Source organism: Nonomuraea sp. SBT364 (genome assembly GCF_001083785.1).
Classification (GTDB): Bacteria; Actinomycetota; Actinomycetes; order Streptosporangiales; family Streptosporangiaceae; genus Nonomuraea.
In genome coordinates, this window is record NZ_LAVL01000014.1 from 1 (window position 1) to 107,539 (window position 107,539).

A 107,539-nucleotide genomic window follows, 5' to 3' on the forward strand; every position below is an offset into this window, starting at 1 on the left:
GTCTACGGCCAGGTCCCCCCGCCCGGCCCGCCCTCGCCGCCCTCGTCCGTGGCCTACCAGGTCAGCAAGGCCGGGCTGCACATGCTGACCCGCACCGCGGCCGTGGAACTGGCCGGTCGCGGCATCCGCGTCAACGCCGTGCTGCCCGGCGTGTTCGTCACGCCGCTGCTGCGCAAGCTCACCGACGAGCAGCTCAGACCCCGCGTCGAGCGCGCCCCGATGGGCCGTCCCGGCGACCCCGCCGACGTGGCGGAGGCGGTGGCCTATCTGGCCTCGCCCCGCGCGTCGTTCGTGACCGGCGTCCTGCTGCCGGTGGACGGCGGATACACCGCCTCATGAAGACCCCCCTACGAAGTGAGAGGTCGCGATGAGCGACAACAGCACCCTGACCAGGACCGGCGGCTCCCTGCGCGCCGTCGTCGCCGGCAGCTTCGGCAACATCATGGAGAACTACGACAACCTGGTGTACGGCTACACGGCCGCCACGCTGGGCAAGCTGTTCTTCCCCGAGTCCGACGGCCTCGTCGGCACCCTCTACACGTTCGCGGTGTTCGCCGTCGGCTTCCTCATGCGCCCGCTCGGCGCCATCACGTTCGGGCACGTCGGCGACAAGTTCGGCCGCCGGATCGCGCTGGTCGTCAGCGTGCTCATGATGGGCGCGGCGACCACGCTGATCGGCCTGCTGCCCACCTACGAGAGCATCGGCGTGCTGGCGCCGCTGCTGCTGGTGGTCCTGCGCATGGTGCAGGGCTTCTCGGTGGCGGGCGAATGGGCGGGCTCGGCCGCCTTCCTGGTGGAGTACGCCCCGGCGCGGCGGCGTGGCTTCTTCGGCAGCTTCAACCAGGTCTCCACGGCTGCGGGCTTCCTGCTGGCCTCGGGCGTGGTCGCGCTCAACTCCACGATCTTCACCGAGGCGGAGGTGCTCGCCTGGGCGTGGCGCATCCCGTTCCTGCTGTCGGCGCTGACGGCCGTGGCCGCGCTCTGGCTCAGGTACGGCATGGCCGAGACGCCGGCCTTCACCGAGGAGCAGGAGAAGGGCGCCACCGCCAAGAGCCCGCTCAAGGAGGGGCTGCGCACCGAGTTCCCGAGCATCATGCGCGGCTTCGGGTTCACCATGCTGTGGACGGTCGCGTACTTCTTCTTCCTGACCTACCTGCCGACGTGGCTCGCGGACGTGGCCGGGGTCGACCCGGGCGTGGCGCGTACCTCCAACATCGTCGGGCTCGTCGTGCTGACCGTGTGCATCGCCTCGTTCGGCGCGCTGTCGGACCGGGTCGGGCGCAAGCCGCTGCTCATCGCCGCCGCGGCCGGGTTCCTGGTGCTGAGCTGGCCGGTCATGCTGCTGCTGCAGAACGGCGGGGTGTTCGGCGTCTACGCCGGGCAGATCGTCATCGCGGTGATCCTGGCCATGTTCTCCGGTCCGGGCCCGGCGGCGCTGTCGGAGATGTTCCCCACGAAGCTGCGGTATTCGACGATGTCCATCGGCTACAACTTCGCGGTCATGGCGTTCGGCGGCACCGCGCCGTTCATCGCCACGGGCGCGATCCAGCTCACCGGGTCGGACATGTCGCCCGTGGTGCTGCCGATCGTCTCGGCGTTCGTCACGCTCCTCGTGGTGATCGGCATGCGGGAGACCGCGCACCGGCGACTGCACTAAGAAGGGACCGACCATGAACCCACCGATCGTCGCGGTCCAGGGCACGTACGAGGAGATGGGCGCCGAGCTCGGCCGCCGCACCGCGGGCCTGGTCGAACGCAGCCTGGACACCTACCTGCGCCGCTTCCGTGACCAGGCCGGCCTCTCCGACGCCGCCGTGCTCCGCTGGGGCGCCGTCTACCTGGAGGTCGCCAGGGCCTACGATCCGCGCATCGCGGCGATGCTCGAAGGGCTCGCCGCCGGCGCGGGACAGCCGATCGAGCACATCACCGCGCTCAACGCGCGCACCGAGATGCTGTACGGCACCGGCTACCGGGACGAGGGATGCACCTCGGTCGCGGTCATCGGCAAGCACACCCGCGACGGGCACACGCTGCTCGCCCAGAACTGGGACTGGCACCCGGAGCAAGGGCCGGTCACGTTCCTGCTGGCCACCCGCGACACCGAGGGCTTCTCGGTGCTGTCGCTGGCCGAGGCCGGGATGCTGGCCAAGTCCGGGCTCAACTCGGCGGGCCTCGGCGTCTGCGCGAACCTGCTGGTCTCCGACCGCGACACCGGCGGGGCCGGGGTGCCGTACCACTATCTGCTGCGTGGCGTGCTGCAGTCGCGCACGATGAGCGAGGCGCACCGCAGGGCGCTGGACGTGACGCGGATCTCGTCCGGCAACCTGCTCATCGCCGACGCCGGAGGGGAGGCGATCGACCTGGAGGTGGCGCCCGGCGTGTTCGGCGCGCTGCTGCCCGAAGGCGGGCTGATCACCCACTCCAACCACTTCCAGAGCGCGCTGCCGCTGGCCGACAGGAAGGCGGCCACCTCGGCGCTCACCCTGCTGCGGCCGGCGCGGGCCCGCCACCTGCTGGAGGACGCCGCCGCCGCCCGGACGCTGGAGCTGGGCGACATCGTCGGCGCGCTGCGCGACCACTATTCGCACCCGGACGGCATCTGCCGGCACGTCAACCCGGACGTCCCGGCCGCCGAGGTGGTCACGACCGTCTACTCGGTGCTGATGGACCTGGACCGGCGCGAGCTCTGCATCGCGCCCGAACCGCCCTGTTCGCACCCGTACGAGCGGTGGCGGCTGGACGACGTGTTCGAGCCCGGCGCCGTTCCCGAGGTCTGCTTCCCAGAGGAGGACCATGCCTGAGAGCACCATGCCTGAGAGCACGATGCCTGAGAGCACGATGCCTGAGAGCAGCATCTGCCTGACGTTCGACTTCGACGCGATCTCGCTCTGGCTGGCGCGCGGGATGCCCTCCCCGGGGCCGGTCTCGCGCGGCGAGTTCGGCGCGCACGCGATGCCGCGCATCCTCCGGGCGCTGGCCGAGCGCGGCATCACCGCGACGTTCTTCATCCCGGGCCACACCGTCGACACCTATCCCGCCGAATGCGCCGCCATCGCCGAGGCCGGGCACGAGATCGCGCTGCACGGATACGCGCACGAACCGGTGTCGAAGCTGGACCGGGCCGGCGAGCTCGCAGCGGCGCTACGGGCCCGCGACTCGATCAGGAAGGTCACCGGCTACGAGCCCACCGGCAACCGGACGCCGAGCTGGGACTTCACCACCTCGACCGTGGACGTGCTGCTGGAACTGGGCTGCGAGTACGACTCCAGCCTGATGGGCACCGACTACACGCCCTACTACGCCAGGCGCGGCGACGTGGCCGACCCCGACGGGCCGTACCGGTTCGGCGAGCCGACGTCGCTGGTCGAGCTGCCGGTCTCGTGGTCGCTGGACGACTACCCGCAGTTCGAGTATCTGCGGACGGACACCGGGATCATGCCGGGGCTGCGCGATCCGGGCACGGTGTTCGGCAACTTCCTCGACGACGTCGACTACATGATGCGCGAGGAACCCGGCGGGGTGTGCGTGCTGACGTTCCACCCGCAGGTCATCGGCCGCGGCCACCGGATGCTGGGGCTGGAGCGCTTCCTCGACGCCTGTCTGGAGCGGCCGCTGGCCTTCCGCACCTGCCAGGACGCCGCCCGCGCGTTCCGCTCCCCGGCGGGGTCGTGAGGTTCGCCGGTCGTACCGTGCTCGTGCTGGGCGCGGGCGGCGGGATCGGCGCCGCGGCGTGCGCGGCTCTGTCCCGGGAGGGCGCGCGGGTCGTCCCCGCCGACGCGCCGGGCTCCGGCGCCGAGCTGATCGCCGACCTGGCCGAGCCGGGCGCCGCCGGGGCGGTGGTCCGGGAGGCGTGGGAGCGCCACGGGCCGCTGGACGCGCTGCTGCACGTGGCGGGCCTGTTCCCGGCGCGGCGGGCGCTGGAGTCGACCGAGGAGCTGTTCGACCGCGTCATGGCCGTCAACACGCGCTCGGCGTTGCTGGCGGCCACCACCCTGGCGGGCCTGTGCGCGGGCCGCCCGGCCGCCGTCGTGTTCACCAGCTCGGGCGGCGCGCGCCGCCCCCGTCCCGGCACCACCGTCTACGCCGCCTCCAAGGCCGCGCTGGAGGCCGTCACGCGGGGCCTCGCCCTGGAGCTGGGCCCGCGGGGCATGCGGGTCAACGCGGTCGCCCCGGGTTTCGTGGACGTGGGATCGGACCTGAACCCGGTCCCCGCAGGCTACGTCGAGGCCGTCGCCGCGAGCGGCCCCGCCGGCCGGGTCGCCGCGCCCGGCGACATCGTGCCCGGCCTGCTCTGGCTCTGCTCCGACGAGTCGGCCTGGGTCAACGGGCACGTGCTGGCCGTGGACGGCGGCGCCGGCCTCGGCTCCCCGGCCGCGCCGTCATGGCTGTCCTGAGCCGGCGCGGTCACGGCTGGGCCGGGGCCCGGAAGGCGTGCTGCGACAGCTCGACCGGCGCGATGACCCGGCTCCGGCCGTCCTGCACCTGGTGGACGAGGTGCGCGTGGGCCAGTGAGGCGTCCCATGTGTCGTCCGGGTAGGCCAGCGCCCGCTGGCCGCGCCCGCCGAAGTAGTAAGGACCGGCCGCGCCCCGGTGCACGTTCTCACGCAGCGAGCGCACGACCGCCCCGAAGTCCCACGGCCTGCCGACCGCCGACCACGCCCCGGCGAGCATGTGGATCATGTCGTAGTGGATGGCCGCGCTGCCGCTGCCCGGCTCGTCCCCGTAGGCGTGCCGGTACCGGCGCATGAACCGCGCGCTCACCGGGTCCCCGTACGTGCCGATGACCGTGGACCACAGCAGTCCCTCGGCCAGCCCCTCCATCCGCTCCTCGAAGCGCGGGATCGTCGGCGTCCACACCGTGTAGACCAGCGACCGGCAGCCCGACCTGCGCAGCTCCTGAAGGAACCGCCGCAGCTCGTCCTCCACGTACGTGCACACCAGCACGGCGGCGGGCCCGATCGCCTGGATGCCGGCCACGACCTCGGCCCACGGCACCCGCGTGTCGGCGATCGGCACCATCGCGGCCAGGTCCCACCCGCGCGCCCCGGCCAGCTCGTCCAGCTCGGCCGCCCGGCGCGGGTCGTGGTCGTCCTCGCGTACCAGCGCCACCAGCCGCCGGTTGCCCGGCCGCCACTGCCCGGACCGGTCGAGCAGGTCCAGCGTCCGGACGAACCCGGACAGGTACGCCGTCTCGGTCGCGCACACCTGGAACGTCTGCCCGAGCACGCCCGGATTGTCGTGCACGTGCTCGGTGATCGACGGCGACACCATCGCGTGCATGAGCGGCGCCCGGTACTCGGCGGCCATGGTGATCGCGCCCAGGTGGTAGCGCGGGCTGACGTTGCCCAGCGTGATGGCGTCCACGTCGTGCGAGCGCAGATACTCCACGGCTCTCAGCAGGTCGCCGTCGGTGTCGCCGGACACCTCGATGGCCAGGTGGTCGATCCGCCGGCCGCCCACGCCGCCGCGCGCGTTGACCTCCTCCACCGCGATCGCCGCGCCCCGCCGCATCGCCAGCGCGTCGAAGCGCCGTGGCCCGTCGAGCGGATAGATCGCTCCCAGCCGGATCGGCCGCCGCCCCGCCGACCGGCCGGCGGGCCGCGCCGCTGGTCGGCGCCCGCCGGTCACCGGGCCCGGATCGCACCCGCCGGTCACCCGGCCCACGGCCGTCACCGCGAACCCCTCCGGCCCGGAGAACGGCGCCAGCAGCGCGTCCTCGTCCACGGCCAGCGCGGCCGCCGCCGTCCGCGTCGGCGCGCCCAGTTTGACCAGGATTCGCTCGACATGCGTGGCCACGGTACGAGCCCCGCACCCGACCCGCTCGGCCGTCTCCGGGTTCGTCATGCCGACGGCCACACACGTCAGCACCTCGTGCTCGCGCTCCGTCAGCCCCCACGGCGCCTCGCACCGCCGGGCCTCCAGCCCGGTCACGGTGCCGCGCTCGGTGACGGAGACCTCGATGCCCACCCGGTAGAGCCGCCGATCCGCGCCCCGCCAGTAGTAACGCAGCACCCCCGGGCCCTCGCCGGCGGCCCGCACCGCATGCCCGACCAGAGGACGATTACGCGCGAAGAACCCGGCCGCGCCGGTGACGACCCGCTTCCCGGGCTCCACCACGAGCCTGACCCGGAACTCCGGCTCCGCTTCGAGACGTCTCTCCATTTCGTGACGATACCGGCCAAACCGTGCGAACCGCCACCGTCCCGGTGCTGCTCCTCAGGGCTGGAAGTGCGCGTCCACGGTCACGCTCACGTCCAGCAGGAGCGGCTCCTCGCGGTGGGCCAGCGAGGGCACCACCTCGTCCAGCACCGCCGTCAGCCCGGCGTGGTCCTCGATCCGCCTGGCCTCACAGCCGAGCGACCTGGCCAGCCCGGCCAGGCTCACCTCGTCGAACGCCGGCCAGGGCGCCTTGCCGCCGTGGTTGTCGGCCAGCCGGTCCATGACCGCGTACCGGCCGTTGGCGAGCACCACGAACAGCGCGCCCACCCGGTAGTGGGCGGCGCTCCACAGCGCCTGCACGCCGTAGAGCGCCGAGCCGTCGCCGACGACCGCCACGACCGGCCGCGTGGGCAGCGCCATCCGCAGCCCGACGGCGGCGGGCAGCGCGAACCCGAGCCCGCCCATCGCCGCCGACACGAACCCCAGCGGGTTGCGCGCCGGCATCAGCCGGTGCAGGTCGGGCCGCGACGACGGCGTCTCCTCGACGAGCACCACGTCTTCGGGCAGCCGCGCCGCCAGCTCCGCCAGCACGTGCGCCGGCCGCAGCGGCCGCCCACCCACCGGCGCCCCCACCCACTCGACGGCGGCCCTCTCGACCGCAGCCCGCACCGGCCGGGCGGGTGTGGTGGCCGGGGGGACCAGTTCGAGCAGGGCGGCGCAGGCGGCGGCCGGGGAGGCCAGGCAGGCGAGATCGGCGGGGCTGCGGTGCGCCTCCCCGGGGTCGTCGGTGACGAGCGCGACCAGGGTGCCCGGCTCCACCAGCGGCCCGGGCGCGTACGGATACTGCCGGAACACCGGCGCCCCCACGGCGAGCACCACGTCATGCCCGGCGAGCGCGGTCCGCAGGCGCGGCCGGTCGGCGGGCAGCACGCCCGCGTACTGCGGGTGGTCCTGCGGGAACCCGGCCCGCGCGCCGAACGACTCCTGCCACACCGGGCACCCGAGTCGCTCCGCCAGCGCCACCAGCGGGTCCCACGCGCGCACCCCCGCCCCTGCCACGATGGCGGGGGAACGCGCCCCGGCCAGCATCGCCGCCAGCGGCGCCACGTCACCGGCCGCCTCCGCCCGCACCAGCCGCGCGGGCGCGGCGAGGGTCTCGTGCTCGTACGGCGCCGCCCAGTCGTCCATCGGCACCACCACCAGCGCCGGCCCCCGGTACGTGGCCGCCCGGTGGAACGCCCCGGCCACGGCCCCCGGCACGTCCTGGGCGCGGAGCGGCTGGTCGACGTGCACCGGGTAGTCGCCGGCCAGCCCCGTCAGCCGCCCGGCCAGGAACGGCTCCAGCGCGAGATGCCGGCGGTCCTGCTGCCCGACGAGGACGACCAGCGGCACCCGGTTCACCCGGGCGGTGGCGATGGCGCCGACGGCGTTGCCCAGCCCGGCGGTGGTGTGCAGCACGGCCAGCGCCGGTGCGTCGTGCCCGATGGCCCAGCCGGTGGCCATCCCGACCACCGACCCCTCGTGCAGGGCGAGCGTGAAGGTCAGGTCGTCGGGCAGCCCGGTCAGCAGCGACACCTCGGTCGAGCCCGGATTGCCGAAGATCGTCGTCAGCCCGGTGCGCCTGAGCACGTCGAACGTCGCGTCCTTGACCGTCGTCATCCCCGGGCCGCCTGGATCCGCGAGTAGACGTGCCCGCGCAGCTCCCCGAACCTGGGCAGCGACCGGGTGCCGAGCTGGTCGCGTTCCGGCGGCAGGTCGATCTTCAGGTCCTCCATCACCACCGTCGGCGACGACGACAGCACGATCACCCGTTGGCCCAGGTAGACGGCCTCGTCGATGTCGTGCGTGACGAACAGCGTGGTCACCTCCAGGTCCCGCCACAGCCGCAGGATCAGGTCCTCCAGGTCGGCGCGGGTCTGCGCGTCGACGGCCGCGAACGGCTCGTCCATCAGCATGACCTGCGGTTCGTAGGCCACCGCGCGGGCGATGGCCACCCGTTGCTGCATGCCGCCGGACAACTGCCACGGGTGCGCCCGGGCGGCGTCGCCCAGCCCGACCGACTCCAGCGACTGGGTGACCAGCTCCCGGCGTCTCGGCGCGGGCACCTTCTTCTCCTTCAGCGGCAGCTCCACGTTCTGCCACACGGTCATCCAGGGGAACAGGCTGCGGCCGTACTCCTGGAAGACCACCGCCATGCGCGGCGGGGGACCGGTGACGGGCACCCCGTCCAGCCGCACCTCGCCGCCGCTCGCCGGAAGCAGCCCCGCGACCGCGCGGAGCAGCGTCGTCTTGCCGCATCCCGACGGCCCCACCACGCACACCAGCTCCCCGGCCGCCACGTCGAACGTCAGCGACCGGATCGCCTCGACGCTGCGCCCCGGGCTCTCGTACGTCTTGCTCAACTGAGCGATCTCAAGCACGCGCGGCTCCGCTGCCGTAGTACCAGGACAGGACCCACCGCTCCAGGCGGCGGAACAGCAGCGAGAGGCCCAGCCCGAGCAGCCCGAGCAGCAGGATGCCGCTCCACATCTCGGCGATCTGGAACTGCCGCTGGAACAGCACGATCGTGAACCCGAGCCCGCTGGAGCTGGCGAACATCTCGCTGATGACCATGAGGATGATGCCGATGGACAGCGCCTGTCGCAGTCCCGCCATGATCTGCGGGCTGGCCCCGCGCAGCACGAACCCGCGCACCCTCGGCCAGCCGCGGATCCCGTACATCCGGCAGGTGTCGGCGAGCACCTCGTCCAGCGCGCGCACGCCCTCGACGGTGTTGAGCAGGACGGGCCACACGCAGCCGGAGACGATGACGAGCACCTTCATCGGCGTGTCGATACCCGCCAGCAGCATGATCAACGGAACCAGCACCGGCGGCGGGATCGCCCGGAAGAACTCCAGCACCGGCTCCAGCGTGGCCCGCAGCCTCGGCGACAGCCCGATCGGCACGCCCAGCCAGCCGCCCAGCAGCGCCGCCAGCGCGTAGCCCGCGAGCAGCCGCCCCACGCTGGGCAGCACGTCCCCGGTCAGCCGGTCGGAGAACCACGTCTCGGCGAACGCCACCGCCACCCGGTCCGGGCTCGGCAGGTAGAACGACCCGCCGCTGACCGCCCACCAGAGCAGCACCAGCAGCACGGGCAGCCCGAGCAGCCTGACGGCCTTCACCCGGCCACCTCCTCGCGCACGGCCGGATGCCAGGCCAGCACCCGGCGCTCCAGCAGCCGCACCGCCGTGTTGACGCCGATCCCGATCAGCCCGGCGACGACGATGAGCGCGTACACGGTGGGGACCGCGCCGCTGCTCTGCGCCACCTGGATCTCCGCTCCCAGCCCCGGGCTCCCGATCACCAGCTCCGCGGTGACCGCCAGGATGAACGCCACCGCCGCCGCCAGCCTGAGCCCCGTCATCACGTACGGCAGCGAGGTCGGCCACACCAGATGCCGCACCCGCGACCAGGCCGACAGCCCGTAGGACCGCGCGGTGTCATGGGCGACCGGATCGACCGCCGCCACCCCGTACAGCACCTGGATGAGCACCTGCCAGAACGAGGCGTACACCACCAGCAGCAGCGTGGACCCGAGCGACGGCCCGAACAGCAGCGTCGCCAGCGGCACCAGCGCCACCGACGGGATCGGCCGCAGGAACTCGACCGTCGAGCTCGTCGCCGCCCGCAGCCCCGGAACCACCCCGATGACCACCCCGGCCGCCACCGCCAGGCCGGACGCCAGCGCCAGCCCGACCGCCCAGCCGCGCATCGTCTCGCCGAGCGCCAGCCACAGCCCGGCCGTCGTCAGCTCACCGGCCAGGGTGCGCAGGATCTCCGAGGCCGGAGGCAGGAACCGCGCGTCGACCAGCCCGAGCCGGGGCGCCGCTTCGAGCAGCGCCAGCAGCCCGGTCAGCCCGAGCAGCCCGTGGAGCAGCCGCCTCACGGCATCAGCGCCGCGACGTCGACCTTGGCGTTGAGCACCCCGTCGGCCAGCGCCAGGTCGGCGATCGTCTGCACGGACTCGCGGTTGACCTCGGCGGGCCACTTCGGCAGGTAGATCTTCCCGATCACCTCGGGCGCGATCTTCGTATACGTCGAGAGCACCTGCCGCACCTCGTCGGGATGCGTGTCGGCGTACTCCAGCGACTTGCGCATCGCCTCGGTGAACCGCTTGGTCAGGCCGGGGTCGGTCCTGCTCGTGGTGAAGTACATCGCCACGGTCAGCGCGTCGGCGGCGTCGGCGAAGTTCCACGCCACGGGGCGGGCACCCTGGCTGATCGCCTGGCTCACGAACGGCTCGACGACCCAGATGGCGTCCACCCTGCCGTTCTCCAGCGCGGCCGGTGCGTCTGGGAAGGGCAGCTCGACGAACTCGATGCCGTTCGGGTCGCCGCCGTCCTTGCGCACCGAGGCGCGGATGGTGGTGTCGCCGATGTTCTTCAGCTGGTTGACCGAGACCTTCTTGCCCGCCAGGTCCTTGGCCGACTTGATCGGGCTGCCGGGCTTTACCAGCACCGCGCTGAAGTCCTTGCCCTGCTCGCCGGTGGAGGAGACGCCGTTGGCCACGACCTTGATGTCGAGGCCCTGCTGCTTGGCGGTGAGCAGCGAGGTGGTGTTGGCGAAGGCGAACTGGAACTGCCCGCTGACCGCGCCCGTGATGCTCGCCGCGCCGCCCTGGACGGGGGTGATGGTCAGGTCGATGTTCTGCTCGTCGAAGAACCCTTTGGCCTTGCCCAGATGGATCGGCGCGGTGTCGACGATCGCGATGACACCGGCGTTGACCTTGTCCTTGCCCGAGCCCTGGTCCGGGGCCCGCGGCCCGCCACAGGCGGCGGCCAGCAACAGGACGACGGGGACCGCGAGAGCGAGACGCACGATGTTCTCCCGATTGTCTGTTCGCTATGCGCACATTTATTCTCTGGTCGAACACCCCCCGCTACGCGGGAACATACGCGCTCACCGGCCCATGTCAAGGGAACTCCGATGGCTGATCACGTCCAGTCGCTGGCCCGTGGCCTCGCCGTCATCCGCGCCTTCAGCGCCGCCTCACCCGCGCTGACCTTGAGCGACGTGGCACGGGCGACCGGGCTCACCCGGGCCGCGGCTCGGCGGTTCCTCCTGACATTGACGGATCTGGGATACGTGCGGAACGACGGCCGGCTCTTCACCCTGACGCCCCGCGTCCTGGAGCTCGGGTACGCCTACCTGTCCAGCCTGTCGCTGCCCGAGGTCGCCGCGCCGCACCTGGAACGGCTGGCCGCCGAGGTCCACGAGTCGGCCTCCGTGGCGGTGCTCGACGGGGAGGACGTCGTCTACGTCGCCCGCGTCGCCACGGCCCGCATCATGCGCGTGACCATCAGCATCGGCACCCGCTTCCCCGCCTACTGCACCTCCATGGGCCGCGTGCTGCTCGCCGCGCTGCCGCCGCCCGCGCTGGACGCCTACCTCGCGCGGGCCGACCTGCGACGCCTCACCTCACGCACCGTCGCCCGGCCCGCCGCCCTGCGCGCCGAGCTCGACCTCGTACGCGCCCGCGGGTGGGCGATGGTGGACCAGGAACTGGAGGACGGGCTGCGGTCGCTCGCGGTGCCGATCCGGGACCGGTCGGGCGCGACGGTGGCGGCGGTGAACGTCTCGACGCACGCCAGCCGGATGACGCTGCCGCAGGCCCGGCGTGATCTGCTGCCCTGCCTCCAGGCCACGGCCGCCCGCATCGAAGCCGACCTCACCCACTCGTGACAGCGGGGTCCTCGCCCGCGGCTCGGGCGGTCCGGGCGCGCCACTGATCCATGGCATACAGGTGGGCCTCGCTCACGAGGTGCAGGAAGTCGGCGGCGGCCTCGAAGCGGGCGCCCGCCGGTGTCGCGGCCCCGAGGATCTCGCCGCCTTGCCGTGAGGCGGCGATCAGGACCTCGTTCATCTCCATCGCCGCCTGGATGGACCGCAGCCACATGTCGTCGTCGATGACGTAGCGCTCCCGGCGCTCGCCGGGGGCGCGCTCGCGCACGAGCATGCCCTGCTGTTCGAGGAAGGTGACGGCGTGCGAGATCGACGCCGGGCTGACCCGGAGCCGCTGGACCAGGTCGGCGGCGGTGAGGCTGCCGGAGTCGGTGACGTACAGACAGGCCAGCACCCTGGCCACCATCGGGGGCAGCCCCTGCCGCTCCAGCAGGCCGGTGAAGGACCGCGTGAAGTCCGCGACCGCCCGCGGATCGCGCCCGTGGCCGCTGTCGGGGGCGGCCGGCGCCGGACGCTGCGCCTGTCTGCGCCGCCGCGCACGCTGCTGCGTGGCCTCGTGCGCCCGGTCGGCACCGTAGCCGTCGGGGCCGCCGTTGCGGGTGACCTCGCGCATGATGGTCGAGGCGGGCCGCTCCAGCCGCCGGCCGATCTCCGCGTATCCGAGACCCTCGGCCAGCCATGCGGCGATGCGCTCCCGGTCCTGGCCGGTCAGTCTGCCTCCGGGCATCGGTGCTCGGCTCCTCTCGGTGACTCCGCTGCACAGTATGCGTTCAACCCTTGGCTCATTGCAATAGCGATTGCGATCTTTCTTTGCGTTCAGCTCCAGATTCATTGCAATGTACGGCCGATTAACCTCATTTTGCTGGAGGGAAGTCCAGATTTGCCTGTTGACGGAACCATAAACGCAATGTAGCGTCGCAGACGTTCAGAGATTCCCGAACACCTGAGAGCGGAGAACGACGATGGAGAACGGCAACAAGGGCTTCACCGGCGCCGGGTTGCGCAGGCTGCGCGAGGTGCTGGCCGGGCATGTCGATTCCGGGCGGATCCCGGGGCTGGTCGCGCTGGTGAGCCGGGGTGGTCACACGCACGTCGAGGCGCTGGGGACGATGCGGCACGACGGTGGCGCGCCGATGCGGCGGGACACCATCTTCCGGATGGCCTCCACGTCCAAGCCGGTGTCGATGGCTGCGGCGATGGTGCTGGTGGACGAGTGCCGGCTGCGGCTGGACGACCAGGTGCAGGAGTGGCTGCCGGAGCTGGCCGACCGTCAGGTGCTGAAGCGGTTCGACGGCCCGCTGGACGACACCGTGCCGGCGCGCCGTCCGATCACCGTGCGCGACGTGCTGACGTCCACGTTCGGGCTCGGCATGGACATGACCTCGCTGGGCACCCCGATCATGAACAAGATCTTCGAGAGCGGGCTCACGCCCAACGTGCCCGAGCCGATGCCCGGGCCCGACGAGTGGATGCGCCGCCTGGGCGAGCTCCCGCTGATGCACCAGCCCGGCGAGCGCTGGCAGTACCACATCAGCAACGACCTCGTCGGCGTGCTGGTGGCCCGGGTCACCGGCCAGTCGTTCGAGACCTTCCTGCGCGAGCGCGTCTTCGAACCCCTCGGGATGACCGACACCGGCTTCCACGTGCCCGCCGACCAGATCGACCGGCTGCCCACCCTCTACGCCCCCGACCCGGTCACCGGCGAGTTCCTGGTCTGGGACGAGGCCGAGGGCGGCCGCTGGAGCGAGCCCCCGGCGTTCCAGGGCGGCGGCGGCGGGCTGGTCTCCACCGTCGACGACTACCACGCCTACTTCCGGATGCTCCTCAACGGCGGCACCCACCAGGGCAGGCGGATCCTGTCGAGGCCCGCCGTGGAGCTGATGACCACCAACCGGCTCACCCCCGAGCAGCAGGCCGCCCGCCACGCCATGGCCACCGAGAACGTCCACATCTCCCACGGCCAGGGCCAGCACGGCGGCTGGGGCTTCGGCATGGCGGTGCGCACCTACCGAGGCGACTACGCGCCCATCGGCCAGTTCGGCTGGGACGGCGGCAGCGGCACCTCCAGCTACGCCGACCCCGTCAACCAGCTCACCGGCATCCTCCTCACCCAGCTCGGCGCGTCGGTCCCCGCCCCCATGCGACTCATGCACGACTTCTGGACCACCGTCTACCAGGCCATCGACAACTGACCCAGATCGGAGCGCACCCCCATGGCCACCACCCTCACCGACCAGGACAAGCAGACCCTCCGCACCGCCGCGTACGGCGCCGTCTCGCTGATGGCCGCCGCCGATGCCGCGGGCAAGCCGCACAAGGCCGCCACCCAGGGCTCCATCGCCCTGTCCTCCGCCACCGGCCTGGTCGGGCACGTGCTCGCCGACAAGTCCACGGGCGTCAACCTGGCCGGCAAGTCCGTGGCCGCACTCGCCGACCACGTGCTGCCCGCCCTGACCGCCGCCATGAGCCTGCTCAAGCAGCAGGACCCGGCCGAGGCCGGCAACTTCCGCCGCACCGTCGTCCTCGCCGTCGACACGGCCGCCCGCGCCCACCGGGGCGACCCCAGCCCCACCAGCGCCGACATGGCCCGCAAGATCACCGAAGCCCTCGACGCCGCCTGACCCCAAGCCGGCCGGCGCACCCATACCCGCGTCACGGGATCCTGCCTGGACCTCGTGACGCACCCGGCTTCGGAAGTACTGTGGAGATCGTGGTGTCCTTTACTACCTAACCGGATATGGGGGTAAGGATGAACGATCGTCGCGATTGGCTGAGCAACACCGCGCGCTACGTGTCGCCGCGCACGACGCAACGACTCGACGCGTGGAGCGAGGAACTCGCCGAGAGCGGCCGTCGTGGCTCGCAGCGACTCCGCGAAGCCGGAGAGGTCGCGCCGCCCGCCTTCGTGACCGCCGCTCTCGACCTCGCCGACGGCGAACGGGCTGTGGTGCGGCGCCGCGTCATGCTGGAGGAGGATCAGCCGGTAGAGCTCACCGACTCCTACTACCCCCGTGCCGTCGCGGCCGGCACCGGCCTCGCGGTGCCACGGAAGATCCGAGGCGGTGCCCCGACCTTGCTGGCCGAACTCGGCTATGTCGCGGACGAGGTGGTCGAAGACCTTTCCGTCAAACCCGCCACGCCGGACGAGGCGCACGAACTCGCGCTCCCGGCGAACGCCCCGGTCATTCAGCTCGTACGGGTCAGCTTCACGGCGGACGGCACGCCGTACGAGATCTCCGTGATGACGATGCGGCCCGAAGGGCGCCATTTCCGGTACCGGTTGAAGGTGGGGTGACGGGTGGCGCGCGAGGAGGACGGGCGGCCGAGGCATCAGCAGATCGCGGCGGACATCCGAGCCCGAGTGATGTCGGGGGACCTGGCGCCCGGAACGCGTTTGCAGACGACGCAACAGCTCATGTCCCGTTACAACGTCACGAATCAAACGGTTCAGCGGGCGTTGAGCGTGCTCAAGGGAGAGGGGTTTCTAGTAGGTCGTGCAGGAGTCGGGGTGTATGTCCGGGAGGAGCGGGCCCTCGCCATCGAGCCTGCCTCCTACCTCCGGCCTCCCGCCGAGGGGGAGCCGTACCCGTGGATGAGCGAGGCCGTCGGTCGAGGACGGCGTGGCTCGGTCCGGCTCCTGGAAGTGGCGAACGTGCGGCCGCCGGTCGAGGTGGCCCGGTTGTGGGGCGAGCGGGTGTCGATGCGGCGTCTGTTGCTGCTGCTCGATCAGGAGCCGACCGAGCTGGCCTGGATCTACCATCCGCTTGAGATCGCCGAGGGGACTCCCCTCGCCGGCCGGCGCAAGATCCCCGGAGGGACGGCGCGCGTGCTCGCTGATCTGGGAATCCCGCCGGTCGAGTGGGTGGATCGGGTCACGGCGCGGCTCCCCACGACGGAGGAACTGCAATTGCTGGAGCTGCCCGACGACGTGCCCGTGCTACGCACGCTGCGGACGGTGTACACGGACGACATGCGGCCGGTTGAGATGCAGGTGCTGGTGAAGGGAGGCCACCGGTACGAGCTGGCCTATCGAATTCCTTACCACTTTAAGGAGTAAGGAGTTACGCTTGAGCTCCCCCTGTGGATGATCGGAGATGCGTCATGCGCCGCTCGTACGTTCCGTGGGGAGTGAGCCGGATGGCTCCCTTCCGCAGTTACGCCGTCGCCCCCTACGGGGTCGCCATCGATCCTGCCACCCAAATGGGCATATACACCGATCTGCGTACTGGCCAGGTGATCGAGGGCGCCAAGCACGGATCCAACGTTCAGCGCCCTACCGCCACGGAACCGCCCACACCTGATGGGAACGGCAGCGGCAGCGGTCACGGCAAGCAGGACTCCACGACTGACTGGGTATCCGACTGATGACGGTGCTGGTGGTGTCCTGTGTGGACGACCCCACGGCGGATCTGGTGCTGGCCGAACTCCGCGACCGGGAGGTTCCGGTCGTGCGGTTCGACCCCGGTGCCGACTTTCCCCACGAGATGACGCTGTCAGCCTCGATCGACGGCATCGGCCTGACCGGCTCGATCGACACTGCGACACGCCACCTCGAACTGCTTGGCGTCCAATCCGTCTACTGGCGTCACCCCACGCCCTATCGCCCCGCGCGGCACCTGGACGAATACACCGGGCAGTGGGTGGCGGATCAGTCCCGCTTCGGGCTGGGAGGCATCCTCGCCATGCTCCCGGGAGCCCGGTACCTCAATCACCCCTGGCGTAACCGTGATGCCGAACACAAGCCGGTCCAGCTCGCCACGGCCGTGGCCGCCGGGCTCAAGATCCCGCGCACCCTGGTCACCAACAGCCTCGACAGCGTTCAGGCATTCGTGTCCGCGGTTGGCGGCGTGGTCTACAAGCCACTGTGGTCCACTCCGTACCGCAACGCGGCCGGTGAGGCGCTGACCGTCTGGGCGCACGTGATCGACGCCGACACGCTGGACGAGCGGGTGGGTGGCGCCGCACACCTCTTCCAGGAGCGGGTGCGCAAGGTCGCCGACGTACGGGCGACGATGGTGGGCGAGACGGCCTTCTCCGTCCGCATCGACGGTGCGCCCGAGCTGGACTGGCGCTGCGACTACCCGTCCTTGGCGTACACGCTCGTGGCCACGCCGCCCGCGGTCGTCAGGGGGATGCGTGCCTACCTCGACGCGTTCCGGCTGGACTTCGGCGCGTTCGACTTCTCCCTGACCCATGACGGTGAATGGGTGTTCCTGGAATGCAATCCGAACGGCCAATGGGGCTGGTTCGACCCGCCCATATCGCAGCTGATTGCCCACGAGATAGCGGATCACCTGACGTGCGTGAAAGCATGGCGATGAGCTCGGGCTCCACCGGACACAGGCAAGAGCTGGCCGGACTGCTGGCCACCAAGGGCATCACAGGTCCGCGCTGGATCCAGGCTGTCGCCGCCGTGCCACGCGACCTGTTCCTCGGCGAAGCCGTCTTCCACCCGGACGCCGGCGCGGAAGGCATCCTCTGGCGCCCGATCCGACGCGACCGGACGTCATCCGGTGAATGGCTGCGCATGGCCCACGAGGACCGGACCTGGGTTACGCAGGTCGACGGGATCATGGCCGAGGACGCCACGCAGGCACTCTCCGGAGCCCCGACCTCCTCCTCGACGCTGCCGAGCCTGGTCGTGACCATGCTGGAACGGGCCCGGATCGCCGACGGCGACCGAGTCCTGGAGATCGGTACCGGCACGGGCTACTCCACGGCCCTGCTGTGCGAACGCCTCGGCTCAGGTCAGGTGACGTCGGTCGAGTGCGACCCGGCTGTGGCGGCCCGAGCTCGCACGGCTCTCGAAACCGCCGGCCACACTCCCGCCCTGACCGTCGGCGACGGGCTGACGGTCCACGACCGGGACGCCGAGTACGACCGGCTGATCGCCACCTGCTCCGTGCGCTACATACCCGCGTGCTGGATCTGGCAGGTACGTGGCGGCGGCACCATCACCGCTCCGCTGTCCGGTTGGCTGGGAGGCACAGTCCTGGCGCACCTCACGGTGGGGTCCGACGGCACCGCCGGCGGCCGGTTCCTGGCCGACTCGTTGTCCTTCATGTTCGCCCGGCCGCACGACCGGCCGTCACGCGCTCATTACCTGCTCAACATCGGCGAGCAGCCCGGCACGCGGATCTCCCCCGCCGTGCTGGACGATCCGGCCGCCCGGTTCGTGGCCCAGCTCGGAGCCCCGTCGGCCGAGAAACTGGGAACCGGGGACCACGTCGTCCTCCTGGACGTGGCAACCGGCTCCCAGGCCACCACCGAGCCCGCGCCGGACGGCGGCTGGCGGGTACGCCAGCACGGCCCCCTGCGACTGTGGGACGCCGTGGAGGACGCGATCTCGACCTGGCGGGAGGCGGGCAGCCCGCCCGTCCCGGCGTTCGGGCTCGCCGTCACTCGTGAGGGGCAGCGGGTGTGGCTGGGGTGTCCCGATGGGCCGTCGTGGCAGCTGCCGGCGTGAGTGGCCGGGCAGCCCGGGGCAAGGGGATGATCACGAAACGGTGACGGTGCGAACGTGATCGTCCGGCGTGATGTCGAAAGGGATGTGCGCCCACTCATGGTTCTCGTGCTGGCACCGTTGCTCACACTCGCCGCCTGCGCCGCCGACTCCGCGGTGCAGGACGCGCGGGACAAGGCCGATCAGATCGCCGACCGGCTGATGGGGTACGACCCGTGGGTCCCCGACGACGTGGGCCACCACCTCACCAGGCAGGGGGAGTACGTCACGGTCCTGGACGTGTCCGATGGCCGGCGGCGCGTCCAGATCGAAGTCCGCGGGGAGCGGCGAGCCGACGGCCCGCCCGCGGAGGCGGTGCTCTGCTTCGACCTGGAGCTGATCCAGGACTGGAGGGTGGACGTCACCGAGATCGGCTGTCCCGGGAACGTCCCGCTGCTGGGCTGAGTCCCCCACGCCTCAGCCCGTCAGGAGCGGTTCCGGTAGCGGTCGGTGGCTTCGCGGGTGGCGCGGATGGCCGCGTCCGCTCTGTCGTACGTGCGCTGCGCCAGCCCCACGAAGAGGCAGTCCACGATCAGCAACTGGCTGATCCGGCTGGCCAGGGCTCCGGGCCGGAAGGCCGTCTCCCGCCCGGCCGACACCAGCGTGTGATCCGCCACCCCCGCCAGCGACGACCGGGGGTTGTTGGTGATCGCCACGACGAGCGCCCCCGCGTCGGCCGCGGTGCGGGCGGGCACGAGGACGTCGGGCGTCTCGCCGCTGCAACTGATCGCCACCACCACGTCCCCGCTCCGGAGCAGCGCGGCACTGGTCAACGCCAGATGCGCGTCGCTGAACGGATGGATGGACAGCCCGATCCGCAGCAGTTTCTGCGACATGTCGGCGGCCACCAGCCCCGAGGCGGCGACGCCGTACACGTCCACGCGGCGCGCGCCGACGATGGCCGTGACGACCTCGCCGAGGCGGTCCGGGTCGAGTTGGGCGGCGGTGTCTGCGAGGGCCTCGGATTCGGCGCGCGCGACCTTGGCGATCACGTCGGTCAGCGGGTCGTCGGGACCGAGATCGCCGGGGACCAGGCGTTCGGGTTCCTTGGCGACGGCGGCCGCCAGCGCGAAGCGCATCTGGGAGTAGCCGCCGAAGCCGAGGGCGCGGGCGGTGCGGACGATGGTGGCCTCGCTCGTGCCCGACACCACGCTGAACTCGGTGATCGTGCTCCGGACGACCAGGCCGGGGTCGTCGAGGATGATGCGGGCGATCGACTGGGCGGCGGGGGTGAGTGACGGCAGGACGGCTCGTACGGCCGCGACCGGGCTGGCCGGCTCGCCGTCCACGGTGCCGGTCATGAGGTCAGCCATTCTGCCGCTGCCTGGGCGGACACGCGGGAGATGCCGTGCGTGGCCAGGTGGACGGCGCCGGCGGGGTCGGCGGCGATGCCGGTGTCGACGACGATCACGTCGGGGCGCTCCTGCACGGCCTGCGCGATGCGGTCGCGGACCCACGGGTGGCGGGCGGCGTCGTGCACGACGAGGACGACCGGGCGGCGGTCGGCGCTGGAGCCGAGGCCGACCTTGGCGGCGAGGCCGGCGCCGAGGCGGGGGAGCGGGCCGCCGGCCTCCATCTGGACCCGGGTGGTGCCGGGGAGCAGGGTGGTCAGGGCGGCCGTGATGCCGGTGACGGTGGCCGGGTCGACGGCCTGGTTGAAGCGGGTGTTGACCTCGACGACCAGCGGCGGCCGGGTGAGCGTGACGGATCCGGTCGCGGTCAGCGCGGCCCGGGCGGCCTCCAGCCCGACGTCGCCGCCGTCCGGTTCGGAGGTGACGATCTCGCGTGCCGGGGCCTGGGCGGTGTACCACGCGGACAGGGCGGCGACCCGGTCCGCCGCCTCGGCGAGCCTGTCCTCGGCCAGCCGCCCGGACTTCACCGCCTCGACGATGGCGTCGCGGAGCTCGTACAGGCCCTCCTCGGTGACCATGCCGGCGCAGATGGCGTCGACGCCGGCGGCCAGGGACCGGACGGCGATCTCGCCGGGGGTGAACATGGCCGCCACCGCCTGCATCTCGATGGCGTCCGTCACCAGCATGCCGTCGAAGCCGAGTTCGCCGCGCAGCAGGTCGGTGAGGACGGGACGGCTGAGCGTGGCGGGCAGGCCGGGGTCGAGGGCGGGGATCAGCAGGTGGCCGCACATGATCGAGCGCACCCCTGCGGCCACGGCGGCGCGGAACGGCGGCAGGTCGCGCTCGGCGAGCTCCTCGCGCGAGGCGTGCACGGTGGGCAGGGCGAGGTGGGAGTCGGTGGTCGTGTCGCCGTGGCCGGGGAAGTGCTTGGCGCAGGCGGCGACACCGGCGTTCTGGAGGCCGTTGACGTACGCCACGGTGTGGCGGGCCACCAGGTCGGGGTCGGGGCCGAAGGAGCGGATGCCGATGACCGGGTTGGCGGGGTTGGCGTTGACGTCGGCGGAGGGGGCGTAGTCGAGCGTGACGTCCGATCGGGCCAGCATGCGGCCGATCTCGCGGGCGACACGTTCGGTGAGGGCCACGTCGTCGACGACGCCGAGCGCCCGGTTGCCGGGGAAGGAGCTGCCGTTGGCCACCTCGAACCGGGTGACGGCACCGCCTTCCTCGTCGACGGCGACGACGGCGGCCGGGTTCTCGGCGCGGATCTGCGCGACGACCTGCGCTCGCGGATCGTTGCGGGCGAACAGCACGACGCCGCCGAGGCCCTGGCCCAGCGCTCGGCGCATCCAGTCGGGAACGGTGGTTCCCGGGTAGCCGGGCTGAAGCACTGCCATGGCCAGTCGGTACAGGTCAGCGGTCATGCGGCATTTTCCTTCACAGTTGTTGATCTGAAGGTAATTTTCTGTCATCGTCGCCCCAGACACAACCACTTCCGAGAGGCCACCCCCCATGCCCAGCAGACGGACTCTCCTGAAGGGCCTCGCCCTCGCCGCCGCCGCTTCCGCCGTGCCGCTGCCCGCGTTCGCGGCCACGGATTACGTGCCACCGCTGCGCCAGATGCGCGGTATGTGGATCGCCTCCGTGGTCAACATCAACTGGCCATCCAAGCAGGGGCTGAGCGCCGACGAGCAGAAGGCCGAGTACCTGGCCTGGCTCGACCTGGCCGTCGAGCGCAAGCTGAACTCGGTGTTCGTGCAGATCAGGCCCACCGCCGACGCGTTCTGGCCGTCGCCGTTCGAGCCGTGGTCGCACTGGCTGACCGGCACCCAGGGCCAGGACCCGGGCTACGACCCGCTCGGGTTCGCCGTAGCGGAGACGCACAAGCGCGGCCTGGCCTTCCACGCCTGGTTCAACCCGTACCGGGTGTCGATGCAGGCCGACCCCGCCAAGCTGCACCCCGACCACCCCGGCCGCAAGCACCCGGACTGGATCCTGCCGTTCGGCGGCAAGCTCTACTACAACCCGGGCATGCCCGAGGTGCGCAAGTTCTGCCAGGACGCGATGCTCGACGCGCTGGCCCGCTACGACATCGACGGCCTGCACTTCGACGACTACTTCTACCCGACCAACAGCACGGCCTTCGACGACAGCGCCGCGTTCGCCCAGCACGGCGGCGGCTTCCCGGACCTGGCGACCTGGCGGCGGCACAACGTCGACCTCATGGTCTCGGAGATGCAGCAGCGGGTGCGCGAGGTCAAGCCGGAGGTCGCCTGGGGCATCAGCCCGTCGGGCATCTGGCGCAACAAGGGCACCGACCCGCTGGGCTCGGAGACCAACGGCGGCCAGTCGTACGACAACCTGCACGCCGACACCCGCGGCTGGGTGAAGAAGGGCTGGCTGGACTACATCGCGCCGCAGCTCTACTGGTACATCGGCCAGCCCCCGGCCGACTACTCCAAGCTGGTGCCGTGGTGGTCCGACGTGGCGAGCGGGACCGGCACGCTGCTGTGGATCGGCCAGGCCGCCTACAAGGCCGGCGACCCCGCGCAGGCCGCGGAGTGGCAGGACCCGAAGGAGCTGTCCGACCACCTCACGCTCAACCGGGACCATGCCGAGATCAGCGGCGACATCTGGTACAACGCCAACGACCTGCGGGCCGACCGGGTCACCTCGATCAGCACCGCCGTCACCGACCACTACACGCGCCCCGCGCTCGCCCCGGTGCTGCCGAGGCTGGCGAACGGTCACAGGCCGCGCCGCCCGGTGGTCGCGTACGCGCTGCGCCGTCACGGCGGGGTCGAGGTGCGCGCGGTCGCGACGGGCCGGGACGAGCCGTTCCAGTTCGCCATCTTCCGCTTCCCGGACCGGGCCGCCTCCTCGGCGTTCGGCGACGCCCGCAACCTGGTCGCCGTCGTGCCGGGGGACCGGCAGGTGCGCTGGTTCGACCCGGACGGCAAGCGCGGCGACCACTACTACGCGGTCGCCGTGGACCGGGCCAACCGGACCAGTGACCCCAGCCGCGGGTTCCGGGTGATCTGACGACATGCGGGTTCTCGGCCTCATCTCCGGCACGTCCCATGACGGCATCGACAGCGCCGTCGTCGACTGGTCGCTCGACGGCGGCGTGCTCAACGGCACCCTGGTCGAGCTGGGGGAGAGGCCGTACCCGCGCGAACTGAGAGCGCGCATCGCGGCCGCGCTCCCGCCCGGCCGGATCGACCTCGGCGAGGTCTGCGCGCTCGACACGCTCATCGGGCAGGCGTTCGCCGAGGTGGCCGCCGGCGCGCCGGCGGCCGACCTGATCTGCTCGCACGGTCAGACCCTCTTCCACTGGGTCGAGGACGGCCGCGTGCGCGGCACGCTCCAGCTCGGCCAGCCCGCCTGGATCGCCGAACGGACCGGCGTGCCGGTGGTGTCGGACGTACGGGCGCGCGACGTGGCGGCGGGCGGCCAGGGCGCGCCCCTGGTGTCGTACCTGGATCTGCTGCTCATGGCCGGGCTGCCGGGCCGCACCGGGGCGCTGAACCTGGGCGGCATCGCCAACCTGACCGTGCGCGACCCGGCGCTCGCCTACGACACCGGGCCGGCCTGCGCGCTCATCGACGCCGCCGCGCCCCCGTACGACCGGGACGGGAAGCTGGGCGCGGCGGGCACGGTGGACGAGACGCTCCTGCGGGAGCTGCTCGCCGAGCCGTACTACCGGATGGACCCGCCGAAATCCACCGGCAAGGAGCTGTTCACGCCCGGCTACGTCCGGGCCGACCTGCCACAGGCGGACCTGGTGGCGACGCTCACCGCGCTGACCGCCGAGACGGTCGCGGCGGAGGTGCGCCGGCACCGCCTCGACACGGTGATCGTCTCGGGCGGCGGGGCACGCAATCCCACGCTGATGAGCATGCTGCGCGGACGCGCGTCGCAGGCCGTGTTCGTGACCAGCGACGAACTCGGCGTGCCCGCCGACGGCAAGGAGGCGATCGCCTTCTCGCTGTTCGGCTGGCTCACCGCGCACGGTCTGCCCGCCACCGTGCCCAGCTGCACCGGCGCCACGGGCGCACGGGTGCTGGGCACGATCACGCCGGGTTCCGATCCGCTGACGCTGCCGGAACCCCTCGCCGAAGCACCGGTCGCGATCAGGTTTTCAGGAAGCCCTGCGCCCCGCCGCTGACGGCTCGGCGGTGGTGCCCGACCGCTGTGGTGGCACCACAGGGGTGGGCCGCACCAGGCCCAGCGCGACGACCTCGTTGGCGAGGCGGGTGCGCCGGTTGGTGCCCTCGGGAATCCTGAACTTCTGATAGAGCCGCAGCAGGTGCTGCTTGACCGCGGCTTCGGTCACGACCAAGTCGTCGGCGATCTCCCTTGCGGTGGCCGGGGCGACGAACGCCTCGTCCGACAGCGCCGGCCGGCAGAGCGAGGTCAGCACGTCGACCTCACGCCTGGTCAGCTCGGGCGCCGCGGCTCTGCGCAGCTCGACCTCGGGGGCGAAGTCCTCTCGGGGGACTCCGCCGATGCGCCCGCGTGCCGCGCCGAAGGAGACGACGTCACCGTCGTCGAGCACCCTCCGGGCGATCGGCCTGCCGTTCACCCGCGTGCCGTTGCGGGACAGGCCCAGGTCAACGACATACAGGTAGGGTCCTCGCCTGACGAACTCGGCATGAAGCCGAGACACGCTGGGGTCGCTGAGCCGGATGTCCGCGCCCCGGCCCCTTCCCACGGTCGTGATCTCGGGGCGCAACGGGACCACCTCGCCGGTGTCCTCGATGCGTATGAACGGCCCCTCCACGGCAGTTCCTCCCCAGGTAGCCCGCCGTAACTATTACTACAGCTCCGGCTTACCCAAACGTGGCGATGCGGAATCGCCTTTGCCGAAAGGAGAATCGCGCGTGAAATTGGTCTGGACCTCTGCGGACGGTTTTGCCTGCTCACGGGTAGACTTCGGGCGGAGATAAGCGGAGGAAACACTCATGGCGGACAAGCCCACCAAAGGTCTTGCCGATGTCGTAGCCGCGTCCACAGCGCTCAGCGACATCGACGGGAAGGCCGGTCGCCTCTTCTATCGCGGATACGACATCCACGACCTGGCCGGCCGCGCGACGTTCGAAGAGACCGCCCATCTGCTGCAACGCGGCAAGCTGCCCACCCGGGCGCAGCTCGACGCGTACGCGGCCGAACTGGTGCGGGGCCGCGAGCTGGGCGGCCTGGTCTCGGCGAACATCTCCGAGATCGCCGAGAAACAGAAACCGATGGAGGCGCTGCGGACCCTGGTGTCGCTCGCCGGCGCGGACGATCCTGACAAGGACTCCAGCAGCCCCGAGGCGAACCTGCGCAAGGCCGCCCGCCTCACCGCCCAGCAAGGCCTGCTGATCGCCCGGTACCACGCCGCGCGCACCGGCGGGCAGGCGCCCGAGGCCGATCCTTCGCTCAGCATCGCCGCGAACTTCCTGCTCCAGGTCACCGGCCGCGCCGCGGACCCGCGCGCGGTCGAGATCTTCGACGAGTGCCTGGTGCTGCACGCCGACCACACCATGAACGCCTCGACGTTCGCCGCACGGGTGTGCGCCGCGACGCTGTCGGACATGCACTCCGCCATCGTCGCCGCCATCGGCACCCTCAAGGGCCCGCTGCACGGCGGCGCGAACGAACAGGTCATGAAGACGCTGGAGTCCATCGAGCCGTCCGGCGTCGCGCAGGCCGTGCGCGACAAGCTCGCCGCCGGCGAGAAAATCATGGGCTTCGGTCACCGGGTCTACAAGACGGAGGACCCGCGGGCGACCCACCTGCGGCGGATGTCGGAGGAACTGGCCGCCTCGACCGGCGACGACACCTACTATCGGATGTCCAAGGAGATGGAAGAGGTCGTCTTCGAGACGAAGGGGCTCTACCCCAACGTCGACTTCTACGCCGCTTCGGTCTACCACTACCTTGGAATCCCGACCGACCTGTTCACCCCCGTCTTCTCGATCAGCCGCATGTCCGGCTGGACCGCGCACGTGATCGAGCAGCACGCCGACAACCGCCTGATCCGCCCGGACAGCGAGTACATCGGCGAGACGGACCAGAAATGGAAGCCGATAGACGAGCGTTGAGCGACATCAGGCGTGAGAGCTGGGGGCCGTACCCGCTGATCCTGGCGGGTGCGGCTGTCGGCGTGGGGCTGGTCTTCCTGGTAGACCCGCGGTGGGGCGGGTTCGCACTGGGCGCCGTCGTCATGGTCGGCGCCGCCCTCCGGTTCGCCGGCTACGGCGGGCCGCTGGCCGTGCGCAGCAAGAAGACCGATGTGATCACGTTGAGCCTGTTCGGGTTCATCCTCGTGCTGACCTCGCTGTTGCTGTACAACAACGAGCTCAAGGCGCTGATCCTGTCCCTTTTCGCACGTTGACGAGGCCGTCCGATAGCCTCAACGCATCCATTCATTGAAGGGGAACCATTCGCATGCCCAAGATCAAGGTGGAGGGCCCCGTCGTCGAGCTTGACGGCGACGAGATGACCCGGATCATCTGGCAGTTCATCAAGGACCAGCTGATCCTTCCCTATCTCGATGTCGACCTGAAGTACTACGACCTCGGCATCGAGCACCGCGACGCCACGGACGACCAGGTCACCATCGACGCGGCCAACGCCATCAACAAGTACGGCGTGGGCGTCAAGTGCGCCACCATCACCCCCGACGAGGCTCGGGTGGAGGAGTTCGGCCTGAAGAAGATGTGGCGGTCCCCGAACGGGACGATCCGCAACATCCTCGGCGGCGTCATCTTCCGCGAGCCGATCATCATGACCAACGTGCCGCGGCTCGTCCCCGGCTGGACCAAGCCGATCGTCGTCGGCCGTCACGCCTTCGGCGACCAGTACCGCGCCACCGACCTGAAGATCCCGGGCGAGGGCACGCTCACCCTCACCTACACGCCGAAGGACGGCTCCGAGCCGATCGAGCTCGACGTGTACGACTTCCCCGGCGGCGGCGTCGCCATGGCCATGTACAACCTGGACGAGTCGATCCGCGACTTCGCCCGCGCCTCCATGCGCTACGGCCTGGCCCGCGACTACCCGGTCTACCTCTCGACGAAGAACACCATCCTCAAGGCGTACGACGGCCGCTTCAAGGACATCTTCGCCGAGGTGTACGAGAACGAGTTCAAGGCCGAGTTCGAGAAGGCCGGGCTCACCTACGAGCACCGCCTCATCGACGACATGGTCGCCGCCTCGCTCAAGTGGGAGGGCGGCTACGTCTGGGCGTGCAAGAACTACGACGGCGACGTCCAGTCCGACACGGTCGCGCAGGGCTTCGGCTCGCTCGGCCTGATGACCTCGGTGCTGATGTCCCCCGACGGCCGCACCGTCGAGGCCGAGGCCGCGCACGGCACCGTGACCCGTCACTACCGCCAGCACCAGCAGGGCAAGCCCACCTCCACGAACCCGATCGCCTCGATCTTCGCGTGGACCCGTGGCCTGGCCCACCGCGGCAAGCTGGACAACACCCCCGCGGTGACCGAGTTCGCCGACAAGCTGGAGCAGGTCTGCATCGAGACCGTCGAGGGCGGCCAGATGACCAAGGACCTGGCGCTGCTGGTGGGCGGCGACGCCCAGTGGCTGACCACCCAGGACTTCCTGGCGGCGCTGGACGACAACCTCAAGAAGAAGATGTCGGCCTGATCACCGGACGGCCCCTGCCCGCGGCTACGCCGTACGGCAGGGGCCGTTTCGCATGTCTGATCCTTTTCGCATGTCGAGACCATCTCTTGGTGCAGCGCAGGGTACGAGCCTCCACGTAACAGTCGTGCATGCATCGGGGGGTTCGAATGCGACTGCGTTTCATCAGTGGCGTGGGTGTGGTCGCAGTCGCTGCGATCGTGGCCGGATGCGGCTCGGAGCCCGTCGCCCAGGTCAAGGACACCAAGGCGGAAGCCGCCGCCAAGCTGCAGAAGACCAAGGCGGCCAAGGTCGCCGCCGCCGCGAAGGCCAAGGCCAACGAGCTGGGCCAGATCCCGGTGCTCATGTGGCACCGCATCGTCGACAAGCCGGCGACCACCGACGACCGCACCCCCGCGCAGTTCCGCGCGGACCTGGAACGGCTGGTCAAGGACGGGTACGTGCCCGTCACCGCGGCCGAGATGGTCACCGGGAAGATCGACATCCCGGCGGGCAAACACCCGGTCGTGCTCACGTTCGACGACTCCTCGCCCTCCCAGCTCACCCTGGACGGGACCGGCACTCCCCAGCCGGGCACCGCGGTCGCGATCCTTCAGGAGGTGGCGGCGAAGAACCCTGGCTTCCGGCCGGTGGCGACCTTCTACGTCACCCGCGACATGTTCGGCAAGACGAACCGCGATGAGCAGGCCCAGATGCTCCTGTGGCTCAAGAACAACGGCTTCGACATCGGCAACCACACCCGCGACCACCACAACCTGCGCGGCCGGACCCACCAGCAGGTCGAGGAGCAGATCGGCGGCATCGGCAAGGAGATCGGCGCGCTGTCGCAGGTCAAGCCGGTCACGATCGCCCTGCCGTACGGCAACCAGCCGAACAAGAAGGAGTGGGCCGCGCGCGGGAACGGCTACAAGCACGCCGGCGTCTTCCTGGCCGGGTACACGCCGGCGCCGTCGCCGTTCAGCCGCTCCTTCGACCCGCTCGGCATCCCGCGCATCCGCGCCATGGACAAGAAGGGCGACTGCGCACAGTTCTGCTCCACGGCCTGGCTCGACTGGCTCAAGGGCAACCCGGACATGCGCTACACCTCGGACGGCGACGTGGCGACCGTGGCGTACCCCAAGTTCAAGGCGCCGTTCCTGCGCAAGGCGTTCAAGACGTACGCGCTGCCGTACTGACGTCGCCGATCTCCACGATCAGGTTCGCCCGGTACAGGAGCTCGTCGGTGACGCCTGGCACGGTGATGGCGAGGCGCCGGGCGTCGCCGGTGGCCAGGTCGAGCACCTGGTAGTCGTCCTCCTTCCAGGGGCCGCTCGTGCGGAGGACGAGGGCGCCCTCGTCCTCCCAGCGCACGATCTCCTCGGCCCGCCATCCGGCGGGCAGGCGCGGCGTCACGGTCCGCGTGACCGCGCGCGTCGCCGGGTCGATCAGCACCACGTCGCGCACGGCCCTGCCGTGCCGCGTCACCTCGTCCGGGAGCACCGCCAGCGCGCGCCCGGACGGGGACGGCGTCGCGCCGTCCAGGTTGCCGGGCAGCTCGGCCCACCGCACCGCCTTCCCGTCCGCTGAATGGACGGTGTACGTGACGGCCGTGAGATGGCCGGGTGCGCGGCTGCTCCTCGACGTGGCCAGCACGACTCCGCCGGCGGTCCAGCCGGCCACCCGTCCGCGGCCCTTCAGCCGGCGCGTGCCGCCGCGCTCGGCGTCGACGACCAGCCAGGCGCCCCGGACGAGCAGGTGGCGGCCGTCGCGGAAGAAGGCCGGGTGGCCCGCCTTCCTGACGCGGATCCGCTTGACGCTCCCGGCGGCCAGATCCCTGAGGGTCAGGTGACCGTCCCGCACGTACGCCAGCCGCCTGCCGTCCCGGCTGAGCGCGATCCGGTCGTCGTCGGCGCCCGCGCCGGGCACCCACCAGCGCTCGCCGGTCGAGGTGACCAGGGTCCAGTGCCCGCAGCCCGCCGTGCGCTCCTCGCAGGCGGGCCGGTACGCGTACCGCACGGGCGCGGGCAGCGGGCCGCGCAGCTCCCGCACCGGGGCGTCCAGCGCGGACTCCGGCTGCAGGAACGTGACGAGCTCGCGGGTCCGCAGCGGCGTGAGCACCCAGGCCACGGCCAGGAGGACGGCGGCGGCGACCGCGGCGAGCCTCATGCGAGCTTGCCCGGGACCACGGCGGGGGGCAGGTCCTCGACGGGCTCGGTCCTGCCGGTGTCCACGGCCACCAGGAGATGTTCGGCGTCGGCGAGCTCGATCAGCAGGCGTCCGTCCTCGGCCCAGCCCAGCGGGACCGGCGGCTCCTCCTGCCGGGGGAGGCGCAGCGGGGCCCGGTCGCCGACCAGGCCGGTGCGCGGGTTCATGGTCAGCACCTCGTCGTCGGTCACGAGCGCCAGCGTCCGCCCGTCGGGGGAGGGGAGCGCCCGCAGCGTGGGGTCGAACGGCACCCGGGTGCGGACGTCGCCCTGCGGGCCGAGCGTCAGCAGCTCGGTGTCGGGGGCGACGGTGAACGCGCGGCGGCCGGTGGTGGCGATCACCCAGTCGGGGCCGAGCCCCAGCACGCGGCCGACCTCCGGCAGGTGGACCCTCTCGCCGGTGGCCGTGTCGATGAGCTCCGTCCCGCCGCCGTCGGTGGTCAGGCTCACGTGGCGGCCGTCGTGGGACAGCGTCGGCTCCGGGACGTCCGTCGACGGCGCCGGTTCCGTGAGCGGGACCGGCGCCTCGCCCAGCAGCCCGATGAGCATCAGCCGGCCGGTGTCGCGATCCAGGTAGACGGCGTGGCTCCCGTCGCCGCTGAGCGCGAACGGCGCTCCCTCGTCCGAGCGCGCCTGGGGCAGCTGGATGCCGTCGCCCGTCTCGTCGTACAGGTGCCAGCCGTCCGTGTGCCCGGCGGGGGATGCGTACCTGGCGTGCCCGAGCGCTGCCCGGGGCTGCGGTCCGGCGAGCGGACCCGGCGGGCCCGGGTCCTCGTACGGCAGGAGGGTGAGGCCGCCGGCCAGCAGCAGCGCCGCCACCGCCGGCCAGGGGCGGGCGCGCGGGCCCGGCGTCGCCGTCCCTCTGTCCACACCGGCCAGGATCACCGCCAGAAGCGGCAGGCCGTACATGATCGCGGACTGCGGCACCTCGGTCACGCCCGGCAGGTGGGGCCGGCCGCTGCCGGGCGCGGTCCACAGCGCGGCGATGACGCCGGCGACGGCCAGCCAGCGGGCGGCGTTGGCGCGCAGGGCCGTCCCGGCCCTGTCCCCGGGCCGCGCCCGCAGTCGCCTGAGGAGCACGTGGACGACGAGCACGACGGCGAGCGTGACGACCGCCCAGAGCCGCTGGCCGATCGCCACTTCGTGCCGGAACGAGCGCAGCACGGCCGCCAGGGCGACCGCCGAGGCGATCACGGCGGCGGCCCACCACATGAGCGTGAGCGACTCCGGCAGGACTTCCACCACGCCGCCGCCCTTTCGCGCCAGAAACGCGGCGGCGGCGACCATGCCGACGGACCAGCCGACCGCCAGCGAAAGGAGAACGTGGGGATAGAAGTTTCCGCCGGAGAAAGCGAGGATTATGCCCGCGCCGATTCCCGCGACCATGTATCGGTCGCGTTCGGCGAGGTAATGGCCGATCCGGCCGAGGTCGGCGGGGTTCGCCTCGATCGCCGCGCGACGTGCGAAGAATTCGCGTTCTCCATGGAACCGCGGGGATTCCTCATGGCGAGCGCTCCCCCGACCGCCGTCGCCAGAAGGAATGTCATCAGCAACTGCTATTCACCACCCGGGAAAAGTAGCAGAATGCGCATTCGGCCGACAGGGAGATCAATGACGGGAAAACGCGTCCGGTGGGCGGGAATCTGGGTGCCGCTCACGGCGGTGGTGGTGTGTGCGATCTGGCAGAGCGGGCTGGTGACACCGCGCCTGGCCCCGAAGGTGGGCGGCGGGGGCAGCGCCCTGTGGCCTCTCGACGACCACGGCCGGCCGTTCCGCTCCGGGCTCACCGCACCGCTGACCTTGGTCAACGAGGCCTGGCTGCCCGTCACGATCACCGGCGTCGGGCTGCGGACGCCCGGACTCGACCTCCTCAGGGTCGAGGAGGGGCAGGGCCGCCCGTTCCCGCACACGGTCCCGGCACGCGGCAGCGTGCGACTCGATCTCGAACTGGAGGTGACCGACTGCGCGGCCGTCGCCGAGGAGGCGGCCACGATCGTGTTCCGGGCCGAGCGCTGGTGGGGACAGGTGACCGCCGACGCGGTGCCGTCGGGGAGCTCGCCCGACGAGCCCTGGCAGCTCAGCACTCTGGACCCGGCCTGTCCATAACTGTATGTCGCCGCTCGACTACTATGGGCGACATGGAGCTGTTTCCGGCTATGCCGCTTGAGGAATGGGCCGACACCAAGGAGACCATCCACCGCTTCACGCAGATCGTGGGCAAGGTGCGGCTGGCCTCGGCGACCCGGCGTAACCATTGGTGGTCGATCCCGTTCCACCTGACCGGCCGGGGGCTGACGACCAGGCCGATGGGCGGGCTGGGGGAGCTGCCGCTGTTCTGCATCGACTTCGACTTCGTGCGGCACCGGCTCGTGGTGGACGTGCTCGACGGGCGCAGTGCCGAGTTCAGCCTGGTGGGGCAGTCCGTGGCGTCGTTCTACGGTGAGCTGTTCGCGATCCTGGACCGGTTCGGCATCCGGCCGGACATCTGGGCGGTGCCGTTCGACCTGGGCGACAGCACGCCGTTCGCCGAGGACACCGCGCACGCCACCTACGACCCCGCGCTCGCCAACCGCTACTGGCGCATCCTGTCGCAGGTCGCCCAGGTGCTCGACCGGTTCGCCGCCGGGTTCTGCGGCAAGACCAGCCCGGTGCACCACTTCTGGCACACCTTCGACATCGCGGTCACCCGGTTCACCGGGAGGGTGGTCGGCGCTTCGCCGGACGTGGATCCGGTGACCCGGGAGGCGTACAGCTGGGAGGTCATCAGCGCGGGCTTCTGGTTCGGCGACGACGAGCGGCCCTGGCCCGCGTTCTACTCCTACACCGCGCCGGAGCCGGACGGGCTGGAGCGGGAGCCGCTGCGGCCGGAGCGGGCCGAATGGCTGCCCGCCCGGGGCAGCCACCTGGCGGTGCTGCGCTACGACGACGTCCGGGCCGCCGGCGACCCGGTGGGGACCGTGCTGGACTTCCTCGACAGCGCCTACCGGGCCGGGGCGAAGCTGACGAGCCTGCCCGAGGAGAAGCTGGCCAGCCCCGGCGGGGTCACCGACCCGTGCCTCGACACGACGTGAGAATCTCCCGGCCGCGCTCCGGCGTGATCAGCGGCGCGATCCGGGGGTCGGCCAGCAGGCTCACGGGGGCGACGTGGTCGTTCGTCAACGGCCGCCACAGCGCCAGCGCCTCCTTCAGCCGGGGCCAGGCGGACGCCGCCGACCAGTCGACGGCCCGCACCGCCGCGTCGAACTCCGGGACGCCGTAGCGGAGCGGGGCCCGGCCCGCCTGCCCGATCAGCTCCCTGACCAGGTCGGCGCCCCGCTGACGGAGGCCGTCGAGCGTGGACACCCGCCAGCGCGGGGTCCGCTCGTGCTCGGCGAGCAGGACCGGCAGGATCTCGCCGCTCAGCAGGACGGGGTCGGGCTCCCAGGCGGCGGAGCCGCTCAGTGGACGCTCGACATGGTGACCCGTGTCGTCGTGGTGATCGCCCAGCATGGTCCGGAGCTGGTAGAGCAGCAGGTCGGCCCGGTCGCGGCCGAAGTGCGCGGCCTCCTCCAGCACCGCCCGGGGCCCGTCCAGCTCCCCGGCCAGGATCGCCAGCCGGGCCTGCTCGATCCTGGCGTCCCACTCACGCCGGGTCTCGCAGTCGGGCCGGTCCAGGCTGTGGAAGCCCGCGTAGAAGTCGTACATCTTCGCGTAGAAGGAGGCGTGGCGCACCGGGCCCATGGCCGTCCACGAGAACTCGTCGTACGCCGCCCACTCGCCGTGCTCGTCGACGTCGTCCGGATCGAGGAAGACCATGCCGGCGTCGGCCTCCAGCGAGACCAGCAGCGAACGGGCGAGCAGATCGTCCCCGTCGTCGTCGGTCGCGTGCGGCTCCAGGTCACGCAGCCAGCCGAGCTCCTCGGTGTCGCGCAGCCGCCAGACGAACGGGCCGGCGTACGTCCAGCCGTTGCTGACCAGCAGGAACTCCCGCAACGACGGCGGCAGAACACGCCCCAGCCGCGCCTCCAGGGCGGCGACCTGGGCCTCGGAGGCCGGATCGAACCCCAGCCAGGAGGGCGCGGCGGGGTCGTCGGGAGGGTTGGTGATCCGCCATTCGTCGCTCCACCGCTGCAGGAAGGGCTTCCAGCCGTGACGATCCATGGACGGCATCTCAGCAGGAGCGACTGACATTCCTGACGTCACGAAGCCTTAACAGTTCTCTGGGAAGTTCCTGAGCGTCGTAAAGTTTGCGTCGTCGGGCTTTGTGCACACGTGGGGAAGACGAATGCCGCAGATGTCGCCGCTGGTCGCCGGTGATCCCACCCAGCTGGGGTCGTTCCGGCTGTCCGGGCGCATCGGCGAAGGTGGTCAGGGCATCGTCTACCTGGGCGTCAACGAGTCCGGGGAGCAGGCGGCGGTCAAGCTCCTGCACGTGAAGTTCAGCGGTGACACGGTCGCCCGGTCGCGGTTCGCGCGGGAGCTGAAGGCGGCGCAGCGGGTGGCGTCGTTCTGCACGGCGCGGGTGATCGAGGCCGATCTCGACGGCGACACGCCCTACATCGCCAGCGAGTACATCGACGGGCGGGCGCTGCGCGACATCGTCGAGAGCGACGGGCCGCTGCGCGGGACAGTGCTCGACCGGCTGGCCATCGGCACCGCGACCGCGCTCGTCGCGATCCACCACGCCTCGATCGTGCACCGCGACCTCAAGCCCGACAACGTGCTGATCGCCTCCGACGGGCCGAGGGTGGTCGACTTCGGCATCGCGCGGATCATCGACTCGACGGGGACGATCACCAGCCGGGCCATCGGGACCCCCGCCTACATGGCGCCCGAGCAGATCGCGGGCGACGACGTCGGGCCCTACACCGACGTGTTCGCGTGGGGGGCGACGATCGCCTTCGCGGCGACCGGCACGTCGGCGTTCGACGGCAACTCCATCGCGACCGTGCTCAACAAGATCCTCAACCACGAGGTGGACGTGGGGATGCTGCCCGAGCCGCTGCGCGGGGTGGTGCGGTCGGCACTGGCCAAGTCGCCGGCCGAGCGGCCGTCGGCGGACCAGATCCTGCTGCGGCTGCTCGGCCAGCCGGAGCACGCGGGCGCCTCCACGGACGTGCTCACCCGGGGCGTCCAGGTGGCCAGCGACGACACGACCCCGTTCATGCGGGTGTCGCCGTCCCTCGCCGAGCGCGCCACAACCGGCACGGGCGCCACCGGCCACCCGCCGCACCCGGAAGCGGCCGGCCTGGCGCTCGGGGAGACCGGGAGCGGGCCGTACTCCGAAGCGGGGAGCAGGCCGTACCCCGGGACCGGGAGCGGGCCGTACCCCGGGACCGGGAGCGGGGTGTTCCAGGTGGTCGCCGGCGAGCCGCGGGCGGTGGCGCCGGCGCGCGGCGGGCGCGGCACCCGGTGGGCGGTGCTGGCCGGAGCGGTGGCGCTGGTGGCGGCGGTCGTGGCGGCGGTCGTGCTGAAGGGCTGGCCGGTGGCGCTCGGCGACCCCGGCCCCGACCCCACCGCCGGGACCGGCAAGCCGCCGGAGGTCTACACGTCCGTGATGGACAAGATCGGCAAGTCCGGGAAGATCGTGATCGGCGTGAAGGACGACCTGCCGGGCATCGGGCTGTTGCGCGACGGCGAGTTCGAGGGGTTCGACGTGGACCTGGCCAAGGAGATCGCGGCCAAGCTCGGCGCGGCGGAGACGAAGTTCGTGGCCGTCTCGCGGGCGAACAGGGCCGACAAGCTGGCCAGGGGCGACGTCGACCTGGTGGTGGCCACCTACTCCGTCTCCGGCGAGGACGTGACGTTCGCCGGGCCCTACTACCTGGCGCATCAGGACGTGCTGGTGCGGCAGGGCCCGATCGACGAGCTGTCCGACCTGAAGGGCAAGAAGATCTGCGGGATCAACAGCCCCTCCGTCGGCATGGTGCAGGACAAGAAGGTCGAGGTCGAGCCGGTGCCCGCCGGCGACTACGCCGAATGCATGGACCTGCTGCGCAGCGGCGAGGTCGACGCGGTGCCGGGTGAGGACCTGGTCCTGGCCGGGTTCGCGGCCCGCGAGCACCAGCGCTACAAGATCCTCGGCGCCCGGCTCAGCGACGAGCGTTACGCCGTCGGCCTCAGGAAGGGCGACGTCAAGACGTGCAAGGCGGTCAACGGCGTGATCGCCGACCTCTACCGGACCAAGGCCGTCCACAGGCTCCTGGAGCGGCATTTCGGCACCGTGGAGTTCGCCACGGAGTCGAAGGTGCCCGCGATGAATGACTGCGGATGACGACCGGGTAGAGTCCGGAAGTCAGCGAATCGACCCTGGAGTAAGGGGAAGGCCATGGCCACGCCCGTCAAGGTGACCGTAACCGGAGCAGCCGGTCAGATCGGCTACGCACTGCTGTTCCGCATCGCGTCGGGCCAGCTGCTGGGCCCGGACGTCCCGGTGAAGCTGAGCCTGCTGGAGATCCCGCAGGCGGTCAAGGCCGCCGAGGGCACCGCCATGGAGCTCGACGACTGCGCGTTCCCGCTGCTGTCGGGCATCGAGATCACCGACGACCCCAATGTGGCCTTCGCCGGCGCCAACGTCGCGCTGCTGGTCGGCGCCATGCCGCGTAAGGCGGGCATGGAGCGCGGCGACCTGCTCGGCGCCAACGGCGGCATCTTCGGCCCGCAGGGCAAGGCGATCAACGACCACGCCGCCGACGACATCAGGGTCCTGGTGGTCGGCAACCCGGCCAACACCAACGCGCTCATCGCCCAGCAGAACGCCCCCGACGTGCCGGCCGAGCGCTTCACCGCGATGACCCGCCTCGACCACAACCGCGCGCTGTCCCAGCTCGCGGCCAAGCTGCAGGTCCCGGTCGCCGACATCAGGAACATGACGATCTGGGGCAACCACTCCGCCACGCAGTACCCCGACCTCTACCACGCCGAGGTGGGCGGCAAGGTCGCGGCCGAGCAGGTCGACGCCGAGTGGCTGCGCGAGACGTTCATCCCGACGGTGGCCAAGCGCGGCGCCGCCATCATCGAGGCGCGCGGCGCCTCCTCGGCGGCCTCGGCCGCGAACGCCGCGATCGACCACGTCCACGACTGGGTCAACGGCACCGAGTGGACCTCGGCCGCGGTCGTCTCCGACGGCTCCTACGGGGTGCCGGAGGGGCTCATCTCGTCGTTCCCGGTCCGTTCCACGGGCGGCCGCTACGAGATCATCCAGGGGCTGGAGATCGACGCGTTCTCGCGTGAGCGCATCGACGCCTCCGTGCGCGAGCTGGCCGAGGAGCGCGACGCGGTGCGCGAGCTGGGCCTGATCTGAGTCATCGCGAAGGCGCGCGCCCCGGTCGGGGGTGCGCGCCTTCGTCATGGGTGCGCGTGACAGGGGGATGGTGAGCCGGCCCTGGTGGGCTCGGGCGTGGCGAACACCACGCCCGCGGCGGCCGCCATGCTGCCCAGCATGACGAGGACGACCATGAGCACCTTCGTCACCCTTGGTGAAATGCTCCTCACATTTCGGTATCACAGCACATATCTCGCCGCGGCAGGAGTCATTTGCCGGAAAGCGCTGCCCAGGCGTCGGCGACCATGTCGCGCAGCGTGGCGTGCTCGGCCTTCCAGCCCAGCTCGCCCTGGATCTTCTCCGACGAGGCGACCAGCACCGCCGGGTCGCCGGCCCGCCGCGGCCCGACGGTGGCGGGGATCTCGTGGCCGGTGACCTCCCGGCAGACGTCGATCACCTCCCGCACGGTGAACCCGGCGCCGCTGCCCAGGTTGTAGATCTTGTGTTCGCCCTCGGCGCACGCCTCCAGCGCCAGCAGGTGGGCCCGTGCCAGGTCGCTGACGTGCACGTAGTCGCGCACGCAGGTGCCGTCGGCCGTCGGGTAGTCGGTGCCGAACACGGTCACGGAGTCGCGCTCGCCCGTCGCCACCTTGAGCACGTTGGGGATGAGGTGGGTCTCGATCGCGTGCCGCTCACGGAAGCGGCCGTACGCGCCGGCCACGTTGAAGTAACGCAGGCTCACCGCGCCCAGCCCGCGCAGCCCGGCGAACGCTGTCAGCGCCGTGTCGACGGCCAGCTTCGAGGCGCCGTACGGGTTCGTCGGCCGGGTCGGGTCGCTCTCCACGATCGGTGAGCGCTCCGGCTCCCCGTACGTCGCCGCCGTCGAGGAGAACACGATCTTGCGCACGCCGCGCTCGTGCATGGCCTCCAGCAGCGCCAGCGTGCCGCCCACGTTGCCGGCCCAGTAGAGGCCCGGCTTCTCCACCGACTCACCGACCAGCGACTTGGCGGCGAAGTGCAGCACGGCGTCCATCCCGTCCAGCGCCTGGCCGGCATCGGCGATCGACGCGCGGACGAACCGCGCGCCCTCCGGCACCGCGTCCTCGTGCCCGGTGGACAGGTCGTCGAGCACGGTCACCTCGTGCCCCGCCTCGACGAGCTGGGCCGCGACGACGCTGCCGATGTATCCGGCGCCTCCGGTGACCAGCAGCCTCATGTTCACTCCCGTTGAAATATGTTTGATTTTGTACGGCTTGCCGTTCAGCATACGCGGGAAACCCCCCGAGTACGCTGCCAAACACCATGTTTGACACCGTCGCGGCGAACATCGCCCTGGTCCTGGTCTTCATCCTGGTGGGCGGGTTCTTCGCCGCCGCCGAGATGGCCATGGTCTCCCTGCGCGAGAGCCAGGTCCGCAAGCTGTCGCACAAGGGCCGCCGGGGCGAGCGCGTCGCCAAGCTCGCCCGCGACCCCAACCGGTTCCTGTCCGCCGTGCAGATCGGCGTGACCGTCGCCACCATGCTGTCGGCCGCGTTCGGCGCCGACCGGCTCGGCATGCAGCTCACCCCCGTGCTCAAGGGCTGGGGGGTGCCCGCCGCCATCGCCCCCGTGCTCGCCCTGGTGCTGGTGACCCTGGCCATCTCGTACGTGTCCCTAGTGCTCGGAGAGCTGGCGCCCAAACGCCTGGCCCTGCAACGCGCCGAGGGCCTGTCGCTGGTCGTCGCGCCGTTCCTGGACCGGATCGCGGCGCTGTCGCGGCCCATCATCTGGATGCTGTCGCGCTCCACCGACGGCGTGGTCCGGCTGCTCGGCGGCAACCCGCAGGCCGACCGCGAGGAGGTCACCACCGAGGAGCTGCGCGACATGGTGGTCGGGCACGCCGAGCTGACCCCCGACGAGCGCAACCTGATCGCCGAGGTGTTCGCCGCCGGCAAGCGGCAACTGCGCGAGGTGATGCTGCCGCGGACCGAGGTGGAGTTCATGGAGGCCGACACCCCGCTGGCCGAGGCCGCGGTGCTGGCCGCCGGGCTGCCGCACTCCCGCTTCCCCGTCTACCGCGAGTCCTATGACGAGGTCATCGGGTTCGTGCACGTCAGGGACCTGCTCGACCCGGTGCTCACCGGCCGTACCGAGCCGCTCAGCGAGCTGGTGCCGATCCGGCCGGCCAAGTTCGTGCCCGCGTCCAAGCGGCTGCTCACCACGCTGGGCGAGATGCGCGACGAGGGGCAGCACATGGTCATCGTCATTGACGAGTACGGCGGCACCGCGGGCATCGTCACCATGGAGGACCTGGTCGAGGAGTTGATCGGCGACATCAGGGACGAGTACGACATCGAGGACGACACGGTCGTGCTGCCCGCCGGGGAGATCGAGATCGACGGCCTGACCAACCTGAACGACTTCGGCACCGAGACCGGCATCAGGCTGCCCGACGGCCCGTACGAGACGCTGGGCGGGTTCGTCATGGCCATGCTCGGCCACGTGCCGGAGCTGGGCGAGCGGGTCGAGGTGCACGGTTTCGAACTGACGGTCACGGAACTCGACGGCAGGCGTATCGCCCGGGTAAGGGTCAAGCGCCGCTCGCTGGTCGAGTCGCCGCCCGAACCTGATTCCTGACACAATTGCCTGCTATGGCCAGACCTCGTGTACTCTCCGGCATCCAGCCCACAGCGGACTCCTTCCACCTGGGCAACTACCTGGGTGCGGTCCGGCAGTGGGTCACCTTGCAGGAGACCCACGACGCCTTCTACTGTGTGGTCGACCTTCACGCGATCACCGTTCAGACCGAGCCCGCCGCGCTGCGCCGCCGCAGCCGTGTTGCCGCCGCCCAGCTCTTCGCCGCCGGGCTCGACCCCGAGCGGGCGACCGTCTTCGTGCAGTCGCACGTGCGCGAGCACAGCGAGCTCGCCTGGATCCTCAACTGCCAGACGGGCATGGGCGAGGCCGCCCGGATGACGCAGTTCAAGGACAAGTCGGCCAAGTACGGCGAGAGCGCGGCCAGCGTCGGGCTGTTCACCTACCCGATCCTCCAGGCCGCCGACATCCTGCTCTACCAGGCCAACAGCGTCCCGGTGGGCGCCGACCAGAAGCAGCACCTGGAGCTCACCCGCGACCTGGGCCAGCGCTTCAACCACCGCTTCGGCGACACCTTCACGATCCCGGAGCCGTACATCCTCAAGGAGGTCGAGAAGATCACCGACCTCCAGGACCCGTCGGCGAAGATGTCGAAGTCCTCCTCCAGCCCGGCCGGCATCCTGGACGTCCTGGAGCAGCCGGGGCCGCTGCGCAAGAAGGTCATGCGCGCGGTCACCGACACCGGCTCGGAGGTCGTGTTCGACGAGGAGAACAAGGCCGGCATCTCCAACCTGCTGCGCATCCAGTCGGCGCTGACCGGCGTGCCGATCCCCGATCTGGTGGTCCGCTACGAGGGCCAGGGCTACGGGACGTTCAAGAAGGACGTGGCGGAGGCCGTGGTCGAGGCGTTCACCCCGATCCGGGAGCGCACCGAGAAGCTGCTGGCCGACGAGGCCGAGCTGGACAAGCTCCTGGCGGCCGGCGCCGAGCGGGCCCGCGCGGTGGCCAAGCGGACCATGGCCGAGGTCCGCGACCGGGTGGGCTTCCTGCCGACGCTCTGAACGGAGTTGCGGATATCGAATATCGATAAGTAGACTGCTTATCGATAGTCGATATCCCATTTCCTCATTCCTGGAGCGTCTCCATGGACGGCACACTCGGCCGGCTCATCCGCCTCCCCTCCGTGTTCGCGATCCTCACCCTGATCGCCGGGCTGGCCACCGGGCTGGCCGTCTTCTCGCGCGCCGGGTTCCTCGGGATCGATCGCGGCCACGTGGTGGCGCGCGCCTTCGAGGCGTACGGCATCCCCGTCGAAGGAATCTCGGCCATGGCCCGGCCCGGCGTCCTCGCCTCGGCCGGCGAGCTGACCTTCGTCGACGGGACCCCGAGCGCCCTGCAACATCTCTGGCAGGCGCTCACCGTCCTGCCGACCGCGGTGCTGACCGCCGGGGCGTTCGTGCTGCTGTGCCGGCTGCTCTGGGCGGCGCGGGGCGGCGCCTACGTCTTCCCGGTCGGCCGGCGGCTGCGCGGGCTCGGGTGGTGGCTGCTCGCGGGCGGGCTGCTGGCCGCCGCCGTCGAGGAGCTCGCCATGATCATGCTGCTCGACTCGGTCGCCACCCAGGTCGACACCGCGTTCCGGCTCCGCGGGGTGCCGGTGCTCGTGCTGCTCGCCGGGCTGGGCATGCTGGTGCTCGGGAACGTGCTGCGCGACGGCGCGCGGATGCGCGAGGACCTGGAAGGAACCGTCTGATGTCGCCTGCCGAGATGGAGGCCCACGCCATCACCGTCCACCTGGACCGGCTGCTGGCCGAGCGCGGCATGACGCTCACCGACCTGGCCGACCGGGTGGGCGTGACGGTCGTCAACCTGTCCATCCTCAAGAACGGCCGCGCCAAGGCGATCCGCTTCACCACGCTCACCAAGCTCTGCGAGGTCCTCCGCTGCCAGCCGGGCGACCTCCTGGCCTACGACGAGGCCAGCGCCGAGACGGATACATCCCCGCCCGGCAGGGCAGGAAAGCCAGGGTGATCCTGACCGAACGGCTGGCAGCCGCCAAGGCGCGCGGGCGCCGGCTGGTGGAGCACTGGCGGGTGCGGCGGCCGTCGGTCGACCATCTGATCAGGACCGTCCAGCGCTACCAGGCCACGTTCGGCGACCGGCTGGCCGGGGCCGTCACCTACTTCGCGTTCCTGTCGTTCTTCCCGCTGGTCGCGCTGGCGTTCGCGGTGCTCGGGTACGTGATCTCCGTCGACCAGGCGGTCACCGACGCGCTGGAGGCGGCGATCGCCGAGCGGCTGCCCGGCGTGGCCGAGGAGCTCGACCTGTCCGGCATCGGCGAGGCCAGGGCGACAGCCGGGATCATCGGCCTGCTGGGCCTGCTCTACGCCGGGCTGGGGGCGGTCGACGCGCTGCGGGGGGCGCTGCGCGAGGTGTCGATGGCCACCTCGCCGCCGCTGAACTTCTTCCTCGGCAAGCTGCGCGACCTGCTGTCGCTGCTCATGCTCGGGGTGACGTTGATCGTGTCGGTGCTGGCCGGCGGGCTGGCCACGCAGGCGACGCGGAACGTGGCGCACTTCCTGTTCGGCGACAGCTCGCCGGTGGTCACGGCGGCGACCGGGCTGGTCGGCGTGCTGGGCAGCGTGGGCGCCGACTGGGTGCTGTTCGTGATCGTGCTCGGCTGGGTCGCGCGGCCCGTGCAGCGCTTCCCGGTGATCGCCAGGGGCGCGCTGCTGGGCGCGATCGGGTTCGGCCTGCTCAAGCAGCTCGCCTCGCTGCTGCTCGCCCAGTCGCTCGGCAACCACGCCCTGTACGGCGCGTTCGCGGTCATGGTCGGGCTGCTGATCTGGATCAACTTCTCGGCCAGGCTCGTCCTGTACGTGGCGGCGTGGACGGCCACGGCCGGAGGCGGGCCGCCGCCCGAGCCGACGCCGATGCCGTCCAGGACGAGCCGGACGTCACAGGCGTGAGCGGCGCCGTCGCCGGATGCCGTAGCCGAGCCAGAGCACCCCGAACAGCAGCCCGCCGCCGATGACCAGGGAGCCGACCGTGCGCGTGGTGCCGGTCTGCTTGGCGGCGGCGTTGTCCAGCAGCGGCGGCGGTGCGGCGCCGGGCGTGCCGGTGGCCGTGGCGACCGGGGCGGCCTGGGCCGGCGGCTCGTCCGGGAGCGGCTCCACGAGCTGCCCCACCGGGGTGACCTTGCCCCGGGCGGCGAATCCCCAGTCGAGCAGTTCGGTCACCTCGTCCCAGAAGTAACCCTTGTGCCGCATGACGACCACGATGATCGTGTGGCCCTGGCGGGTGGCCGCGCCGACGAAGCTGCCGTGCGCCTTGGACGTCCAGCCGTTCTTGACGCCGACCATGCCCTTGTAGCGCCACAGCAGCTTGTTGTGGTTGCTGATCTGGTAAGGCTTCTTCGGCGCGGGAAACGTGGCAGTCTTTGTGCTGATATATCGCCGGAAATCGGCGTTGGCCAGGCCGGCGCGGGCGATGAGCGCCAAGTCGTACGCCGAGCTGCTCTGCCCCGGCTTGTCCAGCCCGCTGGGCGTCTTGGCCACGGTGTCGTTCGCCTGGAGGCGCTTGGCCTCGGCGTTCATGTCGGCCATGGTCTTGGCCAGGCCGCCGTTGGCCTCGGCCAGCGCCATCGCGGCGTCGTTGCCCGAGGACATCATCAGCGCCCTGAACAGGTCCTCGACCTCGTAGATCGGCTTGGGCTGGAGGCCGACCGCGCTGCCCTCCTGGTTGACGGCGTTGCGGCTGGGCTTGACCTTGAGGTCCTTGTCCAGCTTGGGGATGAGCGTGAGTGCGGTGAGCATCTTGAGCGTGCTGGCCGGCAGGTAGCGCCCGTGGGCGTCCCTGGCCGCCAGCACGTGCCCGGTCTCCTGGTCGGCGATGAGGAACGCGGTCGCCTTGCTCTTGGGCGGGGCCTTGAAGTCGCCCGGCCGGACCAGCCCCTTGGCGCCCAGCGCCTCACCGCCCACGGGTGAGGTGGTCGGGTCGGCCTGGGCGGGACCTGCGAGGATGACCCCGAGACCGACCGCTGCGATGAGTGCCGTGACAGGCATCCGTTTCGTCCACATGGCGGTCTCAGCGTAGCTTCGAGTTGTATCCCATGTGCCGACACATCCCCCGAAGATCCGCCTACGACGCTAGAGAGATGGTCATGTCACGAAAGATCGCCGGATTCCTCATCGCGCTCGCCGCGTTCATGGTCTTCGAGTGGATCAACCTGGGATTCAACCTGCAAGACGGGCACGACACCGGCTTCTACGTGGTGCACGGCATCCTGATCGCGGTCAACATCGTCCTCGCGATCGTGCTGGCGGTCATCGGGGTGCGGGGGCTCCGCACAGCGCGTTCTTCGTGGCCGCGTGCAGCTCGTCGGCCTGCTGACGGGAGTCGCCGATCGAGGTGAAGCCCATCTTCCCGTGCTCGGGGATGGCGCCGAGCAGGTGAAAGACGTTCCCGGTGCCGGCTTCGGCGTCGAAGCCCAGGCCGAGCCGCTCGATCGTGCGCAGCACCTCGCCGGGGGCGCGGCCACGCAGGCAGGCGGCCGAGCAGTTGTCCGTGGCGGTGTAGTACTTGGGCTGGTTCCCGGCCATCAGCAGGCCGGTGCCCGGGTCGTACCTGGCCCCCGTGACGAGCTGGGCCGCCCCGTACGGATGGGTGGTGCCGCCGATCCGCAGGTTGATCTCGCACAGCAGCGCCGCGTAGCCGGCGTCGGTCTTCATGGCGAAGAAGTCCATGCCGAACAGCCCGACCGCGCCCTTGCTCGCCAGGATGGCGGCGATGCGGTCGGCCGAAGCGCCCACGTCGCCGCGGTACTCCAGCGCCGCCGGGAACGTGCAGCCCTGGTAGACGTCGTTGTTGGCGCCGCCGAGCACCTGGTCGTGGGTGGCCAGCACCTCGTGGTGCCCGCCGGGGGAGATGCGGGCCAGCGCGCTGGGGAAGTACAGGGGCCGGTGCTCGATGAACTCCTCGACCACCGCGCCGCGCTCGGCCACCTTGGCGGTGAAGCTGTCCCACGTCTCCCCGTCGGCCGAGAAGCTCGTCGCGGACCGGTCGTCCTTGGTGAGGATGGCGTTGCCGAGCCCCGAGTAGCCGTCGTTCAGCTTGAGGATGACCCGTTCGCCGGGCAGCGACTCGATCGCGTCCTCCAGCTCGGTGAGCGTGTGCAGGTCGCCGAAGCCGCGCGCCATGGGCACGCCCGCCATCGCGCCGATCTCGCGCGAGCCGCTCTTGGAGCCGTAGTAGGCCAGTGCCGTGGCCGGACCGTAGAGGGGAACGCCGAGTGACGAGGCGAGCTCTTCCTCCAGCTCGCTCAGCACGAACGGCACGATGAAGGCGTCACCGTCGATCGCGGACCGCAGCCGGTCCAGGACGTCGGGACGCGACAGTAAGGTCCTGGTGAGCGGCTGTGCGTGCGGTTCGTCGAGGGTGATGAGCTCCAGCCGCTTGGCCGCGTCCTCCGGATCGGGCAGGAAGCCGAGGTAGTAGGCGACGATCTCCGGATCGATCGGCGCGGACGACAGGTAGACCAGCTTGACCCCGGGCTCGCGGAGCGTCAGCAGGAGGAAGAGCAGGCGCTCCTCGTAGCATCGCGCCCCCGTGATGCGGCGGAGCTCGTCCTGTGGCAGGGAGAGCGAGGGTACGACCACCAGGGTCCCCTCGCCCGGCTCGAAGATGCTCAACCTGGCATACTTCTCCCCGAACGGGATATTAGTGATCATATAGCGAGTGAAACACGCATTCTTCTCAAACGCAGCCATCGCCGGAGTGTCATGACCATGACAGAAGGTGACAGGATTCGTAATCGCTGAGCACGTTTGGGAATACCGGCTCGGGGTCAGGATTTAATGATCCCTTGTGACTATTTTCGGGCCACGGCGGGTGCTCACACAGCGTGACGACACGTGGTTACGGGCATGCAGTCGGCTAACTTTTGGTGTAGTTGTCGGCGCGAACGCTCACGAGAGCGATAAAGTCGAAGCATCGCCGGGTGTCATGGCTGACCGCTGTGTTTCCGGCTGAAGCCGCCGTCCTCAGGAGACGGCGGAGAGTCGCGCCCCCGTGTTGATGAGCTGCTCAGAACGAACAGCCGCCACTGAGGGACAAATGACGAAAGACGGCGCTATATAGGCCGTGCGGCGTTGGGTAGTGGTGATCGCACGGCACGGGACGGGATGGTGACTGATGCAGGGACGTGAGCTTCGAGGGGAACTCGACGCGTTCCTGGCGGAGACCGAGCAGGACCTGGTGGCCTTCCGCCGTGACCTGCACAGCCACCCCGAGCTGGCCTTCGCCGAATACCGCACGACGCAGCGGATCGCCGAGCGGCTCACCGCCGCCGGACTGGTCCCTTCGGTGCTGCCCCGCGGCACCGGGCTGATCTGCGACGTGGGCCGGGGCGACGGTCCGACCGTGGCGCTGCGCGCCGACATCGACGCGCTCCCGCTCCAGGACGAGAAGGAGCTGCCCTACCGCTCGACCGTGCCTGGCTCCTGCCACGCGTGCGGGCACGACGTGCACACCACGGTCCTGCTCGGCACCTCGCTGTTCCTCGCCCAGCAGGCCGCCGCCGGGCTGCTGCCCGGCCGGGTGCGCCTGATCTTCCAGCCCGCCGAGGAACTGCCCGGCGGCGCCCTGGAGGTCATGGCGCAGGGCGGCATCAGCGGCGTCGACCGCATCTTCGGCCTGCACTGCGACCCGCGCGTGGACGTCGGCCAGATCGGGCTCAAGCCCGGCCCGATCACCTCGGCCTGCGACAAGCTGGTGATCCGGGTGTCCGGCCCCGGCGGGCACACCGCCAGGCCGCATCTGACCGCCGACCTGGTGTTCGCGCTCGCCAAGATCCTCACCGAGCTGCCCGCCGCGCTGTCGCGCCGGGTCGACCCGCGCTCCTCGCTCAGCCTCGTGTGGGGCCGGGTGTCGGCCGGTTCGGCCGCCAACGCCATTCCCGACGACGGCGTGGCCGAGGGCACCGTGCGCTGCCTCGACGAGAACGCCTGGCACGCCGCCCCCGACCTGATCAAGTCACTGCTGGAGTCGGTCGCCGGAGCCTACGGCGTCGAGGCGACCATGGACTACACCCGCGGCGTGCCGCCCGTGGTCAACGACGAGGTCAGCGTGGAGATGCTGGCGGAGGCGGCCGAGCGGGCGCTCGGCGCGAGCGCGGTGGTGCCCACCCAGCAGTCGCTCGGCGGCGAGGACTTCGCCTGGTACCTGGAGTCGATCCCGGGCGCGTTCGCCCGCCTCGGCACCCGCTCCCCGGAGTCCGGCGTCACCTACGACATCCACCAGGGCACCTTCGACGTGGACGAGCGGGCCATCGCCATGGGCGTGCGCCTCATGGCGACGACCGCGCTCACCGCCCTGTTCGAGGGCACCCGGCTCCCGGCCGCGGACGAGATCACCTCCGCCCTGGCCTGAAGCCGTCAGGACAGCCGGCCGAAGACCACCGGCAGCTTGACCGACGAACTGCCCGGCGCCACCGTGACCCTGGTGCCCGCCGGGTAGCGCAGCGTGTAGTCGTGGTCGGTCGAGATGATCACCACGCCGATCCGGTGCCCCTTCTTGAACAGGTAGTCCTGCGGCTGGAAGTCCCACGTGAAGCCGTACTCCCTGCCCGGCCTGATCGGCTCGCTCCGGTCCTCCCGGTGCCGGTTGCGGACGTCCAGCCAGCCCCGCGTGACGATCTTGTACGGGGTCTCCGCCGTGCCCAGCGTGCGCAGGGCGGTGCAGCCGGTGTCACCCGGGATCCCCTGGCCGTAGCAGAGCGTCTCGCCGGTCGGCACCAGCCTGCCGTCGGGCCGCGTGTCCGTGCCGTAGTCCACCAGCAGGGCCGTCAGGTACGGCGAGGCGCCGTCGCGCATCGAGGCCCGCACCGAGACCGTCGGCGTGCCCGAGATCCGGACGTCGGCGGGCAGCGGGTTCGTCAGGTAGGCCAGGCGGTTCGGGTCCGCCGCCGGCGCGGTCCCGGCCAGGTCCTCCGCCGTGCGGGTCTTCTGGTCGGTGTACGACTCGCGCGCCGACCAGGGCCGGGGGAGCAGGCCGAGCTTCCCGCCCGAGCCCATCCACAGCCGCACCGGATGGGCGCCCGGCAGCGGCCAGGAGGCGTGCCGCCCCCACTGCCCGGCGGCGATCTCCACATCGGCCCGCGGCTCACGCATGACGCCGCTGTCGATCCCGTACAGCCAGTGGTCGAACCAGCCGTGAAGCTGGCGCAGCCACTCGGCGGTGCGCAGGCTGAAGGGGTTCATGTGGGTGCCCTGGTGCAGCCAGATCTTGCGCGGCACGTTCCGCTCGGCCAGGGCGTACCACCACTGGGCGGCCTGCTTGGTCTTGACGTTCCAGTCGTTGAGCCCGTGCACCAGGAAGACGCTGGCCCGGACCTTGTCCACGTCGTCGAGGTAGTCGCGGGCGGCCCAGAACGGGCTGTAGTCGCCGGTGACCCGGTCCTGGGCGGCCGCCAGGCCGTCGATCACCGGGCCGCAGACCGCCTGGCCGTTCTCCCTGGTCAGGACGAACTTGGCGAGCACGTCGGCGTCCTCGCCCTGGAAGCCGCCGGGGGCGAGCACGCCGCCGTTGGCCCGGTAGTAGTCGTACCAGGAGGAGATCGCGGCGATCGGCACGATCGTCTCCAGGCCCTCGACGCCGGTGGAGGCGACGGCGTTGGGCAGGGTGCCGTTGTAGGAGACGCCGATCATGCCGACCTTGCCGGTGGACCAGGTCGCCGCCACCGGCTCGCCGTTCGCGTCGAAGCCCCTGGCGCGGCCGTTGAGCCAGTCGATGGCGGCCTTCGGGCCGGCCGTCTCGTTGCGGTCGCCGGTGGTGGGGCAGCCGGTGGCGCGGCCGCTGCCGACGTTCTCGACCAGCGCGACGGCGTAGCCGCGGGGCAGGAAGTAGTTGTCGTAGTAGCCGGCGAACGGCTCACTGGCCAGCTTGTCCACCTGGGCGCGCAGGGTGGGCAGCGGGTTGCCGTGCTCGTCCACGTCGACGGGGTGGTTGGGCACGTCGTTGACGCCCGCGAAGTACGGGCTCGACTCCATGATCACGGGAACCGTGAGTCCCTGGTCGGTCTCCTTGGGACGCAGGATGTCGACGGCGACCCGGTCGGGCCGGCCGTCGTGGTCGCTGTCGGTGCCTTCGACCTCGACGAAGACGGTCTGCTTGATGGCGTCCGCGCGGGAGAAGACCGGTTGGGTCGCGTTCCCTTCGACGCTGATGGCGGGGGTGTCCGCCGCGACGGGTCCGCTGGTCAGGCCCAGGACGAGGACCGCGGCCAGTGGCACGGCGATGGCCTTCCAAGGGTGCATGGCTGGACTCCAGACGATTTTTCCACCCGTTGGTGGGAATCTCTGCCATGATCGATCGGCTCTCACGGCCTGGCGAGGCCCAAAGTTCGGTAAAGCTTCACCGGCACCGCCTGGGCGGCATGCCTGAGAAATCAGGTCACGGACGCGCCTGATGTCGATAACGGAGCGGTTGCGACCCTGTGTGCTGGTTTGGTATGCCCTGGTCAACCAACTATCTTCCGTGCAGGGTTGCCGTACGTTTCTTCGCGCCTGCGATGAAGTTCGACGGCGGGGAAATGGAAGGGAGTCGCCTTGCTCAGCAAGCGATTCGGCAGGTTGGCGACCGGCACGCTGGCCGGTGCCATGCTCATGGCGGCCGCGGCTTGTGGTGGTGGCAGCACGGGCGGGGAGACCACGGCGAGCACGTCGCCCGGCACGGAGTCCAGCGCTCCGGCGGCGAGCGGCCTCAAGGTCGGCCTCGCGTTCGACATCGGCGGCCGGGGCGACAAGTCGTTCAACGACGCCGCCTACGCCGGTCTGGAGAAGGCCAAGACCGAGCTCGGCGCCGAGATCAAGGAACTGAGCCCCGCCTCCGACGGCTCCAACCGTGCCGAGCTGCTGACCCAGCTCGTGGACGCGGGCTACAACCCGATCATCGGCGTGGGCTTCGCCTACGGCGAGGACATCAAGAAGGCCGCCGAGGAGAACCCGGAGATCCAGTTCGCGGTCGTCGACTCGGCCTCCAACGCGGCCAACGTCACCGGCCTGCTGTTCGCCGAGGAGCAGGGCTCCTACCTGGCGGGCGTCGCCGCGGCCACCAAGGCCGAGAGCGGCCACGTCGGCTTCGTCGGCGGCGTCGAGAACGACCTGATCAAGAAGTTCGAGGCGGGCTTCGTGGCCGGCGTCAAGTCGGTCAAGACCGACGCCAAGATCGACGTCAAGTACCTCACGCCCGACGGCGACTTCACCGGCTTCCGCGCTCCCGACAAGGGCAAGGTCGCGGCCGAGAAGATGTTCCAGGACGGCGCGGAGGTCGTCTACCACGCCGCCGGCGACTCCGGCCTCGGCGTGTTCCAGGCGGCGGCCGCGGCCAAGAAGAAGGCCATCGGCGTCGACTCCGACCAGCGCCAGACCGTCACCGAGCCCGACCTGCAGGAGGTCATCATGACCTCGATGCTCAAGCGCGTGGACGTCGGCGTCTTCGAGTACATCAAGGCCTTCCAGGGCGGCGCCAAGGGCGGCACCGACATCGTCTACGACCTCAAGGTCGACGGCGTGGGCCTGGCCACCACCGGCGGCGAGATCGACGACATCCAGGACAAGATCGACGCTGCCAAGAAGGACATCATCGACGGCAAGATCACGGTTCCGGCCAAGCCGTAACCTGGACAAGAACATCGACCGAGGGCCCGGAGTCCCGAGACCCGGGCCTTCGGGCTATCTGCCAGGCTCTAGGAGAAACCGAATGAGCGGCCGATGAACGCTGAGACGCCCGCCGTACAACTGGAGGGCATCACCAAGCGCTTCCCCGGTGTCGTGGCCAACCACGACATCCGCATCACCGTCGAACCCGGCACGGTGCACGCGATCGTCGGGGAGAACGGCGCCGGCAAGTCGACCCTGATGAAGATCCTGTACGGGATGCAGAAGCCGGACGAGGGCACCATCACGGTCAACGGCCGGGAGGTGGCCTTCCGCACCCCGAGCGACGCCATCGACGCCGGCATCGGCATGGTGCACCAGCACTTCATGCTGGCCGACAACTTCACCGTGCTGGAGAACATCGTCCTGGGCGCCGAGCCGCGCAAGGCCGGCGTCGTGCTCGACACGGCCAGGGCGCGGGCGCGGATCAACCAGCTCGCCGAGAGCCACGGGCTGCGGGTCGACCCCGACCGGCTCGTGGAGGACCTCGGCGTCGGCGACCGGCAGCGGGTGGAGATCCTCAAGGTCCTCTACCGGGGCGCGCGCATCCTCATCCTCGACGAGCCGACCGCGGTGCTCGTGCCGCAGGAGGTCGACGAGCTCTTCGAGAACCTGCGCGAGCTCACGGCCGGCGGCCTCACCGTCATCTTCATCTCGCACAAGCTGGACGAGGTGCTCAGCATCGCCGACGCGATCACCGTGATCCGGCGCGGCACCACCGTCGCCAGCGTGAACCCGCGCGAGGTGACCGCGCGGCAGCTCGCCGAGCTCATGGTCGGCAGCGAGCTGCCCACGCCCGAGACCCGCGAGTCCACCGTGACCGACACGGTGGCGCTGCGCGTGTCCCACCTGGGCATGGAGTCCGACGGGCGGGCGCTCCTCGACGACGTGTCGTTCGACATCCACAAGGGCGAGATCCTCGGCATCGCCGGGGTCGAGGGCAACGGCCAGTCCGAGCTCATCGAGGCCATCATGGGCCTGCGCCCGGTGAGCGGCCACGTCCTGCTGGCCGAGCAGGACATCTCCGCCTGGTCCACACTCAAGCGGCGCGAGTCCGGCATCGGCTACATCCCGGAGGACCGCCACCGGCAGGGCCTGCTGCTGGAAGCCTCGCTCTGGGAGAACCGGGTGCTCGGTCACCAGACCAGGCGGCCGTCGCGATCCGGCATCTGGATCAACCGGGGTGCCGCCAAGGCCGACACCAAACGCATCGTCAAGGCGTACGACGTCCGCACGCCCGGCGTCGACACGCTGGCGCTCGCGCTGTCGGGCGGCAACCAGCAGAAGCTCATCGTCGGCCGGGAGATGAGCGGCGAGCCGAAGTTCCTCATCGCCGCCCACCCCACCCGTGGCGTCGACGTGGGCGCGCAGGCCGCCATCTGGGACCACCTGCGCGAGGCGCGCGCGGCCGGGCTGGCCGTACTGCTGATCTCGGCGGATCTCGACGAGCTGATCGGGCTGTCCGACACGCTGCGGGTCATCTACCGGGGCCGGCTCGTGGCCGGCCTCGACCCGTCCGACGTGACCCCGGAACGGCTGGGCGGATACATGACCGGCGCGATCACCGGCACGGGGTCCAGTCCCGAGTCCGGCACTGAGGAGACGTGATGCCCGCAGGGCTCTTTCGGGCGTTGCTCACCGTGGCGGGCGCCGTCGTCGCCATCCTGGTGGCCATCGGCATCAGCAGCGTGGCGATCGTCGCGGCGGGGGCCAACCCCGGTGACGCGCTCGCCGCGTTCTTCAACTTCGGCGAGACGGACCGGTCGTTCGCCAACGGCCTCGCCCAGATGTTCAACCGGGCCGTGCCGCTGTTCCTGGCGGGTCTGGCGGTGGCCGTCGGCTTCCGGATGAACCTCTTCAACATCGGTGTAGAGGGCCAGTATCGGATCGCGGCCGTCTGCGCCGCCTACGTCGGCTCGACGTTCGTCGCGCCGGCCCCGATCCAGATCACGGTGATCATCGTGGTGGCGGCGGCCGTGGGCGGCCTCTACGCGCTGATCCCGGCCGTGATGAAGGTGACCCGGGGGGTGAACGAGGTCATCTCCACGATCATGCTGAACTACATCGCGATCAACCTGGCGGCCTTCCTCGTCCGCGGGCCCTTCGCCGGCGAGCGGGCCGAAGGACAGCTCACCACGACCACCCCGGTCTTGCCCGAGTCGGCCTGGTTCCCGAACATGAACTGGCTGCTGGAGGCGATGGGCCTGCCGGCGCCACGCGGTGGCGGGATGTGGGGCTTCCTGCTCGTCGCCGTCGTGATCGGCGTGGCGCTCTGGGTGGTGCTGGAACGGACCAAGTTCGGCTTCGACGTCAAGGCCAGCGGCCTCAACCCGTCCGCCGCGTTCGCCTCGGGCATCGGCCCGAAGCGGATGGTGATCTCCGCCATGGTGCTCTCCGGCGCGATCGCGGGCCTGATCGGGCTGCCGGAGATCCTCGGCGACCAGCACGCCTTCGGCACCAACTTCACCCCCGGCCTCGGCTACCTCGGCATCGCGGTCGCGCTGCTGGGTCGTAACAGCCCCTACGGCATCGCGGTGGCCGCGCTCCTGTTCGCCTTCCTCGACCGCGCGCAGGGGCCGTTGCAGTTCGCCGACGTGCCGCCCTCCGTGATCACGATCATGCAGGGCACCATCGTGCTCCTGGTGGTCGTCGCCAACGAGATCACCAGCCGGGTCGCGCTGCGGCGCGAGGAACGGCGCGCGGCGCGACAGCTCGGAAAGGTGAGCGCATGACCACCCTCGCCGGATCGAGCAAGATCCGCAAATATCACCTGGCGCTGATCGGCGTCGCGCTGCTCCTCATCCTGATGTCGCTGGTCCGGATCATCGCCGGGACCGACGACATCACCTCGTCCGGTCTGATCGGGGCCGCGCTGCTGTTCTCGGTGCCGATCGGGCTGGCCGGGCTCGGCGGCCTGTGGGCCGAGCGGGCGGGCGTGGTCAACATCGGCCTCGAAGGCATGATGGTGCTCGGCACCTGGTTCGCCGGCTGGGCCGGCTACCAGTGGGGGCCGGTGGCCGCGCTGTGCGCCGGGCTGATCGCGGGCGCGCTCGGCGGCCTGCTGCACGCCATCGCGACCGTCACGTTCGGCGTCGACCACATCATCAGCGGCGTCGCCATCAACCTGCTCGGGCCCGGCGTCACCCGCTTCCTGTCGGAGGTCCTCTACAAGGAGGGGTCCCCGGCCAACCAGGCGGGCGCCGGCATCACCACCTCGCCGCCGGTCTCGGGTGAGGTGTGGGAGCCCAGCCTGTGGCCGCTGTCCAGCGGACCCGACTGGCTCGGCTCGCTGGAGAAGACGCACTGGTTCCTGCTCTCCGACGTCGCCGGCATCCTGCGCGGGCTCACCCACGAGGTGAACGTGCTGGTCATCCTGGCCGTGCTGATGCTGCCGCTGACGTTCTTCGTGCTCTGGCGCACCGCCTTCGGGCTGCGGCTGCGTTCGGCGGGCGAGAACCCGTGGGCGGCCGAGTCGCTGGGCGTGAACGTCGTGCGGATCAAGTACCTGGCCGTGGTCATCTCGGGGGCGTTCGCCGGGATGGGCGGCGTGTTCCTGGTCTTCGTCAGCGACAAGTACGTCGAGGGGCAGTCGCAGGGCCGCGGTTTCATCGGCCTGGCCGCCATGATCTTCGGCAACTGGCGGCCGGGCGGGCTGGCCACGGGCGCGGGCCTGTTCGGCTACGCCGACGCCCTGCAGCTCCGCAGCCAGGGCGCGGTCACCTCGTTCCTGCTGTTCGGCGCGATCCTGCTGCTGATCTACCTGATCGTCAGAGCGCGCCGGATGCTGACGAACGGGCAATCCGCCCGCGAGTACACGATGATGGCGGCAGCCGCCGCCGGCCTGGTCGTGCTCCTCTGGCTGTGGCTGACCGTCGACAAGCTGCCGAACGAGTTCGTCTTCATCACGCCGCACGTGCTCACCCTGCTCGTGCTCCTGGTGGCGTCGCAGCGCCTGCGCATGCCCAAGGCCGACGGCGTGATCTACCGACGGGGGGACCAGCATTGAGCATCGACTGGGACGCGCTGCGCGCCGAGGCCGCCGAGGCCATGCGCCACGCCTACGCGCCCTACTCCAAGTTCCCCGTGGGCGCCGCCGCCCTGGTGGACGACGGGCGGACCGTCACGGGCTGCAACGTGGAGAACGCCTCCTACGGGGTGGGCCTGTGCGCCGAGTGCGGGCTGGTGTCCGCGCTGCAGGCGTCGGGCGGCGGCAGGCTGGTGGCCTTCACCTGTGTGGACGGCCACGGCGAGCTGCTCATGCCGTGCGGCCGCTGCCGGCAGTTGCTGTACGAGTTCGGCGGTGACGACCTGCTGGTCGAGACCGTCGACGGGCCGAAGCCGATGGCGCAGATCCTGCCCTACGCGTTCGGCCCGGTCGACCTCGACCGGATGGCGTGATGGACGCCATCGAGGTCATCGTCGCCAAGCGCGACGGCGGCGAGCTCACCGCGGCCCAGATCGACTGGGTGATCGACGCCTACGTGCGCGGGGAGGTCGCCGACGAGCAGATGTCGGCGCTCGCGATGGCGATCCTGCTCAACGGCATGAACCGGCGCGAGATCGCCGGCTGGACGCAGGCCATGATCCGCTCCGGCGAGCGCATGGACTGGTCGGCGCTCGACCGGCCCACCGCCGACAAGCACTCCACGGGCGGCGTCGGCGACAAGATCACGCTGCCGCTGGCGCCGCTGGTCGCCGCCTGCGGCGCGTACGTCCCGCAGCTGTCCGGCCGCGGCCTCGGCCACACCGGCGGCACGCTGGACAAGCTGGAGTCGATCCCCGGCTGGCGGGCGTCGCTGTCCAACGAGGAGATGCTCGGGGTGCTGCGCGCCGCCGGCGCGGTCGTCTGCGCCGCCGGCTCCGGGCTGGCCCCCGCCGACAAGAAGCTGTACGCGCTACGCGACGTCACCGGCACCGTCGAGTCGATCCCGCTGATCGCCTCGTCGATCATGTCCAAGAAGATCGCCGAGGGCACCGGGTCGCTGGTGCTCGACGTCAAGGTGGGCTCGGGCGCGTTCATGAAGACGCCCGAGCGGGCCCGCGAGCTGGCCGAGACCATGGTGGCGCTGGGCACCGACGCCGGGGTGCGCACCGTCGCGCTGCTCACCGCGATGGACCGGCCGCTGGGCCGCGCCGTGGGCAACGCCCTGGAGGTCGAGGAGTCGGTCGAGGTCCTGGCGGGCGGCGGGCCGTCCGACGTGGTGGAGCTCACCGTACGGCTGGCCAGGGAGATGCTGGAGGCCGCCGGGGTGGCCGGCAAGGACCCGGCCGACGCCCTGCGCGACGGGTCGGCCATGGACGCCTGGCGGCGGATGATCGCCGCGCAGGGCGGCGACCCGGACGGGCTGCTGCCCAGGGCCGCCGAGTCGATGACGGTCGAGGCGCCGGGGTCGGGCGTGCTCGTCCGGCTGGACGCCTACGCGGTGGGTCTGGCCGCCTGGCGGCTCGGCGCGGGCCGGGCCCGCAAGGAGGACCCGGTGTCGGCCGGGGCGGGCATCACGCTGCACGCCAAGCCGGGCGACCTGGTCAGGGCGGGCCAGCCGCTGCTCACGTTGCACGCGGACGAGACAGGCCGCTTCGAGCGGGCGCTGGAGGCGCTGCGCGGCGGCTACGAGGTCGGACCGGCGGGAGGGGAGCCGCTGCCGCTGGTCATCGACCGGATCACCGCCGGGGCCTGATGAGGGCGTCAGAAGTGCTCAGGACCACTTGCGGACCGGACGGTGGCGCGGGCATCGCGGTCACTCGGCCAGCGACTCGGCGACCAGCCGCCAGATCTCGGCAGCCAGGGCCATGTTGCCGTTTCGCTGGGCCTGCTCGGCGAGCTCGCGCAGGCCGGCGAGCGCCGCGGCCTGCTCGCCCTCCAGGAGCAGCACGCGGTTGCGGAGCACGTCGAGCCTGATCCGGTCCTGGTAGGGCAGCAGGTCGTCGAAACCGACCAGCCGGTCCAGCAGCGCGCGCGCCTCGTCGGCGCGGCCGGTGATGACGGCCATGCGGGCGCGCACCGCCAGCAGCCGCTGCTCGATGGACGGCGCGCCCGCGAACGGCAGGGCCGCCTGGATTTCCGCCACGCGTCGCTGCGCGGCCTCCGTACGCGGCGGATCGGCCAGCAGGTCCAACCGGGCCGCGCTGATCCGCAGCCTCATCCACACCTCCAGGTCGTCCCGGCCGTCGAAGCCTTGGATCGCCCGGTCCATGAGCTCGGCCGCGATGGCGCGGTCGCCCTGGCGGGCACGGACGCTGGCGGCGGTCCACAGGGCCTGCGCCCACTGCGGTCCGGAGCCCTCCTCGGCCGCCACGGCGAGCAACTCGTCGGTGTGACGCGCGGCGTCGGGGGTCCGCCCGGCCTCGGCCAGCGCCGAAACCAGGCTGAGCAGCGTCGAGGTCCGCACCCGTACGGGCAGTTTCTCGTTCTTCGCCAGCTCGTAGGCGCGCCCGGCCGCGTCGACGGCGCCGGTGATCTCACCGGTGTTGCGCATGCAGCGGGACAGCTCGGCCAGAACTCTGGCCTGAAGCTCGGGCAGCCCGATCCCGGCGCTGAGCGTGACCAGCTCGTCCAGGCACACCCGCTGCTCGGCGTACTCCTGTCTCCGGCGACGCCACTCGGCCACCCGCCAGAGCGCCTGCCAGCGCAGCAGCGGGTCCTCGCCCTCCGACGCCTTGAGGGCTTCGCTCAGCGTCTCGCCGGCCTCGTCCTGGTCCAGCGCGGTGGCCAGCGTCAGGGTCCGCGCGAGTGAAGTCGCCGTGGTCTCCGTGAGCTCCGCCGGGCTGATGCCGAGCTGTGCGGCCAGGTGCGCGACGGCCCGCTCGGTGGGCTGCCGCGCGCCGGACTCCAGCCGGGACAGATAGCCCTGCGACATGCCCTCACCGGCCAGCGCGGCGAGCGTCAGGCCGCGTTCGGTCCTCAGCTGTCTGAGTCGGCGGCCGAAGACTGGTTGCTCCAGCATGTCGTGTCTCCCGGGGCATAGGGGGTTACGCGGTCGAGCGTAGCTCAGTTGCCCAGGAGCGGACAAACTGTTGCCAGATCACTGAGCGACCTGGCGGTCATTTAGGCAAATTGATTTGGCAAAGAGTTGCCAAAAATGTGGCAAGCGGTCTAGCGTTGCTCTCGTTCGACCGACGACATGCCACACAGGAGCCCCCGATGCAGACCTTCAACACCCCCGCCGCGATCGCCGCCGTCCTCGACATCCCCGCCGGGAACATCCGGTTCGCCGCCGCCGACCGCGCCGACACCACCGTCGAGATCCGCCCCGCCAGCGCCGCCAACAGCCGCGACGTCAAGGCCGCCGAGCGGGCCACGGTCGACTACGCGGGCGGCGTCCTGCGGATCGGGGCCACCGCCGGGAACCAGTACTTCGGCCCCTCGGGCTCGATCGACGTGACCGTCCAGCTCCCCACCGGCTCCCGCGTCGAGGTGAAGGCCGCCAGCGCCACGTTCCGGGCCGACGGACGCCTGGGCGAGGTCGCGTACACCGGCTCGCACGGCGCCATCGAGATCGGCGAGGCCGAGAGCGTCCGCCTCACCACCGACGCGGGCGACGTCACCGTCGGCCGCCTGGCCGGCGACGCCCGGATCAGCACCGGCAAGGGCGGCGTCCGCGTCACCGAGGCCGAGCGCGGCACGCTCGTGCTGCGCACCGAGGCCGGCGACATCTCCGTCGGCGCCGCCGCCGGGGTCTCGGCCTCCCTGGACGCCGGGACCTCCTACGGCCGCGTCCACAACTCGCTCAGGAACGCCGGCGACACCCAGCTCACCATCCATGCCACCACCGCGTACGGCGACATCACCGCCCGCAGCCTCGAAGTCATGACCCCCACCCCGCAGGACCGTCCGGAGCTGCGGGAGATCCTGCGGGACATGGCCGACGCCGGTTTCGTCGGGGTGACGCTGCGCGTCAACGACGAGCGCGGCGAGTGGACCGCCGCCGCCGGAGCGGTCGAGCTGGGCGGCGGCGACGAGCCGTCGGTCGACGGGCACGTCCGGATCGGCAGCAACACCAAGACCTTCACCGCCACCGTGGTGCTGCGGCTCGTCGCCGAGGGCCGGATCGCATTGGACTCCCCGGTGTGCGACTACCTGCCCGAGTTCGGGCTGGACGAGCGGATCACCGTACGCATGCTGCTGCAGCACACCAGCGGCGTGTTCAACTTCACCGGCGAGTACTACGAGGACGGCACGTTCAGGCCGGGCATCCCGGCCACCGTGGCGGGCCGGGAGTGGGCCGACAAGCGGTACACCACCTACCAGCCCGAAGAGCTGGTCCGTGTCGCGCTGGCCCTCCCTGCCCGCTTCGAGCCGGGCGCCGACTGGAGCTACTCCAACACCAACTACGTGCTGGCCCGCCTGCTCATCGAAAGGGTCACCGGCCGCCCGATCGCCGAGGAGATGCGGCGGCTGATCCTGGAGCCGCTCGGGCTGACCGGCACCGTCCAACCCACCAGCGAGACCGGCATCCCCGCCCCGCACGTCCACGCCTACTACCGCTACGAGCAGGACGGCCGGGAGACGGTGGTCGACGTCACCGAGCACAACCCGTCCTGGATCTCCAGCGGCGGCGACATGATCTCCACCACCCGGGACCTGCACACCTTCATCACCGCCCTGCTGACAGGCAAGCTCCTGCCCGACGACCTGCTGGCCGAGATGTGCACCCCGGAAGCCAAGGCCGGCTACGGTCTCGGCCTCTTCGTCCAGCCGGCGCCCGGCGGCGGCACCCTCATCACCCACAACGGCGGCATGGCCGGCCACGCCGCCCTCATGTACAGCACCCCCGACGGCGGCACCACCCTCACCGCCGCACTCGCCTACGTCGACGACCCCGCCATGTCCATGAGCGCGGCCTTCCAGCAGGCGACGCAGCGCCTCGTCGAGGCGGTGTTCGGCGGCGAGCGGGCCTGAGCGGGTGACGCGGACCCGGGGCCGAAGAGGGGCTAGTCCCTCATCGGTCCCGGGTCCGCGTCATTACCGGTTCGGGGGTACATCACCGGGCTTGTTGCTGCTTGCGAAAGTCTGCCCTGGTGCCCGGCGTCCGCGCCACGGCGGCGCGGGCGGTCGAACATCGGCTCGTCGGCGCCCAGGAGTGGAAGACGCTCGTCGTGCCCGCCAAGCGCGCCCTCGTCCACCGGGCCGGGCTGGGGACCGTCGCGTGGGAGTGGGCGCCCGACTCGCGTGATCACGCGGTCCAAATCGAGATCAACCAGCCCGACGGGCTGCGGTCCACCGTCCTCTACTGCTTCAAGTGCGGGTATCCGCCGCCCGGCGCGGTGTCCGGCGTCGCCGCCGGGGACATCGCCCGTACGAACGGCGGCCCGCTCGCCGAACTGGTGGCCGACGCGCAGCTCGCGCCGGTGCGGGCCCGGTCTGGCGCGCAGGTCGCGCTCGTCAACAGGTACGACGTCCGGCAGACGATGACCGGTGGCCAGCTCATGAAGCTGCCGGCCACGCCCAACCCGGCGGGTAGTCAGCGTTCGTGCCGCGCACGGCCGGGCGGTGCGGTTCCGTGGCGCGTGCTCGGGTGTCGAGGGAGAGGGGCGCTCGCCCTCAGGCGATGAGGACCGGGGTGTCGTCGAAGATCTCGGCGAGGACGGCGCGCTGGGTGGGCAGCGCGGCCGCGTGCCGGGCGCGGCCCTCCTCGGTGATGCACACGAACACGCCGCGCCGGTCGGAGTCGCACGCGCCCCGGCTGACGAGCGCGGCCTTCTCCAGGCGGGCCACCACGCGCGAGAGCGCGCTCTGGCTCAGGTGAACCTCGTCGCACAGCTCCTGGATGCGCAGCTTCCTGTCGTGGTGGACCATCTGGTCAAGCACCTCGAACTCGCTGGGCCCCAGGCCGTGCTTGTCGCCCAGCTCCCGCTCCAGCATGCACATCGCCTTGGCGTGTTTCGCCAGGACGTAATGCCAGGTGCCGACCACGTGCGCCTCGTCCATGTCGCGGAGATTACCACTTGGCGAAAAATCATGCAACGGAATTAAATGCGCTTGCATTAGATGCGGGTGCATGTATTGTTCTGCTCCATGTCCTCTTCCTCATCCCGCTGGAGCGCGCTCGCCGTGCTCTGTGCAGTGATCTTCCTTGACGCCCTGGACGTGTCGATGGTCGGCGTCGCGCTGCCGTCCATCCAGCACGAACTCGGGCTCTCCACCTCTTCTCTGCAGTGGGTTGTCAGCGGCTACGTGCTCGGATACGGCGGTCTTCTCCTGCTCGGGGGCAGGACCGCCGATCTGCTGGGGCGGCGCAGGGTGTTCCTGGTCGCACTGGCGGTGTTCGCTGTCGCGTCGTTGCTGGGTGGCCTGGTGGACGACGGCGCGCTGCTGATCGCGGCCCGCTTCGTCAAGGGCGTGGGCGCGGCCTTCACCGCGCCGGCCGCGTTGTCGATCATCACGACCACGTTCCCCGAGGGACCGCTGCGCAACAAGGCACTGAGCATCTTCACCGCCTGCGGCGCCAGCGGCTACTCCCTCGGGCTGGTGTTCTCCGGACTGCTCACCCAGCTCGACTGGCGCTACACGATGCTGATGCCGGTGCCGGTCGCCGTCATCGCGCTGATCGCCGCGATCAAGGTGCTGCCGCGCAACGCCGAGGAGCGCGCCGAGGGCGGCCACGACCTGATCGGCGCCACGCTGATCACCGCGTCGATGCTGCTGCTCGTCTTCACCGTGGTCCAGGCCCCCGAGGCCGGCTGGACCTCCGCGCGCACGATCGGCTCCCTGGTCGCCGTCGCCGCCCTGTTCGGGCTGTTCGTGCTGACCGAGCTCAGGCTCAGGCACCCGCTGGTGCGCCTGGGCATCCTGCGCTCCGGCCCGCTGGTGCGGGCCAACATCGGGCTGGTCGTCCTCATGGGCTCGTACGTGGCCTTCCAGTTCGTGGCCATGCAGTACTTCCAGAACCTGCTCGGCTGGTCCGCGCTCGGCACCGCGCTGGCGTTCCTGCCGGCGGGACTCCTGGTGGCGGTCACCTCGACCAAGATGGGCGACCTCGCCGACCGGTTCGGCACCGGCAAGCTCATCGTGGTCGGCGCGGCCGCGCTCGCCGGCGGCTACGCGATGTTCCTCGGCATCTCCAATACGCCCAGCCTCTACGGCCTGGTGATCCCCGGCATGGTGCTGCTCGGCATCGCGTTCGCGCTGTCGTTCCCGGCGCTGAACATCCAGGCCACCAACGGCGTCCCCGACGACGAGCAGGGGCTCGCCTCCGGGCTGCTCAACACCTCCGGCCAGGTGGGCGGCGCGATCGTGCTGGCCGTGGTCACCGCGGTGCTCACCTCGGGCGGCGGCGAGATCTCCATCGGCTCGCTGCGCGCGGCCATCCTGGTCTCGCTGGTGCTGGCCCTGGCCGGGCTGGCCATCGCGGCCACCGGCCTGCGCTCGCGCAAGGCGGTGCCCGCCGCCTCCGAGGCGAAGGCGTACGAGACCGTGTGACGTGCCGGTCCATGCCGATCCGTTAGCGCGCGCTTCGCGCGGCCGTCCCCGGGGCATCTGGGTGGCATGGACGTGTCACCGCTCTTGAGGGCGGCCGCGGCGTGCGCGTGCGGGCTGGCGCTGGTGGCGTGCGGCACGCAGGGGCCGGGGACGGCCACCGCGGGGTCGCCTTCGGAGCGGGCCACGGCGGGATCGCCCGCGGGGCCGGAGTCGGGCACGCCCGCCCCCACGGCCCCCGCCGACCTGCCGACCAGCACCGCCGAGGTGGCCGTCGAGCGCGGCGGGGCCGAGCCCGCGCTGGTCACCGGGGTGCGCACCGGGCGGCACGACGGGTTCGACCGGGTGGTCGTCGACTTCGCCGGCCCGCTCCCCGGCTACACCGCCCAATGGGCCGACGAGCTCGTCCAGGACGGCTCCGGCGAGCCCATCGACCTGGACGGCGACGTCGCCCTCCACCTGCTGCTCACCCCGGCCGACGCGCACACCGAGGACGGCGAGCCCACCTGGACCGCCGGGCCCGTCGCGGGATCGCTGGAGGTCGTCAGCCGCATCGTCAAGACCGGCGACTTCGAGGGCCGCGTCGGCATCGCCCTGGTCATGACGTCGCGGACGCCGTTCCGGGTCAAGGAGTACACCGGGCCCGGCCGCCTGGTCGTCGACGTGCGACACTGACCTGGTGGTGAGAAAGATCGAAGGACCCACGCGGATCCCGGTGCCCGGCGGCAAGACCATCGAGGAGCACGTCGGCCGCGTCAACAGCGGCGACGAGGCGATCTCCATCGCCCACATGGTCGCCCCGCCCGGCTGGGACGAGCCCGCCCAGACGCCCGCGTTCACCGAATACACCGTCGTGCTGCGCGGCACCGTCCGGGTCGAGCACGCCGGCGGCGTCACCGAGGTATCGGCCGGTCAGACGCTCGTGACCGAGCCCGGCGAGAAGATCCGTTACAGCACCGGGCCCGAAGGGGCCGAATACATCGCGGTCTGCCTGCCCGCCTTCAGCCCCGAGTCCGTCAACCGGGAGGCGTAGCCCCATATCATGGGCGGATGAGCCCCACGTACGAGGAGATCCGGCGCGCGCCCAAGGTGCTGCTGCACGACCATCTCGACGGTGGTCTCCGGGCTGAGACCATCGTGGAGCTGGCGCGCGAGAGCGGTTACGACCGGCTGCCGGTGAGCGACCCAGACGAGCTGCGGCGCTGGTTCGAGGAGGCGGCCGACTCGGGGTCGCTGGAGCGCTACCTGGAGACGTTCGAGCACACCGTCGGCGTCATGCAGACCCGCGAGTCACTCGTCCGGGTGGCCGCCGAATGCGCCGAAGACCTGGCCGCCGACGGCGTCGTCTACGCCGAGGTGCGCTTCGCGCCCGAGCAGCACACCACCCTCGGGCTGAGCCTCGACGAGGTGGTCCAGGCCGTGCTGGAGGGATTCCGGCAGGGCTCCGAAGGGCGCGGCATCCGGATCGGCACGCTGCTGACCGCGATGCGGCACATGGCCCGCTCGATGGAGATCGCCGAGCTGGCCGTGCGCTACCGCGACGTGGGCGTGGCCGGGTTCGACATCGCCGGGGCCGAGGCGGGCTACCCGCCCACGCGGCATCTCGACGCGTTCGAATACCTGCAGCGCGAGAACGCGCACTTCACCATCCACGCCGGCGAGGCGTTCGGGCTGCCGTCGATCTGGCAGGCCATCCAGTGGTGCGGCGCCGACCGGCTCGGGCACGGGGTGCGTATCATCGACGACATCTCCGTGGCCGAGGACGGCACCGCCAAGCTGGGCCGGCTCGCCGCCTACGTGCGTGACAAGCGCATCCCGCTGGAGATGTGCCCGACCTCCAACCTGCAGACCGGGGCCGCCGACTCGATCGCCGCGCACCCGATCGGGCTGCTGCGCCGGCTCCACTTCCGGGTCACGGTCAACACGGACAACCGGTTGATGAGCTCGACCAGCGTGACGCAGGAGTTCGCCAAGCTGGTGGAGGCGTTCGACTACGGGTGGGACGACCTGCAGTGGTTCGCGGTCAACGCGATGAAGTCCGCGTTCCTGCCGTTCGACGAGCGGCTGGCGCTCATCAACGGCGTGATCAAGCCCGGGTTCGCCCAGCTGAAGTGGCAGCCGTGAAACAGGTCTTCCGGTCCAGGACCGCGTTCGTGCTCGGCTGGGTGTGGGTCGCGTTCGTCGCCTTCAACGTGTGGGACCTGACCGCCCGCTACAACGGCAAGGCGTCCATGGTGGCGCTGGCCGTGCTGGGCGTGCTCACCGCGCTCGTCTACGTCGTCGCCATCCGGCCGGCCACCGTGTTCACCGAGGAGGGGCTGGTGGGGCGCAACCCGCTGCGCACCACGGTGGTGCCGTGGGCGTCGGTGCGCGAGGTGACGGTCTCCCACTCGATCAACGTCGACCACGGCGAGGACCGGGTCCTGCGGCTGTGGACGCCGATGAGCTCGGCCCGCGAGCGGGCCAGGGCCCAGCGCCGGGGGCAGGCGGTGAAGCAGCGGGGCAAGTTCAAGACCGAGCCGACGCTGACCAAGGGGGAGCAGGCCGCCGCGCAGGCGCTGTCCGGCAAGACGCACGCCGACTGGGTGGGCGAGCAGATCGGCGAGCGCGCCGACAAGGCCAGGATCCGCAACGAGGAGCCCGGCCCGGTCCGCGCCACCTGGGCCTACGACTCGCTGGCGATCGGCGTCGTGGCGCTGGTGCTGGTGGTCGCCGCCATCCTGGTGCCCTGACCGCCCGGCCTACGGGTTGCGGCGGTTGACGAACCGTTCCATGCCCGCCCGGGCGAGCCCGGTGTCCTCGACCTGGCGGGCGGCCTCCGTCTCGATGGCGAAGGCCCGTTCGACCTCCTCCGCCGAGGGGCGCAGCAGCTTGAGGTGCACCTCGGTGGCGGTGCCCGGCAGTGTCCAGCGGTGCACGAGGCCGATGGCCGTGTCGACCAGTGTGCCCGGCTCGACGATCTGGTCCAGCAGGCCGAGGGAGTGGGCCTCGGCGGCGCTCAACCGGGCCGAGCCGAGCACCAGCCCCAGCGCCCGGCCGCCGACCAGGCGGCGCAACAGGTAGCTGGCGGCGTTGGAGATCGACAGCCCGATGTGGTTCTCCGGCAGGAAGTATTCGGCCGACGGGGTGCCCAGGCGGGCGTCGAAGCAGAGCGTCCACTCCGCCGCGCCGCCCACCGCCAGGCCGTTGACGGCCGCCACCACCGGCACCCTGGTCTCCAGGACGGCCCTGGTCAGGTCGTGGAAGAGCTCGACCTCCTCGATCAGCGACCGCCCGACGGCCTGGTCGATGTCCTCACCGGCCGAGAACGCCCGGCCGGTGCCCGTGACCACGATGCCTCTGGCCCGTCCGCCGTCGCCGTGCTCGCGGACGGCCTCGGCGAGTCGCTCGCGCATGCCGGCGGTCAGCGCGTTGAGCTTGTCGGGCCGCTGGAGGGTGATCACGGCCACCTCGTCCCGTACGGTCACGTCGATCATGCCTGCTCCTTGTCCACCGGGATCGCACCGGCCCGCTGGTCGGGCCGCATGAGGTGGCGCTTCTCGATCCGCGCCGAAGGGGTCAGCCGGAAGCCGTCGACGAACTCGACGAACGCCGGCACCTTGAACGGGGCCAGGCGCTGCCTGGCGTGCTCGGCCACGCTCATGGCGGTCTCCCGGCCCGCCTCGTGGCCCGGCCTGAGCTGGACGAACGCCTTGGGCAGCTCGCCGAACAGGTCGTCGGGGACGGGCACCAGGGCGACGTTCAGCACCGCCGGGTGCTCGCCGAGCACCCGCTCGACCTCGGCGCAGGAGATGTTCTCGCCGCCCCGGCGCACCATGTCCTTCAGGCGGCCGGCGTGCCGGATCTGCCCGTCCGGATTGCGTACGCCCAGGTCGCCGGTGTGGTACCAGCCGCCGCGGAAGGCGTGCGCGGTGGCGTCGGGGTGGTTCCAGTAGCCCTTCATCATGGGCTCGCCGCGGACCAGGATCTCGCCCGTCTCCTCGTCGAGGGTGACCTCCTTGCCGGGCGGCGGCAGCCCCATCGCGCCGGTGCCGACCTGGTCGCCGGCATCCGGGGCGGACAGCAGGTCGGGGCCGCTCTCGGTGGACCCGTACAGCTCCCGCCAGGGCGCGCCCCAGCGCTCCTCGAAGGCCCGGTGCAGGGCGGGGGCGATGCCGGAGCACAGGACGAGGCGCATCCTGTTGTGCCGGTCCAGCTCGCCGGGAGGCTGTTTGTACATGAGCAGGGGCATGCTGCCCAGCACGTACGTGAGGGTCGCGCCGTGCTCGCGGGCCGAGCGCCAGAAGCCGGAGGCCGAGAAGCGGGGGAGCACGACGTGCGGGATGCCGGCCATCAGGCACAGGACGGTGGTCCACTGCGGGTCCATGTAGGAGTGGGCCTGGGCGATCATCATGACGTCGTCGTCGCGGGGCTGGATGAGGTCGGCGACGACGCGGGCGGTGGTGAGCCAGTAGGCGTGGGTGAGCATGCAGGCCTTGGGGAAGCCGGTGGTTCCCGACGTGTACTGGAAATTCGCGACATCGTCCGCGCTGGGCGATATCGCGGGTGCCGGGGTGAGGGAGCGGGCGGTGAGGGCGTCCAGGGTGTGTACGGGGCCCGGGATGTGCCGGGCGTGCTCCGGGGTGGTCAGGGTGGCGACGGCGCCGGAGTCGCGCAGCACGTGTTCCAGGTCGGCCGCCCGGTAGCGGACGTTGACCGGGACGGTGACGGCTCCCGCCTTGAGGACGGCCAGCCAGCTCAGCGGCCATCCGGGGACGTTGTCCATCATGACGGCCACCCGGTCGCCCGGCCGTACCCCGGTGGCGGCGAGCGCCCCGGCCAGCCGGTCGCTCTCCTCGTTCACCTGGGCGAAGGTCAGTGAGACGTCGGGGAAGCGGAGGAACTCGCGGTCACCGTGGCGGGCTGCGGCCCATCGGACCAGGGCGGGGATGGTGTCGGGGGGACGGTCAGGCATGCGGCGGCTCCCAGGGGAAGTCGGGCAGCAGGGAGAAGTCGGGCAGCACGGAGAGGGCGGCGGACGTCGGCGCGCGGACGGCGGCCAGGCCGATCGCCACGAACTCGGCGCACACCTGGGCCGGCGTGGAGTCGCCGTCGGGGCGGTACCACTCGCTGGTGCCGGTGCACATCGACATCAGGGCCAGGCGGGTCAGCTTCTGGTCGGCGACCCGGAACACGCCTGCGGCGAGGCCGTCGGCCAGTGTGTGCCGCCAGAAGTCCTCGTACGCGTCCCGGAGCGCGATGACCTCGTCGTGGGCGGTGCTGCCGGGGGTGAGCGAGCGCAGTTCGCCGTCCATGACCCGGGTCGTCATGGGGTTGAGCGCGTGGATGGCGGTCAGTGAGCCGATCAGCAGCGCCAGCCGTCCGGGCGGGTCCGTGACGCCGCCCAGCATGCGGCGGGTGGAGTCGATGAGGCCCCGGTGCCCGGCTTCCATCAGGCCGGCGAGCAGGGCTTCCTTGCTGGAGACGTGGTGGTAGACGCCGGCGTTGGTGAGGTGGACGGCCCTGGCGAGGTCCCTGACGCTCGTCGCGGCGTAACCCTGCTGGGCGAACAGGCGCACCGCGGCAGTCCTGATCCGCAGGCCGGCGTCGACATCCCGGGCAGTCTTCATGGGCCCTACCGAACGTTCGGTTACGCTGATATTTCGCAGCATAACCTGTAGGGGTGGACTCTGACACCGTGTGAGGCTGTACATCTGGAGAGGTCATGTTCAGCATCGGAGACTTCGCCAGGCTCGGGCTCGTGTCGGTGCGCATGCTGCGGCACTACGACGCGCTCGGGCTGCTGCGGCCCGCACACGTGGACCCGGCCACGGGATACCGCTCCTACCAGGCGGCGCAGCTCGCGCGGCTCAACCGGCTCGTCGCGCTCAAGGACCTCGGCTTCACGCTGGAGCAGGTCAAGGCCATCCTCGACGACAAGGTGAGCACCGAGGAACTGCACGGCATGGTACGGCTGCGCCGCGCCGAACTGGAGGCGCGGATCAGCGCCGACCTGGCCAGGCTGCGCGGCGTCGAGACGAGGCTCCGCAGCATCGAGCGGGAAGGCCGGATGGGCACCGACGAGATCATCGTCAAGGAGGTCGCCCCGGTCCGGGTGGCCGAGCTCAGCGCCGTCGCGGCCAGTTATGAGCCCGAGCACATCGGCCCCGTCATCCAGCCGCTCTACGGGCAGCTCTGCGACCGGCTGGAGCAGGCGGCGGTGACGATCACCGGGCCGAGCATCGCGTACTACCTGGAGCGGGAGGACGGGACGGTGCGGGTGCACGCCGCTTTCGCGGCCTCGGCCGAGCTGGGCGGCCACGACGGGTTCCGGGTCGTGGACCTGCCGCGGCTGGAGGCGGCGGCGACCGTCATCCATCATGGTTCGATGGACCAGGCCGGCACCACCTACCAGGTGCTGGCCCACTGGATCGAGGACAACGGTCACCGCGCTCTCGACCTGGGCCGGGAGGTCTATCTGCACTGCCCGGAAGACCGGTCCGCGTGGGTGACGGAACTGCAGATCGGGATCGGACCACATGGAGCTGGACGAACATCGGGCTGAGCTGGCCGGCTACTGCTACCGGATGCTCGGATCGGGGTTCGAGGCCGAGGACGCGGTGCAGGAGACGCTGGCCAAGGCGTGGCGGGGGCGTGACCGGTTCGATCCGGTACGGGGTCCGTTGCGGCCGTGGCTGTTCCGCATCGCCACCAACGTGTGCCTCGACATGCTGCGCGGCGGCCGCCGCCGGGCCCTGGCCGCCGACCTGGGCCCGGCGGCCGAGCCCGGCGCGTCCCTGGGGGAGCCGCTGCCGGTCGAGTCGTGGATCTACCCGGTGCCCGATCGGCTGCTCGACCCGGCGGAGCTGGCGGTGTCGAGGGAGACGGTGCGGCTGGCGTTCGTGGCGGCGTTGCAGCACCTGCCGCCGAGGCAGCGGGCGGTGCTGATCCTGCGCGACGTGCTGAGCTGGTCGGCGGCCGAGGTGGCCGACCTGCTCGGCGCCAGCGTCGCGGCGGTCAACAGCGCCCTGCAGCGCGCCCGCGCGACGCTGCCCGCCGGTCCCGCCGGTTCTGCCGGTCCCGCCGGGGACGTGGACGAGGGGCTGCTGGCCCGCTACGTCGACGCCTTCGAGCGCTACGACGTCGAGACGCTGGTGGCGCTGCTGCACGAGGACGCCACGTCGTCGATGCCGCCGTTCGGCTGGTGGCTGCGCGGGCGTGACGACATCCACCGGGTGCTCGCCGCCGCCGGAGCGCCCTGCGAGGGCTCGCGCCTGGTGCGGACCTCGGCCAACGGCCTGCCCGCGTACGGCCAGTACCTGGACGGCGAGCCGTTCGCCCTCGTGCTCGTCGAGACGTCGGGCGGCCTGATCAGCGCCATCACCACGTACCTGGACCCCGGGTTGTTCCCGTTGTTCAGGCTCGCCGATGAGTTCCGGCGCGCCGGTTCGTAGTAAGAGATGAAGGAGGCGAAAATGCCACAGATCATCGAATGTCCCGAGCGTCACTACATCGGGATCCGCAAGAGCATCACCATGACGACCTTCCACCTGGTCGCCGACCGGATCGGCGAGCTGTACGGCTGGCTGGCGGCGCGGGGCACACCGCCGGCGGGCGGGCCGTTCTTCCGCTATCTGGTCATCGACATGGACGGGGACCTGGTGGTGGAGGCCGGCGTGCCGGTGCACGAGCCGGTGCCGGGCGAGGGCGACATCATCGCCGGCACCCTCCCGGCGGGCCGCTACGTCCAGGAGACCCACGTGGGGCACCCCGACCAGCTCGTCGACGTCACCGACGCGTTGCTGCGCTGGGCGCGGGAGCAGGGGCTGAGCTTCGCCATGAGCGAGCAGCCGGACGGTCAGCACTGGGACAGCCGCCTGGAGTTCTACCACACGAACCCGGAGGAGCAGCCGGACATGACCAAGTGGGAGATCGAGCTCCAGTTCGGGCTGGCCTAGCGCCAGGCGTCGAGCAGGTCCTCGGGCGTCACGTGCGCGACCCCCTCCACGTCGCATCCGCTGCGGGCGACCGCGAAGAGCGGCGTGGAGGTGTCAGCGCCGGGCATCTTGGACCGGTGGACGATCAGCTCGCTGAGGTCGTGGTGGTCGAACGGCCGGTTCTCCAGCCACTTGATCGACCCCAGCAAGGTGATCGTCTTCGCGATCGGCTCACGGTCGGCGCCGACGAGGTCGATCTCGGGGTCGTTGCTCCTGGTCCAGTAACCCCCGACGGCACCCGTGCCGTCGGGCATCCCCTCCATCCGCCGCAACGACTCCCGCACCAGCGGCTCGACAGCCATCCCCCGCCACGCGGCCCACGAACGCCTGATGCGCTCCAAGGCGAGATCCCCGCGCCCCCGGTAGACATACGGCAGCCCAGGCTCGATGAAGGACAGCCAGAACCGTAGATGCGCGTCCGTGATGTGGTAGCGCGTCTCCCTGCTCGGCCGGGTGGACAGCGGCAGCTCAGCCCGGACCATGCGCTTGTCCATCAGGATCTGCAGGCCACGTTTGATCGACGTGCTGGGGATGCCGGCGGCGGCCCTGCTGATGGAGGAGTAGGTGCGCTGCCCTGAGCCGATGGCCTTGAGCAGCACCCTGGCCTGGGCGTCGGCGGGAAACTCGGCGGCCAACGCGCGCTCCCCGCTCACCGTCAGCGCGGAGGTCGCGTCGGGGACGGCCGCGTCGAGGAATGTGCGGAGGCTCGCGCCCGCCGGCCACTCGTCCAGGATCATGGGAAATCCGCCGGTGATCAGGTAGGCGTCCATGGTCTCCGCGGCCGGCAGTCGCAGTCTCTCGGCCACGTCGGCCGGGGTCAGCGGTTCGACGATCATCTCGGAAGCCCGCATGTAGAAAGGCCGGTCGTACTGGTTGATCGCCTCCATGACCGACAGGTCGGAGCCGATGAGGAGGAGCAGAACCGGGCGGCGGGAGAACTCACGGTCGAAAAGCCGTTGCAGCCTGCCTTCGAGGTGCGGGTCCTGGGCGATCAGGAAGGGGAGCTCGTCGATGACGACGATGCTGGGTGAGTCCTGAGGGACGGCCTGGGCCAGAAGGCGCAGTGCGCTGTCCCAGGAGGTGGGAGCCTGCTCGTCGAAGAGCGCCGCCCCGGGCAGCTCCGAGGCGGCGGCGTCGGCGACGAAGCCGGCGAGCTGCTCGGGGAACGGCTCCTGTGCCGCCGTGTAGAAGAAGCCGGGCACACCTGATCGCCGGATGAACTCCTCCGCCAGCCGGGACTTGCCCACCCGACGGCGGCCCCGCATCAGGATCGCGCGCCCTGGCCGGTCTCCCGTGCCCACGCGCGCGAGGAAGCGTCCGAGGGAGGCCAGCTCCCGGCTCCGTCCGATGAACACGCATACCCTCCAGCAGTTAGGGACCAATTTTGGGCCTACCAAGTTTGGTCCTGCCGGTTCTGGTCCTATCCTAGCGCCAGGCGTCGAGCAGGTCCTCGGGCGTCACGTGCGTGACCCCCTCAACGTCACATCCGCTGCGGGCGACCGCGAAGAGCGGCGTGGAGGTGTCAGCACCGGGCATCCCCAGCAACAGCACCGGCCGCCTGGAGAACTCCTGATCGAACAGCTTCTGAAGCACGCTCTCGATCGACCGATCCGCTTTGATCAGCTAGGGCAGCTCGTCGATGACCACGACGCTGGGCGCGTCCTCCGGCAGCGAGGTGGCCGGGAGCTTGAGCGCGTCGCGCCACGAGGCGGGGTGGGCTGCTCCCGCAGGGCCGATCCGCCGGGCAGGCTGGATGCCCGCACCTCTTCACAGAACGTCTGCAGTTCCCTGGCGGGCGTCTGCCCGGCGGCCGTGTAGTACACGTACGGCACGCCTGCCTGTCGGATGAACTCCTCGGCCAGCCGGGATGTCCCCGCGCGTTGGTCTCACGAATGAGACGCGGATCAAAGGCCGAGGGCCGCTCCCACGTCGTCCTTCAGGGCCCGGAGCTGCCGGTCGGCCTCGGCGCGGGCCTCGGCGACGTCGCCCGTCACCGGGACCACCACCTCCAGGTAGCACTTGAGCTTGGGCTCGGTGCCCGATGGCCGGACCACCACGCGGGCGTCGCCGGAGAGCGTGAACCGGAGCCCGTCCGTCGGCGGCAGCCCGCCGTCGCCCCGGCTCAGGTCGTCGGCGCGCGTCACCGTACGGCCACCGAGGGCGGACGGGGGAGTGGCGCGGAGGCGCGCCATGGCGCCGGCGATCAGCGACAGGTCGTCCACCCGGACGGACAGCTGCGACGTGGCGTGCAGCCCGTAGCGGCGGGCCTGGTCGTCGAGGAGGTCCAGCAGGGTGCGGCCGGCGAGCTTGGCCTCGGCGGCGATGGCGGCGACAGTGAGCGCGGCGCCGATGCCGTCCTTGTCGTGGACCGGCAGGCCGTCGGCCGAGCCGACACTGTAGCCGATCGCCTCCTCGTAGCCGAACACCAGGCCGGGACCGGCCTTGATGATCCACTTGAAGCCGGTCAGGGTCTCGCCGTAGCGGACGCCGTGAGCGTGGGCGATCTTGGACAGCAGGGTCGAGGAGACGATCGTGGTCGCCACCATGCGGTCGCCGGACGTGTGGGTGATGACGTGCTCGGCGAGCAGGCCGCCCACCTCGTCGCCGGTCAGCATCCGGAACTCGCCGCCCGGCAGCGGCACGCCCACGGCGCAGCGGTCGGCGTCGGGGTCGTTGGCCAGCACCAGGTCGGAGCCCAGCTTGCGGGCCAGGGCGACGGCCAGGTCCATGGCGCCCGGCTCCTCCGGGTTGGGGAACGCCACGGTGGGGAAGTCCGGGTCGGGGTTGCGCTGCTCCTCGACGGCCATCGGCGTCTCGAAGCCGGCCGCGAGGAAGGCGCCCGTCAGCGTGGCGGAGCCGACGCCGTGCAGCGGCGTGTAGGCCACCCGCAGCTCGCGGGCGTCGCCGAGCGGCAGCGCGACGACGGCGTCGATGTAGTCGTCGACGATGGAGTCGCCCAGCTCCGTCAGCGAGCCGGGGCCGTGCAGCGGCAGCTCGCTCACCGGGCCGACGGCGTCGATGGCGGCGGAGATCTCGCTGTCGACCGGCGGCACGATCTGCGAGCCGTCGCCCCAGTAGACCTTGTAGCCGTTGTCGCGCGGCGGGTTGTGGCTGGCGGTGACGGTGACGCCGGCGTCGGCGTCGAGGTGGCGCACGGCGAAGGCCAGCACGGGCGTGGGCAGCGGGCCGGGCAGCAGCGAGACGTGCAGCCCCGCGCCGGTGAGCACGGCCGCCGTGTCGCGGGCGAACACGTCGGACTTGTGGCGGGCGTCGTAGCCGATCACGACGTGCTTGCCGGGACCGAGCACGCGGGCCAGCCCGGCGGCGGCGCGCATGACGGTGACCCGGTTCATCCGGTTGGGGCCGGCGCCGAGCTCGCCGCGCAGCCCGGCGGTGCCGAACTCCAGCTTGGCGTCGAACCGGTCGCGCAGCGCCGCCGTGTCGCCGCTCTCCAGCAGGGCCGACAGCTCGGCGCGCGTGTCGGGGTCGGGGTCCTGCGCCAGCCAGGCGCGGGCGCGATCGGTGAGCGTCACAGCCGGTCGACCACCTTGGCCAGCAGGTCGCCCATCCGGGCGGCGGTGGCGCGGCCGACCTCCAGGACCTCCTCGTGGTCGAGCGGGTCGCCCGCCAGCCCGGCGCCCGGGTTGGTGACGAGGGAGACGCCGAGCACGTCCAGCCCGGCCTCGCGGGCCGCGATGGCCTCCAGCACGGTGGACATGCCGATCATGTCGCCGCCCAGCGTGCGCAGCATGCGGATCTCGGCCGGCGTCTCGTAGGTGGGCCCGCGGAAGGCCACGTAGACGCCCTCGGCCAGACTCGGGTCGATCTCGCGGACCAGCTCGCGCAGCCGCCTGGAGTAGACCTCGGTCAGGTCGAGGAACGTGGTGCCGGTGATCGGGTTGACGCCGGTCAGGTTGATGTGGTCGCTGATCAGGACCGGCTCGCCGACCCGCTGCGTCTCGGGCCGCAGCCCGCCCGCCGCGTTGGTCAGCACGACCGTGCGCACCCCGGCCGCCGCGGCGGTGCGTACGCCGTGCACGACCGAGTCGACGCCGCGCCCCTCGTACAGGTGGCTGCGGCCGAGGAAGACCAGCGCGTGCCGGCCGCCGTCGGTGCGGATGACGCGGATCTTGCCGCCGTGCCCGGCCACGGCGGGCGCCGAGAAGCCGGGCAGGCCGGTGAACGGGATCTCGGCGACCGTCGCGCCGATCGCGTCGGCGGCCGGCACCCAGCCGGAGCCCATCACGAGGGCCACGTCGAAGGTGTCGAGGCCGGCGGCCGACTTCAGGGCCGCGGCGGCCTCGCCGGCCACGGTGTACGGGTCGTTGCTCACCTTCAGTAGTTTAGGAGCAGCCTGTCCAGCACCCGCACCCCGAACTGCAGGGCCTCGACCGGCACCCGCTCGTCCACGCCGTGGAACATCGAGGCGAAGTCCATGTCGGCCGGCAGCCGCAGCGGCACGAACCCGAACCCGCGCACCCCCAGGTCGGCGAAGAACGTCTTGTTGTCGGTGCCGCCCGACATGCAGTAGGGCACCGCGCGGGCGGTCGGGTCCTCGGCCTTGAGCGCCTCGATCATCGACTCGACCAGGGCCCCGTCGAAGGTGGTCTCCAGCGCGATGTCGTGGTGCACGAACTCGCGGCGCACCTTCGGCCCGAGCAGCGTGTCGATCGTCTTGAAGAACTCCTCCTCGTACCCCGGCAGGAAGCGCCCGTCGACCACGGCGGTGGCCTGGCCGGGGATGACGTTCGACTTGTAGCCGGCGCCGAGCTGGGTCGGGTTGCTGGTGTGGCTGAGCGTGGCGCCGACGAACCGGACCAGCGGCCCGATCTTGTCCAGGACCGGCGCCGGGTCCGCCTCGTCGAACGGCAGCCCGAAGGCGTCGGCGACCTCGGTGAGGAAGCGGCGCACGGTGGGCGTGTACGTGATCGGCCAGTCGTGCGCGCCGATCCTGGCCACGGCCTTGGCGATCTCGGTGACCGCGTTGTCGGAGTTGAGCATGGAGCCGTGCCCGGCGGTGCCGTCGGCGATCAGATTCATCCAGGCCAGGCCCTTCTGGGCCGTCTCGATCAGGTAGAGCCGCAGCGACGGGTCCACCTCCAGGGAGTAGCCGCCGACCTCGCTGATCGCCTCGGTGACGCCCTCGAACAGCTCGGGGTGGTTCTTGGACAGGTGCTTGGCGCCGTAGACGCCGCCCGCCTCCTCGTCGGCGACCCAGGCGAACACCAGGTCGCGGCGGGGCTTGCGGCCCTCGCGCTTGAGCTGGCGCAGCACGGCCAGCATCATCGCGTCCATGTCCTTCATGTCGACCGCGCCGCGGCCCCAGATGTAGCCGTCGCGCACCTCGCCGCCGAACGGGTCCACCGACCAGTCGGCCGCGTTGGCCGGCACGACGTCGAGGTGGCCGTGCACGAGCAGCGCCGGGAGCGACGGGTCGGTGCCCTCGACGCGGGTGATCACGTTGCCCCGGCCGGGCGCGCTCTCGATGTAGGTGGCCTCGATGCCGACCTCGGCCAGCCTGCCCATCACCACCTCGGCCGCGGCCCGCTCGCCGGGGCCGGAACCGTCCCCGTAGTTGCTGCTGTCGACGCGGATGAGTTCCACGCAGAGGTCGGCGACCTCGTGCTCGGCAGGGGTCATGGTGTCTTCTCCAAGGTGAGCAGGCCGGACTTGTGCAGGTGCCCGCGCTTGTAGGCGCGGGTTATGAGAGTGACATTGACGTCGGTGACCTCGTCGAGCAACCCGACGACGCCCGACAGGAACCGGTAGAGGTCGGCCTCGTGCGCGGTGGCGACCTGGACGATCAGCGCGTGCGTCCCGGTGGTGGCCGCGCAGTAGCGCACGTTGGGATGCGCGGCCAGCGTCTGCCCGACCCGGTCCAGGCCGTGCGGGCGGACCTTCAGCCAGAGCTGGGCCTCGACCTCCAGGCCGATCAGCGCGGGCTCGACCTCGGCCCGGGGCAGCAGCACCCGCCGCTCCAGCAGGGAGGCGACGCGCCGGCGGGCGGTCGGCACGGACAGGTCGAGCCGGTCGGCGATCGTGGTGAAGGCGATCCGCCCGTCGGCGGCGAGCAGTTCGGCGATCTCCTGCTCCAGCGGGGACAGGCCGTCCTCGTCGGGCAGGCACTCGGCGGGCGGCGCCGGCCGCAGCTCGGCGACCTCTTGGTCGGTGAGGTAGGGGGCGTGCCACTCGGCCACGGTCCTGAACGTGTGCAGCACCACCTGGGTCTGCGTCTGGGCGACCCCGTCGATCCCGCTGATCTGCGCGGAGAGGATGTCGTGCAGGTCCTCGCGGGAGGGCGAGACCAGCTCGCTGCCGACGTCGGTGGCGCCCGTCAGGGAGTAGACGGAACGGGTGTCGGGCCGCGCGGCGAGCGCCTCGGCGACCTTGCGCGCCATGCCGGGACGTACCTGCGCGTGCAGGTGGACGGGACGACCGTGACCCGAGCGCAGGTCGTCGTAGATGGCGGTGACGCGCACCACGCCTTCGGCCAGGAGCCGTTGCAGGCGGCGGGCGACCGTCCGCTCGTGCTCGCCGATCGCCCGGCCGATCTCGCCCCACGGGGCGCGCGGGCTGACCTGGAGCGCGGCGATCAGGCGCCGGTCGAGAACATCCACAGAGAGCCTTATCTGTGTCGGGTTCGTAAATATATAGCCAGATATTTGACTGTTTCGGTCGTCCGAATGCACAGTAGGCCATCTCCGCACTGTTCAGCAAAGGAGCCCACGTGGCGACCTCCCCCCTTGCCTCATCGCCGATCGGTATTCCGAAGAGCCGCGTCCGCCAGTTGTTCGCCGCCAGCGTCGGCAACGTCGTCGAGTGGTACGACTGGTACGCGTACTCGTTCCTGGCGGTGTACTTCTCAGCACAGATCTTCCCGGAGACGGGCAACCCCCTGGTGCCCGTGCTCAGCGCCTTCGCGGTCTTCGCCGTCGGCTTCTTCATGCGCCCGCTGGGCGGCCTGCTGGTGGGCGCGTTCGCCGACCGGTTCGGCCGCAAGTCGGCGATGACGTTCACCATCATCCTGATGGGCGTCGGGTCCCTGATCCTGGCCGTCACGCCCACGTACGAGAGCGCCGGGGTGCTGGCGCCGATCATCCTGACGCTGGCCCGGCTGATCCAGGGCCTGTCGGTGGGCGGTGAGTTCGCCGCCGCCACCACGTTCCTGGTCGAGTCGGCGCCGCCCGGCCGCCGCGGCCTGTTCTCCAGCTTCCAGTACGTCAGCACCACCATCGGCCAGCTGCTCGCCTCCGGCCTGGCCGCGCTGCTGGCCACGATCCTCGCCGAATCGGCCATGGACTCCTACGGCTGGCGCATCCCGTTCGTGTTCGGCGCGCTGATCAGCCTCGTCGGCCTGTGGATCCGCAAGGGCGCCGAAGAGACCAGCACCGTCGCCGCCGACATCCAGGAGGGCAAGGCCGAGCGGCCGGGCCTGTTCGAGTTCCTGCTGCGCTACCCGACCAAGGCCGCGCTCATCGTCGGCATCACGGTCGCCGGCACCGTCGCCTACTACACGTGGACCACGTTCCTGCCGACCTACGCCCAGCAGAACGTGAACTTCGACAAGGCCGACTCGCTCACCGTGGGCACGATCTCGCTGGTCTTCTTCATGGTGCTGCAGCCGCTGCTCGGCATGCTGTCGGACAAGATCGGCCGCAAGCCCATGCTGATCACCTTCGGCCTGGCGTTCACGATCCTGCCGGTGCCGCTGCTCGGCATGCTGACCGACGCGTTCGTCAGCCTGCTGGCCATCCAGATGATCGGCATGGTCTTCCTCGGCTGCTTCACCTCGATCTCGGCCGCGGTGAACTCCGAGCTGTTCCCGACCCGGGTCCGGGCGGCCGGCGCGGGCTTTCCGTACTCGCTGACGGTGGCGATCTTCGGCGGCACCGCGCCGCTGATCGGCACGGCGATGAAGGACGCCGACGCCTCCTACCTGTTCCCGTGGTACATGTCCGCGCTCGCGCTGATCTCCACGCTGGTGTACGTGTTCGCGCTGAAGGAGACGAAGGATCAGCCGCTCACCTAGGAGCTCTTGCAGGGCCGGCCGCGCAACTCCTTGACGTAGTCGTCGGGCGCGCCGGCCCGCTCGGCGGCGTCGGCCAGCACGCCGAGATAGCGGGCCGAGGGCAGGCCGCCCTCGTAGCCGTCGAGCACGTAGATCCAGGCCACGACCTCGCCGTCGAGTGTCTGCACCCGCAGCCGGACCTTGTGGAACAGGCCCCGCGAGGCGCCCTCCCACTGGTCCAGCGAGGTCTCGTCGAACTCCGGCACGTCGTAGAGGACGACGAAGACATGCTCCTCGGGGTCCTCCACGATGGTGGCGATCGCGCCTTCCCAGCCGAAGATCTCCCCGCCGAAGGTCAGACGCCAGCCGGGCAGCCAGCCCACGCCCCGCACCGGGGAGTGAGGGGCACGCATGGCCATCTGCTCCGGGTCCATGTTGCTGCCGTAGGCGGCGTAGACAGGCACAGCAGACAAGAGTAGCGCGCGGCGGCCCGCCCCGTTCGTCAGCAGCTCAGGCGATGCGGGACAATGGTGAACGTGACGAGGATTGCGATCATCGGCGGCGGACCAGGCGGCTACGAGGCGGCGCTGGTGGCCGCACAGCTAGGCGCGCAAGTCACGATGGTCGAGGAGGACGGCCCCGGTGGCGCCTGCGTGCTGACCGACTGTGTGCCGTCCAAGACGCTGATCGCCACCTCCGTCCGCAAGCAGGCGCTGCTCGACGCGCCGTCGCTGGGCGTCGCGTTCACCGGCGGAGCCGACGGCGACATCGGCGCGGCGCACGTCGACCTGCCCCTGGTCAACAAGCGCGTCAAAGAGCTCGCGCAGGCCCAGTCGGCTGACATCGCCACCCGCGTCCAGGCCGAGGGCGTCGAGATCATCAAGGCCCGCGGCCGCCTCGTCGACCCTCAGGTGGTCAAGGCCGGCGACCGCACCATCCGCGCCGACGTGGTCCTCGTCGCCACCGGCGCCACCCCGCGCGTCCTGCCCGGCGCCGAGCCCGACGGCGAGCGCATCCTCAACTGGCGCCAGCTGTACGACCTGGACAGGCTGCCCGAGCACCTGATCGTCATCGGCTCCGGCGTCACCGGGGCCGAGTTCGCCGGCGCCTACCGCTCGCTCGGGGCCGAGGTCACGCTGGTCTCCAGCCGCGACCGCATGATGCCCAACGAGGACGCCGACGGCGCCGAGGTGCTCGAAGAGGTCTACCGCCGCCGCGGCATGAACGTCATGGGCCGCACCCGCGCCTCCTCCGTCAAGCGCACCGCCGACGGCGTCGTGGTCACCCTGGAGGACGGCCGCACCGCCGAGGGCTCCCACGCGCTGATGACGGTCGGCATGGTGCCCAACACCGGCGGCATCGGCCTGGAGGAGGCCGGCGTCCAGCTCGACCGGGGCGGGTTCGTCAAGGTCGACAAGGTCTCCCGCACCTCCGCGCCCGGCGTCTACGCGGCCGGCGACTGCACCGGCGTGCTCATGCTGGCCTCGGTCGCCGCCATGCAGGGCCGCATCGCGGTGTGGCACGCGCTCGGCGAGGCGGTGCAGCCGCTGCGGCTGGCCACCGTGGCCTCCAACATCTTCACCGACCCGGAGATCGCCGCCGTCGGCGTCGCCCAGCGCGCGATCGAAGCCGGCGAGATCGAGGCCAACGTGGTCAAACTGCCGCTGGCGACCAACGCGCGGGCCAAGATGTCGGGGTTCAACGACGGCTTCATCAAGCTCTTCTGCCGGCCGCACACCGGGATCGTGCTCGGCGGCGTCATCGTGGCGCCGCGGGCGTCGGAGCTGATCCTGGCGGTGTCGGTGGCGGTGCAGCAGCGGCTGACGGTCGGGCAGCTCGCGCACACGTTCGCGGTCTACCCGTCGCTGTCGGGGTCGATCACCGAGGCGGCCCGCCGCCTCATGCAGCCCGAGGCGTCGATCGGCATCTGACGCCCGCCCGGACTCTTCCGCCCGGTGATCGCTCAGGAATGCAGGGTGGGCCGGTAGACGAGCTCCTGGGTGCGGCCGTCGAGCGTCCGGGTCTCGATGAGTTCGAGGTCGAAGTCGGCCGCGCCGTGGAAGATCGGGGCCGTCCCGGTCTGCCCGGTGATCACCGGGAAGATCGTCACCTGGACGCGGTCTACCAGGCCGGCGGCCATCAGCGCCCGGTTCATCGACAGGCTGCCGTGCGAGCGCAACGGCACGTCGGACTCCTTCTTGAGCCGGGCGACGACGTCGACCGCGTCACCGCTCGCGACGGTCGCGTCCGGCCAGTCGAGAGGGCCCCGCAGAGTGGACGACACCACCGTCGCCGGCAGGTGCCTCATCCGGGTGACCCACGGGTCACGGACGTCGGAGTCCTCGGTGCTCGCGGCCAGCATCTCGGCGAACTCCCGGTACGTGGTCGCGCCGAAGACCATCCGCTGCTCGCCGCCGTACAGGGCGAGGCGGTGCTCCAGCAGCTCGGGGCCCTGCTTGCCCCAGTAGCCGCCCCAGTCGCCGTCGCCGTCGTAGGCGCCGAAGCCGTCGAGGCTGGAGAAGACGTCGAAGGTATAGGTCGCGGTCATGATGTCTCCTTGAGCGTGGTCGGTCGGATGCCGATAGAGACCGGACAGCTCGGCGAAACTCATCGCCGCGGGCCGTCGTAAGGTGCCCTGAAGCGAAGCGTAAGCGCCGCCGGGCAGACTTCAGGTGTCACAAAGAAACGCGTACGACCTGGAGACGACAAAATGCGCAAGCTCATCTGCTCGACCTACATCACCCTTGACGGCGTCATCGAGGACCCCTCGTGGAGCATGCCGTACTTCGACGAGGAGGCCGGCGCGCTCGCCGGGGAGCTCACGGCGGCGGCCGACGCGCTGCTGATGGGCCGGCGCACGTACGAGGGCTTCGCGGCGAGCTGGCCGGAGCGGGACGAGAACGACCCCGACACGGGGGCCGCCTACTTCAACAGCGTCAAGAAGTACGTGGCCTCGACCACGCTCACCGACCCGGCGTGGAACAACAGCGAGGTGCTGCAGGGCGACCTCGTCGAGGCGGTCACCGAGCTGAAGTCCCGCGAGGGCGGCAACATCCTGATGTACGGCTACGGCGAGGTCACCCACGCCCTGGTCAAGGCGGGGCTGGTGGACGAGGTCCTGTTCTGGATCAACCCGGTGTTCGCGGGCGGGCCGTCGATCTCGGGGCCGCTGGGCGACGTGCGGACGTCGTTCGAGCTGGCCGACACCAAGGTGATGAAGAGCGGCGTGATCGTCGCCACCTACACCCCCGCGGGCCGGTGAGCCGCGCCGCCGTCAGGTGCGGACGGCGCTGATCGCCTCGTCGAAGAGGGCGGCGACGTCGGCGCGGCCACCGGAGCGCACCCAGAGCTCGGTGGCGGTGTCGGCACAGGCGAAGGTGGCGGCGATGACGGCGGGGGCGCGCGGGTCGGGCGCGGGGGCGTCCGCGATGCCCATGCGGGACTCGATGGCGGGGACGAGATCCGCCTGCCAGCGCAGCCGTTTCTCGACGTAGCGGGCGCGGAGCGAGGGCGTGCTGAAGATCAGCGTGGCGATCCGCAGGACGCGTTCGGGGGTGTGGCGGGCGACCATGATGGTCTCGAACCCGGCGCGGAGCGCGTCCCAGGCGGAGACGTCCGGCGGCTGGGCCTCGACGGTGTCCTTGAGGAGCCGGCCCAGGCCGTCCTGGTCGCCGCAGACGAGGTCCTCCTTGGAGCCGAAGTAGCGGAACAGGGAGCGTTGCGAGATGCCGGCCTCCTTGGCGATCTCGGCCATGGTCGTCGCGTCGTAGCCCTGTTCGGCGAACAGTCTCAGGGCGGTGTCGAGGATCGCGGCGACCGCGATCTCGCGTGAGCGGTCCCACAGCGTCGGTGCCTTCGGATGCGCCATGACTCCAGGATATCGAGCCACTGACCGATCGACAGTCACTGACGGCTTGGCAGTAACTGCCAGGTTGGCGTACGGTGTCGGTAGTCGTGCGAGAGGGGTGCGTCCATGACCGGGGTCGACTATCGAGGGCAGACCACTTTGATCACGGGGGCCAGCGCCGGGCTGGGGGTGGAGTTCGCGCGTCAGCTCGCCGCGCGGGGATCGAACCTGGTCCTGGTGGCCAGGCGGCGGGAGCGGCTGGAGGCTCTGGCGGCCGAGCTCGCCAGGGAGCACGGTGTCGTCGCCACGCCGCTGCCGTTCGACCTGGGCCGGCCGCTCGTGGGGCAGGCCCTGGCGGAGGAGGTCGCCCGCGCCGGGCTGAAGGTGACGAGCCTGGTGAACAATGCGGGATTCGGCACGTTCGGCCCGTTCCATGACAGCGAGCCGGGGCGGCTGGAGCAGGAGATCGCGGTGAACGTGACGGCGGTGGTCGAGCTCAGCCGCGCCTTCATCGGGCGACTGCGCGACGAGGGCAGGGGAGTCCTGGTCAACGTGGCCAGCATGGCCGCCTACCAGGCGGATCCGCGCATGGCCGTCTACGGAGCCGGCAAGGCGTTCGTGCTGAACTTCACCGAGGCGCTGTGGTACGAGTCGCGGGGCACCGGGCTACGGGTGATGGCCCTGTCGCCCGGCGCGACCAGGACCGAGTTCTTCGACGTCGTCGGGACGCACGACGCCGCCGGCGGCAGCCGGATGCAGGAGCCCGGCGAGGTGGTCCGGACGGCGATCCGGGCCCTGGACCGGCGCAACCCGCCACCGAGCGTGATCGCCGGCCGCCTCAACCGCGCGTTGGTCGTCGCCGCCCGCCTGCTCAGCCGGCGCCAGATGACGAACGCGCTTGGCCGCCTGACCGCCGGGTCCGCCGCCTAGGCCCGATGAGGACGACGGCGGCGAGGGCGCTCCGGCGTTCCGGCGCCGCCTTCATTCCGGGGATTCCGGGGATTCCGGGCAGAGCTGGGTGCTCAGCGTCCGGCTCGCCCATCGCTCCCAGCGCTCGCGCGGCCAGCCTCGGTCGTGCACGAGCAGCAGGTAGAGCTCGGGGCTGAGCACCCCGTACAGCACGTCGGCGGCCTCGTCGGCCGACAGGTCCGGCCGTGCGCCCGGTTTGCCGAGGAGTTCCTCGGCCGCCCGCCGCTGGACGACGTAGCGGGGATTGACGTCCTGCGGCCACAGGGCGGCCACCTCGGGGTCGCTCGCCACCGCCGCGTCCAGCACCTTGCCGATCGGCGCGACCCGTTCCAGCACCGAGGTCGTGCCGGTGACGTAGGCGCGCAGCAGTTCCCGGGCGGTGCCGGCCGCCAGCGCGGCGGTGAACCACGGCCGGTCCATGGTGGCCACCGGCTCGTCGTCGCCGGCGATCGTGACGTCGACCAGCTCTTTCAGCAGGGTGCGCTTGTTGCCGAAGACGAAGTAGATCGTCTGCACGGCGACCTCGGCCCTGGCCGCGACATCCTGCAGATTCGTCGCGCCGTAGCCGTCCCGCACGAACAGCTCCAGTGCCGCCGCCAGGATGCGCCCTCGCGTCTCCTGCGCCTTCCGCGCCCGCTTGCTCATCGGCTTGACATCACTCATAGCTAGAGTCTATCTCTAGATTCAGTCGCTAGAAGTCAACTCTAGAGAGTGAGTCCAGCCATGTCTGTCATCACCGTCACCCGCTTCCGGGCTGACGCCGCCGACGCCGAGCAGCTCCGCGCCCGGCACACCGCCCTCGTCTCCGCCACCCGCGCGGCCGTCACCGGGCTCACCGAGGCCCGCCTCGGCCGGCTCGACGACGAGACCTGGGTGGGCATCTGGCGCTGGGACTCGGCCGAGAGCCTGCGGGCGGCCCGCCAGGCCGTACCCGGCAACGCCGAGGCCGTCGCGGCCTTCTCGCTCACCCGCGACGCCGCGGTGGAGGACATCGAGGTCCTGGACGAGCACTGAACGCGCTGCCCCGGCCCCGCGCCCGCGGGGCCGGCTCCCCGGAACGAGGAGATGACGTGATCGAGATCGACGCGCTGACCAAGGTGTACGGGCAGGCGCAGGCCCCGGCTGTCGACGAGGTGTCCCTGCGCGTCCCCGCCGGATCGGTCTTCGGCTTCCTGGGCCCGAACGGCGCAGGCAAGACCACCACCATCAAGATGCTGGCCGGCCTGCTGACGCCGACCTCCGGCGAGGTCCGGCTGGGCGGCTTCGACGTGGCCCGGCAGCGTCCGGCCGCGATGGCGCAGTTCGGCGCGGTGCTGGAAGGCTCGCGCAACGTCTACTGGAGCCTGTCGGCGTGGCAGAACCTGATGTACTTCGGCCGGCTCAAGGGCCTGCGCAAGGCCCGGGTCGCCGAGCGCGCCCGGGACCTGCTGACCGGCCTGGGCCTGTGGGACCGGCGCGACGACAAGGTCGGCGGCTTCTCACGCGGCATGCAGCAGAAGGTCGCGATCGCCGCCGCCCTGATCGCCGACCCCCCGATCGTGCTGCTGGACGAGCCGACGCTCGGCCTGGACGTCGAGGCGACCCGCACCGTCAAGAACTGGATCACCGAGCAGTCCCGCGAGCTCGGCACCACCGTCCTGCTCACTACCCACCAGCTCGACGTGGCCCAGGAGCTGTGCGACCGGGTGGCCGTCATGCGCCGGGGACGGCTCGTGGCCGACCTGCCCACGCGGGAGCTGCTGGCCGGCTTCCGCGAGCGCGACAGGTACGAGATCCGCGTCGAAGGGACCGTGCCACCGGGGTTCGAGGCCGTCACCCGCGAGGGCGTCACCACGATCAGCGTGCGGGTGAGCGACCCGGGAGAGGTGTACGAGGTGGTCGCGCGGCTGCGCGCGCACGGGGCCGTCCTGGAGTCGCTGACCCAGGTGCAGCCCGACCTGGAGGACGTGTTCCTCGCTCTGGTGAACGAGCCGTCCCATGCTGCTTGACGTCCTGCGCGCGGAGATCGGCAAGGGCCTGCGCGTCCAGCTGGCCCACCCGGTGGGGCACGTCATCACGCTGCTGATCAGCACCATGATGTACCTCGGCCTGCAGTTCGTCCTCGGCCAGGGCGAGCTGCGTCAGGATCTGCTGCCGCGCACGCTGGTCGCGATCGGCGGCTACTGGTTCCTGCAGTACGCCGCCCTGGTGATGGTGGCCGACCTCATCGAGGAGAAGCGGGCCGGCACGTTCGCCCAGGCGCAGATGACCCCGGCGCCGCCATGGCTGCCGATGCTCGGCCGGCTGATCACCGCCTCGGTGTTCGGCCTGGCGGTGGCCGCCGTCGCCGCGCTCGTCCCGATGCTGGTGGCGGGGATCGCGATCCCGCTGCGCTGGGCGGCCCTCCTGCCGGCCGTGCTGCTGGGGGTGAACGTGCTGGCGTTCACGTTCCTGCTGGCGGCCGTGGCCCTGGTCGCACCGGCGATCGGCGCCCTGCAGTCGCTGCTGACCTCGCTGGTGCTGCTGCTCAACGGCTCGTTCCTGCCGCTGGCCCTCTACCCGGACTGGCTGGCGGCACTGGCCAGAATCCTGCCCACCACCCTGGGCGTAGAGGCGATCACCCAGACGCTGTTCGAGGGGCGGACCCTGGGCGAGCTCTGGCGCGGCGGCACCCTGCCCTGGCTGCTCGCCCACACCCTGGCGCTCATCGCCGCCGCCGGCCTGCTGTTCGTCCGCAACCACCGCCGATCCCTGGAGGAGTTGTCGTGACCGCCGCCCGCGGGTTCGCCGCCGAAGTCCGCAAGGGCCTGCTCAACTTCGCCGCAGGATGGCGCGAAGCCCTCATCCAGATGATCACCTTCCCGCTGTTCTACCTGCTCATCGTGCTGTTCATGGGACGCGGGCAACTACGCGCCGACCTGCTGCTGCCGGTGCTGCTCGGCACGGTGGCGCTGACCTTCATCCACGAGCAGGTCAACCGGGTGTTCTGGAGCTATCTGGGCGACATCCAGTCCGGCGTGCTGGAACAGACCTACCTGACCTCGCTGCCCTCGGCCGCGCTCATCCTCGGCCGCCAGGTCGCCGCCGCGATCTCCGCCCTGCCCACGGCGCTGGCCGTGCTGGCGACCGGCTACACCGTCATCACCCTTCAGGGCGGGCACCTGCCCGTCGACGCGCAGGTTCTCGTGCCGCTGGCCGCCATCGTGCTCGGGACCTGCGGACTGGCGCTGATCCTGTGCGGGCTGACGCTGGTGTTCAAACGCATCGAGATCGTCACCCAGCTGTCGGTGGCCGTCTACGCCATCGCGGGCGGCACCCTCGTCCCCCTGGCCGCGATGCCCGATCCGGTCGCCTTCCTCAGCCGGCTGGTGGTACCCATCGCACCCGGGATCGAGGCGATGCGCGACATCCTGCTCGGCGGGCACTCCCTGGCTGCCCTGCCCACCGGTTGGGGCCTCGGCTGGCTGCTGGCGCAACCGCTGCTGATCACGGGCGCCGGCGTGGTCCTGTTCAACCGGCTCGAACACCTCGCCCGGCGGCGCGGCACCCTCGGCCGCTACTGAACCAGAAGAGAGAGCAACTGACGTGAACGTGTTCCTGTGGGTCCTGCAGGCCGCCCTCGCCGTCGTCTTCGGCCTGGCCGGGGCTGCGAAATCCACCCTGCCCAAGGAGAGGCTGCGGCCCGCGCTGGCCTGGGTGGACGACTTCGGCCCCGGCCAGGTCCGCCTGATCGGCGCGGTCGAACTGCTCGCCGCCCTCGGCCTCGTCCTGCCCGCCCTCACCGGCATCGCCCCGGTGCTCACCCCCTTGGCCGCCACCGGCCTGGCCGTCGTCATGGTCCTGGCCGCCGCAGTCCACGCCCGCCGGAAGGAGCCGCCCGCCATCGCGGTCAACGTGGTGCTGCTCGTGCCGGCCGTGGTCATCGCGTGGGGGCGCTTCGGGGCTTACGCGTTGTGACACGGGTGACGGAGAATCTTCGGCATGGCCATCATCCACCACACCGCACTCAAGCCCACCAAGCTGGAACTGATCACCTCCTGGCTGCCCTCCCGGCCGTGGTACCTCGGCAGGGGAGCGCCGGAACTGGTCAAGGCCGGCGGCTTCCGGCTGGACGACCCGGAGGGCGAGGTCGGGATCGAGTTCATGGTGGTCACCGACACCTCCGGCGGCCACCCGGCCGCCTATCTGGTGCCGCTCACCTATCGCGGCGCGCCGCTCGACGGGGCGGAGCACGCCCTCGTCGGCACCATGGAGCACGGGGTCCTGGGCCGGCGCTGGGCCTACGACGGCTGCCACGACCCGGTGCTGGTCGCCCAGTTGCTGGCCCTGGTCGAGGGCCGGGTCCAGGCCCAGGACCAGAACACCAGCGACACCCCCGACCGGGAGGTCACCCGCTCCTGCACCGGCGACGGCCTCACCGCCGCGGACCTGACCACCGCCGCCGACGACCACGAGGGGACCGAACTGCCCACGGCGGGGGGTCCGGTCCTCCGGTTGCACCGGGTCCTGCGCCCCGCCCCGGGCGGCACGCCCGTCCTGCCTCCGGGAGCGACGGGCCACGTCTCCGGCGCGTGGAACATGCCGGACGGCAGCCGCGCGCAGGGCCTGTTCGCCGTCGTGCGCTAATTCGTCGAGCTTTATCGAATCCTGCCGGAATTGCCGGAAAGCGACGCGGATGACGTTCCGCGGCTTGACCGGGCGCGGCCCGCGCGAAGGTGGTGATGGGCGGCGTGATCGAAGCCGCCCATCACCCCCCCGGCGGGCCGGTAGGCCGGGCTACGGGCGGGCCAGGGCGTACATCTTGCGGCCGGCGATCGTGACCGTGGTGCAGTAGTACTCGGGGCCGGCGGCGTTGGCGGCGCTGTTGCAGGCCTTCGCGCCTGCCGAGGTGTAGCTGTACCACTGGACGATGACCTGGGCGTTGGCCGGTCCCGCGAAGATCGCGGCGGCCGTCGCGGTGGTGACGGCGACGGCGGCCATGCTCGTGGTCAGGCGCTTCAGGGAGGTCTTCACAGGGGCATTCCTCTCGCAGATAAAACACGCAACACGGGATGAAATGCCCCATCTAGGATGTCGGGCACGCAATGGACGATAGCTACTAAATATTCCCACCGCAACAAGATCGTCGATCAATAAATTTTGTTTACAGCGAGGATTACCAGCAGTGAAGTGACCGTCACTTCGGACGCGAGAACGGCCGATATGTAAGGTCGCGCCGAGCCCGGCCCGCCCGTGACGGCCCGGCTCGGGCGCCGGGCGACGCCGCCCCTCCGTGACGGCGGGCGCGGCCGGGCGGGCGGCTGGGGCGGTGCGCCTGCCTGGGGGTGGTTTGGATGGGCTCCCAACGAATTGGGCGTTGACGTTTGTTGGTATGGACAGCAAACTAATTCACGGAGTTTCGCACCCGTGAAGGAGCATCCATGCCCTATCGCCCGCCTCTGGTCGCGCACGAGTACTTCGTGGCAGACCCGCCCGAGCTGCCGGTACGCGCGCACGGCGAGGGGGGACTGTCGGCGCTGACCACCGCCGAGCTGGTCGCCGCCGACGGGGCCGGGGTGATGCTGAAGGCCGTCACCACGGCAGAGGAGACGCTGGTCGTGCAGGTCGGCGTGGCCGGTGAGGGCGTGATCCGGGTGCGGCTGAGCGAGGACGCCGATGCCCGGCCACGGTCCGAGCGGGCGATCTCGCTGGTGAAGCCGGGCACGTTCGCGGGGGCGCGGGCGGAGTCCCTGGCCGACGGGCGCATCGTGGTGGACGCCGGGTCGCTGCGGGCCGAGATCCGGCTCGCGCCCTGGCAGCTGAGCTTCACCGACTCCTCCGGCGTCACGCTGGTGGAGCAGGATCGTGGGCACGTCGACATCAGCGGCCGGATGCGTACGCTGCCCTTCGGAAGGTCGTCGGCCAGTGGCGGGCCGGTGGCCTATCACGAGAGCTTCGCCGCCGCCCCCGACGAGGCGTTCGCCGGGTTCGGGGAGTCGTTCGCGCGGCTGGACAAGCGCGGGCAGCGGCCGGTGATGTGGAACTTCGACGCGTTCGGCGCCGAGTCGCAGCGGGCCTACAAGAACGTGCCGCTGTATCTGTCGAGCAAGGGCTACGGGGTGCTGGTCGACAGCGGCGCGCCGACCGAGTTCGACGTCTGCCAGTCCACGCACAGCGTCGTGCAGATCGTGGTGCCCGACGACGTGATGGACTACTACGTGATCGCCGGGCCGACGCCGCCGGAGGTGCTGGAGCGTTACGACCGGCTGACGTGCCGGCCGGAGCTGCCGCCGAAGTGGGCGTTCGGCACCTGGATCTCCTCCGGCTTCTGCGTCGACAGCCAGGAGCGGGTGCTGGCCAGGGCGCGCACGATCCGGGAGCGCGGCATCCCGTGTGACGTGCTGCATCTGGACACCTACTGGCAGGCCGACGGGCACTGGTCCGATCTGCGGTGGGATCCGGTGAACTTCCCGGACCCGGAGGCGATGCTGACGGAGCTGGACGGGATGGGGTTCAAGGTCTGCCTGTGGATGAACCCGTACATCTCGCATCTGAGCCCGGCGTTCGCGGAGGCGGCTAATGCCGGATATTTCCTGAAGAACGCGGCGGGGGAGGCGTACGTCGCCGACACCTGGCACGGGTCGTTCCCCGCCTGCGGCATTCTCGACCTGACCCGGCCCGCCACGAAACGCTGGTTCCAGGATCGGCTGCGGGCGCTGCTGCGGCAGGGCGTCCAGGCGTTCAAGACGGACTTCGCCGAAGGTGTGCCCGCCGACGCCGTCGCCTACAACGGGATGACCGGCACCGACCTGCACAACGTCTACACGCTGCTGTTCAACGACGCGGTCGCCGAGGTGACGCGCGAGGTGCACGGGCACAGCCTGGTGTGGGCGCGCTCGTCGTTCCTGGGCGGGCAGCGGCACAGCGCCCAGTGGAGCGGCGACACGTACACCAGCTATGCCGCGATGGGCAGCACGATCCGGGGCGGGCTCGCGCACGGGCTGTCCGGGGTGCCGTTCTGGAGTCATGACGCGGGCGGGTTCACCGGCAGGCCGAGCGACGACCTGTTCGTGCGGTGGACGCAGTTCGGCGCGCTGTCGCCGCTGGTGCGGCTGCACGGCACCACGACGCGGGAGCCGTGGGAGTTCCCGGCCGTCGAGGCGCAGGCGGTGGACGCGCTGAGGCTGCGCTATCGGCTGATGCCGTACCTCTACTCGGCCGCCGTCGAGGCGGCCAGGACGGGCGCGCCGATGATGCGCGCGCTCTGCGTGGACCACCCGGCCGACCCGATCGCCTGGCAGGCCGACCTGGAGTACCTGCTCGGGCGTGACCTGCTGGTCGCGCCGATGACCTCGCCGGGCGGCACCCGCGACGTCTACCTGCCGGAAGGCGAGTGGGTGGACTACTGGACCGGGGAGACGCACGGCGGTGGGCGCTACCTGAGCGTCACCAAGCCGCTGGAGCAGATCCCGCTGTACGTGCGGCGCGGCGCGCTCATCCCGGTCGCCGAACCGGGGCAGACCGTGACGACGCCGGACACGATCACGCTGGTCGCCTTCGGGGGCGGCGACTGCCGCATGCGGATCCACGACACCGACGGCGACACCGCCGTCGTGGCAATCCGGGACGGCGACACGCTCCGCGTGACCGTCACCGGGCCGAAACGGGTCGCCGCCGTCGAGTTCGCCCCGGTGGCGGGCGCTCCCGGCCGGGCCGTCATCACCCAGGAGGGACCATGATCAAGAAGACTGGCGTGGCGGCGCTCGTGGCCGTGGCGCTCGCCCTGTCGGCATGCGGCGGCGGCGAGGAGTCGGCCGCCGACCCGAACCAGCCGCGCGTGCTCAAGCTCTGGCACTACGAGGCCGCCGAGAGCGCCATGGGCAAGGCGTGGGCCGAGGCGATCAAGAAGTTCGAGGCCACGCACCCGAACGTCAAGGTGCAGTTCGAGGAGAAGAGCTTCGAGCAGATCCAGAAGACGGCGAGCATGGTGCTCAACTCCGACGAGGCGCCCGACCTCATGGAGTACAACAAGGGCAACGCCACCGCCGGCCTGCTGTCCAAGCAGGGCCTCATCGCCGACATGAGCGAGGAGGTGACCAAGCGCGGCTGGGACAAGCTGCTGCCCGGCGGCCTGGCGACCACCGCCCGCTACGACGAGCGGGGCGTGATGGGCTCCGGCAAGTGGTTCGGCCTGCCCAACTACGGCGAGTTCGTGATGGTCTACTACAACAAGGACCTGTTCGAGAAGCACAAGGTCGACGTGCCGGCGACGTACGAGGAGTTCACGGCCGCACTGGACACCTTCGTCAAGGCCGGCGTGACGCCCGTCTCGCTGGCGGGCGCCGAGTATCCGGCCCAGCAGATCGTCTACCAGCTCGCCCTCAGCAAGGCCAACCGCGCCTGGGTCGACGCCTTCCAGTCTTACCAGGGCAAGGTCGACTTCCAGGGCCCGGAGCTCACCTACGGCGCGACGACGTTCGCCGACTGGGTGAAGAAGGGGTACGTCGACAAGAAGTCGTCCGGGCTGAAGGCCGAGGACATGGGCGTGGCGTTCATGAAGGGCGACTTCCCCGTCATGATCAGCGGAAGCTGGTGGTACGGCCGGGTCGCCGCGGAGGCCAAGGGCTTCGAGTGGGGCCACTTCCTGTTCCCCGGCTCGACGATGGCGCCCGGCTCCAGCGGCAACCTGTGGGTGGTGCCGGAGAAGTCGGAGAACAAGGACCTGGCCTACGACTTCATCGACATCACGATGAGCAAGGAGATCCAGAACCTGCTCGGCAACTCCGGCGGCGTCCCCGTCGCGGCCGACCCGGCGGCGATCACCGACGCGAAGAGCAAGGAGCTCATCGAGACGTTCAACAAGCTGACGGCGGCCGACGGGCTCGCCTTCTACCCCGACTGGCCCGCCCCGGGCTACTACGACGTCCTGGTCGCCGGCACGCAGCAGCTCATCAACGGCACCAAGGCCCCGGCCGAGGTGCTGACCGAGATCGCCGGGCCGTACGAAGACAACCTCGCCGACCTCGGAAACTAGATGCGCAAGGGCTATTGGCTCTACCTGGTGCCCAGCCTGCTGCTGTTCCTGGGCGTCATCGTGGTGCCGTTCCTGATGAACCTGGGCGTGAGCTTCACCCGCTGGTCGGGAGTGGGCACGCCCAGGTGGGTCGGGCTGGACAACTACGTCAGGCTGCTGGACGACGAGCGTTTCTGGCTGTCGTTCCAGAACAACGTCGCGCTGATCGTCGCCATGGCGATCGTGCCGACCGCGATCGGGCTGGTGCTGGCCGCCGCGCTGTTCGACTACATCGGCAAGCGGTTCGGCACCCGCACGGCGGCGGCGCTGCGGGCCATGTACTACCTGCCGCAGGTGCTGCCGGTCGCGGTGGCCGGCGTGGTGTGGGGCTGGATGCTGCACCCGTCGTACGGGGCGGTCAACCAGGCGTTCGGGCTGGAGCTCGACTGGCTGGGCGATCCCGATCTGGCGCTGGCCACGGTCATGGCCGTCATGGTCTGGTTCCAGCTCGGCTACCCGGTGGTGATCTTCATGGCGGGGCTGCAGCGCGTGGACCCGGCCTACTACGAGGCGGCCGAGCTCGACGGAGCGTCCTGGTGGCGCAAGGTGTGGCACATCACCGTTCCGCAGATCCGGCCGGAGATCTTCGTCGTGCTGCTGACCTGTACGATCGCCGCGCTGAAGGTGTTCGGGCCGATCTTCGTGCTCACGCGCGGCGGGCCGGGCAACGCCACGATGGTGCCCTCGTACTTCTCGTACCTGAACTTCTTCCAGAAGAGCAACGTCGGGTACGGGTCGGCCATCGCCACGGTGCTCGCGCTGATCATCGTCGTGGTGACGTTCCTGTTCCTGCGCGTGCAGGAGCGTGAGCGATGAGGGGCCCGGGGCGCTGGGCCGTGCTCGCGGCCCTGGTCATGCTGGCCGTGGTGATGGTGTTCCCGTTCCTGATCGTGGCGCTCAACGCGGTCAAGTCACCCGAGGAGTACAGCTCGGAAGGGCCGCTGAGCCTGCCCGACGGGCTCTACCTCCAGGGCATCGCGGACTTCTGGAACCGGGTGGACTTCGGCGAGAAGCTCGTCAACAGCCTGCTGATCAGCGGGTCGGTTGCGGTGCTCGCGGTGGTGCTGTCGGTGCTCAACGCGTACGCGCTCGGCATCGGGCGGGTGCGCGGCCGGCTGTCGATCCTGGTGCTGTTCCTGGTGGCCAACACGCTGCCGCAGGAGGCGCTCGCCTACCCGCTGTACTACCTGGCCAAGGAGCTCGGGCTCTACGACACCAGGCTGTCGATGATCATCATCTTCACCGTGATCCAGGCGGCCTTCGGGACGTACCTGCTCAGCGCGGTGCTGGGCCAGTTCCCCAGGGAGATCCTGGAGGCGGCGGAGATCGACGGCGCCGGCCGGTTCCGGGCGCTGACCCGGATCGTGGTGCCGATCAGCAGGCCGACGCTGAGCGTGCTGATGATCTTCTTCTTCATCTGGACCTGGAACGAGTTCTTCCTACCGCTGATCTTCCTGATCTCCAACGACAACCAGACGGTGCCGGTCGCCCTCGGCGTGCTGCAGGGGGAGAGGTACATGGACGCGACCATGTCCAGCGCCTCGGCCCTGCTGGGCATCGTCCCGGCCGTCGTGTTCTTCCTGATCTTCCAGCGCACGCTCACCCGAGGCATCACGGTCGGCGCCGTGAAGTGAGCCTCCCGTACCGAGGAGACACCCCCATGTCCATACGGTTATGCCTGGCCGCCGCCCTGGCCGCCTCGCTGCTCACCGCACCGGCCGCGCACGCGGCCGCCGAGCCGGCCTTCCGCGATCCGGGGCTGCCGCTGGAGCAGCGGGTGGCCGACCTGCTGGGCCGGCTCACGCTGCCGGAGAAACTCGGCATGCTGCACCAGTCGCAGCCGGCCATCCCCAGGCTCGGCATCCCGTACCACAAGAACGGGACCGAGGCGCTGCACGGCGTCGCCTGGTCCAACCACCGCGACGACAACTGGAACATGAAGCTCGCGAGCGGCACCGTGTTCCCGCAGGCCGTGGGCCTGGCCAGCACCTGGGACCCGGAGCTGGTCAAGCGGGTCGGCGACGTCGTCGGCGACGAGGCGCGCGGCTACAACGCGCTCGACCCGGTCCTGTGGGGCCTGCAGCTGTGGGCGCCGGTCGTCGACCCGCTGCGCGACCCGCGCGCCGGCCGCAACGAGGAGGGCTACTCGGAGGACCCGCTGCTCAGCGGCGCCATGGCCACCGCCTACGGCAAGGGCCTGCAGGGTGACGACCCGTTCTACCTCAAGACCGCGCCCGTCCTGAAGCACTACCTGGGCTACAACAACGAGACCGACCGCAGCCTCACCTCCTCCAACCTGACGCCGAAGCTCAAGCACGAGTACTACGAGCAGGCGTTCAAGCAGGCGATCTCGGCCGACGCCGCGACCGGCGTGATGGCCTCCTACAACCTGGTCAACGGCCGGCCCAACCACGTCAACACCGACCTGAACGAGGTCGTCCGCTCCTGGACTGACAAGACGCTCTACAACGTCAGCGACGCCTGGGGGCCGCACGCGCTCACGGACCCGGAGAAGTACTTCGACAACAAGCCCGAGGCGTTCGCCGCCGTGCTCAAGTCGGGGCAGGACAGCTTCACCATCGACGGCAGCGACTCCGGGCCGCTGGTGCAGAACCTGACGATCGCGCTGGACCGGGGCCTCATCACCGAGGCGGACGTGGACAGGGCCGTGGGACACGCGCTGTCGGTGCGGTTCCGGCTCGGGCACTTCGACCCGGACGGGGGCCCGTACAAGGACATCGGGCCCGAGGTGATCAACAGCGCCGAGCACCAGCGGCTCAACCGGGAGACCGCCGGCAAGGCGGCGGTGCTCCTGCGCAACTCCGGCGTGCTGCCGCTGAAGGACCCCGGGTCGGCGGCCGTGGTCGGCCCGCTGGCGGACAGGCTCTACGGCGACTGGTACGCGGGCACCATGCCGTACCAGGTCACGCCGCTCGACGGGGTCAAGGAGCGCGTCTCCGACGTGACCACCGCCGAGGGGCTGGAGCGGATCGCCCTCAAGCATCTCGGCTCCGGTAAGTACCTCACCGCCACCGGCACCGGCCCCGACGACAACGCCGCGCTGGCCGACAGCACGCCGACGGCCGCCTCGCAGTGGGACCTCACCGACTGGGTCGGCGGCGTCTCCACGCTGCGCAACGCCGGCAACGGCAAGCTGCTCGGCGGCGACTGGCGCTCGCTCGACACCGACGACGACGAGCCCAACGGCTGGTACGTCCAGCAGCAGTTCGCGCTGGAGAAGCAGGGCGACGGCAGCTACCTCGTCCGGTACGCCGGGTTCGAGAACGTCGAGGGCTGGTACGGCCTGCGCGACCCGTACGTGACCGTGAACGCCGACGGGACGCCCGGACTGGCGCCCAAGGCGCAGGCGGCGCGGTTCGCCAAGGAGGTCGTCTCCGACGGTGTCGCCGCGGCCGCCGAGCAGGCCCGCAAGGCCGACGTCGCCGTCGTGGTCGTCGGCAGCCACCCGTGGGTGCAGGGCCGCGAGTTCCACGACCGCGACGACCTCCGGCTCGGCGAGGGCCAGCTGCGGCTCATCGAGGCCGTGCGCGAGGCCAACCCGAAGACCGTCGTGGTGCTGGAGACCAGCTATCCGGTGATCGTGGACGCGCCGACGCTGCTGTGGACCACGCACGCCGGAGCCGAGACCGGGCACGCCGTCGCCGACGTGCTCTTCGGCGACGTCAACCCGGCCGGGCGGCTCACCCAGACCTGGTACGCCACCGACGACCTGCCGAGCATCCTGGACTACGACCTGGCCAAGACCGGCATGACGTACCTGTACCACGAGGGCCGGGAGCTCTACCCGTTCGGCCACGGCCTCAGCTACACCACGTTCGGCTACCAGGGCCTGCGGGTGCGCGGCGACGAGGTGAGCGTCAAGGTCACCAACACCGGCCGGGTCACCGGCGAGGAGGTCGTCCAGCTCTACACCCACCAGCGCAGGTCCCGCTTCGACCAGCCGGTCAAGCGGCTGCGCGGCTTCGAGCGGATCACGCTGGCGCCGGGCGAGTCCAGGACGGTCACGTTCCCGCTGGCCAAGGCGGACCTGGCCGTGTGGGACCACACCCGTGAGCGGTGGGCCGTCGAGTCCGCCACCCACGACGTGCTGGTCGGCTCCTCCTCCGACCGCATCCGCCAGCGCACCACGCTGCGGGTCAAGGGCGAGACGATCCCGGCTCGCGACCTGACGCGGACGACCCGGGCGATGAACTTCGACGACTACTCGGGTGTCACGTTCGCCGACGAGAACAAGGTCGCCGGCGACGTCGTCGCGGGGTCCGGCGGCGACTGGATCTCCTTCACCGACGCCGTCTACGGCGGCGCGCTGACGGCGGGGGCCGCCTCGGTGGCGGGCGGCTCGATCGAGGTGCGGCGCGGCTCGCCGACCGGCGCCCTCCTGACCACCGTCCAGGTCCCGGCCACCGGTGGTGTGTACGAGTACGCGACCGCCACGGCCTCGCTCAAACCCGGCAAGGGCGACCTGTACCTGGTGTTCAAGGGCGACCTCCGGCTCAGGGACGTGACGCTCGCTCGCAGATAAGTTCGTTGTCCATCCAAACTATTGACCTCGATCGTCGCCTGTGTGAGCCTCTGTGTTAGCTCATGCGCGCGAGGCGCGGCGACGGTCAGGGTCCTGCAACCTGGTTCGTGCATGGCGGTCTGTCTGTTCGTCCTCGGGTGCGCCTGCGGCGTGCCCGGAAAGGGAGAGCCGCTCATGCGAAAGGCATTACTCAGCCTGATCGCGATCACCGCCGTGCTGATCGTCACGGCGGTGGTGCGGATGGCACCGGTGTCCGCCGTCGCGGCGGATCCGTACGCGTTCAAGAACGTCAGGATCGACGGCGGCGGGTTCGTGCCCGCCGTCCTGTTCAACCCCACCGAGCGCGACCTCGTCTACGCTCGCACCGACATCGGCGGCGCGTACCGGTGGAACGAGTCCGCCAAGTCGTGGAAGCCGCTGCTCGACTGGGTGGGCTGGGACAAGTGGGGCTGGAACGGCGTGGTCAGCATGGCCACCGACCCGGTCGACACCGGCCGGGTCTACGCCGCCGTCGGCATGTACACCAACGACTGGGATCCCAACAACGGGGCCATCCTGCGCTCCACGAACAAGGGCGACTCGTGGCAGGCCACCGAGCTGCCGTTCAAGCTCGGCGGCAACATGCCGGGCCGCGGCATGGGTGAGGCGCTGGCCGTCGACCCGAACAAGAACAACGTGCTGTACTTCGGCACGCCCAACGGCAACGGCCTGTGGCGCAGCACCGACTACGGGGCGACCTGGGCGAAGGTGGCGAGCTTCCCGAACCCCGGCAACTACGCCCAGGACCCCAGTGACCCGAACGGCTACCTCAGCCACCGGCCGGGCGTCGTGTGGGTGACGTACGACCCGCGCTCGTCGTCGGCCGGCAGCGCCACCCGGACGATCTACGTGGGCGTGGCCGACAAGGACAACACCGTCTACCGCACCACCGACGCCGGGGCCACCTGGGAGCGGGTGGCGGGGCAGCCGACCGGCTACATCGCGCACAAGGGCGTGCTCGACACCGAGAACGGCCACCTGTTCATCGCCACCAGCGACACCGGCGGCCCGTACGACGGTGCGAAGGGTGACGTGTGGCGGTACGCGACCGCCACCGGCACGTGGACGCAGGTCAGCCCCGTGCCGTCGTCGAGCGCCGACGACTACTTCGGCTACAGCGGCCTCACCCTCGACCGGCAGGACCCGGGCACGCTCATGGTCGCGACGCAGATCTCCTGGTGGCCTGACGTGATCTTCTTCAGGTCCACCGACTCGGGCGCCACCTGGACCCGCGTGTGGGACTGGACGTCGTACCCGAACCGGAGCTTCCGCTACAAGATGGACGTCTCCGCGGTGCCGTGGCTGACGTTCGGCACCAACCCGCAGCCTCCCGAGGTCACGCCCAAGCTCGGCTGGATGACCGAATCGCTGGAGATCGACCCGTTCGACTCCGACCGGATGATGTACGGCACCGGCGCGACGATCTACGGCACCGAGGACCTCACGCAATGGGACTCCGGTGGCCAGTTCACGATCAAGCCGATGGTCAAGGGCCTGGAGGAGACCGCGGTCCTCGACCTGGTCAGCCCGCCGAGCGGCGCGCCGCTGGTCAGCGCGCTGGGTGACATCGGCGGCTTCCGGCACACCAACCTGGACGCGGTGCCGCCGATGATGTTCACCTCGCCGGGCTTCACCTCGACCACCAGCCTCGACTACGCCGAGAAGAACCCCGCCGTGATGGTCAGGGCCGGCAACTTCACCGACGCCGACCGCCCCAACGACAGCCACGTGGCCTTCTCGACGGACGGCGGCGCGAACTGGTTCCAGGGCGGCGAACCGGGCGGGATCAACGAGGGCGGCACGGTCGCGGCGGCGGCCGACGGCTCCCGGTTCGTGTGGGCGCCCAAGGGCGTCGCGCCGCACTACTCGGTGGGCTACGGCAACTCCTGGCAGCAGGCGCAGGGCCTGCCGACCGGCGCGGTCGTCGAGTCGGACCGGGTCAACCCGATGAAGTTCTACGGCTTCGCCGCCGGCCGGTTCTACGTCAGCACCAACGGCGGCGCGACGTTCACCGCCACGGCCGCGACCGGGCTGCCCGCCGAGGGCAACGCCCACTTCAAGGCGCTGCCGGGCAAGGAGGGCGACGTCTGGCTGGCGGGCGGGACGGGCCTGTTCCACTCGACCGACAGCGGCGCCTCGTTCGCCAAGCTGCCGGGCATCACCTCGGCGGTGAACATCGGCTTCGGCAAGGCCGCGCCCGGGGCCTCCTACCAGGCCCTGTACGCGGTGGCGACCACGGGCGGCGTCACGGGCCTCTACCGGTCCGACGACGCGGGCTCGTCCTGGGTGCGCATCAACGACGACGAGCACCAGTGGGGCAACATGGGCGAGGCCCTGACGGGCGACCCCCGTGTGTACGGGCGCGTCTACCTGGGCACCAACGGCCGGGGCATCATCTACGGCGACCGCACCGGCCCCGAGCCGACGATCACCCCGACCGTGACGGTGACCCCGACCGTGACGGTGACCCCCACGGTGACGGTCACCCCGACCGTGACGGTCACGCCCACCACCGGCAAGGCGTGCACCGCCACCTACCAGCCCGGCAACCAGTGGCCGGGCGGCTTCCAGGCGGGCGTGACGGTGAAGAACACCGGCGCCTCGGCCCTCGCGGGCTGGAAGGTCACCTGGACGTTCCCCGGCGACCAGCGCATCACCCAGCTCTGGAGCGGCGCCCACACCCAGACGGGCACCGCGGTGAGCGTGACGAACGCCGGTTACAACGGCGCCGTCCAACCGGGCGCGAGCACGTCGTTCGGCTTCAACGGCAGCTACTCCGGCAGCAACACCGCGCCGGCGGCCCTCACCTGCACGGCGAGCTGACCTGGGCGAGGGGGCGGTGACCGCGCCGCCCCCTCGGCTCAGCCCTTGATCGCCCCCACGATGACGCCCTTGGTGAAGTGGCGCTGCACGAACGGGTAGATGATCAGCGCCGGGACCACCGCGATGACCACGATCGCCATCTTGATCGCCAGCGTCGGCGGGGCGTCGTGCCCCATGCCGCTCACGCCCAGCGTCGCGGTGGGCAGCGGGTTGGAGTCGACCACGTACTGCCGCAGGATGAGCGCCAGCGGCCACTTGCGCGTGTCGTCGATGTAGAGCATCGCGTTGAACCACGCGTTCCAGTAGCCCACCGCGTAGAACAGGCCGACGACCGCCGTGACCGCCTTGGACATGGGCAGCACGATCCGCCACAGGATGCGGAACTCGCCCGCGCCGTCTATCCGCGCGCTGTCCATGATCTCGCCCGGGATGTTCATGAAGAACGCCCGCAGCACCACCACGTTGAACGCGGACACGGCCGTCGGCAGGATGAGCGACCAGTAGCTGTCCTTGAGCCCCAGCCCGCTGACCATCAGATACACGGGGATGATGCCGGGGAAGAACACGAACATCAGCAGCACGCTGAACAGCAGCGGCCGGTGCCCGAACGAGCCGGGCCTCGACAGCGAGTACGCGCCCAGCACGCTCACGGCCAGGCTGATGACCGTGCCGCCGATGGTCACGATGGTGCTCACCATGACGGCCCGGCTCACCACCGAGTCCGAAAATATCTGGATATAGGCGTCGAAATGGATGCCTTCGGGCACCAGGACCAGCCCGCCCACCCGGTTCACGGTCGCGGCCGAGCTGAGACTGGTCAGCACGATCGTGTAGAGCGGGAAGAGCACGGCCAGCACGATCAGCGTGAGCAGCGTGCCCTTGCCGACCCGTCCCGCGGGGGAGGGCGCCTCCTCCCACGCCGCCAGCCCGGCGGGCTTCCTGGCCCGCCCCGTCCCCAAGAGCGTCATGACTTGGAATACACCCCTCGCTCGCCGAACGCGTGGGCCACCCGGTTCGCCGCGACGATCAGCAGCAGCCCGACCAGTCCCTTGAACAACCCGGCGGCCGCGCCGTACCCGAGGTCGCCGGTGCGCAGGCCGGACCAGTAGACGAAGGTGTCGAACACCTCCGACGCCTGGCTGCCGACGGCGCTGCGCTGCAGCATGAACTGCTCGAAACCGACGTTCAGCGCGTCGCCCAGGCGCAGGATCAGCAGCAGGACGATGACGGGACGCAGCCCCGGCAGCGTGATGTGCCACATCCGGCGCCACCGCTTGGCGCCGTCGACCGCCGCGGCCTCGTACAGGCTCGGGCTGATCGTGCTGAGCGCGGCCAGGAAGATGATCGCGCCCCAGCCCGCGTCCTTCCAGATCGTCTGGGAGGTGAGCAGCAGGATGAACGTGTCGGAGTTCGTCATCCAGTCGATGCCCTCGTGCCCCCGCTCGCGCAGGAGCTGGGACAGCAGCCCGGCACCGCCGAACATCTGCTGGAAGATGGCCACGACCAGCACCCAGGAGAAGAAGTACGGCATGTAGACGACGCCCTGCACGAACGCCCGCAGCCGGGCCGAGACCACGCTGTTGAGCAGCAGCGCCAGCATGATCGGCACCGGGAAGTAGAACACGAGCTGGAACGCGGTGATCGCCAGTGTGTTCACCATCGCGCGCAGGAACTGCGGATCCTCGAAGAGCAGCGCGAAGTTGGTGAACCCGATGATCGGGCTGCCCAGGATGCCGTCGGTGTAAGGGTTGTAGTCCTGGAAGGCGATGACGTTGCCGAGCGCCGGGATCCACCAGAAGGCCAGGACGACCAGCAGCATCGGCAGGTTCATCAGGACCAGCGGCCAGTCCCTGCGCAGCTTGGCCCGCCAGGTCAGCTCCGCGCCGGGCTTGGCCGCCCGGCCCCGGCGGGGCGGAGCGGCGGTCGTGGAGATCACAGCCGGCCGTTCTCCCGGGCGACCTTGCTGTAGAACTCCCTGGCCTCGTTGCCGCCCTGGTCCTGCCATTCCTTCACGATCTGCTTCCACTCGGAGACCGGCCGCTTGCCTCGGTAGATCTCGTTGAGCTTGTCCTCGGTCGGCTGCGCGATGCCGGCCATCTTGGACGGCACCTCGACGCGGATGCCGACGAACGGGTCGTTCTCCAGGTGCTGCGAGGAGGCGGTCTGCCAGTCCCACATGGCCTGGACGTAGCCGGGGTACTGGCTCTGGGAGATGGCGCCGGGCCGGCCCGACAGGAACAGGTAGGTGGGCGCGACCTCCTTGCGCCCGAGCGCGCTCGGCGCGGCCTTGCCGTCCTTGACGTCGTAGTGCTTGCCCTCGACGCCGTTGTTGACCAGCTCGTACTCCTGCGTGCCGAACGGCGCCGAGCACCAGTTGGCCAGCCCGAGCAGCTCACGGGTGCGCGCGTCGCCGAGGCCCTTCTTGATGAAGGTGAACATGCCGGCGGGCTCGTTGCGCCAGACGATGACCTTGCCGCCGGGCTTGGCCGGGTAGGGCGCGACGGCCCGCATGTCGAACTTCGGGTTGTCCGGCAGGAAGCGGCCCAGCGCCTCGTGCCAGGAGCCGGGCCCGTCCTTGTAGATGACGAGCTGGCCGCTGCCGAAGGGCGCCTTCTGGTCGGCGTCCTTGTTGGCCACCACGTCCGGGTGGACCCAGCCGCTCTCGAAGAGCTTGGTGACGAACTCGACGGAGGCGGCGAACTCCTCGGTCTCGTACTTGTAGACGAGCTTGCCGCCCACGTTGCGCCACTCGCGAGGCGAGTTGAAGGCGCGCTGGATCTCCTGGTCGACGGCGCCGAACGCCCAGCGCTTCTTCTTCGGGTCGGTCAGCTCCTTGCCGAGCACGAGCATGTCGTCGGCGCTCTTGGGCTGCGCCAGGCCGAGCTCGTCGAGGATGTCCTGGCGGACGAACGTGGCGAGCGGGTACGGGTCGTTCTGCCAGGGGATGCCCTGCAGGACGCCGCCGAAGACGCCGTAGTGCCAGGCCGCGGTGTCGTAGTTGGCCAGTAGCGGGAACTCCTTGGCCTTGTCCCCGGCCAGGTAGGGCGACAGGTCGGCGAAGAGCTTGTTGGCCGCCTCGGTGAAGTGCGCGATCGTGATGATGTTCCAGCCGGGGATCTGCATCATGTCGGGGACGTCGCCGCTGGCGAGAAGGGTGTTCAATTTCTCCACGTACGTGTTGCCGTCGGAGATGTTGAACCGGACGGTGCCGCCGAGCCGTTCGTTGACGGCCTCGTAGTAGGAGTTGTCGCCGAGCCCGGGAGGGACCGTGCCCCACAGCGGCGTCATCGCCGTCACCTCCTTGCCGCTGGTCAGCGGCTTGGTCGTGACGGCCTGCACCATCTGGGCCGGACGGGTGACGAAGCCCGGGTTGACGAACTCGCTGCCCGGCAGGTCCGGACTGAGGCCGGGGATGGCGAACGGGATCCGGTTCGGCACCAGGCTCTTGAGCTTGTCCGCGGCGACGGCCGTGCCTTTGGACAGCTCTCTCTTCTCCGCGCAGCCGGCGGTCGCCGCCAGGACGCCCGCACCTACCAGGCCGAGAAACCCGCGACGGGTTGTCTGAGATGACATGGCTCGGTCTCTTCTCTGAGTGGGGATGGCCTCGAGAAAATTAGTTGGTATTTCGACCAAACAAATTAGTAGACTGTGACCGTACCCACAAGGGAGCGTCACGGTCACAGGTTGGTGAAGGGAGCCCGCGATGCGGCATGCTGGGGTCACTTCTCGGCGGGAACGGGGCTGATATTGATCACATCCACGACTGGCCCGCAGCCGGCCGACTTCGCGGACGTCCGGGCCACCAACCTCGCGGTCGTGCTGCGCTTCGTGCGCGAGCACGCGCCGTGTTCCCGGGCCGACATCGCGGCGTCGACGGGGCTGAACAAGGCCACCGTGTCCAGCCTGGTCGCCGACCTCATCGACCGGCGGCTGGTGCGTGAGACCGGCCTGACGGAGAACCGGGTGGGCAGGCCGGCCACCATGCTCGTCCTCGACGGGTCGCCGTACGCCGCGATCGGGGTCGAGATCAACGTCGACTACGTCTCCGCCGTGGCCACCGGCCTGGCGGGGGAGCGGCTGCTCACCTGGCGGCGCTCGTTCAGCGCGGGCGACTCGGTCAACCAGGGCGTGGCCGCCGTGGCCGCGATCGTCCGGCGGGTGATCAACCGGATGGCCAAGGAGGAGCGCCGGGTGCTGGGGCTGGCCGTCGGCCTGCCCGGCCTGGTCGACGTGCAGGGCACCGTGCGCATCGCGCCCAACCTCGGCTGGTACGACGCCGACATCGGCGGCGACCTGACCAAGGCGCTGCGCGATCCGGGGTTCGCCATCCAGGTCGACAACGACGCGAACCTGGCGGCCCTGGCCGAGCAGCGGTTCGGCGCCCATGCGGGGGCGGCCGACCTGATCTACCTGACCGGCGAGATCGGCGTGGGCGCCGGCGTCATCCTCGACGGGCGGCTGCGGCGCGGCGGGCTCGGCTACAGCGGCGAACTCGGCCACGTCCAGCTCGACCCCGAGGGCCCGGAGTGCCGCTGCGGACGGCGCGGCTGCCTGGAGGCGGTGGCCGGCATCGGCGCCGTGCTGCGCCGGATGGACCCGTCACCGGCCGAGATCGAGGTGGAGATCGAGGAGGTGGTGCGCTCCGCCCGCGCGGGCGACGAGAGCACGCTGGCCCTCCTCGCGTCCGTGGGCGCCGGCCTGGGCAGGGGCGTGTCGATCATCGCCAACCTGCTCAACCCGGGGGTCGTGATCCTGGGCGGCTACTACGTGCCGCTGGCGTCGTGGCTGCTGCCCGCGGTGCGTGCCGAGGTCGCCGACCGCGCCATCGCGCCGCAGGCCGGAGGTGTGCGGGTGGTGGCCTCGACGCTGGGGCACGACGCCGCGGCGCTGGGCGGCGCGGCCCGGGTGCTCGACTCGGTCGATTCGGGAAGATTGCCCGGGGGAATCTCGCGAAACCCTTGACCAGGGTTCACGGTGACGTGCACCCTTCATGAAACTCCACGAAACACCTCCGAAACGTAGACGGCCGGTCATCGAAGCGCTTCGACACCCCTCAGAGGATGGCCATGCACGAACCCTTCCGCGACCCCGAGATCCCCCTCCCCGACCGGATCGCCGACCTGTCGAGCAGGCTCACTCCGGCCGAGAAGGTGAGCCTGCTGCACCAGTACCAGGCGCCGGTCGAGCGTCTGGGCGTCGGCCCCTTCCGCACCGGCACCGAGGCGCTGCACGGCCTGGCGTGGCTCGGCCCCGCGACCGTGTTCCCGCAGGCGATCGGGCTGGCCTCGACCTGGGACCCGGAGCTGGTCCGCCGGGTCGGCGAGGCGACCGGTGACGAGGTGCTGGCCTTCCACCACAAGGACCCGACCGGCGCCGGGCGCAACGTCTGGGCCCCGGTCGTCAACCCGTTGCGGGATCCGCGCTGGGGGCGCAACGAGGAGGGCTACTCCGAGGACCCGTGGCTGACGGGGCTGATGGGCGCGGCGTACGCCCACGGACTCCGTGGGAGCGCTCCCGTCCTGAAGACGGCGCCCACGCTCAAGCACTTCCTCGCCTACAACAACGAGACCGACCGCTGCGAGACCTCCAGCAACATCCCGCCCCGGGTGCTGCACGAGTACGAGCTGCCCGCCTTCCGCCCCGCCCTGGAGCAGGGCGCCGCCGTGGCCGTCATGCCCTCCTACAACCTGGTCAACGGCCGCCCCGCGCACCTCAGCCCGCTGATCAACGAGGTGCTGCGCGCCTGGGCGCCCGACGACCTGCTCGTGGTCAGCGACGCCTACGCGCCCGGCAACCTGTTCGGCCTGCAGGGCTACCACGAAACCCCCGCCGAGGCGTACGCGCACGCCCTCAAGGCCGGGCTCGACAGCTTCACCCAGGACGACGACCGCGCCGAGGCCACGCTCGGGCACCTGCGCGACGCCCTGGACCGCGGGCTGCTCACCGAGGACGACGTCGACACGGCCGTGCGGCACGCCCTGTCGATCCGGTTCCGGCTCGGCGAGTTCGACCCGGAGACCCCGTACGACGACATCACCGAAGAGGTCGTCAACTGCCCCGCGCACCAGGAGCTGGCCAGGGAGGCGGCGCGGCGCTCGATCGTGCTGCTGGACAACGACGGGCTGCTTCCGCTGCGCGACGTCACCACGATCGCCGTCATCGGGCAGCTCGGCGACACCGTGCTGGAGGACTGGTACAGCGGCACGCTCCCGTACGCCGTCACCGCCCGCGGCGGGCTGGCCGAGCGGTGCCGGACCGTGTTCTGCGAGGGCGTCGACCGGGTCACGCTCACCGCCGAGGCCGGGCCCGTGACGGCCGACCCGGCCGGCGGGCCGCTCAGCCTGGGCACCGCCGAGGCCGACACGTTCGACGTGTTCGACTGGGGCGGCGGCGCCTACGCGCTGCGTGCCGTGGCGACCGGCCGGTTCGTGTCCGTGGCCGACGGCGTGCTCGTCAACGACCAGCCGGGGCCCAACGGGTGGGAGGTGCGCCAGACGTTCCGGATGGAGGAGCGGCCACGCGGCTCACTCGCGCTGCGGCACATCTCCACCGGCTGCTACGTCGGCACCGGCGACGACGGCACGCTGCGCCTGGTCGACGACGCCGACCAGGCCGTGTGGCTGGTCATGGACGTCATCAGGGAGGGCGCCCGGCAGGCCGCCGACCTGGCCGCCGCCGCCGACGTGGCCGTCGTCGTCGTGGGCGACCACCCGCTCGTCAACGGCCGCGAGACCGAGGACCGCAACACGCTCGCCCTCGCCCCCGCCCAGGACGCCGTCGTCCGGGCCGTGCACGCCGCCAACCCGCGCACCGTCATGGTCGTCAGCAGCGGCTACCCGCTCACCTGGACGGCCACCGGCCTGCCGGCCGTGCTCTGGTCCGCGCACGGCGGGCAGGAGTACGGCCACGCGCTCGCCGAGGTGCTGTTCGGCGAGGCCGACCCGGAAGGGCGCCTCACCCAGACCTGGTACCGCTCCGAGCAGGAGCTGCCCGACCTGCTCGACTACGACATCATCACCGCCGACGCCACCTACCTGTACTTCCGCGGCACCCCCCGCTATCCCTTCGGCCACGGCCTCAGCTATGCCGCCTTCGACTACGCCGGCCTGCGCGTCAGCCTGACCGGCGACCTGGTCACGGCCGAGGTCACCGTCACCAACTCCGGCGACCGGCCCGGCGCCGAGGTCGTCCAGTTCTACACCCACCAGCAGCGCTCCCGGGTCAAGCAGCCGCTGCGCCGCCTGCGCGGCTTCGAACGGGTCCGGCTCGCGCCCGGCGAGAGCCGTACCGTCCGCCTCGACCTGCCGGTGAGCGAGCTGGCCTTCTGGGACGTCACCAGGAGCCGGTTCGTCGTGGAGAGCGCGCCGCACCAGCTCATGGTCGGCCGCAGCGCCACCGACCTGCGGCTCAGCGCCCGCTTCGAGGTCGCGGGCGAGATCGTCCCGCCCCGCCGCGGCCTGCTGCGCGCCGTCGACCACGACGAGTACGACGCGATCACCTTCACCGACGCCACCCGCGAGACCGGCGAGGCCGTACGCGCCGAGACCGAGGGCGCCTGGATCCTCTTCCGCCAGGTCGACCTCACCGGCACCGCATCCTGCCTGGCCGTCGCGGGCAGCACCGAAGGCGGCGTGATCACCCTGCGCGTCGGCGACCCCCTCTACGGCAAGTCGCTGGCCACCTTCCCGGTGCCCCGCACCCGGCGCCACGACCAGCACGCCATCGTCGCCTCACTTGCGGGCGTGCGGGGAGTGCACGATCTTTATGTCGTGTTCGAGAACGACGGCGTCACCCTGACCCAGCTCGACTTCGGAGCCGGCGCTTGAGCGGCCGCACGGTCACGATCGCCGAGGTCGCCAGGCACGCCGGCGTGGCCGTCAGCACCGTCTCCTACGTGCTCAGCGGCAAGCGCACGATCTCCGCCGACACCCGGCGGCGCGTCCTCGACAGCATCAGCGCGCTCGGCTACCACCCGCACGCCGGGGCCCGCGCCCTGGCCAGCAAACGCGCGAAGGTGATCGCGCTGGTGCTGCCGCTGCGCGCCGGCATGCACGTGCCCGTGCTCATGCGCTTCGCCAGCGCCGTCGTCACCGCGGCGCGCGGCTTCGACCACGACGTGCTCCTGCTGACCGCCGACGAGGGCACCGACGGCATCCGCCGGGTGGCCGCCAGCGCGCTCGTCGACGCGTTCGTCCTCATGGACGTCGAACTGGACGACCGGCGCGTCCCGCTGCTGCGCGACCTCGCCGAACCCAGCGTCCTCATCGGCTTCCCCGCCTCACCCGCCGGCCTCACCTGCGTCGACCTCGACTTCGCCGCCGCCGGCGAGCGCTGCGTCGCCCACCTCGCCGAACGCGGCCACGACCACATCGCCCTGCTCGGCGCCCCCGCCGTCGTCTACGAGCGCGGCACCGGCTTCGCCCGCCGCACCCGCGAGGGCTTCGTCGCCGCCCTCGCCGTCCACGGTGTCACCGGCGTCGCGCTGCCCTGCGAGGAGACCTTCGACGAGGTGTACGAGACCGTCCGCACCCTCCTGGCCGACCGGCCGGGCCTCTCCGGCCTCGTCGTCCACAACGAGGCCGCCGTCGGGCACGTCCTCAGCGCCCTGCGCCAGCTCGGCAAACGCGTCCCGCAGGACGTCGCCGTGGTGGCCATCTGCCCGGACGACGTTGCCGAACGCGCCAGCCCGCCCCTGACCTCGGTGCTCATCCCCGCCGAGGAGGTCGGCCGCGAAGCCGTCCGTCTCGTCATGGACAAACTCGACGGCAAGCCCGCCCCCCACGCGACCCTCCTTCC

General features: G+C 71.0%; 103 protein-coding genes. 66 read left to right on the plus strand and 37 right to left on the minus strand.

Annotation, left to right across the window (positions count from 1 at the left end):
* The 5 genes from ADY59_RS09605 to ADY59_RS09625 form a co-directional block, all read left to right on the plus strand.
* A partial coding sequence (locus tag ADY59_RS09605; RefSeq protein ID WP_049560388.1) for an SDR family NAD(P)-dependent oxidoreductase occupies positions 1–339 on the plus strand: 339 nt, incomplete at its 5' end.
* Positions 340–367: 28 nt separating this feature from the next.
* On the plus strand, positions 368–1,657 hold the full coding sequence (locus tag ADY59_RS09610) for an MFS transporter (protein WP_082309982.1): 1,290 nt from the start codon (positions 368–370) through the stop codon (positions 1,655–1,657).
* A gap of 13 nt (positions 1,658–1,670) precedes the next feature.
* Positions 1,671–2,801: a C45 family autoproteolytic acyltransferase/hydolase gene (locus ADY59_RS09615; RefSeq protein WP_049560391.1), complete on the plus strand. Its 1,131-nt coding sequence runs from the start codon at positions 1,671–1,673 to the stop codon at positions 2,799–2,801.
* Positions 2,794–3,672, plus strand: coding sequence for a polysaccharide deacetylase family protein (locus ADY59_RS09620; RefSeq protein WP_197093521.1), 879 nt, complete (start codon positions 2,794–2,796; stop codon positions 3,670–3,672). The genes ADY59_RS09615 and ADY59_RS09620 overlap by 8 nt, the downstream gene beginning before the upstream one ends.
* Positions 3,669–4,394: an SDR family NAD(P)-dependent oxidoreductase gene (locus ADY59_RS09625; protein WP_156325399.1), complete on the plus strand. Its 726-nt coding sequence runs from the start codon at positions 3,669–3,671 to the stop codon at positions 4,392–4,394. The genes ADY59_RS09620 and ADY59_RS09625 overlap by 4 nt, the downstream gene beginning before the upstream one ends.
* 10 nt (positions 4,395–4,404) lie before the next feature.
* On the opposite strand, the gene ADY59_RS09630 is transcribed toward ADY59_RS09625, so the two are convergent.
* Genes ADY59_RS09630 through ADY59_RS09655 form a run of 6 tightly spaced genes read right to left on the minus strand, consistent with a single transcriptional unit; the run spans position 4,405 to position 11,017 of the window.
* Positions 4,405–6,162, minus strand: a complete 1,758-nt coding sequence (locus ADY59_RS09630; protein ID WP_049560394.1) for an ABC transporter substrate-binding protein — start codon at positions 6,160–6,162, stop codon at positions 4,405–4,407.
* Positions 6,163–6,216: 54 nt separating this feature from the next.
* Positions 6,217–7,818, minus strand: coding sequence for a thiamine pyrophosphate-dependent enzyme (locus ADY59_RS09635; RefSeq protein ID WP_049560395.1), 1,602 nt, complete (start codon positions 7,816–7,818; stop codon positions 6,217–6,219).
* On the minus strand, positions 7,815–8,579 hold the full coding sequence (locus ADY59_RS09640) for an ABC transporter ATP-binding protein (protein ID WP_049560397.1): 765 nt from the start codon (positions 8,577–8,579) through the stop codon (positions 7,815–7,817). Before ADY59_RS09640 ends, ADY59_RS09635 begins: the two co-directional genes overlap by 4 nt.
* Positions 8,572–9,321: an ABC transporter permease gene (locus tag ADY59_RS09645; protein ID WP_053174578.1), complete on the minus strand. Its 750-nt coding sequence runs from the start codon at positions 9,319–9,321 to the stop codon at positions 8,572–8,574. The genes ADY59_RS09640 and ADY59_RS09645 overlap by 8 nt, the downstream gene beginning before the upstream one ends.
* A complete protein-coding gene (locus tag ADY59_RS09650; RefSeq protein WP_049560400.1) occupies positions 9,318–10,085 on the minus strand; it encodes an ABC transporter permease in 768 nt (255 codons plus the stop codon). The genes ADY59_RS09645 and ADY59_RS09650 overlap by 4 nt, the downstream gene beginning before the upstream one ends.
* Positions 10,082–11,017 (minus strand): ABC transporter substrate-binding protein, encoded by a 936-nt coding sequence (locus ADY59_RS09655; protein ID WP_082309983.1) that lies wholly within the window; start codon positions 11,015–11,017, stop codon positions 10,082–10,084. The genes ADY59_RS09650 and ADY59_RS09655 overlap by 4 nt, the downstream gene beginning before the upstream one ends.
* 108 nt (positions 11,018–11,125) lie before the next feature.
* On the opposite strand from ADY59_RS09655, the gene ADY59_RS09660 reads away from it, so the two are divergent.
* Positions 11,126–11,881 carry an IclR family transcriptional regulator domain-containing protein gene (locus tag ADY59_RS09660; protein ID WP_049560402.1) on the plus strand — a complete coding sequence of 252 codons (756 nt, stop codon included), beginning with the start codon at positions 11,126–11,128 and terminating at the stop codon, positions 11,879–11,881.
* Here the strand turns inward: ADY59_RS09660 and ADY59_RS09665 are convergent.
* Complete coding sequence (locus ADY59_RS09665; protein WP_049560404.1) at positions 11,868–12,608, minus strand: GbsR/MarR family transcriptional regulator; 741 nt, start codon at positions 12,606–12,608, stop codon at positions 11,868–11,870. The two genes, ADY59_RS09660 and ADY59_RS09665, sit on opposite strands and share 14 nt — an antisense overlap.
* A 235-nt stretch (positions 12,609–12,843) precedes the next feature.
* On the opposite strand from ADY59_RS09665, the gene ADY59_RS09670 reads away from it, so the two are divergent.
* The 8 genes from ADY59_RS09670 to ADY59_RS09705 all read left to right on the plus strand — a co-directional run bounded on the left by ADY59_RS09670 (position 12,844) and on the right by ADY59_RS09705 (position 18,788).
* Positions 12,844–14,073, plus strand: a complete 1,230-nt coding sequence (locus ADY59_RS09670; RefSeq protein ID WP_049560407.1) for a serine hydrolase domain-containing protein — start codon at positions 12,844–12,846, stop codon at positions 14,071–14,073.
* Positions 14,074–14,094: 21 nt separating this feature from the next.
* Positions 14,095–14,502 (plus strand): hypothetical protein, encoded by a 408-nt coding sequence (locus tag ADY59_RS09675; protein ID WP_049560410.1) that lies wholly within the window; start codon positions 14,095–14,097, stop codon positions 14,500–14,502.
* A 128-nt stretch (positions 14,503–14,630) separates the two neighbouring features.
* Positions 14,631–15,176 (plus strand): GntR family transcriptional regulator, encoded by a 546-nt coding sequence (locus ADY59_RS09680; protein ID WP_049560413.1) that lies wholly within the window; start codon positions 14,631–14,633, stop codon positions 15,174–15,176.
* A gap of 3 nt (positions 15,177–15,179) precedes the next feature.
* A complete protein-coding gene (locus ADY59_RS09685; protein ID WP_049560415.1) occupies positions 15,180–15,938 on the plus strand; it encodes a GntR family transcriptional regulator in 759 nt (252 codons plus the stop codon).
* Between the two features lie 44 nt (positions 15,939–15,982).
* Positions 15,983–16,246, plus strand: a complete 264-nt coding sequence (tgmA, locus tag ADY59_RS53940) for a putative ATP-grasp-modified RiPP (RefSeq protein ID WP_049560418.1) — start codon at positions 15,983–15,985, stop codon at positions 16,244–16,246.
* Positions 16,246–17,202: an ATP-grasp ribosomal peptide maturase gene (gene tgmB, locus ADY59_RS09695; protein WP_049560419.1), complete on the plus strand. Its 957-nt coding sequence runs from the start codon at positions 16,246–16,248 to the stop codon at positions 17,200–17,202. The genes tgmA and tgmB overlap by 1 nt, the downstream gene beginning before the upstream one ends.
* Positions 17,181–18,347: an ATP-grasp peptide maturase system methyltransferase gene (gene tgmC / locus ADY59_RS09700; protein ID WP_231618629.1), complete on the plus strand. Its 1,167-nt coding sequence runs from the start codon at positions 17,181–17,183 to the stop codon at positions 18,345–18,347. Before tgmB ends, tgmC begins: the two co-directional genes overlap by 22 nt.
* Positions 18,348–18,443: 96 nt before the next feature.
* Complete coding sequence (locus tag ADY59_RS09705; protein WP_049560422.1) at positions 18,444–18,788, plus strand: hypothetical protein; 345 nt, start codon at positions 18,444–18,446, stop codon at positions 18,786–18,788.
* A 20-nt stretch (positions 18,789–18,808) separates the two neighbouring features.
* On the opposite strand, the gene ADY59_RS09710 is transcribed toward ADY59_RS09705, so the two are convergent.
* Together ADY59_RS09710 and ADY59_RS09715 are read right to left on the minus strand one after the other, a co-directional pair.
* Entirely contained in the window at positions 18,809–19,696 is an 888-nt protein-coding gene (locus tag ADY59_RS09710; protein ID WP_231618630.1) for a MurR/RpiR family transcriptional regulator, read from the minus strand.
* Positions 19,681–21,156 (minus strand): glycoside hydrolase family 3 protein, encoded by a 1,476-nt coding sequence (locus ADY59_RS09715; protein WP_049560424.1) that lies wholly within the window; start codon positions 21,154–21,156, stop codon positions 19,681–19,683. Before ADY59_RS09715 ends, ADY59_RS09710 begins: the two co-directional genes overlap by 16 nt.
* A gap of 88 nt (positions 21,157–21,244) precedes the next feature.
* On the opposite strand from ADY59_RS09715, the gene ADY59_RS09720 reads away from it, so the two are divergent.
* Both ADY59_RS09720 and ADY59_RS09725 read left to right on the plus strand, forming a co-directional pair.
* Complete coding sequence (locus ADY59_RS09720; protein ID WP_049560426.1) at positions 21,245–22,774, plus strand: glycoside hydrolase family 10 protein; 1,530 nt, start codon at positions 21,245–21,247, stop codon at positions 22,772–22,774.
* Between the two features lie 4 nt (positions 22,775–22,778).
* Entirely contained in the window at positions 22,779–23,900 is a 1,122-nt protein-coding gene (locus ADY59_RS09725) for an anhydro-N-acetylmuramic acid kinase (RefSeq protein ID WP_049560429.1), read from the plus strand.
* On the opposite strand, the gene ADY59_RS09730 is transcribed toward ADY59_RS09725, so the two are convergent.
* Complete coding sequence (locus ADY59_RS09730; RefSeq protein ID WP_049560431.1) at positions 23,874–24,515, minus strand: FHA domain-containing protein; 642 nt, start codon at positions 24,513–24,515, stop codon at positions 23,874–23,876. The genes ADY59_RS09725 and ADY59_RS09730 overlap by 27 nt on opposite strands.
* A gap of 181 nt (positions 24,516–24,696) precedes the next feature.
* On the opposite strand from ADY59_RS09730, the gene ADY59_RS09735 reads away from it, so the two are divergent.
* The 4 genes from ADY59_RS09735 to ADY59_RS09750 all read left to right on the plus strand — a co-directional run bounded on the left by ADY59_RS09735 (position 24,697) and on the right by ADY59_RS09750 (position 28,554).
* Positions 24,697–25,818, plus strand: a complete 1,122-nt coding sequence (locus ADY59_RS09735; protein ID WP_049560435.1) for a citrate/2-methylcitrate synthase — start codon at positions 24,697–24,699, stop codon at positions 25,816–25,818.
* Entirely contained in the window at positions 25,815–26,111 is a 297-nt protein-coding gene (locus ADY59_RS09740) for a DUF3017 domain-containing protein (protein ID WP_049560436.1), read from the plus strand. Before ADY59_RS09735 ends, ADY59_RS09740 begins: the two co-directional genes overlap by 4 nt.
* Before the next feature lie 53 nt (positions 26,112–26,164).
* Positions 26,165–27,382: an NADP-dependent isocitrate dehydrogenase gene (locus ADY59_RS09745; RefSeq protein ID WP_049560437.1), complete on the plus strand. Its 1,218-nt coding sequence runs from the start codon at positions 26,165–26,167 to the stop codon at positions 27,380–27,382.
* 170 nt (positions 27,383–27,552) lie between these two features.
* On the plus strand, positions 27,553–28,554 hold the full coding sequence (locus ADY59_RS09750) for a polysaccharide deacetylase family protein (protein ID WP_231618631.1): 1,002 nt from the start codon (positions 27,553–27,555) through the stop codon (positions 28,552–28,554).
* Here ADY59_RS09750 and ADY59_RS09755 read toward each other — a convergent pair.
* Positions 28,529–29,524: a hypothetical protein gene (locus ADY59_RS09755; protein ID WP_049560439.1), complete on the minus strand. Its 996-nt coding sequence runs from the start codon at positions 29,522–29,524 to the stop codon at positions 28,529–28,531. The two genes, ADY59_RS09750 and ADY59_RS09755, sit on opposite strands and share 26 nt — an antisense overlap.
* Positions 29,521–30,807 carry a hypothetical protein gene (locus ADY59_RS09760; protein ID WP_156325401.1) on the minus strand — a complete coding sequence of 429 codons (1,287 nt, stop codon included), beginning with the start codon at positions 30,805–30,807 and terminating at the stop codon, positions 29,521–29,523. The genes ADY59_RS09755 and ADY59_RS09760 overlap by 4 nt, the downstream gene beginning before the upstream one ends.
* A gap of 366 nt (positions 30,808–31,173) precedes the next feature.
* Between ADY59_RS09760 and ADY59_RS09765 the strand changes: the two genes are divergently transcribed.
* Together ADY59_RS09765 and ADY59_RS09770 are read left to right on the plus strand one after the other, a co-directional pair.
* Positions 31,174–31,668 (plus strand): hypothetical protein, encoded by a 495-nt coding sequence (locus ADY59_RS09765; RefSeq protein WP_156325402.1) that lies wholly within the window; start codon positions 31,174–31,176, stop codon positions 31,666–31,668.
* A 32-nt stretch (positions 31,669–31,700) separates the two neighbouring features.
* Positions 31,701–32,633 (plus strand): DUF5996 family protein, encoded by a 933-nt coding sequence (locus ADY59_RS09770; RefSeq protein ID WP_049560581.1) that lies wholly within the window; start codon positions 31,701–31,703, stop codon positions 32,631–32,633.
* Here ADY59_RS09770 and ADY59_RS09775 read toward each other — a convergent pair.
* The gene (locus ADY59_RS09775) at positions 32,605–33,702 is read right to left on the minus strand and encodes an SMI1/KNR4 family protein (protein ID WP_049560444.1); all 1,098 of its coding nucleotides are present in this window, start codon (positions 33,700–33,702) and stop codon (positions 32,605–32,607) included. The two genes, ADY59_RS09770 and ADY59_RS09775, sit on opposite strands and share 29 nt — an antisense overlap.
* A 124-nt stretch (positions 33,703–33,826) precedes the next feature.
* On the opposite strand from ADY59_RS09775, the gene ADY59_RS47455 reads away from it, so the two are divergent.
* Positions 33,827–35,815, plus strand: coding sequence for a bifunctional serine/threonine-protein kinase/glutamate ABC transporter substrate-binding protein (locus tag ADY59_RS47455; protein ID WP_053174582.1), 1,989 nt, complete (start codon positions 33,827–33,829; stop codon positions 35,813–35,815).
* A gap of 54 nt (positions 35,816–35,869) precedes the next feature.
* A complete protein-coding gene (locus ADY59_RS09785) occupies positions 35,870–36,844 on the plus strand; it encodes a malate dehydrogenase (protein WP_049560446.1) in 975 nt (324 codons plus the stop codon).
* A gap of 44 nt (positions 36,845–36,888) precedes the next feature.
* On the opposite strand, the gene ADY59_RS53275 is transcribed toward ADY59_RS09785, so the two are convergent.
* Both ADY59_RS53275 and galE read right to left on the minus strand, forming a co-directional pair.
* Positions 36,889–37,014: a hypothetical protein gene (locus tag ADY59_RS53275; RefSeq protein ID WP_269433570.1), complete on the minus strand. Its 126-nt coding sequence runs from the start codon at positions 37,012–37,014 to the stop codon at positions 36,889–36,891.
* A gap of 59 nt (positions 37,015–37,073) precedes the next feature.
* Positions 37,074–38,021, minus strand: coding sequence for a UDP-glucose 4-epimerase GalE (galE, locus tag ADY59_RS09790; protein WP_049560448.1), 948 nt, complete (start codon positions 38,019–38,021; stop codon positions 37,074–37,076).
* Positions 38,022–38,107: 86 nt separating this feature from the next.
* On the opposite strand from galE, the gene ADY59_RS09795 reads away from it, so the two are divergent.
* From ADY59_RS09795 to ADY59_RS09815, 5 genes are all read left to right on the plus strand, one after another.
* Positions 38,108–39,421: a hemolysin family protein gene (locus ADY59_RS09795; protein ID WP_049560450.1), complete on the plus strand. Its 1,314-nt coding sequence runs from the start codon at positions 38,108–38,110 to the stop codon at positions 39,419–39,421.
* A 14-nt stretch (positions 39,422–39,435) separates the two neighbouring features.
* Positions 39,436–40,440: a tryptophan--tRNA ligase gene (trpS, locus tag ADY59_RS09800; RefSeq protein ID WP_197093523.1), complete on the plus strand. Its 1,005-nt coding sequence runs from the start codon at positions 39,436–39,438 to the stop codon at positions 40,438–40,440.
* Between the two features lie 83 nt (positions 40,441–40,523).
* Positions 40,524–41,129 carry a hypothetical protein gene (locus ADY59_RS09805; RefSeq protein WP_049560454.1) on the plus strand — a complete coding sequence of 202 codons (606 nt, stop codon included), beginning with the start codon at positions 40,524–40,526 and terminating at the stop codon, positions 41,127–41,129.
* Positions 41,129–41,407 (plus strand): helix-turn-helix domain-containing protein, encoded by a 279-nt coding sequence (locus ADY59_RS09810; protein WP_049560456.1) that lies wholly within the window; start codon positions 41,129–41,131, stop codon positions 41,405–41,407. Before ADY59_RS09805 ends, ADY59_RS09810 begins: the two co-directional genes overlap by 1 nt.
* The gene (locus tag ADY59_RS09815) at positions 41,404–42,345 is read left to right on the plus strand and encodes a YihY/virulence factor BrkB family protein (RefSeq protein ID WP_197093524.1); all 942 of its coding nucleotides are present in this window, start codon (positions 41,404–41,406) and stop codon (positions 42,343–42,345) included. Before ADY59_RS09810 ends, ADY59_RS09815 begins: the two co-directional genes overlap by 4 nt.
* On the opposite strand, the gene ADY59_RS09820 is transcribed toward ADY59_RS09815, so the two are convergent.
* On the minus strand, positions 42,334–43,440 hold the full coding sequence (locus ADY59_RS09820) for a D-alanyl-D-alanine carboxypeptidase family protein (protein ID WP_231618632.1): 1,107 nt from the start codon (positions 43,438–43,440) through the stop codon (positions 42,334–42,336). The two genes, ADY59_RS09815 and ADY59_RS09820, sit on opposite strands and share 12 nt — an antisense overlap.
* 143 nt (positions 43,441–43,583) lie before the next feature.
* On the opposite strand from ADY59_RS09820, the gene ADY59_RS53945 reads away from it, so the two are divergent.
* The gene (locus ADY59_RS53945; protein WP_442937695.1) at positions 43,584–43,790 is read left to right on the plus strand and encodes a hypothetical protein; all 207 of its coding nucleotides are present in this window, start codon (positions 43,584–43,586) and stop codon (positions 43,788–43,790) included.
* Here ADY59_RS53945 and ADY59_RS09825 read toward each other — a convergent pair.
* Positions 43,702–45,105, minus strand: coding sequence for a peptide ligase PGM1-related protein (locus tag ADY59_RS09825; RefSeq protein WP_049560462.1), 1,404 nt, complete (start codon positions 45,103–45,105; stop codon positions 43,702–43,704). The two genes, ADY59_RS53945 and ADY59_RS09825, sit on opposite strands and share 89 nt — an antisense overlap.
* A 463-nt stretch (positions 45,106–45,568) precedes the next feature.
* On the opposite strand from ADY59_RS09825, the gene ADY59_RS09830 reads away from it, so the two are divergent.
* Entirely contained in the window at positions 45,569–46,804 is a 1,236-nt protein-coding gene (locus ADY59_RS09830; protein WP_049560464.1) for a M20 family metallopeptidase, read from the plus strand.
* 5 nt (positions 46,805–46,809) lie between these two features.
* Here the strand turns inward: ADY59_RS09830 and ADY59_RS09835 are convergent, their stop codons facing one another.
* Positions 46,810–48,690, minus strand: coding sequence for a Xaa-Pro dipeptidyl-peptidase (locus tag ADY59_RS09835; RefSeq protein ID WP_049560467.1), 1,881 nt, complete (start codon positions 48,688–48,690; stop codon positions 46,810–46,812).
* A 291-nt stretch (positions 48,691–48,981) separates the two neighbouring features.
* Here ADY59_RS09835 and ADY59_RS09840 point away from each other — a divergent pair, with 291 nt between their 5' ends.
* The 6 genes from ADY59_RS09840 to ADY59_RS09865 all read left to right on the plus strand — a co-directional run bounded on the left by ADY59_RS09840 (position 48,982) and on the right by ADY59_RS09865 (position 55,769).
* Positions 48,982–50,052, plus strand: a complete 1,071-nt coding sequence (locus tag ADY59_RS09840; RefSeq protein WP_082309989.1) for a BMP family lipoprotein — start codon at positions 48,982–48,984, stop codon at positions 50,050–50,052.
* Positions 50,053–50,145: 93 nt separating this feature from the next.
* Positions 50,146–51,699 carry an ABC transporter ATP-binding protein gene (locus ADY59_RS09845; protein ID WP_049560470.1) on the plus strand — a complete coding sequence of 518 codons (1,554 nt, stop codon included), beginning with the start codon at positions 50,146–50,148 and terminating at the stop codon, positions 51,697–51,699.
* Positions 51,699–52,823 (plus strand): ABC transporter permease, encoded by a 1,125-nt coding sequence (locus ADY59_RS09850; RefSeq protein ID WP_049560473.1) that lies wholly within the window; start codon positions 51,699–51,701, stop codon positions 52,821–52,823. Before ADY59_RS09845 ends, ADY59_RS09850 begins: the two co-directional genes overlap by 1 nt.
* Entirely contained in the window at positions 52,820–54,097 is a 1,278-nt protein-coding gene (locus ADY59_RS09855; RefSeq protein WP_049560474.1) for an ABC transporter permease, read from the plus strand. The genes ADY59_RS09850 and ADY59_RS09855 overlap by 4 nt, the downstream gene beginning before the upstream one ends.
* The gene (locus ADY59_RS09860) at positions 54,094–54,489 is read left to right on the plus strand and encodes a cytidine deaminase (protein ID WP_049560476.1); all 396 of its coding nucleotides are present in this window, start codon (positions 54,094–54,096) and stop codon (positions 54,487–54,489) included. Before ADY59_RS09855 ends, ADY59_RS09860 begins: the two co-directional genes overlap by 4 nt.
* Positions 54,489–55,769: a thymidine phosphorylase gene (locus tag ADY59_RS09865; RefSeq protein WP_049560478.1), complete on the plus strand. Its 1,281-nt coding sequence runs from the start codon at positions 54,489–54,491 to the stop codon at positions 55,767–55,769. The genes ADY59_RS09860 and ADY59_RS09865 overlap by 1 nt, the downstream gene beginning before the upstream one ends.
* Positions 55,770–55,829: 60 nt before the next feature.
* On the opposite strand, the gene ADY59_RS09870 is transcribed toward ADY59_RS09865, so the two are convergent.
* Positions 55,830–57,035 carry a helix-turn-helix domain-containing protein gene (locus tag ADY59_RS09870; RefSeq protein WP_049560481.1) on the minus strand — a complete coding sequence of 402 codons (1,206 nt, stop codon included), beginning with the start codon at positions 57,033–57,035 and terminating at the stop codon, positions 55,830–55,832.
* Between the two features lie 197 nt (positions 57,036–57,232).
* Between ADY59_RS09870 and ADY59_RS53680 the strand changes: the two genes are divergently transcribed.
* Together ADY59_RS53680 and ADY59_RS09880 are read left to right on the plus strand one after the other, a co-directional pair.
* The gene (locus ADY59_RS53680; RefSeq protein ID WP_082309990.1) at positions 57,233–58,990 is read left to right on the plus strand and encodes a serine hydrolase; all 1,758 of its coding nucleotides are present in this window, start codon (positions 57,233–57,235) and stop codon (positions 58,988–58,990) included.
* A 101-nt stretch (positions 58,991–59,091) separates the two neighbouring features.
* The gene (locus ADY59_RS09880; protein ID WP_156325403.1) at positions 59,092–59,643 is read left to right on the plus strand and encodes a hypothetical protein; all 552 of its coding nucleotides are present in this window, start codon (positions 59,092–59,094) and stop codon (positions 59,641–59,643) included.
* Here the strand turns inward: ADY59_RS09880 and ADY59_RS09885 are convergent.
* Positions 59,633–60,019 (minus strand): MarR family winged helix-turn-helix transcriptional regulator, encoded by a 387-nt coding sequence (locus tag ADY59_RS09885; protein ID WP_049560486.1) that lies wholly within the window; start codon positions 60,017–60,019, stop codon positions 59,633–59,635. The genes ADY59_RS09880 and ADY59_RS09885 overlap by 11 nt on opposite strands.
* Before the next feature lie 87 nt (positions 60,020–60,106).
* Between ADY59_RS09885 and ADY59_RS09890 the strand changes: the two genes are divergently transcribed.
* The 5 genes from ADY59_RS09890 (at position 60,107) to ADY59_RS09910 (ending at position 64,239) form a co-directional block, all read left to right on the plus strand.
* Positions 60,107–61,510: an MFS transporter gene (locus ADY59_RS09890; protein ID WP_231618633.1), complete on the plus strand. Its 1,404-nt coding sequence runs from the start codon at positions 60,107–60,109 to the stop codon at positions 61,508–61,510.
* Positions 61,511–61,582: 72 nt separating this feature from the next.
* Positions 61,583–62,182 carry an AMIN-like domain-containing (lipo)protein gene (locus ADY59_RS09895; protein WP_231618634.1) on the plus strand — a complete coding sequence of 200 codons (600 nt, stop codon included), beginning with the start codon at positions 61,583–61,585 and terminating at the stop codon, positions 62,180–62,182.
* A 4-nt stretch (positions 62,183–62,186) separates the two neighbouring features.
* On the plus strand, positions 62,187–62,540 hold the full coding sequence (locus ADY59_RS09900) for a cupin domain-containing protein (protein WP_049560490.1): 354 nt from the start codon (positions 62,187–62,189) through the stop codon (positions 62,538–62,540).
* A gap of 17 nt (positions 62,541–62,557) precedes the next feature.
* Entirely contained in the window at positions 62,558–63,631 is a 1,074-nt protein-coding gene (locus ADY59_RS09905; protein WP_049560493.1) for an adenosine deaminase, read from the plus strand.
* The gene (locus ADY59_RS09910) at positions 63,628–64,239 is read left to right on the plus strand and encodes a PH domain-containing protein (RefSeq protein WP_049560494.1); all 612 of its coding nucleotides are present in this window, start codon (positions 63,628–63,630) and stop codon (positions 64,237–64,239) included. Before ADY59_RS09905 ends, ADY59_RS09910 begins: the two co-directional genes overlap by 4 nt.
* 9 nt (positions 64,240–64,248) lie before the next feature.
* On the opposite strand, the gene ADY59_RS09915 is transcribed toward ADY59_RS09910, so the two are convergent.
* The 3 genes from ADY59_RS09915 to ADY59_RS09925 are packed head-to-tail and all read right to left on the minus strand — an operon-like array spanning position 64,249 to position 67,116.
* Entirely contained in the window at positions 64,249–64,983 is a 735-nt protein-coding gene (locus ADY59_RS09915; RefSeq protein WP_049560496.1) for an enoyl-CoA hydratase/isomerase family protein, read from the minus strand.
* Positions 64,980–66,461 carry an AMP-binding protein gene (locus tag ADY59_RS09920; RefSeq protein ID WP_049560499.1) on the minus strand — a complete coding sequence of 494 codons (1,482 nt, stop codon included), beginning with the start codon at positions 66,459–66,461 and terminating at the stop codon, positions 64,980–64,982. Before ADY59_RS09920 ends, ADY59_RS09915 begins: the two co-directional genes overlap by 4 nt.
* On the minus strand, positions 66,454–67,116 hold the full coding sequence (locus tag ADY59_RS09925; protein WP_197093525.1) for a TetR/AcrR family transcriptional regulator: 663 nt from the start codon (positions 67,114–67,116) through the stop codon (positions 66,454–66,456). The genes ADY59_RS09920 and ADY59_RS09925 overlap by 8 nt, the downstream gene beginning before the upstream one ends.
* Before the next feature lie 95 nt (positions 67,117–67,211).
* On the opposite strand from ADY59_RS09925, the gene ADY59_RS09930 reads away from it, so the two are divergent.
* The 3 genes from ADY59_RS09930 to ADY59_RS09940 are packed head-to-tail and all read left to right on the plus strand — an operon-like array spanning position 67,212 to position 69,444.
* Entirely contained in the window at positions 67,212–68,051 is an 840-nt protein-coding gene (locus ADY59_RS09930) for a MerR family transcriptional regulator (protein ID WP_049560504.1), read from the plus strand.
* Positions 68,026–68,940 (plus strand): sigma-70 family RNA polymerase sigma factor, encoded by a 915-nt coding sequence (locus ADY59_RS09935; RefSeq protein ID WP_049560506.1) that lies wholly within the window; start codon positions 68,026–68,028, stop codon positions 68,938–68,940. The genes ADY59_RS09930 and ADY59_RS09935 overlap by 26 nt, the downstream gene beginning before the upstream one ends.
* Positions 68,941–68,961: 21 nt before the next feature.
* Positions 68,962–69,444 carry a GyrI-like domain-containing protein gene (locus ADY59_RS09940; RefSeq protein WP_049560596.1) on the plus strand — a complete coding sequence of 161 codons (483 nt, stop codon included), beginning with the start codon at positions 68,962–68,964 and terminating at the stop codon, positions 69,442–69,444.
* Here ADY59_RS09940 and ADY59_RS09945 read toward each other — a convergent pair.
* The 6 genes from ADY59_RS09945 to ADY59_RS09965 all read right to left on the minus strand — a co-directional run bounded on the left by ADY59_RS09945 (position 69,441) and on the right by ADY59_RS09965 (position 76,100).
* Positions 69,441–70,838, minus strand: coding sequence for an ATP-binding protein (locus tag ADY59_RS09945; RefSeq protein WP_231618635.1), 1,398 nt, complete (start codon positions 70,836–70,838; stop codon positions 69,441–69,443). The genes ADY59_RS09940 and ADY59_RS09945 overlap by 4 nt on opposite strands.
* 70 nt (positions 70,839–70,908) lie before the next feature.
* Entirely contained in the window at positions 70,909–71,076 is a 168-nt protein-coding gene (locus ADY59_RS49795) for a hypothetical protein (protein ID WP_156325404.1), read from the minus strand.
* A gap of 311 nt (positions 71,077–71,387) precedes the next feature.
* A complete protein-coding gene (locus ADY59_RS09950; protein WP_049560509.1) occupies positions 71,388–73,016 on the minus strand; it encodes a phospho-sugar mutase in 1,629 nt (542 codons plus the stop codon).
* The gene (locus tag ADY59_RS09955) at positions 73,013–73,816 is read right to left on the minus strand and encodes a purine-nucleoside phosphorylase (protein WP_049560511.1); all 804 of its coding nucleotides are present in this window, start codon (positions 73,814–73,816) and stop codon (positions 73,013–73,015) included. Before ADY59_RS09955 ends, ADY59_RS09950 begins: the two co-directional genes overlap by 4 nt.
* 2 nt (positions 73,817–73,818) lie before the next feature.
* On the minus strand, positions 73,819–75,123 hold the full coding sequence (locus ADY59_RS09960) for a M20/M25/M40 family metallo-hydrolase (protein ID WP_049560514.1): 1,305 nt from the start codon (positions 75,121–75,123) through the stop codon (positions 73,819–73,821).
* Entirely contained in the window at positions 75,120–76,100 is a 981-nt protein-coding gene (locus ADY59_RS09965) for an Lrp/AsnC family transcriptional regulator (protein WP_049560515.1), read from the minus strand. Before ADY59_RS09965 ends, ADY59_RS09960 begins: the two co-directional genes overlap by 4 nt.
* Positions 76,101–76,210: 110 nt before the next feature.
* Here ADY59_RS09965 and ADY59_RS09970 point away from each other — a divergent pair, with 110 nt between their 5' ends.
* The gene (locus tag ADY59_RS09970; RefSeq protein ID WP_082309992.1) at positions 76,211–77,512 is read left to right on the plus strand and encodes an MFS transporter; all 1,302 of its coding nucleotides are present in this window, start codon (positions 76,211–76,213) and stop codon (positions 77,510–77,512) included.
* Here the strand turns inward: ADY59_RS09970 and ADY59_RS09975 are convergent.
* Positions 77,509–77,955 (minus strand): gamma-glutamylcyclotransferase, encoded by a 447-nt coding sequence (locus tag ADY59_RS09975; RefSeq protein ID WP_049560517.1) that lies wholly within the window; start codon positions 77,953–77,955, stop codon positions 77,509–77,511. The genes ADY59_RS09970 and ADY59_RS09975 overlap by 4 nt on opposite strands.
* A gap of 72 nt (positions 77,956–78,027) precedes the next feature.
* Between ADY59_RS09975 and ADY59_RS09980 the strand changes: the two genes are divergently transcribed.
* Positions 78,028–79,422, plus strand: a complete 1,395-nt coding sequence (locus ADY59_RS09980; protein ID WP_049560602.1) for an NAD(P)H-quinone dehydrogenase — start codon at positions 78,028–78,030, stop codon at positions 79,420–79,422.
* Between the two features lie 32 nt (positions 79,423–79,454).
* On the opposite strand, the gene ADY59_RS09985 is transcribed toward ADY59_RS09980, so the two are convergent.
* Positions 79,455–80,039 carry a dihydrofolate reductase family protein gene (locus ADY59_RS09985; protein ID WP_049560518.1) on the minus strand — a complete coding sequence of 195 codons (585 nt, stop codon included), beginning with the start codon at positions 80,037–80,039 and terminating at the stop codon, positions 79,455–79,457.
* Positions 80,040–80,201: 162 nt separating this feature from the next.
* Here ADY59_RS09985 and ADY59_RS09990 point away from each other — a divergent pair, with 162 nt between their 5' ends.
* Positions 80,202–80,753 (plus strand): dihydrofolate reductase family protein, encoded by a 552-nt coding sequence (locus ADY59_RS09990; protein WP_049560519.1) that lies wholly within the window; start codon positions 80,202–80,204, stop codon positions 80,751–80,753.
* A gap of 12 nt (positions 80,754–80,765) precedes the next feature.
* On the opposite strand, the gene ADY59_RS09995 is transcribed toward ADY59_RS09990, so the two are convergent.
* Complete coding sequence (locus ADY59_RS09995) at positions 80,766–81,359, minus strand: TetR/AcrR family transcriptional regulator (RefSeq protein ID WP_049560520.1); 594 nt, start codon at positions 81,357–81,359, stop codon at positions 80,766–80,768.
* A 105-nt stretch (positions 81,360–81,464) separates the two neighbouring features.
* On the opposite strand from ADY59_RS09995, the gene ADY59_RS10000 reads away from it, so the two are divergent.
* Positions 81,465–82,268 (plus strand): SDR family NAD(P)-dependent oxidoreductase, encoded by an 804-nt coding sequence (locus tag ADY59_RS10000; protein ID WP_049560521.1) that lies wholly within the window; start codon positions 81,465–81,467, stop codon positions 82,266–82,268.
* 51 nt (positions 82,269–82,319) lie between these two features.
* Here the strand turns inward: ADY59_RS10000 and ADY59_RS10005 are convergent, their stop codons facing one another.
* The gene (locus ADY59_RS10005; protein ID WP_049560522.1) at positions 82,320–82,970 is read right to left on the minus strand and encodes a TetR/AcrR family transcriptional regulator; all 651 of its coding nucleotides are present in this window, start codon (positions 82,968–82,970) and stop codon (positions 82,320–82,322) included.
* A 60-nt stretch (positions 82,971–83,030) separates the two neighbouring features.
* Between ADY59_RS10005 and ADY59_RS10010 the strand changes: the two genes are divergently transcribed.
* The 6 genes from ADY59_RS10010 to ADY59_RS10035 are packed head-to-tail and all read left to right on the plus strand — an operon-like array spanning position 83,031 to position 86,912.
* Positions 83,031–83,321 carry an antibiotic biosynthesis monooxygenase gene (locus ADY59_RS10010; protein ID WP_049560523.1) on the plus strand — a complete coding sequence of 97 codons (291 nt, stop codon included), beginning with the start codon at positions 83,031–83,033 and terminating at the stop codon, positions 83,319–83,321.
* A gap of 56 nt (positions 83,322–83,377) precedes the next feature.
* On the plus strand, positions 83,378–84,295 hold the full coding sequence (locus ADY59_RS10015) for an ABC transporter ATP-binding protein (protein WP_049560526.1): 918 nt from the start codon (positions 83,378–83,380) through the stop codon (positions 84,293–84,295).
* Positions 84,285–85,055, plus strand: coding sequence for an ABC transporter permease (locus ADY59_RS10020; protein ID WP_049560527.1), 771 nt, complete (start codon positions 84,285–84,287; stop codon positions 85,053–85,055). Before ADY59_RS10015 ends, ADY59_RS10020 begins: the two co-directional genes overlap by 11 nt.
* On the plus strand, positions 85,052–85,849 hold the full coding sequence (locus tag ADY59_RS10025; protein ID WP_049560530.1) for an ABC transporter permease: 798 nt from the start codon (positions 85,052–85,054) through the stop codon (positions 85,847–85,849). The genes ADY59_RS10020 and ADY59_RS10025 overlap by 4 nt, the downstream gene beginning before the upstream one ends.
* Positions 85,850–85,871: 22 nt before the next feature.
* Entirely contained in the window at positions 85,872–86,243 is a 372-nt protein-coding gene (locus ADY59_RS10030; RefSeq protein ID WP_049560533.1) for a DoxX family protein, read from the plus strand.
* Between the two features lie 24 nt (positions 86,244–86,267).
* A complete protein-coding gene (locus ADY59_RS10035; protein WP_049560534.1) occupies positions 86,268–86,912 on the plus strand; it encodes a maltokinase N-terminal cap-like domain-containing protein in 645 nt (214 codons plus the stop codon).
* Between the two features lie 150 nt (positions 86,913–87,062).
* On the opposite strand, the gene ADY59_RS10040 is transcribed toward ADY59_RS10035, so the two are convergent.
* Positions 87,063–87,299, minus strand: coding sequence for a hypothetical protein (locus tag ADY59_RS10040; RefSeq protein ID WP_049560537.1), 237 nt, complete (start codon positions 87,297–87,299; stop codon positions 87,063–87,065).
* Positions 87,300–87,706: 407 nt separating this feature from the next.
* Here ADY59_RS10040 and ADY59_RS10045 point away from each other — a divergent pair, with 407 nt between their 5' ends.
* The 6 genes from ADY59_RS10045 (at position 87,707) to ADY59_RS10070 (ending at position 98,743) form a co-directional block, all read left to right on the plus strand.
* A complete protein-coding gene (locus ADY59_RS10045) occupies positions 87,707–90,004 on the plus strand; it encodes a TIM-barrel domain-containing protein (protein WP_049560539.1) in 2,298 nt (765 codons plus the stop codon).
* A complete protein-coding gene (locus ADY59_RS10050) occupies positions 90,001–91,299 on the plus strand; it encodes an ABC transporter substrate-binding protein (protein WP_049560541.1) in 1,299 nt (432 codons plus the stop codon). The genes ADY59_RS10045 and ADY59_RS10050 overlap by 4 nt, the downstream gene beginning before the upstream one ends.
* The gene (locus ADY59_RS10055) at positions 91,300–92,154 is read left to right on the plus strand and encodes a carbohydrate ABC transporter permease (protein WP_049560543.1); all 855 of its coding nucleotides are present in this window, start codon (positions 91,300–91,302) and stop codon (positions 92,152–92,154) included.
* Positions 92,151–92,972 carry a carbohydrate ABC transporter permease gene (locus tag ADY59_RS10060; RefSeq protein ID WP_049560546.1) on the plus strand — a complete coding sequence of 274 codons (822 nt, stop codon included), beginning with the start codon at positions 92,151–92,153 and terminating at the stop codon, positions 92,970–92,972. The genes ADY59_RS10055 and ADY59_RS10060 overlap by 4 nt, the downstream gene beginning before the upstream one ends.
* 26 nt (positions 92,973–92,998) lie before the next feature.
* A complete protein-coding gene (locus tag ADY59_RS10065; protein WP_049560549.1) occupies positions 92,999–95,881 on the plus strand; it encodes a glycoside hydrolase family 3 C-terminal domain-containing protein in 2,883 nt (960 codons plus the stop codon).
* A 174-nt stretch (positions 95,882–96,055) separates the two neighbouring features.
* Complete coding sequence (locus ADY59_RS10070) at positions 96,056–98,743, plus strand: cellulose binding domain-containing protein (protein ID WP_049560552.1); 2,688 nt, start codon at positions 96,056–96,058, stop codon at positions 98,741–98,743.
* 38 nt (positions 98,744–98,781) lie between these two features.
* Here ADY59_RS10070 and ADY59_RS10075 read toward each other — a convergent pair whose 3' ends face one another.
* From ADY59_RS10075 to ADY59_RS10085, 3 genes are read right to left on the minus strand one after another with little or no spacing between them, the layout of a single operon-like run.
* A complete protein-coding gene (locus ADY59_RS10075; protein ID WP_049560555.1) occupies positions 98,782–99,711 on the minus strand; it encodes a carbohydrate ABC transporter permease in 930 nt (309 codons plus the stop codon).
* Positions 99,708–100,748 (minus strand): ABC transporter permease, encoded by a 1,041-nt coding sequence (locus tag ADY59_RS10080; RefSeq protein WP_082309993.1) that lies wholly within the window; start codon positions 100,746–100,748, stop codon positions 99,708–99,710. The genes ADY59_RS10075 and ADY59_RS10080 overlap by 4 nt, the downstream gene beginning before the upstream one ends.
* Positions 100,676–102,316 (minus strand): extracellular solute-binding protein, encoded by a 1,641-nt coding sequence (locus ADY59_RS10085; RefSeq protein WP_049560557.1) that lies wholly within the window; start codon positions 102,314–102,316, stop codon positions 100,676–100,678. Before ADY59_RS10085 ends, ADY59_RS10080 begins: the two co-directional genes overlap by 73 nt.
* A 174-nt stretch (positions 102,317–102,490) precedes the next feature.
* On the opposite strand from ADY59_RS10085, the gene ADY59_RS10090 reads away from it, so the two are divergent.
* The 3 genes from ADY59_RS10090 to ADY59_RS10100 form a co-directional block, all read left to right on the plus strand.
* On the plus strand, positions 102,491–103,705 hold the full coding sequence (locus ADY59_RS10090) for an ROK family transcriptional regulator (protein ID WP_049560560.1): 1,215 nt from the start codon (positions 102,491–102,493) through the stop codon (positions 103,703–103,705).
* Positions 103,706–103,809: 104 nt separating this feature from the next.
* Positions 103,810–106,569, plus strand: coding sequence for a glycoside hydrolase family 3 protein (locus tag ADY59_RS10095; RefSeq protein ID WP_049560563.1), 2,760 nt, complete (start codon positions 103,810–103,812; stop codon positions 106,567–106,569).
* On the plus strand, positions 106,566–107,539 hold a 974-nt coding region (locus ADY59_RS10100), incomplete at its 3' end, for a LacI family DNA-binding transcriptional regulator (protein WP_049560565.1). The genes ADY59_RS10095 and ADY59_RS10100, both read left to right, overlap by 4 nt.

What these genes read in the sequence shown, in the direction of transcription:
- ADY59_RS09610 (WP_082309982.1), top strand. Translation starts at nt 368, where the DNA reads ATGAGCGACAACAGCACCCTGACCAGGACCGGCGGCTCCCTGCGCGCC.
- ADY59_RS09615 (WP_049560391.1), top strand. Translation starts at nt 1,671, where the DNA reads ATGAACCCACCGATCGTCGCGGTCCAGGGCACGTACGAGGAGATGGGC.
- ADY59_RS09620 (WP_197093521.1), top strand. Translation starts at nt 2,794, where the DNA reads ATGCCTGAGAGCACCATGCCTGAGAGCACGATGCCTGAGAGCACGATG.
- ADY59_RS09630 (WP_049560394.1), bottom strand. Translation starts at nt 6,162, where the DNA reads ATGGAGAGACGTCTCGAAGCGGAGCCGGAGTTCCGGGTCAGGCTCGTG.
- ADY59_RS09635 (WP_049560395.1), bottom strand. Translation starts at nt 7,818, where the DNA reads ATGACGACGGTCAAGGACGCGACGTTCGACGTGCTCAGGCGCACCGGG.
- ADY59_RS09660 (WP_049560402.1), top strand. Translation starts at nt 11,126, where the DNA reads ATGGCTGATCACGTCCAGTCGCTGGCCCGTGGCCTCGCCGTCATCCGC.
- ADY59_RS09665 (WP_049560404.1), bottom strand. Translation starts at nt 12,608, where the DNA reads ATGCCCGGAGGCAGACTGACCGGCCAGGACCGGGAGCGCATCGCCGCA.
- ADY59_RS09670 (WP_049560407.1), top strand. Translation starts at nt 12,844, where the DNA reads ATGGAGAACGGCAACAAGGGCTTCACCGGCGCCGGGTTGCGCAGGCTG.
- ADY59_RS09675 (WP_049560410.1), top strand. Translation starts at nt 14,095, where the DNA reads ATGGCCACCACCCTCACCGACCAGGACAAGCAGACCCTCCGCACCGCC.
- ADY59_RS09680 (WP_049560413.1), top strand. Translation starts at nt 14,631, where the DNA reads ATGAACGATCGTCGCGATTGGCTGAGCAACACCGCGCGCTACGTGTCG.
- tgmA (WP_049560418.1), top strand. Translation starts at nt 15,983, where the DNA reads ATGCGCCGCTCGTACGTTCCGTGGGGAGTGAGCCGGATGGCTCCCTTC.
- tgmB (WP_049560419.1), top strand. Translation starts at nt 16,246, where the DNA reads ATGACGGTGCTGGTGGTGTCCTGTGTGGACGACCCCACGGCGGATCTG.
- ADY59_RS09705 (WP_049560422.1), top strand. Translation starts at nt 18,444, where the DNA reads ATGGTTCTCGTGCTGGCACCGTTGCTCACACTCGCCGCCTGCGCCGCC.
- ADY59_RS09710 (WP_231618630.1), bottom strand. Translation starts at nt 19,696, where the DNA reads ATGGCTGACCTCATGACCGGCACCGTGGACGGCGAGCCGGCCAGCCCG.
- ADY59_RS09715 (WP_049560424.1), bottom strand. Translation starts at nt 21,156, where the DNA reads ATGACCGCTGACCTGTACCGACTGGCCATGGCAGTGCTTCAGCCCGGC.
- ADY59_RS09720 (WP_049560426.1), top strand. Translation starts at nt 21,245, where the DNA reads ATGCCCAGCAGACGGACTCTCCTGAAGGGCCTCGCCCTCGCCGCCGCC.
- ADY59_RS09725 (WP_049560429.1), top strand. Translation starts at nt 22,779, where the DNA reads ATGCGGGTTCTCGGCCTCATCTCCGGCACGTCCCATGACGGCATCGAC.
- ADY59_RS09735 (WP_049560435.1), top strand. Translation starts at nt 24,697, where the DNA reads ATGGCGGACAAGCCCACCAAAGGTCTTGCCGATGTCGTAGCCGCGTCC.
- ADY59_RS09745 (WP_049560437.1), top strand. Translation starts at nt 26,165, where the DNA reads ATGCCCAAGATCAAGGTGGAGGGCCCCGTCGTCGAGCTTGACGGCGAC.
- ADY59_RS09755 (WP_049560439.1), bottom strand. Translation starts at nt 29,524, where the DNA reads ATGAGGCTCGCCGCGGTCGCCGCCGCCGTCCTCCTGGCCGTGGCCTGG.
- ADY59_RS09765 (WP_156325402.1), top strand. Translation starts at nt 31,174, where the DNA reads ATGACGGGAAAACGCGTCCGGTGGGCGGGAATCTGGGTGCCGCTCACG.
- ADY59_RS09770 (WP_049560581.1), top strand. Translation starts at nt 31,701, where the DNA reads ATGGAGCTGTTTCCGGCTATGCCGCTTGAGGAATGGGCCGACACCAAG.
- ADY59_RS09775 (WP_049560444.1), bottom strand. Translation starts at nt 33,702, where the DNA reads ATGGATCGTCACGGCTGGAAGCCCTTCCTGCAGCGGTGGAGCGACGAA.
- ADY59_RS47455 (WP_053174582.1), top strand. Translation starts at nt 33,827, where the DNA reads ATGCCGCAGATGTCGCCGCTGGTCGCCGGTGATCCCACCCAGCTGGGG.
- ADY59_RS09785 (WP_049560446.1), top strand. Translation starts at nt 35,870, where the DNA reads ATGGCCACGCCCGTCAAGGTGACCGTAACCGGAGCAGCCGGTCAGATC.
- galE (WP_049560448.1), bottom strand. Translation starts at nt 38,021, where the DNA reads ATGAGGCTGCTGGTCACCGGAGGCGCCGGATACATCGGCAGCGTCGTC.
- ADY59_RS09795 (WP_049560450.1), top strand. Translation starts at nt 38,108, where the DNA reads ATGTTTGACACCGTCGCGGCGAACATCGCCCTGGTCCTGGTCTTCATC.
- trpS (WP_197093523.1), top strand. Translation starts at nt 39,436, where the DNA reads ATGGCCAGACCTCGTGTACTCTCCGGCATCCAGCCCACAGCGGACTCC.
- ADY59_RS09805 (WP_049560454.1), top strand. Translation starts at nt 40,524, where the DNA reads ATGGACGGCACACTCGGCCGGCTCATCCGCCTCCCCTCCGTGTTCGCG.
- ADY59_RS09810 (WP_049560456.1), top strand. Translation starts at nt 41,129, where the DNA reads ATGTCGCCTGCCGAGATGGAGGCCCACGCCATCACCGTCCACCTGGAC.
- ADY59_RS09820 (WP_231618632.1), bottom strand. Translation starts at nt 43,440, where the DNA reads ATGCCTGTCACGGCACTCATCGCAGCGGTCGGTCTCGGGGTCATCCTC.
- ADY59_RS53945 (WP_442937695.1), top strand. Translation starts at nt 43,584, where the DNA reads ATGGTCTTCGAGTGGATCAACCTGGGATTCAACCTGCAAGACGGGCAC.
- ADY59_RS09825 (WP_049560462.1), bottom strand. Translation starts at nt 45,105, where the DNA reads ATGATCACTAATATCCCGTTCGGGGAGAAGTATGCCAGGTTGAGCATC.
- ADY59_RS09830 (WP_049560464.1), top strand. Translation starts at nt 45,569, where the DNA reads ATGCAGGGACGTGAGCTTCGAGGGGAACTCGACGCGTTCCTGGCGGAG.
- ADY59_RS09835 (WP_049560467.1), bottom strand. Translation starts at nt 48,690, where the DNA reads ATGCACCCTTGGAAGGCCATCGCCGTGCCACTGGCCGCGGTCCTCGTC.
- ADY59_RS09845 (WP_049560470.1), top strand. Translation starts at nt 50,146, where the DNA reads ATGAACGCTGAGACGCCCGCCGTACAACTGGAGGGCATCACCAAGCGC.
- ADY59_RS09850 (WP_049560473.1), top strand. Translation starts at nt 51,699, where the DNA reads ATGCCCGCAGGGCTCTTTCGGGCGTTGCTCACCGTGGCGGGCGCCGTC.
- ADY59_RS09855 (WP_049560474.1), top strand. Translation starts at nt 52,820, where the DNA reads ATGACCACCCTCGCCGGATCGAGCAAGATCCGCAAATATCACCTGGCG.
- ADY59_RS09865 (WP_049560478.1), top strand. Translation starts at nt 54,489, where the DNA reads ATGGACGCCATCGAGGTCATCGTCGCCAAGCGCGACGGCGGCGAGCTC.
- ADY59_RS09870 (WP_049560481.1), bottom strand. Translation starts at nt 57,035, where the DNA reads ATGCTGGAGCAACCAGTCTTCGGCCGCCGACTCAGACAGCTGAGGACC.
- ADY59_RS53680 (WP_082309990.1), top strand. Translation starts at nt 57,233, where the DNA reads ATGCAGACCTTCAACACCCCCGCCGCGATCGCCGCCGTCCTCGACATC.
- ADY59_RS09885 (WP_049560486.1), bottom strand. Translation starts at nt 60,019, where the DNA reads ATGGACGAGGCGCACGTGGTCGGCACCTGGCATTACGTCCTGGCGAAA.
- ADY59_RS09890 (WP_231618633.1), top strand. Translation starts at nt 60,107, where the DNA reads ATGTCCTCTTCCTCATCCCGCTGGAGCGCGCTCGCCGTGCTCTGTGCA.
- ADY59_RS09905 (WP_049560493.1), top strand. Translation starts at nt 62,558, where the DNA reads ATGAGCCCCACGTACGAGGAGATCCGGCGCGCGCCCAAGGTGCTGCTG.
- ADY59_RS09915 (WP_049560496.1), bottom strand. Translation starts at nt 64,983, where the DNA reads ATGATCGACGTGACCGTACGGGACGAGGTGGCCGTGATCACCCTCCAG.
- ADY59_RS09920 (WP_049560499.1), bottom strand. Translation starts at nt 66,461, where the DNA reads ATGCCTGACCGTCCCCCCGACACCATCCCCGCCCTGGTCCGATGGGCC.
- ADY59_RS09925 (WP_197093525.1), bottom strand. Translation starts at nt 67,116, where the DNA reads ATGAAGACTGCCCGGGATGTCGACGCCGGCCTGCGGATCAGGACTGCC.
- ADY59_RS09930 (WP_049560504.1), top strand. Translation starts at nt 67,212, where the DNA reads ATGTTCAGCATCGGAGACTTCGCCAGGCTCGGGCTCGTGTCGGTGCGC.
- ADY59_RS09935 (WP_049560506.1), top strand. Translation starts at nt 68,026, where the DNA reads ATGGAGCTGGACGAACATCGGGCTGAGCTGGCCGGCTACTGCTACCGG.
- ADY59_RS09940 (WP_049560596.1), top strand. Translation starts at nt 68,962, where the DNA reads ATGCCACAGATCATCGAATGTCCCGAGCGTCACTACATCGGGATCCGC.
- ADY59_RS09960 (WP_049560514.1), bottom strand. Translation starts at nt 75,123, where the DNA reads ATGACCCCTGCCGAGCACGAGGTCGCCGACCTCTGCGTGGAACTCATC.
- ADY59_RS09985 (WP_049560518.1), bottom strand. Translation starts at nt 80,039, where the DNA reads ATGACCGCGACCTATACCTTCGACGTCTTCTCCAGCCTCGACGGCTTC.
- ADY59_RS09990 (WP_049560519.1), top strand. Translation starts at nt 80,202, where the DNA reads ATGCGCAAGCTCATCTGCTCGACCTACATCACCCTTGACGGCGTCATC.
- ADY59_RS09995 (WP_049560520.1), bottom strand. Translation starts at nt 81,359, where the DNA reads ATGGCGCATCCGAAGGCACCGACGCTGTGGGACCGCTCACGCGAGATC.
- ADY59_RS10000 (WP_049560521.1), top strand. Translation starts at nt 81,465, where the DNA reads ATGACCGGGGTCGACTATCGAGGGCAGACCACTTTGATCACGGGGGCC.
- ADY59_RS10005 (WP_049560522.1), bottom strand. Translation starts at nt 82,970, where the DNA reads ATGAGTGATGTCAAGCCGATGAGCAAGCGGGCGCGGAAGGCGCAGGAG.
- ADY59_RS10010 (WP_049560523.1), top strand. Translation starts at nt 83,031, where the DNA reads ATGTCTGTCATCACCGTCACCCGCTTCCGGGCTGACGCCGCCGACGCC.
- ADY59_RS10020 (WP_049560527.1), top strand. Translation starts at nt 84,285, where the DNA reads ATGCTGCTTGACGTCCTGCGCGCGGAGATCGGCAAGGGCCTGCGCGTC.
- ADY59_RS10035 (WP_049560534.1), top strand. Translation starts at nt 86,268, where the DNA reads ATGGCCATCATCCACCACACCGCACTCAAGCCCACCAAGCTGGAACTG.
- ADY59_RS10045 (WP_049560539.1), top strand. Translation starts at nt 87,707, where the DNA reads ATGCCCTATCGCCCGCCTCTGGTCGCGCACGAGTACTTCGTGGCAGAC.
- ADY59_RS10050 (WP_049560541.1), top strand. Translation starts at nt 90,001, where the DNA reads ATGATCAAGAAGACTGGCGTGGCGGCGCTCGTGGCCGTGGCGCTCGCC.
- ADY59_RS10055 (WP_049560543.1), top strand. Translation starts at nt 91,300, where the DNA reads ATGCGCAAGGGCTATTGGCTCTACCTGGTGCCCAGCCTGCTGCTGTTC.
- ADY59_RS10060 (WP_049560546.1), top strand. Translation starts at nt 92,151, where the DNA reads ATGAGGGGCCCGGGGCGCTGGGCCGTGCTCGCGGCCCTGGTCATGCTG.
- ADY59_RS10065 (WP_049560549.1), top strand. Translation starts at nt 92,999, where the DNA reads ATGTCCATACGGTTATGCCTGGCCGCCGCCCTGGCCGCCTCGCTGCTC.
- ADY59_RS10070 (WP_049560552.1), top strand. Translation starts at nt 96,056, where the DNA reads ATGCGAAAGGCATTACTCAGCCTGATCGCGATCACCGCCGTGCTGATC.
- ADY59_RS10075 (WP_049560555.1), bottom strand. Translation starts at nt 99,711, where the DNA reads ATGACGCTCTTGGGGACGGGGCGGGCCAGGAAGCCCGCCGGGCTGGCG.
- ADY59_RS10080 (WP_082309993.1), bottom strand. Translation starts at nt 100,748, where the DNA reads ATGGCAGGACCAGGGCGGCAACGAGGCCAGGGAGTTCTACAGCAAGGT.
- ADY59_RS10085 (WP_049560557.1), bottom strand. Translation starts at nt 102,316, where the DNA reads ATGTCATCTCAGACAACCCGTCGCGGGTTTCTCGGCCTGGTAGGTGCG.
- ADY59_RS10095 (WP_049560563.1), top strand. Translation starts at nt 103,810, where the DNA reads ATGCACGAACCCTTCCGCGACCCCGAGATCCCCCTCCCCGACCGGATC.